General features: G+C 59.7%; 100 protein-coding genes (2 of these 100 only partly in view). 60 read left to right on the forward strand and 40 right to left on the reverse strand.

The features are described 5' to 3' along the window. The 3 genes from ACJ8KE_RS06555 to ACJ8KE_RS06565 all read right to left on the reverse strand — a co-directional run. Window positions 1-1,828: the 5' portion of a peptidase domain-containing ABC transporter gene (locus tag ACJ8KE_RS06555; RefSeq protein WP_097102100.1), read on the reverse strand. 272 nt of this gene lie to the left of the window's left edge; the window shows 1,828 of its 2,100 coding nt (coding positions 1-1,828); its start codon is at window positions 1,826-1,828; its stop codon lies beyond the left edge, outside the window. Next, entirely contained in the window at window positions 1,821-3,095 is a 1,275-nt protein-coding gene (locus ACJ8KE_RS06560) for an HlyD family secretion protein (protein ID WP_079449657.1), read from the reverse strand. The genes ACJ8KE_RS06555 and ACJ8KE_RS06560 overlap by 8 nt, the downstream gene beginning before the upstream one ends. 852 nt (window positions 3,096-3,947) lie before the next feature. Next, window positions 3,948-4,691, reverse strand: coding sequence for a sulfite exporter TauE/SafE family protein (locus tag ACJ8KE_RS06565; protein WP_261419578.1), 744 nt, complete (start codon window positions 4,689-4,691; stop codon window positions 3,948-3,950). Window positions 4,692-4,798: 107 nt separating this feature from the next. On the opposite strand from ACJ8KE_RS06565, the gene ACJ8KE_RS06570 reads away from it, so the two are divergent. Then, the gene (locus tag ACJ8KE_RS06570; protein WP_016927831.1) at window positions 4,799-5,680 is read left to right on the forward strand and encodes a LysR family transcriptional regulator; all 882 of its coding nucleotides are present in this window, start codon (window positions 4,799-4,801) and stop codon (window positions 5,678-5,680) included. 6 nt (window positions 5,681-5,686) lie between these two features. Here the strand turns inward: ACJ8KE_RS06570 and ACJ8KE_RS06575 are convergent, their stop codons facing one another. The 4 genes from ACJ8KE_RS06575 to ACJ8KE_RS06590 form a co-directional block, all read right to left on the reverse strand. Continuing rightward, window positions 5,687-9,256, reverse strand: a complete 3,570-nt coding sequence (locus ACJ8KE_RS06575; protein WP_116403844.1) for a molybdopterin cofactor-binding domain-containing protein — start codon at window positions 9,254-9,256, stop codon at window positions 5,687-5,689. Next, window positions 9,249-9,791: a (2Fe-2S)-binding protein gene (locus ACJ8KE_RS06580; protein ID WP_033640422.1), complete on the reverse strand. Its 543-nt coding sequence runs from the start codon at window positions 9,789-9,791 to the stop codon at window positions 9,249-9,251. Before ACJ8KE_RS06580 ends, ACJ8KE_RS06575 begins: the two co-directional genes overlap by 8 nt. Before the next feature lie 85 nt (window positions 9,792-9,876). Beyond that, entirely contained in the window at window positions 9,877-10,350 is a 474-nt protein-coding gene (locus tag ACJ8KE_RS06585; RefSeq protein ID WP_028128198.1) for a MarR family winged helix-turn-helix transcriptional regulator, read from the reverse strand. Window positions 10,351-10,416: 66 nt separating this feature from the next. Then, a complete protein-coding gene (locus tag ACJ8KE_RS06590; protein ID WP_015377796.1) occupies window positions 10,417-11,475 on the reverse strand; it encodes a 2,5-dihydroxypyridine 5,6-dioxygenase in 1,059 nt (352 codons plus the stop codon). A gap of 326 nt (window positions 11,476-11,801) precedes the next feature. Between ACJ8KE_RS06590 and ACJ8KE_RS06595 the strand changes: the two genes are divergently transcribed. The 6 genes from ACJ8KE_RS06595 to ACJ8KE_RS06620 all read left to right on the forward strand — a co-directional run bounded on the left by ACJ8KE_RS06595 (window position 11,802) and on the right by ACJ8KE_RS06620 (window position 18,474). Further along, window positions 11,802-12,953, forward strand: a complete 1,152-nt coding sequence (locus tag ACJ8KE_RS06595) for an FAD-dependent monooxygenase (protein ID WP_033634195.1) — start codon at window positions 11,802-11,804, stop codon at window positions 12,951-12,953. Beyond that, window positions 12,950-13,744: an alpha/beta fold hydrolase gene (locus tag ACJ8KE_RS06600; protein WP_079449269.1), complete on the forward strand. Its 795-nt coding sequence runs from the start codon at window positions 12,950-12,952 to the stop codon at window positions 13,742-13,744. Before ACJ8KE_RS06595 ends, ACJ8KE_RS06600 begins: the two co-directional genes overlap by 4 nt. A 15-nt stretch (window positions 13,745-13,759) precedes the next feature. After that, entirely contained in the window at window positions 13,760-14,512 is a 753-nt protein-coding gene (locus tag ACJ8KE_RS06605; protein ID WP_439848802.1) for a maleate cis-trans isomerase family protein, read from the forward strand. A gap of 9 nt (window positions 14,513-14,521) precedes the next feature. Further along, on the forward strand, window positions 14,522-15,151 hold the full coding sequence (locus ACJ8KE_RS06610; protein ID WP_016927839.1) for an N-carbamoylsarcosine amidohydrolase: 630 nt from the start codon (window positions 14,522-14,524) through the stop codon (window positions 15,149-15,151). A gap of 142 nt (window positions 15,152-15,293) precedes the next feature. Continuing rightward, window positions 15,294-16,604 carry an MFS transporter gene (locus ACJ8KE_RS06615; RefSeq protein WP_016927840.1) on the forward strand — a complete coding sequence of 437 codons (1,311 nt, stop codon included), beginning with the start codon at window positions 15,294-15,296 and terminating at the stop codon, window positions 16,602-16,604. Window positions 16,605-16,767: 163 nt separating this feature from the next. Then, window positions 16,768-18,474: an AIPR family protein gene (locus ACJ8KE_RS06620; RefSeq protein WP_305178937.1), complete on the forward strand. Its 1,707-nt coding sequence runs from the start codon at window positions 16,768-16,770 to the stop codon at window positions 18,472-18,474. A gap of 62 nt (window positions 18,475-18,536) precedes the next feature. On the opposite strand, the gene dcp is transcribed toward ACJ8KE_RS06620, so the two are convergent. Further along, window positions 18,537-20,738, reverse strand: coding sequence for a peptidyl-dipeptidase Dcp (gene dcp / locus ACJ8KE_RS06625; RefSeq protein WP_028128196.1), 2,202 nt, complete (start codon window positions 20,736-20,738; stop codon window positions 18,537-18,539). A gap of 315 nt (window positions 20,739-21,053) precedes the next feature. Between dcp and ACJ8KE_RS06630 the strand changes: the two genes are divergently transcribed. The 9 genes from ACJ8KE_RS06630 (at window position 21,054) to ACJ8KE_RS06670 (ending at window position 32,682) form a co-directional block, all read left to right on the forward strand. After that, entirely contained in the window at window positions 21,054-21,329 is a 276-nt protein-coding gene (locus ACJ8KE_RS06630; protein ID WP_305178938.1) for a hypothetical protein, read from the forward strand. Beyond that, complete coding sequence (locus tag ACJ8KE_RS06635; protein WP_125460888.1) at window positions 21,326-21,613, forward strand: E492 group microcin; 288 nt, start codon at window positions 21,326-21,328, stop codon at window positions 21,611-21,613. The genes ACJ8KE_RS06630 and ACJ8KE_RS06635 overlap by 4 nt, the downstream gene beginning before the upstream one ends. A 78-nt stretch (window positions 21,614-21,691) precedes the next feature. Continuing rightward, entirely contained in the window at window positions 21,692-23,218 is a 1,527-nt protein-coding gene (locus ACJ8KE_RS06640) for a hypothetical protein (protein WP_016927843.1), read from the forward strand. A gap of 18 nt (window positions 23,219-23,236) precedes the next feature. After that, a complete protein-coding gene (locus tag ACJ8KE_RS06645) occupies window positions 23,237-23,686 on the forward strand; it encodes a toxin-activating lysine-acyltransferase (protein ID WP_282676739.1) in 450 nt (149 codons plus the stop codon). A 17-nt stretch (window positions 23,687-23,703) separates the two neighbouring features. Then, a complete protein-coding gene (locus ACJ8KE_RS06650; RefSeq protein ID WP_282676738.1) occupies window positions 23,704-27,510 on the forward strand; it encodes an AMP-binding protein in 3,807 nt (1,268 codons plus the stop codon). Next, window positions 27,510-31,655, forward strand: a complete 4,146-nt coding sequence (locus ACJ8KE_RS06655; RefSeq protein WP_116403846.1) for a non-ribosomal peptide synthetase — start codon at window positions 27,510-27,512, stop codon at window positions 31,653-31,655. Before ACJ8KE_RS06650 ends, ACJ8KE_RS06655 begins: the two co-directional genes overlap by 1 nt. A gap of 244 nt (window positions 31,656-31,899) precedes the next feature. Then, window positions 31,900-32,160 (forward strand): hypothetical protein, encoded by a 261-nt coding sequence (locus tag ACJ8KE_RS06660; RefSeq protein ID WP_282676736.1) that lies wholly within the window; start codon window positions 31,900-31,902, stop codon window positions 32,158-32,160. Between the two features lie 24 nt (window positions 32,161-32,184). After that, window positions 32,185-32,352, forward strand: a complete 168-nt coding sequence (locus tag ACJ8KE_RS06665) for a hypothetical protein (RefSeq protein ID WP_016927849.1) — start codon at window positions 32,185-32,187, stop codon at window positions 32,350-32,352. A gap of 42 nt (window positions 32,353-32,394) precedes the next feature. Further along, entirely contained in the window at window positions 32,395-32,682 is a 288-nt protein-coding gene (locus ACJ8KE_RS06670; protein ID WP_025302730.1) for a hypothetical protein, read from the forward strand. A gap of 186 nt (window positions 32,683-32,868) precedes the next feature. On the opposite strand, the gene ACJ8KE_RS06675 is transcribed toward ACJ8KE_RS06670, so the two are convergent. The 3 genes from ACJ8KE_RS06675 to ACJ8KE_RS06685 form a co-directional block, all read right to left on the reverse strand. Continuing rightward, window positions 32,869-34,968 (reverse strand): peptidase domain-containing ABC transporter, encoded by a 2,100-nt coding sequence (locus ACJ8KE_RS06675; protein WP_016927850.1) that lies wholly within the window; start codon window positions 34,966-34,968, stop codon window positions 32,869-32,871. Beyond that, window positions 34,961-36,247, reverse strand: a complete 1,287-nt coding sequence (locus ACJ8KE_RS06680) for an HlyD family secretion protein (protein ID WP_016927851.1) — start codon at window positions 36,245-36,247, stop codon at window positions 34,961-34,963. The genes ACJ8KE_RS06675 and ACJ8KE_RS06680 overlap by 8 nt, the downstream gene beginning before the upstream one ends. Before the next feature lie 437 nt (window positions 36,248-36,684). Beyond that, a complete protein-coding gene (locus tag ACJ8KE_RS06685) occupies window positions 36,685-37,599 on the reverse strand; it encodes a LysR family transcriptional regulator (RefSeq protein ID WP_097102117.1) in 915 nt (304 codons plus the stop codon). A gap of 103 nt (window positions 37,600-37,702) precedes the next feature. On the opposite strand from ACJ8KE_RS06685, the gene ACJ8KE_RS06690 reads away from it, so the two are divergent. Further along, a complete protein-coding gene (locus ACJ8KE_RS06690) occupies window positions 37,703-38,869 on the forward strand; it encodes an MFS transporter (RefSeq protein ID WP_097102119.1) in 1,167 nt (388 codons plus the stop codon). Here ACJ8KE_RS06690 and guaD read toward each other — a convergent pair. After that, the gene (gene guaD, locus ACJ8KE_RS06695; protein WP_123867601.1) at window positions 38,851-40,167 is read right to left on the reverse strand and encodes a guanine deaminase; all 1,317 of its coding nucleotides are present in this window, start codon (window positions 40,165-40,167) and stop codon (window positions 38,851-38,853) included. The genes ACJ8KE_RS06690 and guaD overlap by 19 nt on opposite strands. A 427-nt stretch (window positions 40,168-40,594) precedes the next feature. On the opposite strand from guaD, the gene fecI reads away from it, so the two are divergent. From fecI to ydfG, 5 genes are all read left to right on the forward strand, one after another. Beyond that, window positions 40,595-41,119 carry a ferric citrate uptake sigma factor FecI gene (gene fecI, locus ACJ8KE_RS06700; protein ID WP_442517175.1) on the forward strand — a complete coding sequence of 175 codons (525 nt, stop codon included), beginning with the start codon at window positions 40,595-40,597 and terminating at the stop codon, window positions 41,117-41,119. Continuing rightward, window positions 41,116-42,072 carry a ferric citrate uptake sigma factor regulator FecR gene (gene fecR, locus ACJ8KE_RS06705; RefSeq protein WP_097102123.1) on the forward strand — a complete coding sequence of 319 codons (957 nt, stop codon included), beginning with the start codon at window positions 41,116-41,118 and terminating at the stop codon, window positions 42,070-42,072. The genes fecI and fecR overlap by 4 nt, the downstream gene beginning before the upstream one ends. Before the next feature lie 114 nt (window positions 42,073-42,186). Beyond that, the gene (fecA, locus tag ACJ8KE_RS06710) at window positions 42,187-44,538 is read left to right on the forward strand and encodes a TonB-dependent Fe(3+) dicitrate receptor FecA (RefSeq protein ID WP_442517176.1); all 2,352 of its coding nucleotides are present in this window, start codon (window positions 42,187-42,189) and stop codon (window positions 44,536-44,538) included. A 199-nt stretch (window positions 44,539-44,737) separates the two neighbouring features. Beyond that, window positions 44,738-45,259, forward strand: a complete 522-nt coding sequence (locus tag ACJ8KE_RS06715; RefSeq protein WP_432409738.1) for a GNAT family N-acetyltransferase — start codon at window positions 44,738-44,740, stop codon at window positions 45,257-45,259. Between the two features lie 125 nt (window positions 45,260-45,384). Continuing rightward, on the forward strand, window positions 45,385-46,134 hold the full coding sequence (ydfG, locus tag ACJ8KE_RS06720) for a bifunctional NADP-dependent 3-hydroxy acid dehydrogenase/3-hydroxypropionate dehydrogenase YdfG (RefSeq protein ID WP_016927858.1): 750 nt from the start codon (window positions 45,385-45,387) through the stop codon (window positions 46,132-46,134). Window positions 46,135-46,170: 36 nt separating this feature from the next. Here the strand turns inward: ydfG and ACJ8KE_RS06725 are convergent, their stop codons facing one another. Beyond that, window positions 46,171-46,497, reverse strand: a complete 327-nt coding sequence (locus ACJ8KE_RS06725; protein ID WP_004938563.1) for a YnfA family protein — start codon at window positions 46,495-46,497, stop codon at window positions 46,171-46,173. A 148-nt stretch (window positions 46,498-46,645) separates the two neighbouring features. On the opposite strand from ACJ8KE_RS06725, the gene ACJ8KE_RS06730 reads away from it, so the two are divergent. Together ACJ8KE_RS06730 and ACJ8KE_RS06735 are read left to right on the forward strand one after the other, a co-directional pair. Next, window positions 46,646-47,014 carry a DUF1283 family protein gene (locus tag ACJ8KE_RS06730; RefSeq protein WP_004938560.1) on the forward strand — a complete coding sequence of 123 codons (369 nt, stop codon included), beginning with the start codon at window positions 46,646-46,648 and terminating at the stop codon, window positions 47,012-47,014. An 89-nt stretch (window positions 47,015-47,103) separates the two neighbouring features. Continuing rightward, on the forward strand, window positions 47,104-47,403 hold the full coding sequence (locus tag ACJ8KE_RS06735) for a DUF1161 domain-containing protein (RefSeq protein WP_004938557.1): 300 nt from the start codon (window positions 47,104-47,106) through the stop codon (window positions 47,401-47,403). Between the two features lie 50 nt (window positions 47,404-47,453). On the opposite strand, the gene ACJ8KE_RS06740 is transcribed toward ACJ8KE_RS06735, so the two are convergent. Then, complete coding sequence (locus tag ACJ8KE_RS06740; RefSeq protein WP_016927859.1) at window positions 47,454-48,941, reverse strand: MDR family MFS transporter; 1,488 nt, start codon at window positions 48,939-48,941, stop codon at window positions 47,454-47,456. 509 nt (window positions 48,942-49,450) lie between these two features. Between ACJ8KE_RS06740 and ACJ8KE_RS06745 the strand changes: the two genes are divergently transcribed. The 5 genes from ACJ8KE_RS06745 (at window position 49,451) to clcB (ending at window position 54,311) form a co-directional block, all read left to right on the forward strand. Next, window positions 49,451-50,167, forward strand: coding sequence for an ABC transporter permease (locus tag ACJ8KE_RS06745; protein WP_004938551.1), 717 nt, complete (start codon window positions 49,451-49,453; stop codon window positions 50,165-50,167). A 64-nt stretch (window positions 50,168-50,231) separates the two neighbouring features. Further along, window positions 50,232-51,089 (forward strand): glycine betaine ABC transporter substrate-binding protein, encoded by an 858-nt coding sequence (locus ACJ8KE_RS06750; RefSeq protein WP_227944616.1) that lies wholly within the window; start codon window positions 50,232-50,234, stop codon window positions 51,087-51,089. Between the two features lie 8 nt (window positions 51,090-51,097). Then, window positions 51,098-51,748, forward strand: a complete 651-nt coding sequence (gene osmW, locus ACJ8KE_RS06755; protein ID WP_004938544.1) for an osmoprotectant ABC transporter permease OsmW — start codon at window positions 51,098-51,100, stop codon at window positions 51,746-51,748. Beyond that, window positions 51,745-52,884, forward strand: coding sequence for an osmoprotectant ABC transporter ATP-binding protein OsmV (gene osmV, locus ACJ8KE_RS06760; RefSeq protein ID WP_016927861.1), 1,140 nt, complete (start codon window positions 51,745-51,747; stop codon window positions 52,882-52,884). The genes osmW and osmV overlap by 4 nt, the downstream gene beginning before the upstream one ends. Before the next feature lie 125 nt (window positions 52,885-53,009). Next, a complete protein-coding gene (gene clcB, locus ACJ8KE_RS06765; protein WP_016927862.1) occupies window positions 53,010-54,311 on the forward strand; it encodes a voltage-gated ClC-type chloride channel ClcB in 1,302 nt (433 codons plus the stop codon). Here the strand turns inward: clcB and ACJ8KE_RS06770 are convergent. After that, entirely contained in the window at window positions 54,308-54,700 is a 393-nt protein-coding gene (locus ACJ8KE_RS06770; protein ID WP_123867603.1) for a helix-turn-helix domain-containing protein, read from the reverse strand. The two genes, clcB and ACJ8KE_RS06770, sit on opposite strands and share 4 nt — an antisense overlap. 70 nt (window positions 54,701-54,770) lie before the next feature. On the opposite strand from ACJ8KE_RS06770, the gene ACJ8KE_RS06775 reads away from it, so the two are divergent. Beyond that, window positions 54,771-55,265 carry a DUF2938 domain-containing protein gene (locus ACJ8KE_RS06775; protein WP_115435993.1) on the forward strand — a complete coding sequence of 165 codons (495 nt, stop codon included), beginning with the start codon at window positions 54,771-54,773 and terminating at the stop codon, window positions 55,263-55,265. 5 nt (window positions 55,266-55,270) lie between these two features. Here the strand turns inward: ACJ8KE_RS06775 and bioD are convergent, their stop codons facing one another. From bioD to ACJ8KE_RS06790, 3 genes are all read right to left on the reverse strand, one after another. Then, window positions 55,271-55,939 (reverse strand): dethiobiotin synthase, encoded by a 669-nt coding sequence (bioD, locus tag ACJ8KE_RS06780; RefSeq protein WP_004938529.1) that lies wholly within the window; start codon window positions 55,937-55,939, stop codon window positions 55,271-55,273. A gap of 144 nt (window positions 55,940-56,083) precedes the next feature. Further along, window positions 56,084-57,301, reverse strand: coding sequence for a sugar metabolism global transcriptional regulator Mlc (gene mlc / locus ACJ8KE_RS06785; protein ID WP_016927865.1), 1,218 nt, complete (start codon window positions 57,299-57,301; stop codon window positions 56,084-56,086). A 159-nt stretch (window positions 57,302-57,460) separates the two neighbouring features. Beyond that, entirely contained in the window at window positions 57,461-58,351 is an 891-nt protein-coding gene (locus ACJ8KE_RS06790; protein ID WP_049298953.1) for a LysR family transcriptional regulator, read from the reverse strand. Between the two features lie 147 nt (window positions 58,352-58,498). Here ACJ8KE_RS06790 and ACJ8KE_RS06795 point away from each other — a divergent pair, with 147 nt between their 5' ends. Continuing rightward, window positions 58,499-59,767 carry an MFS transporter gene (locus ACJ8KE_RS06795; RefSeq protein ID WP_170913122.1) on the forward strand — a complete coding sequence of 423 codons (1,269 nt, stop codon included), beginning with the start codon at window positions 58,499-58,501 and terminating at the stop codon, window positions 59,765-59,767. Between the two features lie 51 nt (window positions 59,768-59,818). Here the strand turns inward: ACJ8KE_RS06795 and ACJ8KE_RS06800 are convergent, their stop codons facing one another. After that, window positions 59,819-61,105 (reverse strand): glycoside hydrolase family 10 protein, encoded by a 1,287-nt coding sequence (locus ACJ8KE_RS06800; protein WP_406948081.1) that lies wholly within the window; start codon window positions 61,103-61,105, stop codon window positions 59,819-59,821. 126 nt (window positions 61,106-61,231) lie between these two features. Beyond that, window positions 61,232-63,028: a glycoside hydrolase family 3 protein gene (locus tag ACJ8KE_RS06805; protein WP_110146956.1), complete on the reverse strand. Its 1,797-nt coding sequence runs from the start codon at window positions 63,026-63,028 to the stop codon at window positions 61,232-61,234. A gap of 277 nt (window positions 63,029-63,305) precedes the next feature. Between ACJ8KE_RS06805 and tus the strand changes: the two genes are divergently transcribed. Next, complete coding sequence (gene tus, locus ACJ8KE_RS06810; protein WP_028128190.1) at window positions 63,306-64,244, forward strand: DNA replication terminus site-binding protein; 939 nt, start codon at window positions 63,306-63,308, stop codon at window positions 64,242-64,244. Here the strand turns inward: tus and ACJ8KE_RS06815 are convergent. From ACJ8KE_RS06815 to ACJ8KE_RS06830, 4 genes are all read right to left on the reverse strand, one after another. Beyond that, complete coding sequence (locus ACJ8KE_RS06815; RefSeq protein WP_028128189.1) at window positions 64,234-64,602, reverse strand: VOC family protein; 369 nt, start codon at window positions 64,600-64,602, stop codon at window positions 64,234-64,236. The genes tus and ACJ8KE_RS06815 overlap by 11 nt on opposite strands. Window positions 64,603-64,692: 90 nt before the next feature. Then, window positions 64,693-65,382 (reverse strand): helix-turn-helix transcriptional regulator, encoded by a 690-nt coding sequence (locus ACJ8KE_RS06820; protein ID WP_442517177.1) that lies wholly within the window; start codon window positions 65,380-65,382, stop codon window positions 64,693-64,695. A gap of 61 nt (window positions 65,383-65,443) precedes the next feature. Continuing rightward, window positions 65,444-66,841 carry a class II fumarate hydratase gene (fumC, locus tag ACJ8KE_RS06825; RefSeq protein WP_016927873.1) on the reverse strand — a complete coding sequence of 466 codons (1,398 nt, stop codon included), beginning with the start codon at window positions 66,839-66,841 and terminating at the stop codon, window positions 65,444-65,446. Between the two features lie 230 nt (window positions 66,842-67,071). Continuing rightward, window positions 67,072-67,542 (reverse strand): hypothetical protein, encoded by a 471-nt coding sequence (locus ACJ8KE_RS06830; protein WP_228009684.1) that lies wholly within the window; start codon window positions 67,540-67,542, stop codon window positions 67,072-67,074. Between the two features lie 322 nt (window positions 67,543-67,864). Between ACJ8KE_RS06830 and manA the strand changes: the two genes are divergently transcribed. After that, window positions 67,865-69,043, forward strand: a complete 1,179-nt coding sequence (gene manA, locus ACJ8KE_RS06835; RefSeq protein ID WP_049298943.1) for a mannose-6-phosphate isomerase — start codon at window positions 67,865-67,867, stop codon at window positions 69,041-69,043. A gap of 140 nt (window positions 69,044-69,183) precedes the next feature. Further along, a complete protein-coding gene (locus tag ACJ8KE_RS06840; RefSeq protein WP_028128187.1) occupies window positions 69,184-70,716 on the forward strand; it encodes a YdgA family protein in 1,533 nt (510 codons plus the stop codon). A 44-nt stretch (window positions 70,717-70,760) separates the two neighbouring features. On the opposite strand, the gene ACJ8KE_RS06845 is transcribed toward ACJ8KE_RS06840, so the two are convergent. Then, the gene (locus ACJ8KE_RS06845) at window positions 70,761-71,915 is read right to left on the reverse strand and encodes a serine hydrolase domain-containing protein (RefSeq protein WP_028128186.1); all 1,155 of its coding nucleotides are present in this window, start codon (window positions 71,913-71,915) and stop codon (window positions 70,761-70,763) included. A 102-nt stretch (window positions 71,916-72,017) separates the two neighbouring features. On the opposite strand from ACJ8KE_RS06845, the gene ACJ8KE_RS06850 reads away from it, so the two are divergent. Next, window positions 72,018-72,923 carry a LysR family transcriptional regulator gene (locus tag ACJ8KE_RS06850; RefSeq protein ID WP_016927878.1) on the forward strand — a complete coding sequence of 302 codons (906 nt, stop codon included), beginning with the start codon at window positions 72,018-72,020 and terminating at the stop codon, window positions 72,921-72,923. A 29-nt stretch (window positions 72,924-72,952) separates the two neighbouring features. Here ACJ8KE_RS06850 and blaSRT read toward each other — a convergent pair whose 3' ends face one another. Then, window positions 72,953-74,089 (reverse strand): SRT/SST family class C beta-lactamase, encoded by a 1,137-nt coding sequence (gene blaSRT / locus ACJ8KE_RS06855; protein WP_442517178.1) that lies wholly within the window; start codon window positions 74,087-74,089, stop codon window positions 72,953-72,955. A 206-nt stretch (window positions 74,090-74,295) separates the two neighbouring features. On the opposite strand from blaSRT, the gene ACJ8KE_RS06860 reads away from it, so the two are divergent. Further along, entirely contained in the window at window positions 74,296-75,177 is an 882-nt protein-coding gene (locus ACJ8KE_RS06860) for a LysR family transcriptional regulator (RefSeq protein WP_097102130.1), read from the forward strand. On the opposite strand, the gene ACJ8KE_RS06865 is transcribed toward ACJ8KE_RS06860, so the two are convergent. Then, window positions 75,174-76,205, reverse strand: coding sequence for a Mal regulon transcriptional regulator MalI (locus ACJ8KE_RS06865; RefSeq protein WP_033640467.1), 1,032 nt, complete (start codon window positions 76,203-76,205; stop codon window positions 75,174-75,176). The genes ACJ8KE_RS06860 and ACJ8KE_RS06865 overlap by 4 nt on opposite strands. 223 nt (window positions 76,206-76,428) lie before the next feature. Between ACJ8KE_RS06865 and malX the strand changes: the two genes are divergently transcribed. Both malX and ACJ8KE_RS06875 read left to right on the forward strand, forming a co-directional pair. Then, window positions 76,429-78,048, forward strand: a complete 1,620-nt coding sequence (gene malX / locus ACJ8KE_RS06870) for a maltose/glucose-specific PTS transporter subunit IIBC (RefSeq protein ID WP_033640468.1) — start codon at window positions 76,429-76,431, stop codon at window positions 78,046-78,048. Further along, complete coding sequence (locus ACJ8KE_RS06875; RefSeq protein ID WP_240294033.1) at window positions 78,041-79,222, forward strand: MalY/PatB family protein; 1,182 nt, start codon at window positions 78,041-78,043, stop codon at window positions 79,220-79,222. Before malX ends, ACJ8KE_RS06875 begins: the two co-directional genes overlap by 8 nt. Before the next feature lie 32 nt (window positions 79,223-79,254). Here the strand turns inward: ACJ8KE_RS06875 and ACJ8KE_RS06880 are convergent, their stop codons facing one another. Both ACJ8KE_RS06880 and ACJ8KE_RS06885 read right to left on the reverse strand, forming a co-directional pair. After that, the gene (locus ACJ8KE_RS06880) at window positions 79,255-79,623 is read right to left on the reverse strand and encodes an NUDIX hydrolase (RefSeq protein WP_143778939.1); all 369 of its coding nucleotides are present in this window, start codon (window positions 79,621-79,623) and stop codon (window positions 79,255-79,257) included. Continuing rightward, window positions 79,620-80,216 (reverse strand): NUDIX domain-containing protein, encoded by a 597-nt coding sequence (locus tag ACJ8KE_RS06885; protein WP_016927885.1) that lies wholly within the window; start codon window positions 80,214-80,216, stop codon window positions 79,620-79,622. The genes ACJ8KE_RS06880 and ACJ8KE_RS06885 overlap by 4 nt, the downstream gene beginning before the upstream one ends. A gap of 96 nt (window positions 80,217-80,312) precedes the next feature. Between ACJ8KE_RS06885 and ACJ8KE_RS06890 the strand changes: the two genes are divergently transcribed. From ACJ8KE_RS06890 to ACJ8KE_RS06900, 3 genes are all read left to right on the forward strand, one after another. Continuing rightward, entirely contained in the window at window positions 80,313-81,068 is a 756-nt protein-coding gene (locus tag ACJ8KE_RS06890) for a DeoR/GlpR family DNA-binding transcription regulator (protein ID WP_239441807.1), read from the forward strand. 135 nt (window positions 81,069-81,203) lie between these two features. Beyond that, a complete protein-coding gene (gene add, locus ACJ8KE_RS06895; RefSeq protein WP_016927887.1) occupies window positions 81,204-82,202 on the forward strand; it encodes an adenosine deaminase in 999 nt (332 codons plus the stop codon). A 110-nt stretch (window positions 82,203-82,312) separates the two neighbouring features. Beyond that, window positions 82,313-82,858: an AAA family ATPase gene (locus ACJ8KE_RS06900; protein ID WP_261419599.1), complete on the forward strand. Its 546-nt coding sequence runs from the start codon at window positions 82,313-82,315 to the stop codon at window positions 82,856-82,858. An 11-nt stretch (window positions 82,859-82,869) separates the two neighbouring features. Here the strand turns inward: ACJ8KE_RS06900 and ACJ8KE_RS06905 are convergent, their stop codons facing one another. After that, window positions 82,870-83,874: a bile acid:sodium symporter family protein gene (locus tag ACJ8KE_RS06905; protein WP_016927889.1), complete on the reverse strand. Its 1,005-nt coding sequence runs from the start codon at window positions 83,872-83,874 to the stop codon at window positions 82,870-82,872. A gap of 72 nt (window positions 83,875-83,946) precedes the next feature. After that, window positions 83,947-84,987: an oxidoreductase gene (locus ACJ8KE_RS06910; RefSeq protein WP_033640475.1), complete on the reverse strand. Its 1,041-nt coding sequence runs from the start codon at window positions 84,985-84,987 to the stop codon at window positions 83,947-83,949. A 222-nt stretch (window positions 84,988-85,209) separates the two neighbouring features. Here ACJ8KE_RS06910 and ACJ8KE_RS06915 point away from each other — a divergent pair, with 222 nt between their 5' ends. The 4 genes from ACJ8KE_RS06915 to rsxC all read left to right on the forward strand — a co-directional run bounded on the left by ACJ8KE_RS06915 (window position 85,210) and on the right by rsxC (window position 89,247). Further along, entirely contained in the window at window positions 85,210-85,650 is a 441-nt protein-coding gene (locus ACJ8KE_RS06915) for a DUF2569 domain-containing protein (protein WP_016927891.1), read from the forward strand. A gap of 135 nt (window positions 85,651-85,785) precedes the next feature. Next, a complete protein-coding gene (gene rsxA, locus ACJ8KE_RS06920; protein ID WP_004938443.1) occupies window positions 85,786-86,367 on the forward strand; it encodes an electron transport complex subunit RsxA in 582 nt (193 codons plus the stop codon). Then, the gene (rsxB, locus tag ACJ8KE_RS06925; RefSeq protein ID WP_261419601.1) at window positions 86,367-86,939 is read left to right on the forward strand and encodes an electron transport complex subunit RsxB; all 573 of its coding nucleotides are present in this window, start codon (window positions 86,367-86,369) and stop codon (window positions 86,937-86,939) included. The genes rsxA and rsxB overlap by 1 nt, the downstream gene beginning before the upstream one ends. Further along, window positions 86,932-89,247, forward strand: a complete 2,316-nt coding sequence (rsxC, locus tag ACJ8KE_RS06930) for an electron transport complex subunit RsxC (RefSeq protein WP_442517179.1) — start codon at window positions 86,932-86,934, stop codon at window positions 89,245-89,247. Before rsxB ends, rsxC begins: the two co-directional genes overlap by 8 nt. A gap of 33 nt (window positions 89,248-89,280) precedes the next feature. Here the strand turns inward: rsxC and ACJ8KE_RS06935 are convergent, their stop codons facing one another. After that, entirely contained in the window at window positions 89,281-90,174 is an 894-nt protein-coding gene (locus ACJ8KE_RS06935) for a helix-turn-helix domain-containing protein (protein ID WP_016927894.1), read from the reverse strand. A 365-nt stretch (window positions 90,175-90,539) separates the two neighbouring features. Here ACJ8KE_RS06935 and rsxD point away from each other — a divergent pair, with 365 nt between their 5' ends. The 5 genes from rsxD to dtpA all read left to right on the forward strand — a co-directional run bounded on the left by rsxD (window position 90,540) and on the right by dtpA (window position 95,719). Continuing rightward, a complete protein-coding gene (gene rsxD / locus ACJ8KE_RS06940) occupies window positions 90,540-91,625 on the forward strand; it encodes an electron transport complex subunit RsxD (protein ID WP_016927895.1) in 1,086 nt (361 codons plus the stop codon). A gap of 9 nt (window positions 91,626-91,634) precedes the next feature. Then, on the forward strand, window positions 91,635-92,264 hold the full coding sequence (rsxG, locus tag ACJ8KE_RS06945) for an electron transport complex subunit RsxG (protein WP_004938412.1): 630 nt from the start codon (window positions 91,635-91,637) through the stop codon (window positions 92,262-92,264). Further along, the gene (locus ACJ8KE_RS06950) at window positions 92,261-92,959 is read left to right on the forward strand and encodes an electron transport complex subunit E (protein WP_004938409.1); all 699 of its coding nucleotides are present in this window, start codon (window positions 92,261-92,263) and stop codon (window positions 92,957-92,959) included. Before rsxG ends, ACJ8KE_RS06950 begins: the two co-directional genes overlap by 4 nt. Then, entirely contained in the window at window positions 92,959-93,600 is a 642-nt protein-coding gene (gene nth / locus ACJ8KE_RS06955; protein WP_004938407.1) for an endonuclease III, read from the forward strand. Before ACJ8KE_RS06950 ends, nth begins: the two co-directional genes overlap by 1 nt. A 604-nt stretch (window positions 93,601-94,204) precedes the next feature. Next, window positions 94,205-95,719 carry a dipeptide/tripeptide permease DtpA gene (gene dtpA / locus ACJ8KE_RS06960; RefSeq protein ID WP_016927896.1) on the forward strand — a complete coding sequence of 505 codons (1,515 nt, stop codon included), beginning with the start codon at window positions 94,205-94,207 and terminating at the stop codon, window positions 95,717-95,719. A gap of 75 nt (window positions 95,720-95,794) precedes the next feature. On the opposite strand, the gene ACJ8KE_RS06965 is transcribed toward dtpA, so the two are convergent. Beyond that, on the reverse strand, window positions 95,795-97,888 hold the full coding sequence (locus ACJ8KE_RS06965) for a prolyl oligopeptidase family serine peptidase (RefSeq protein WP_442517180.1): 2,094 nt from the start codon (window positions 97,886-97,888) through the stop codon (window positions 95,795-95,797). A 194-nt stretch (window positions 97,889-98,082) separates the two neighbouring features. Further along, window positions 98,083-98,646, reverse strand: coding sequence for a helix-turn-helix domain-containing protein (locus tag ACJ8KE_RS06970; RefSeq protein ID WP_117286836.1), 564 nt, complete (start codon window positions 98,644-98,646; stop codon window positions 98,083-98,085). Between the two features lie 115 nt (window positions 98,647-98,761). On the opposite strand from ACJ8KE_RS06970, the gene ACJ8KE_RS06975 reads away from it, so the two are divergent. Together ACJ8KE_RS06975 and ACJ8KE_RS06980 are read left to right on the forward strand one after the other, a co-directional pair. After that, on the forward strand, window positions 98,762-99,949 hold the full coding sequence (locus tag ACJ8KE_RS06975; protein ID WP_049300526.1) for a benzoate/H(+) symporter BenE family transporter: 1,188 nt from the start codon (window positions 98,762-98,764) through the stop codon (window positions 99,947-99,949). A 100-nt stretch (window positions 99,950-100,049) separates the two neighbouring features. Continuing rightward, window positions 100,050-100,553, forward strand: coding sequence for a cupin domain-containing protein (locus tag ACJ8KE_RS06980; protein ID WP_004938395.1), 504 nt, complete (start codon window positions 100,050-100,052; stop codon window positions 100,551-100,553). Here the strand turns inward: ACJ8KE_RS06980 and ACJ8KE_RS06985 are convergent. Then, window positions 100,518-101,363, reverse strand: a complete 846-nt coding sequence (locus ACJ8KE_RS06985) for an aminoglycoside phosphotransferase family protein (RefSeq protein ID WP_442517279.1) — start codon at window positions 101,361-101,363, stop codon at window positions 100,518-100,520. The two genes, ACJ8KE_RS06980 and ACJ8KE_RS06985, sit on opposite strands and share 36 nt — an antisense overlap. 188 nt (window positions 101,364-101,551) lie before the next feature. On the opposite strand from ACJ8KE_RS06985, the gene ACJ8KE_RS06990 reads away from it, so the two are divergent. Continuing rightward, window positions 101,552-101,932 (forward strand): RidA family protein, encoded by a 381-nt coding sequence (locus tag ACJ8KE_RS06990; RefSeq protein ID WP_028128181.1) that lies wholly within the window; start codon window positions 101,552-101,554, stop codon window positions 101,930-101,932. 7 nt (window positions 101,933-101,939) lie between these two features. Here the strand turns inward: ACJ8KE_RS06990 and ACJ8KE_RS06995 are convergent, their stop codons facing one another. Next, window positions 101,940-102,320, reverse strand: a complete 381-nt coding sequence (locus ACJ8KE_RS06995) for a nuclear transport factor 2 family protein (protein ID WP_015377744.1) — start codon at window positions 102,318-102,320, stop codon at window positions 101,940-101,942. Between the two features lie 276 nt (window positions 102,321-102,596). On the opposite strand from ACJ8KE_RS06995, the gene ACJ8KE_RS07000 reads away from it, so the two are divergent. After that, entirely contained in the window at window positions 102,597-102,866 is a 270-nt protein-coding gene (locus ACJ8KE_RS07000) for a hypothetical protein (protein WP_442517181.1), read from the forward strand. On the opposite strand, the gene ACJ8KE_RS07005 is transcribed toward ACJ8KE_RS07000, so the two are convergent. Then, window positions 102,863-103,255 (reverse strand): nuclear transport factor 2 family protein, encoded by a 393-nt coding sequence (locus tag ACJ8KE_RS07005; RefSeq protein ID WP_004938379.1) that lies wholly within the window; start codon window positions 103,253-103,255, stop codon window positions 102,863-102,865. The two genes, ACJ8KE_RS07000 and ACJ8KE_RS07005, sit on opposite strands and share 4 nt — an antisense overlap. A gap of 202 nt (window positions 103,256-103,457) precedes the next feature. Between ACJ8KE_RS07005 and ACJ8KE_RS07010 the strand changes: the two genes are divergently transcribed. The 4 genes from ACJ8KE_RS07010 (at window position 103,458) to gstA (ending at window position 106,456) form a co-directional block, all read left to right on the forward strand. After that, window positions 103,458-104,153, forward strand: a complete 696-nt coding sequence (locus ACJ8KE_RS07010) for an HD domain-containing protein (RefSeq protein ID WP_079449294.1) — start codon at window positions 103,458-103,460, stop codon at window positions 104,151-104,153. 95 nt (window positions 104,154-104,248) lie between these two features. Next, window positions 104,249-104,512: a DUF3811 domain-containing protein gene (locus tag ACJ8KE_RS07015; protein WP_004938373.1), complete on the forward strand. Its 264-nt coding sequence runs from the start codon at window positions 104,249-104,251 to the stop codon at window positions 104,510-104,512. 361 nt (window positions 104,513-104,873) lie between these two features. Beyond that, window positions 104,874-105,758 (forward strand): 4-hydroxy-tetrahydrodipicolinate synthase, encoded by an 885-nt coding sequence (gene dapA, locus ACJ8KE_RS07020; protein WP_049300527.1) that lies wholly within the window; start codon window positions 104,874-104,876, stop codon window positions 105,756-105,758. A gap of 92 nt (window positions 105,759-105,850) precedes the next feature. Beyond that, window positions 105,851-106,456, forward strand: a complete 606-nt coding sequence (gene gstA / locus ACJ8KE_RS07025) for a glutathione transferase GstA (protein ID WP_016927904.1) — start codon at window positions 105,851-105,853, stop codon at window positions 106,454-106,456. 39 nt (window positions 106,457-106,495) lie between these two features. On the opposite strand, the gene pdxY is transcribed toward gstA, so the two are convergent. After that, window positions 106,496-107,356 carry a pyridoxal kinase PdxY gene (pdxY, locus tag ACJ8KE_RS07030; RefSeq protein WP_033640488.1) on the reverse strand — a complete coding sequence of 287 codons (861 nt, stop codon included), beginning with the start codon at window positions 107,354-107,356 and terminating at the stop codon, window positions 106,496-106,498. A gap of 305 nt (window positions 107,357-107,661) precedes the next feature. Between pdxY and ACJ8KE_RS07035 the strand changes: the two genes are divergently transcribed. Together ACJ8KE_RS07035 and ACJ8KE_RS07040 are read left to right on the forward strand one after the other, a co-directional pair. Further along, window positions 107,662-110,016, forward strand: coding sequence for a hypothetical protein (locus tag ACJ8KE_RS07035; RefSeq protein WP_305178950.1), 2,355 nt, complete (start codon window positions 107,662-107,664; stop codon window positions 110,014-110,016). 139 nt (window positions 110,017-110,155) lie between these two features. Continuing rightward, window positions 110,156-113,260 carry a DUF4214 domain-containing protein gene (locus ACJ8KE_RS07040; protein WP_097102141.1) on the forward strand — a complete coding sequence of 1,035 codons (3,105 nt, stop codon included), beginning with the start codon at window positions 110,156-110,158 and terminating at the stop codon, window positions 113,258-113,260. A gap of 76 nt (window positions 113,261-113,336) precedes the next feature. Here ACJ8KE_RS07040 and tyrS read toward each other — a convergent pair whose 3' ends face one another. Further along, a complete protein-coding gene (gene tyrS / locus ACJ8KE_RS07045) occupies window positions 113,337-114,611 on the reverse strand; it encodes a tyrosine--tRNA ligase (RefSeq protein WP_049300531.1) in 1,275 nt (424 codons plus the stop codon). Window positions 114,612-114,749: 138 nt separating this feature from the next. Continuing rightward, window positions 114,750-115,343, reverse strand: partial view of a pyridoxamine 5'-phosphate oxidase gene (gene pdxH, locus ACJ8KE_RS07050; protein WP_028128179.1) — the 3' portion only. Its footprint extends 60 nt past the window's final position; only the last 594 of its 654 coding nucleotides appear in the window; the start codon falls outside the window, past its right edge; it ends in the stop codon at window positions 114,750-114,752.

Below are 115,343 nucleotides of genomic sequence, written 5' to 3' on the forward strand. Positions count from 1 at the left end.
CATGCAGATAGCTGGCACGGGCACAGGCTTCCATCCAGGCATCATCCATCTCGTCCGCGAACCCGCAGATATTTTCCCGGATCGAGCCGGAGAACAGTTTGTCGTCCTGCATCACGCAGGCAATCATTTTGTGGTAGTTGTTGATGCCGAGCTGCCGGATATCGACGCCGTTCACCTCAACCCGCCCCGAATCCGGGGTAAACAGTCCGCACAACACCTTCATCAACGTGGTTTTGCCGGCGCCGGACGGGCCCACGATGGCCACACTTTCGCCTGGCGCAACGCTGATGTCCAGGCCATCAAAAATAGCCGGTGACTGGCTGTCGTAACGATAGCTCAGGGCATGGGTCGTCAATCCCAAAGGTTGCAGGCCCGCCGTGTATGGGTGATCGGGTTTACGCGCCTCCCGCGGATGCAGGGCGATATCAGCGATGCGCTCGTTATGCAGGCTCATCATGCGCAGCTGCAGCAAAAATTCCGTCAGCGACCCGATGCGGTCGGAGAACTGCCCCCGAAAGGCGCCGAACGCCACGAACATGCCGAGGGTCATCTGGTTATCGATCACCAGGCTGGTTCCCAACCACAGAATGACGATCTGGTCACACGCCGCTATAAAGGTGTTGATCCCGCCAAACAGCATGTCCATCCTGGTGACGCGGATACCCGTGTTGATGGTGTCGATTTCAAGGTTTAGCCAGTGAGCGATGCGGCGTTCTGCCATGCCCTGCATCTTGACGGTAGCGATACCGTACAGCGTTTCCATAAAATACGAGCCGGCCCGAGCCTCTCTCACCAGCGCCTCCTCGGACAGCTGACGGTAATATCCGTAGGTCAGCAGTCGCATCAACACATAAAGCGCGGTGAAAGTGAGCACTACCCAGGTCAGCCAGCCGCCATACAGCACCATCATCACCAACACACCGATCACCATGATGCCGTCCATGATGGCGCCGACGATACTGGTGGTGAAAGTGCTGCGCAGCGTATCCAGTGAACCGAAGCGTGACTGAATGTCACCCAGTTTACGACGTTCAAAGTAACCGAGTGGCAGGCGCAACAGATGGGTGAACAACCCGGCCTGCCACTGAACGTTGATAAGCGTCGCCATGACCAATCCTGACCATGCCCGCACCATGCCGATGGCGGCCCGCAACAAGATAAAGAGCATCAATCCGGCGCAGATGAGCGACAGTAACCCGCGATCTCCGGCAGGAATAGCGTGATCCATCACCAGCTGCGTGCCGATGGGCATCACCAGGTTGATGGTTTCGAACACCAGAGACAGGCAAAAGATTTTGCCGAGCGCCCGCTTGAGGCCATGCACGCTGCCGATCAGCGTGCGAAGATGAATGCGATGGCGGACACTGTCGGCGGTGAATTCGCTGCCGGGCCAGGCCTCAAGCGCTACGCCGGTGAAACTGTGCGACAGTTCCGTCAGGCTGACGGCCCGGCGCCCGCGCGCCGGATCGTGCAGCACCGCGCGGTGGCCTTTGACGCTGACCAGCACCACGAAATGGTTGAATTCCCAGTGCAGAATGCAGGGCAGTTTTAGCGCGCCGAGTTCGTCCAGATCCAGAGACAGGGGACGGGTGCTCAACCCCAATTGCTCGGCGATACCGGTCAGTCCAACCAGCGTTGCACCGCGGGATGACAGGTTGAACTGCCGGCGCAGCGCGATCAGGTCGATGTTTTTGCCGTAATAACCGCAAATCATCGCCAGACAGGCCAGCCCGCATTCCGACGACTCGGTCTGGTGCACCATCGAAACCCGGTGGCGCAACCGCAGATCCAGTTGGCTGACCCGTTGTTTGAATGTGGTCCTACTCATTGACTGGCCCCGTCGCGCTGTGTTTCATGTCGTAGAACGGCGACAGCATCCATTGATACATCTTCCTTTTTTCCAGAAACAGAGTGCTTTGCGCTTTCATGCCGTTTTCCAGGCTGAGGCGTTTACCGTCATAGGCAATGGCCTGTTTCTCCGGCATGACGATCACCTTGTAGTACGGCCCGGCGGCGGTCAGCGCCGCTTTGGGCGCTCCCTGGTAGGTCAGCATTTCCTGCGGCGAAGCCGGGGCTTTGGAGATGACGGACACTGTGCCGGCGAACTGACCAAATTTCTCCGCCGGAAAGGCGTCATAGCGCACATTGACCTTATCGCCGGCGGCGATGTAGGGGATGGCGTCGTTGGGCACCCAGAGCACCAGGGCATAGCGATCGATGTTTTGCGGGATAATCTGCAGCAGACTGTCGCCGACGTTGACCATTTGGCCAACCGTGACGCTCAGCGAATCGATACGGCCTCCGGCCAGCGCGCGAACGATAATATCGCCAGTGGCATCTATGTTTTGCCGCTCCTTTTGCAGCTCGTAGCGCTGCAGCTCCATCTGGTAAATCTGGTTGTCGAATTCGGCACCCTGGATATGGATCTGGCTTTCCAGCGCGGTGATCTGCAGCGCATTCTGTTCGTTCTGGCCGGACAGGCCCAGCAGGTTGTTCTGCTGCTGGTAATACAGCGCCACCTGGTTGGTGAGCTGATCCTTATTGATCAGCCCCTTGGTCTGATAGTGCCGGTAGTTCTCCATGTTTTCCTTCATGATGCGTATCCCTTCCTGGGCGCGTTTGAGGATATCAGTGGAGCGGGTGAATGCAGCGGTGTATTGCGCCTTCTGTTGTTCCAGCATGATAAGCGTGGCCTGCTTGCCGCTTTCCAGTCGGTTGATGATTTGCGCAATGCGTGCCAGCTGGCCATCGATATCCCGGCGCTGGTTGTCGCTGATCACACCGCTACGGGTGCTCTTGCTGACGTCAATCTGGTAAATGGGGGCACCAACGGCAATCACCTGCCCTTCGGTGACGAATTGTTTGACCACTATCCCTTGGACGGCGGAATAGACGTTGGCGGCGCGCGGATAAGTGCTGATCTCGCCGGTCACGTTGACCCGCCGGGTATAGGTACCGGCGATCGCGAAGGTGAGAAAGGCGATGAAGAAAAACAGGCAGAGCCCTGTCGTGCCCCAAACGGGAATACCGGGTAGCAGGAGCGCCCTGCCACGCCATTTCATTCTCTGATTATCGATCGCTTCCTGGCGAAACATGATCGGCATCCCTTATTGATAGCTAACATTCAAATTCACAGGCTATTGTATTGACAATAAAACAAGCAGCAGGTCAGTTAATTTTGGCGAGAGGATATGAAACTATTAAAGTAAACGCCTTTAAATCTTCTGAGTGATCCTGGCGCCAATAGATTTTTATGCACGTATGTTTCACTCAATGGCAATGTCATATCCAGGGAAAATCAGAGAGTTCCAGTTCGATAAGCCTTTTTATTTCTTCAAATTCAACAGTACCTGACCCTAACTCATTTTCATCGTGGCAAAATAGACGATCGTCATAACAATAACAAAAATAGAACAAAACAATAAATCACCGGAAAAACACCTCAATGAATCCAAATAATCATTGCTGTTCTTATTTATTTTTTTAATGGCATCGCTTTCGTTATCAGCCTCTACTTCGACATGATGCTTTCTGAACCCCTTCTGCTTCATGTCTTTAATTATTTCTCGCGTAACCACTTCCTTTCTTAGCACTTTTGATTCATCACTCTTTATAAAAAAAATATCTATTCATCATATACCCCCTCTCCGTTATCAGACGATCTTTTTCCACTCCCATCGCGATCCTGCCATCCACCCGACACCGCATCGAATTGGCTGCTTAAAATTTCCCTCATAAATACTCTCCTATGGGTTTACTGGTTTTACAGTCATTAAAAATAGCTGTAGCGGCAAAAGTAAAACACACTAATGACAATCCATAACCACTCTGTATTTCATAAAAAATCCAATAAGAAAATTATATTTTAAACATTGAAAACAATCATATTAGAATAAAACCCGGAATAATATACCGAACCTAATTACACGTAGGCACTATCGATTCAATTAATTGAATCGCCAAATAATCTCAACGCCCAAGATTAATAACCCAATAAAGAAGAGGCGGCGGAACAGCTGCGGGCGCCAATGACGACGCACCCTCTCCCCCAGCCACATGCCGGCAAGCGCCGGCAACAGCGCCAACAGCGAACTGCCGAGCAGCGTAGCGGGCAGCGCCTGATGCCAGGCTAATCCGGCGGCCAGCGCCAGCGTCGAGACGGTGAACGACAACCCCAGCGCCTGCACCAGATCGTCACGCGCCAGGCCCAATGCGTTCAGATAGGGCACCGCCGGTATGACGAATACGCCGGTGGCGCCGGTCAACGTACCGGTCGCCAGGCCACACAGCGGTCCCAGCCAAGGCTCTGCCGTGGCGGAAACGCGCCAGTCGAAACGGGTAAAACCCAGCAGCGCATAGCCGATCAGGCAAACGCCCAGCGCCAGCGGCGCCAGGCGGCCGTCGATGTCGGTGAGCGCGCCGGCGCTCAATAACGTGCCCAGCATGACGCACAGCATCATCGGCCAGAGCCGCCGGCACAGCGCCCCCAACCGCGGCCCGCACAGCAGTTGCCACAGGTTGGTGATCAGCGAGGGCAACAGCAGCAACGCGGCGGCCTGCCCCGGCGGCATCATCAGGCTGAGCAACCCCATCGACACCGTCGGCAATCCCAGACCGATCGCCCCTTTGACCGTGCCGGCCAGCGTAAAAATGCCCGTCAGGGCGATAATCTCAAGTAACGTCAGCGACATGCGTCTATCCTTATGGCGAATCAACGGCCCGATTGTGGCTGGCGCCACGCCGCGGCACAATGCGGCAATGGCAGAGCCTGCCTGCGGCAAAGACAGAGGAAGAACGCATGCATTTTGACTTTATCGATCTGCGGCTGTTGGCGGCGGTGCTCGAAACCGGCAGCATCACCGCCGGCGCCGAGCGCGTCGGGCTGTCGCTGGCCGCCGCCAGCGCCCGCATGCGCGGGCTGGAGCAACAGGCCGGCGTGGCGCTGTTGACGCGCAATCCACGCGGCGTCCAGGCGACGTCCGCCGGTGAGCGCCTGTTGCAACACGCGCGTGTGCTGCTGCAACAGCGCGACCGGCTGCGGGGTGATATGGCCGAGTTCGCGCCGGGCCAGCGCAGCCAGCTGCGCATCGTCGCCAATACCGTCGCCGCCGACGCTTTTCTGCCGGAGCTGTTGGCGGATTTTCTGGTGCTGCACCCGCACACCGACATCGCGCTGGAGGAGCTGCCCAGCCCGGCCATCGCGCAGGCCATCGCCGAACGGGCGGCGGATATCGGCATCGTGGCGGACCACGCCGATCTGCGCGGGCTGACAAGTTACCCTTTTCGCCAGGATCGTCTGGTGCTGGCGCTGCCGCCGGGGCATGCGCTCAGCGGCCGCCGCACGCTCAGCTTTACGGACGCCCTGCCTTTTGATTTCATCGGTCTGCCGGAAGAGAGTGCGCTGCAACAGCATCTGGAACAGCTGGCGATACGCAGCGGCGGCCCGATGCGGCTGCGGGCGCGTGCGGCTAATTTCGACGCCATCTGTCGCATGGTGCTGCGCGGCGCCGGGCTGGCGGTGGTGCCGGAGGAGAGCGCCCAACGCCATCCGGAGATCCGACACGGCGCCCTGCCGCTAACGGACGAGTGGGCGACCCGACGCCTGTCGATCGCGGTGCGTGACCTGGCGCAGCTGCCGCTGCCGGCGCAGCGGCTGGTGGCGTTCCTGCGCCAAGCCTGAGGCGGCTCAGTGCGTGCCCGGCTCTGCGCGCAGCCGCGCCACCTGAGCCTCCACGTCGCGCCAGGCCGGTTTGTCGCCGGCATAGCGTTGGCGCAGATAATTCACCAGCGCCGTCACCTGCCGATCGGAAAAGCTGTCCTTAAAGCCCGGCATAAAGCCCAATTCAGCGGTGGCCGGTTTGGGGATCCCTTGCAGGATCACCTTGATCAGGTTATCGGGGCGATCGCTGAAGATATTGGTGTTATTGGCCAGATCCGGGCTGACGCCGAACAGCTGCGGCCCGCCGGCGGCGGCGCTGTGGCAGGCCTGGCAAGCGCCCTGAAACAACCGCTCGCCCGCCAGTTGACCCACAGGCAACGCGCGGGCCGCCAACTGCGCCTGCGGTTCCACATTCAGCGTCGCCTTGGCGCTCAGCGACATCACATAGTTGGCCATCGCCCGCAGATCGCTCTGCGGCAACGTCGCCAGTTCGCTGACCACCGGCCCCATCGGCCCGGCCGCCACGCCGTGCTCGGCGGAATGCCCGCTGCGGAAGTACTGAAACAGCTGTTCCTCGGTCCAGGGTTTGTCCGCGTTGGCCAATTGATTCAGCGCCGGCGCTTCCCACCCGTCCACCATCCCCCCCGCCAGGAAAGCCGCGCCGCCCTTTTCCGCCCCCAGCAGATTGCGCGGCGAATGGCAGGCGGCGCAGTGACCGAGCCCGTTGACCAGATAGGCGCCGCGATTCCACTGCGCGCTTTGTTGCGGATCGGGTTGATATTCCCCCTGGCGCAGGAACAGCGCGTTCCAGCCCGCCATCAGCGGCCGCAGGTTAAACGGGAAGCGCATCTGATTGGCCGGATTGCTCTGGCGCACCGCCGGTTGCGACATCAGATAAGCGTACAGCGCCTGCATGTCGCCGTCGGTCATTTTACTGAATGCCGTGTAAGGAAATGCCGGATAGAGGTGGCGGCCGTCGCGGGCGATGCCCTGACGCATCGCCCGATCGAATGCGGTAAACGACCAGTTGCCGATGCCGGTCGCCACGTCCGGGGTAATGTTGGTGCTGTAGAGCGTGCCGAACGGCGTCGCCATCGCCAACCCGCCGGCGTTGGTCGCCCCTTCCGACGCGGTATGGCAAACCGCGCAGTCTCCGGCGGCGGCCAATTGACGACCGCGCTCCAGCGTGGCGGCCGACCAGGTGCCGGCGCCGGGCGTCGCCACCGGCGCGATCTCCGCCCGCCACGGCAAGGCGCTGCCGGCGATGCCCAGCACGGCGCCGAACAGCCCCGCCGCGCCGCCGAACCACCATTTGCCGCGCTTCTTTTTCTTGGGCGGCGCGGCCTGCCGCTCGGCGTCCGGCCCGTTCAACGCCTCTCGCAGCTTGTCCGAGGTGATCGGCAGCTCGCGAAAACGAATGCCGGTGGCGTCGAACACCGCGTTGGCGATGGCCGCCGCGCTGGGCACCGATGCCGACTCCCCGGCGCCCAGCGGCGGATCGTAAGGGCGCGGCATCATCACCACGTCCACCTCCGGCACCTCCGGGAAGGTCAGGATCGGGTAAGCCCCCCACTCTTTGGCGGAGACCGTCGATTCCTCAAAGGTCACGCGCTCTTTCAATACCCGGCTGGTCGATTGCAATACGTTGCCGTGAATTTGGTGGCGCACGCCGTCCGGGTTGACCATCATGCCCGCGTCGTGGCCGACCACGATGCGCGTCACCGCCACTTCGCCGCTGGCTTTGTCGATCGCCACGTCGGCCACCCAGGCGGCCCAGGCCGCGCCAAAGCCGGGAAACTTGCTGTGGATGTAACGGGCGTAGGCAAAGCCGCGCCCGCGCAGCACGCCGTCTTCCGCCGGGGTCTGCATCGGTTCGGTATGCGGCGTCCAGCCGGCGCGTTCTGCGGTGCTGCGCATCAGTTCACTGGCGCGTTCATCATGGATGTAGCGCAGCCGATACTCCAGCGGATCGACGCCGGCGGCGTGGGCCAGCTCATCGATATAAGACTCGTGGGCGAAGGTGTTGGGCAAGGCGGAAACGCCGCGCATCCAGGAGGCGCGCACGATCGGCGCCATGTCCTCGATGCTGACGCGCAGCGCCGGATACTCATAAGGCGGCACCGAGGTGCGGTCGCCCATTTCATAGGCCACCGGCAGCGGCTCGACCCGGCCGGTCAGCAACAGCGCCAGCGTCGGCGCGCCGTTGGAAGGATAATAGGTGCGAAAATCGTAGGCGACCGGGTGCCCGGCGGCGTCCAGCCCGCCGTCCACCTCCATCAGCTGCGCCGTGCCCTTCGGTTCCCACACATGCTCTTGCTCGCGGGTCAGCTGCACCCGCACCGGCCGGCCCACCGCGCGCGACAGCAGCGCCGCGTCGGCGCAGACGTCATCGGCGCAATTGCGGCCATAGCAGCCGGCCGCCTCCATGCGAACGATCTCGATCTGCGCTTCCGGGTACTCCAGCAGCCAGGCCAGATCGGCGCGCAGCAGGTGCGGGTTCTGGCTGCCTGACCAGACCTGCAGACGCTCCGGTCGGTAGTCCGCCAGCGCGCAGGAAGGGCCAATAGAGGCATGAAGCTGATACGGCCACAGGTAGCTGCGGGTGAAACGCCTGTCAGCCGCCGCCAGCGCCGCGTCCACGTCGCCGGTATCGTGCACCACCCGGGTCGAATGCGGGTTGTCGCGCAGCGCCTGCGCCACGTCGGTCATCTGCGGCAAATTGCGGCGCCAGTCTTTCCAGCTGACCTGCAGCGCCTGCGCCGCCTTAATCGCCTGCTCTTCGCGCTCGGCGACAATGCCGATGAAATCGCCGATCACCACCAGTTTGACGATGCCGGGAATATGCGCGATCGAGGTTTCGTCCACCGCCAGCAGACTGGTGCCGACGAATTCGCCGCTGTCGTACCCGGCATAGGGCGGACGCACCACTCGGCCATGCAGCATGTTCGGCAGGCGCATATCGTGTACGTAGGTGGTTTCGCCGGTCGCCTTGGCCGGAATATCGACGCGCGCGGCGCTGGTGCCCACCAGGCGATATTCCGCCTGCGGTTTCAGCGGCGCGTCGCCGGAAATCGGCAGTTCGACATGGTCGCCGGCCACCAGCTCGGCGTAGCTGAGCGCCTGCCCCTGCGGGCTGCGTATCACGCCCTCTTCCAGCGTCAGCTGTTCCACCGGCGCATCGAAGCGCTGCGCCGCCTGGCGCAACAGCCAACGACGCGCCTCGGCGGCGGCGTTGCGCAGCGGCACGGCGGAGATCTGCAGCGTGGCGCTGGCGATGGTGGCGCCCTGATTCGGCGCGCGTTCGGTATCACCCAACACCATTTGCACCTGATCCATGCGCAGGTACAGCTCTTCGGCGACGATCTGCCCGAGCGCGGTGCGCACGCCGGTGCCGAGATCGACATGGCCGTTAAAGGCATAGATTTCGCCGCTGCCGCACAGGGCGATAAACAGCCCCTGCTCTTTGGGCTTCAGCACCGGCGTTTGCCCCTTGGGCACCAGCCCCGGCGGCGGTTGCACGCTGTCGACGATCAGCAGCACGCCGTCGCGCTGCAGCAAGTCGGCCTGGCTCGGCGATGGGACACGGGAATCAGTCATGGGCGTGGGCGTCCTCATCGCGGCAGAGAATGATGGCGCGCTGAACCGCACGCAGGATTTCGAGATGGGTGCCGCAGCGGCACAGGTTGCCGGACAGCGCCTGACGGATCTCCGCCTCGCTCGGGGCGGGATTGCGATCCAACAGGGCTTTGGTGGTCATGATCATGCCATTGAGACAGTAGCCGCATTGCGCCGCCTGCTCTTCGATAAAGGCGCGCTGCACCGGGTGCGGGCGCTGGCGATCGCCAAGGCCTTCCAGGGTCACGATCGCCCGGCCGGACACACCGAGCGCCGGGATCACGCAGGAGCGCGCCGCCACGCCGTCGATCAGCACGGTGCACGCGCCGCATTCGCCCAGGCCGCAGCCGTATTTCGGGCCGTTGAGCGCCAGATCGTTGCGCAGTACCAGCAAGAGCGGCGTATCCGCCATCACCTGCGCATGAAGCTGTTCGCCGTTCACCGACAGCATCAGCGGATGCTCCGTCAGCGTGGTTTTCGCGCCGTCCCTGGGCGATTGCACTTCAGATATCGCCATTGTTCGCGTCTCCGCCTGCACGTGATGATCTTATGGGCTGGCCTCTCGCCGCCGACCACCAGGCAACCGACGTTGCGCGGGCGAATCAGCCGGTGGCAGGCTCTTCCAGCATTTTATTCAGCAGGAATATCAGCGCTATCCGTTCGGCCGGGTTCAGCGTACCGAACGTCAGTTCTGTGATTTTCGCCGCCTGCGGCACCGTTTCCGCCAGCAGCGCGCCGCCGGCGTCGGTGAGGCCGACCACCACCTTGCGCCGATCGATCGGATCCGGCGTCACCGTGATCAGATCGCGCGCCTTCAGCCGTTCGACGATGCCGCGGATGGTGGCCTGATCCACCGCCGTCACCTGCACCAGCTCGGTCAGCGAGCTCGGCCCCATATCGCGCACCGCGCACAGGGTGATGAACTGCACCGCCGTCAGCTGCGAATCGCCGACGTTTTGCTGGAAAATCGCCACGTGGCGCTGATAAACCTTGCGCAGCAGGTGCCCGACTTGCTCGGTAAAATGATAATTTTCGGGTTGGCCGCTCACGGCTGACGGGTATTCGGGGGGCGTCATTGCGTTACTCTCACCATCTATGGAATCCACGAGAATAGTACAAACCCCCGCCGTTGGCAGCAACGATTACGCCCGGCGCACGCGCGACGCCTCCGGCGCCACCACTTCACCGTCCGCCACCACCGTTTGCCCGTCGAGGCGAATGTCGCAGCGGCGCAGCGCGATATCCATATGGCAAGGCGTTTTGCGCGTGCCGCCCACTTCGGTGTTCGGCCCGGTGGAGAACAGGAAGTTGCCGTAGAACGCGCGCGCGTCCATGCACATGCCGTCGTTCTTGTCGTGCAGGCCCATCGCCGTCCACTGGGCGCGCGGCTGCAGACCCCAGCCGATGTGCGAGATGCCGTACACCTCCGGATCGTCGAAGTATTTCATGTATTCGCGCAGGTATTCCGCCTCGAAGCCGCCGTGAATGCGGGTGACGAACCCTTGTTCGATCTCCAGCGTGATGCGTTCGCGCGCATAGCTTTTGAACGGCAGCAAGATATCGCCGACCTCCAGCACCAGCACCCCTTCCGCCTGTTCCTCATTCGGCCAGGTGAACAGGAAACCGCTCGGCCAGTGATCCCAGCGCCCCGGTTCATCGGCATAGCCGTACTCGGTCACCGTCGGGTATTGCCCCAGCGGCGCGCGGAAATCGCTGCCGGCGGCAGAGGTCACCTGCATCAGCTTCGCCTGCTCCAGCACGGCGGCGGCGGCCAGCACCCGCGCCTTGTCCTCCGCATTGGGCAACATGCGCGCCAGCACCTCCGGCGGCTCCACCGCCAGCAGGATGCGGGTGCCGGTTTTCAGGATCTGTTCCTGCTCCGGCGAATGCAGCAGCATCATGGTATCGACGATCAGGTCGGCGGCCTCCAGCGCACGCTGCGCCGCCAGATTGCCGGTCAGCGCGGTATCGCCGCAATAAGCGGTCATGTCGTTGCCCATCGCTCGCGGATGGTTGAACGCCGGCAGTTCGACGGCATACACCCTGGCGCCCAGCCGCAGCGCCGCGTCGGTCGCGGCGCGCACCGTGCGCGCATCGGAATAATGGCTTTTCAAAATCGCCACGCTCTGCGAAGCATCGACCTTCGACAGCGTAAGCACCTGCTCGAACAGCTGTACCAACTGGGTTTCATTGACCGCCATGGCCTGTCTCCTGTCTCGTCAAGGGTCACCGACGCCCGCAAGGCGGCGGTGATTTTTCAAACAATTTAAAGTGAACACACTCATTTCATCTAAGTCAAAAAAGCAAAGGAAAGCAAGCTGCGAATATCCACCATAAGAAAGTCCTATTTCATCCCGCATCAATCCTGTGATTAACATGAGTTTAACAGTAACACGCTGTCAATTAGCGTGAGCGAGATCTGATTTAACACTTTTGCAACTTTGCGTTATCTAGCGCATACACTATAAATCGATCGTCCAGCCACGCGTTGGGCCTACGCTGAAAAAAGCCAACAGACAGGGGAAACATGATGAGCAAACAACCACGCATCGCCGTCGTCGGCGCCGGGCTGGGGGGCGCCGCCGCCGCCGGGCTGCTGCAAAAAGCCGGCTTTACCGTCGATCTGTATGAACAGAGCCCGGCGTTCTCACGCCTCGGCGCGGGCATTCACATGGGGCCGAACGTACTGAAGATTTTCCGCCGCCTCGGTATTGAGCAACGGTTGGAGCAGATGGCGTCTCATCCCGATTTCTGGTTCAGCCGCGACGCCGAAAGCGGCGACTACCTGTCGCGCATCGAACTGGGCGCCTTCGCCCGCCGGGAGTACGGCGCCGCCTATGTGACGGTGCACCGCGGCGATTTGCAGGCGTTGCAGCTCTCCGCGCTGCAGCCCGGCACCCTGCACTTCGGCAAGTGCCTGAGCAAGATTGAAGATCGCGGTGACGAAGTAGTGCTGAACTTCGTCGACGGCACCTCGGCCCACGCCGATATCGTGATCGGCGCCGATGGCATCAACTCGCGCATTCGCGAGCACCTGCTGGGCGCTGAAGCGCCGACCTACAGCGGCTGGGTGGCCCACCGCGCGCTGATCCGCGGCGAGAAGCTGGCGAAATACAACCTGACGTTCGAAGACTGCGTGAAGTGGTGGTCGGCGGACCGCCATCTGATGGTCTACTACACCACCCAACGGCGCGACGAGTATTACTACGTCAGCGGCGTGCCGCACCCGGCCTGGGATTTCCAGGGCAGCTTCATCGACAGCAGCCGCGAAGAGATGTTCGAGACCTTCGCCGGCTACCACCCGATCGTGCAGGCGCTGATCGAATCCAGCGAACAGGTCACCAAATGGCCATTGCTGAACCGCAAACCGCTGCCGCTGTGGAGCGAAGGCCGTCTGGTGCTGCTCGGCGACGCCTGCCATCCGATGAAACCGCACATGGCGCAGGGCGCGGCGATGGCGATCGAAGACGCCGCCATGCTGACCCGCTGCCTGCAGGAAACCGGCCTCAGCGACTACCGCACCGCTTTCCAGCTGTATGAAGCCAACCGCAAGGAGCGCGCATCCAGGGTGCAGGCGGTGTCCAACGCCAACACCTTCCTGCGCACCCAGGAAGATCCGGCCTGGGTTTACGGCTATGACCTGTATGCGCAAGCGCTGAAATCGGAGAACGCCGCATGAGCACCTTCCTCTACGGCGCCCACGTTCACGCCAACGACATTCGCCAACACTATCTGCGCTACGGCGGCCACGGCCCGGCGCTGATCCTGGTCCCCGGCATCACCAGCCCGGCGATCACCTGGGGCTTCGTCGCCGAGCGGCTGGGGGAAAAATACGACGTCTACGTGCTCGACGTGCGCGGCCGCGGTTTATCGTCCAGCGGCCCGGAACTGGCTTATGACGCAGAGACCTGCGCACAGGACGTCAGCGCCTTCGCCGCCGCGCTGAACCTGGACAGTTACGCCCTGCTCGGCCATTCGATGGGTGCCCGCTTCGCCCTGCGCGCCGCCGCTTTGCGGCCCGCCGGCGTGCGGCGGCTGGTGCTGGTCGATCCGCCGGTTTCCGGCCCCGGCCGCCGCGCCTATCCCGGCCAATGGCCGTGGTACGCCGACTCCATCCGGCAGTCGCTGCCGGGCATGAGCGCCGAGCAGATGCGCGCCTTTTGCCCAACCTGGAGCGAAGAACAGCGCCAGCTGCGCGCCGAGTGGCTGCATACCTGCTACGAGCCGGCGATCCAACGCGCCTACGACGATTTTCATCAGGTGGACAGCCACCGCGACTATCCGCAGCTGACCATGCCGACGCTGTTGATGGCCGCGGGCAAAGGCGGCGTCATTCAGCCCGAAGACCGGGCGGAGATCCGCGCGCTGCAGCCGGAGATCGCCATCGTCGAGGTCGAGAACGCCGGACACATGATCCCGTGGGACGATTTCGACGGCTTCTTCCGCGCCCTGGGCGATTTTCTGGATTAACTGAGGAACACCGACATGAGCAACCACTACCGCATCGGCCAGATCGTGCCCAGCTCCAACACCACGATGGAAACCGAGATCCCGGCGATGCTGGGCGCGCGCCAGCTGATACGCCCGGAGCGTTTCACCTTTCACTCCAGCCGCATGCGCATGAAACACGTCAATAAAGAAGAATTGGCGGCGATGGACGCCGAGTCCGATCGCTGCGCGCTGGAGCTGTCCGACGCGCGGGTCGACGTGCTCGGCTACGCCTGCCTGGTGGCCATCATGGCGATGGGGCTGGGTTACCACCGCGAATCGCAGGCCCGGCTGGCGAAGGTGACGAAAGACAATCAGGCCGCCGCGCCGGTCATCAGCAGCGCCGGCGCGCTGGTCAACGGCCTGAAGGTGATCGGCGCCAAACGCATCGCGCTGGTGGCGCCCTACATGAAACCGCTGACCCAGCTGGTGGTGGACTACATCCAGCACGAAGGCATCGAGGTCAAGGTATGGCGCGCGCTGGAGATCCCGGACAACCTCGACGTCGGCCGGCACGATCCGGCCAGGCTGCCGGGGATCGTCGCCGAGATGGACTTACGCGAGGTCGATGCTATCGTGCTGTCCGCCTGCGTGCAGATGCCTTCGCTGCCGGCCGTCCCGACGGTGGAGGCCCAAACCGGCAAACCGGTGATCACCGCCGCCATCGCCACCACTTACGCGATGCTGACCGCGCTGGAGCTGGAACCGATCGTTCCCGGCGCCGGCGCCCTGCTGTCCGGCGCTTATTGAGGAGGCAGAATGAACGACACCCTCAGCGACAACTATCGCGGCGTCTGGGGCCAGCGCATCGGCTTCGGCCGGCGCCCGGCGCTGCTGGCGATCGACTTTATGCAGGCCTACACCACCGAAGGCGCGCCGCTGTTCGCGCCGGGCGTAGTCAGCGCGGTCGAGGAAAGCCGCGAGCTGCTGGCCTGCGCGCGCCGAACGGGAATTCCGGTGATCCACACCCATATCCGCTATCATGCAGGCCATTTTGCCGATGGCGGCCTGTGGGTGAAGAAAGCGCCGGTGATGAAAGACATGGTGGCGGGCAACCCGCTGGCGGCGTTCTGCCCGCCGGTGGCGCCGCTGGCCGATGAGGTGGTGCTGAGCAAGCAATACGCCAGCGCCTTCTTCGGCACCGCGCTGGCGCCGCTGCTGGTGGCGCAAGGGATCGACACGCTGCTGATGATCGGCTGTTCCACCAGCGGCTGCATCCGCGCCAGCGCGGTGGATGCGGTGCAGCACGGCTTTCGCGCCATGGTGGTGCGCGAGTGCGTCGGCGATCGTCACCCCGGCCCGCACGAAGCCAACCTGTTCGACATCGACAGCAAATACGGCGATGTGGTGCACAAACAGGAGGCGCTCGACTACCTGAACCGGTTATGAGTCAACGATTCACCTGCAACGACAATAACGAAGGCGCAGACAGCGCCTCACGCGACCGCCCGAAACAGGGCGGCGCCCATGCAACGCAAACACAACAGGCGCCTCCTGCGGAGGCCAACACGCACCACCTGGAGACAACATCATGGCCATTGTCGACACCCCGCTGGCGGGGAAAGCGGACGCAGAATCGCTGCTGCTGTACCGCAAAATCACCTGGAAACTGATCCCGTTTCTTTGCCTGTGCTACCTGGCGGCCTACCTCGATCGCATCAACGTCGGGCTGGCCAAGCTGCAGATGGCCGACGCGCTGCAGCTGAGCGAAGCGGCCTTTGGTCTGGGCGCCGGGCTGTTCTTCGTCGGCTATATTCTGTTCGAGGTGCCGAGCAACCTGATCCTGCAGCGCGTCGGCGCCAAGATGTGGATCGCCCGCATCATGATCACCTGGGGGTTGCTGTCCACCGCCACCATGTTCGTCACCACGCCGACCCAGTTCTACGTCATTCGCTTTTTGCTCGGCGTGGCGGAGGCCGGTTTCCTGCCCGGCGTGCTCTTTTACCTGACGCTGTGGTTCCCGACCTATCGCCGCGGCCGCATCATCGCGCTGTTCATGATCGGCCTGCCGCTGTCCAGCGTGATCGGCGGGCCGCTCTCCGGCTGGATCATGGGCCATTTCGACATGCGCCACGGGCTGCACGGCTGGCAGTGGCTGTTTCTGCTGGAGGGCATTCCCAGCGTGCTGTTGGGCGTGTTGACCTTCTGGCTGTTGCCTAACACTTATCAGCAGGCCAAGTGGCTGACGCCCGAGGAGAAACAACGCATCGCCGACGATCTGGCGCGCGACGACGCCGAGGCCGATCACGGCAAGCACAGCTTCCGCGACGGCTTCTTCAACCTGAAGGTGTGGATGCTCGGCGGCATCGACTTCGCTATTCTGCTCAGCGCCTACGCCATGGGCTTTTGGATGCCGACCTTCATCAAAACCGCCGGCGTCACCGACATCACCACCATCGGCTATCTGACGGCGATCCCCAGCGTCGCCGCCCTGCTCGGCATGCTGCTGATCGGCAGCAGTTCGGACCGGCTGCGCGAACGGCGCTGGCATATCATCGTGCCGTTTATCATCGGCGCGTTGGCGATGGCCGGCAGCACCTTCTTTACTCACAACGCGCTGGCCACGGTGCTGCTGTTCTCCATCGCCCAGGCGGCGATCATCGGCGCGGTGCCGGTGTTCTTCAGTCTGCCGGCCACCTTCCTGCGCGGCACGGCGGCGGCGACCGGCTTCGCGCTGGCCTGTTCGCTGGCCAACATCGCCGGGCTGGTGAGCAATTCGCTGATGGGGCTGGCGCTGGATCTGACCGGCAAGAGCGGCGGCGCGCTCTGGGCCTTCGCCGGCTGCCTGCTGCTCAGCTCGCTGCTGGTGGTGGCCCTGCCGGCCAAGGTGGTGAACCGCTGAGTTTTATGCAATTTGGCGTTGAGCGCGAAACTAAAAATTTCGCGCTTATAAAATGATAAGCGCACTAATATTTTTAAGACCATGCTAATTACCTATCACCTGCACAACTCCTTGCATCGTCTATTAAAAGGGTATCTAATAAATATCTTTATATGGAGGGACTATGCAACTAGAGATTATAGCTAAACGATTTGGCGAACGTTTGTTTGAAACATATTCCGAGTCTGTTTTCTCAGCAGATATAAGTCAGAACGACAAAGAAAGAAATATAAAAATAACTTCAAGGTGTATAGCCGCATTTGCTGTTAACTTCTTCGGTAAGACTCAAGACGAGAATCAAGCTGGGATGTCAGTCTGTGATGGTGGCGACGACAATGGAATTGATGCTATTTTCGTCAATCACGCACTAAAAAAAATGGTTGTAGTTCAATCGAAATTTGATCAAAAAGCATCTGGCTCTGTAGAACTTCGAGAGGTTTTAAGATTTAAAACAGCTTGTCAGGAATTAATGGATGAGCGATTTGAAAACTTCAACCCTCGGTTAAGAGCGTTTGAAGGGGACATAAGAAAAGCAATTAGAGATATGGACTATAATGTCTCATTTGTCTTCTCTTACACAGGAAAAAAAGAGATCCCTGATGAAATAAAAAGACATATAACTGAATGGGAAATTGAATCAAATAAAAACATGTTTGTGGAAAATATTGATGACAGAAATACCTATGTATTTCATGTGGAATTATTCTGCTTAGAGGACATGGTAAAAGCCTTAAGAAAAGAAAGTACGCATTCAGTTGATCTCAAAGATGTAGAAATCCTACAATATGGGGTCACAGAAGAGCCTTACAAAGCTATCCACGGTATAATCACCGGAGATCAGCTTTCTGAATGGTGGGACACTCATAGTGACATGCTTTTCGAAAAAAACATTCGTGGTGTTTTAGGTGAAAAAACAGAAGTTAACGCTGCAATTAAAGATACATTACTTACTACACCGGAATTGTTCTGGTACTTTAACAATGGAATAACAGTGCTAGTTAATGAGATAATGCCAAGCAGAAGAAACTCATTATCGCGAAGAGAATCTGGTGCTTTCGACTTTACCAGTGCCAGTGTTATCAACGGAGCGCAAACATTAAGCTCCATAGGCATGAATGCTCTCGCTATGCAAAGAGAGTCTTTAGAGCAAATAAGAATACCTGTAAGATTTATTCAAACACAAAACCAAGAGGATCTTGCAAAATTAATAACTCGCGCTAACAACCATCAGAACAAGGTTACTGGGCGCGATTTTGCCTCGCAAGACGCAGAACAATTTAGAATTCAAAGTGAATTAATAGTTGAAGATCAATATCATTATAAAATCCATAGACAAGAAACATCCAATGTCGATGGCGATAAAATAATTGATATCGATGATGCATTATCTGCTTTAGTTTGCGCATCCTTCGACTCAAGATTGCTTGCCGTATTGAAATCTAACCGTGGCCGATTCTATGAAAACCTTAATGGCTCATTGTACCGTTCAATTTTCAACCCATCAGTTACAGGTTTATATGTTTTGAATACTGTCATTTGCCATCGAATAGTTGATCGTTCTCTGCAAGATCTCACTACTAAATTAAACAGAAAGCAATCATCAATCTTAACCCAAGGAAACTATGCAATAGCATCTTTGATTATGAAAAAGATAGGCATTAGTAAACAAGCTAAGGAAGTTATCACAATCGATGAAAGTGATATTGAAAAATTGGTTCATCATTACCATAAATCAATAACTAAGCACATCGAGGACAATCATCCTAATTGTTATATTGCACGATATTTCCAAAATAGAGAGAAAATAGAAGAAACCTTAGGGTTGATTTAATATATACTTTTTTAACTTTAAACCGGAGCATTTTTAGCTCCGGTTTCTTCTATGGCATTTAGCTATTCGTCCTTAAGCCCGCGGTTGATCAGCATCGGTTCAATGCTCGGCTCTTTGCCGCGCCAGTCGATGTACAGCTTCTCCAGATCCTGGCTGTTGCCGCGCGACAGGATCATGTCGCGGAAACGCTGGCCGTTTTCGGCGGTCAGGCCACCGTGCTCGGTGAACCACTGGAAGGCGTCGTCCGCCAGCATTTCCGTCCACAGATAGGCGTAGTAGCCCGCGGCGTAGCCGTTACCCCAGATGTGCTGGAAGTAGCTGGAACGGTAGCGCGGCGGCACATAGCTGAGATCCACCTTGTCTTTTTGCAGCGACTCGGCCTCGAACTTGTCCACGTCCTGCTGCGGCTGATCGGCGGTCAGCATGTGCCAGTGCATGTCCAGCAGCGCGGCGGACAGCAGCTCGGTCATGCTGTAGCCCTTGTTGAACTTGTCGGCCTTCTTGATCTTGTCGACCAGTTCCTGCGGCATCGCCTCGCCGGTCTGGTAGTGCTTGGCGAAGTGGCTGAACACTTTCGGATCGCTGACCCAGTGCTCGTTGAACTGCGACGGGAACTCGACGAAATCGCGCGCGGTGTTGGTGCCCGACAGGCTCGGGTATTCCTGATCGGCGAACATGCCGTGCAGCGCGTGGCCGAACTCGTGGAACATGGTGATCACGTCGTCATACGACAGCAGCGCCGGCTGCCCCGGCGCCGGTTTGGTGAAGTTGGCGACGTTGTAGATCACCGGCTTGGTGCCGTTGAGCTTCGACTGATCGACGAAGTTGCTCATCCAGGCGCCGCCGCCTTTGTTGTCGCGCTTGAAGTAGTCGGTGTAGAACAGCGCCAGCGATTTGCCGTCCTTGTCGAACACTTCATACACCTTGACGTCCGGCTGGTAGACCGGAATGTCCTTGCGTTCTTTGAAGCTGATGCCGTACAGCAGGTTGGCGGCGTAGAACACGCCGTTGTTCAGCACATTGTTCAGCTCGAAGTAAGGTTTGATCTGCGATTCGTCCAGATCGTACTTGGCCTTGCGCACCTGTTCAGCATAGAACTGCCAGTCCCAGGCCTGCACCTTGAAGTCGCCTTTCTGCTGATCGATCACCGCCTGAATGTCTTTGGCTTCACGCTCGGCGCGCGCGGTGGCCGCCGGCACGATGTTGCGCATAAAGCTCAGCGCGGCATCCGGCGTTTTGGCCATCTGGTTTTGCAGCTTCCAGGCGGCGTAGTTCGGGTAGCCCAGCAGTTTGGCCTGCTCGGCGCGCACCTTGGCCAGACGGGAAATGGTCTGGCGGGTATCGTTGCCGTCCCCCTTCTCCGCACGCGTCCAGGAGGCGTCGAACAGCGCTTTGCGGGTGTCGCGATCTTTCAGGCTCTGCAGCAGCGGCTGCTGGGTGGTGTTCTGCAGCACCAACAGCCACTGTTTCTCCAGCTTGCGCTCGGCGGCCGCCTGCGCTGCCGCGGCCAGCTCACCTTCGGACAGACCGTCCAGCTTCGCCGGGTCGGTTATCGCCAGCGCGCCGTTTTTGCTCGCCGCCAGCAGTTTGTTGGTGAACTGGGTGCTCAGCGTCGCCGCTTCCTGGTTCAGCGCCTTCAGCTTGGCCTTGTCGGCGTCCGACAGGTTGGCGCCCGCCAGCTCGAAGTTCTTATAGGTGACTTCCACCAGCCGACGCGACTCCGGATCCAGCTTCAGCGCATCGCGATCTTGATAGATGGCCTTGATGCGCGCGAACAGCTTGCCGTTGAGCATGATGTCGTCGTTCAGCGCCGCCAGCTTCGGCGAGGTTTCTTCATCCAGCTTCTGCAGCGCGTCGCTGGTGTTGGCCGAGGTCATGGCGCCAAACACGTTCATCACCCGCGTCAGCAGCGAACCGGCCTGCTCCAGCGCCACAAAGGTATTCTTGAAGTTGGGCTTGGCCGGGTTGTTGGCGATCTTCTCCACCTCTTCCCGCTTTTGCTTGATGCCCGCTTCGATCGCCGGCGCGTAGTCGCTTTCCTTGATCAGGTTGAACGGCGGCGCCTGGAACGGCAGGCGGCTTTGATAGAAGAACGGATTCTGAGTCTTTTGCTTGTCGTGCTGATTGGCTTCACCGGTCACGGTAGCCTCCTTCGCCTGGCCGCTGGGCAGCGCGCTATGGTCGGCGTGAGGTTGGGTTTCTGCTGCCTGTGCCTGCGAGCCCAGCGCCATGCCGATCGCCAGCACCAATGTGGATAAACGCATCAAATCGAAACTCCTCCATGTTCACGGAATAAGGTCTCGGGGAATGGCTCCCTCAGAGTCATCACCTAGCTTAGGCGCAGTTGGCAGTTTGAGCAAAAACAAGTGATTAGAAGTTAACCGCCTCGCCGACCGCGGCCAAACGCTTCTTTGACATCTTTATTTTTCATCATCGACACATAGTCACAAAAAGTAATCATTTGATGATTAATTAATTCAATACCATGATAAATAAAGAGGAATCATAAAATACCCTGTTGACTTATCAGGTTACCCAATGTAACTTGATGTAAATTTTGATTAATGGAGCTAATCAAATTGTATCTTATAACGCAAATAGTTCTTATTGTCATTTTCATCCTCATTATCAGTGCGATCTATAAAAACGCGAAGAAAAAAGGCGTGCGCGCGTACCACATCGTTATGCTGTTCTTGATATTTCCCCTTGCCGTATTTTTAGACTACTGCCTGCAGCGCCAGGCGATCCTTTTGGATACGGCCGCCCTTAAAACCACGGCCAGTTATGGTTTGCCGATGGCGATTATTTTTTCGCTTGTTTTATCTATCACCTCTCGCAAGAAGGAGTTTAAATGAGAGCCTTAACGGAAGTTGAATTGTCATGTATTAACGGATCTGACGGCAACGACTCTTATAATCCGACTTCGCTCATTGTCGGTAGCCTGAGCACAATAGCGAAATTACCCACCCCCGTATCCTTAGCTGTGGGCGTCGGGACGGAAATAGCTATTCAAGCCGCACCACACATGCCGGTTAACGTTGCTATTCCACAGGTTCCTATGGGCCCAACCTGGAATGGCAGTGGCGGTGGCCGCCCTTCACCTTCGTCTTCACTTTCAACACCGGATTCATCAAATTAAAAAAACAGTCTTATTATTCCTTGTGCAATAAGGCCGGGATTTAACTTACTCTGCACCAATAAAAATAACGATTAAAAAATGACAAAGCTCGCCATGCTTCACGAAAGCTTGATCCCTTTCGTCGCAAAAAAGACAGGTTCTCAATTACTCTGGCACAATGCATTAAGCCCTGCCGAACAAGACGAACTGAAAAAAGAGACCAGCTATCTCATCGAAGAAAATAATCGCCATGCTATTTTTGATGACGGTACGCCGCGCTTAAACGATGAAAAAGTCTTTTTCGCCGAACGTTATGGCGGCGGCGCTATTTCGCGCAACGGCGGCGGAGCACGCTGTGGCTTTGATGGGCGTTGGCAGGTTAAAGGTATTGGGGCTAATGCGTTAGTCGGTCAAGGGGCAAAGCATGTCGATGGCGAGTTGACGATGACCGGCGCAGTATTGGAGGCATTATGGGGGAACGTCATGGCCAAACTGCTGCCTTACGGTGCCGTGCCCAATAAGGCGATCTTGTTGACCGATAGCCCCTTAGCCGCCATCTCTCCTGAATCGGCGAGAAGTCCCCATAACCGCAAGGCGTTGCTGGTGCGTGAGCCCGTCGTGCGCCCTGCACATTTTTGCCGCGCACCCTACTATCATCCTCATGACGCAATGCAAAGGCAGCCTTCGGATATTCAGCGGGTCGAAAAGCTGATTGTCGCCGCACCGGCTTTTCTGCCTCGTCCCCCGGAGTTTGACGCCGCAAGCTGGTTGGCATTGCCCCAGGAAGAACAAGCATTCTACGGGCTCTGCGAGCTTGCCCGACGTCTCGCGACGCAGATCGCGTACTGCCGCACCCGGCATTTGGTGATGATGACCTCACCCTCCAATTGCGATATGGCCGGCAGGCTGCTGGACTTTCATGGTGTTCGCAGTGTTTTTCCCGCAGAACGTCGCGATCCCGGGCGCAGCTACATTCAACACAACAAGCTCAATGAAGACGCCCCTTTGTTGCTGAGAGGCTTGCAAGATCTCGCTTTTTATTTAGCCAAACATCAATTCGGCCCGGCATTTCTCGCGGCAGCGCACCAAGGCATCGGTGCGGCCTTCAACATGGCCTATAAACGAGCCTGCCTGCTGGATAATCTCGGTATGGCGGGTTTTGACCCTGCATTTTTACAACGCCTGCCTCTCACCGCCGAGTGGTTCGCCTTAGGCGAACGCTTGCAAAAAATGTTCGATTTGGCTCCCGGCGTCTTTACCCGTCGACAAGGTCTTGGCCTGGGGAATGCTCATCCGGCGATTGCCCTGTTGCACCGGCTCATCGACGCGCCCGTAAGGGTTCCCGCCGAACAACAGGGTACGACCGCGGAGGAGAGATTTTCTCTGGCGTTCCGTCGGTTATACGCGCAATACCTTCAGGAAACATCAGCAGCTCAAACCTCCGCCGGATTACAACTGGCGATGAAGCAGACCGTCACCAGAAGGTTGGGTTCCCGCACGTTCATGCGCCGTGAAGTGATTTTTCAAGAAATTGCCGGCTGGCGCGGCGAAGTCAGCGAGATCACCGAACAATTGCAAACCTATCTCGACCGTTTCGAGCGCCAGGCGATCAACGTATTACAATAACAACGCTGAGGATATTTCGTGAGTTTTATCAAAGAAAACCAGCAGGGTAAAAGTAGGTTCAGTCAATACGAGAGCCTGGGCTTCGCCGTTAACTGTATGTTGATGAATAAAAATTACAGTTTGTACCATATAAAAACGTTGCAGCTATGGACTCAGGAAGCGATTAATCAAAACCAATTTAAAATATTATTCGACCATTTGGATAACCCGATAGGGTATATAACTTGGGCCTACCTGAGAGATGATACGCTGAGTCGATTTATTAACGACCCGCAGTTTCTTCTCCATAACTCAGAATGGGATGAGGGCGGCACGCTGTGTATTTTAGATTTTTGCTGCAAGCCAGGCAGCGCGCATTTATGTTTGGAACACCTTAAAAGAGTTCACCCCATCGTAGAACGCCGCACGATTGTGTGGCGCTCCCGCCGAACGGGCAGACTGATGACTGTAAAAAATAAAGAAAAATAATTGTCAGGGATGAGGCAATGAGCAAACATCAATTACTGGATTCACAGGCAGGATTTTACTATGGCACCAAGATCGGCGATGACAAATCGAGCTATAATATCGCGGAATATGTCGAAATAAATCACACTCTCGATATCGCAAGAATGAAACGTGCTATTCATCGTGTCGTCAGCCAAACCCCTACGCTGCACGTTCTGTTTGATGAGGATAACGGCACGCCTTATCAATATCCCGTCACCGCCAATATCTCAGTGGAATGGGTAGATCTTTCGCAGAGCGCCAACGATATGGCCACCGCTATCGAATTAATGGAAGCGGATGCTAAGCGCCCCTTCTCGCTGAACGCGGCGCCGTTATTCAGACAAAAAATCATCAGGCTGGGTGAGAAACGCTTTCTGTGGTATTTCTGCAGCCACCATCTGCTGCTTGATGGTTACGGCACTTATTTGCTGATCCATCAAGTGGCGCAGGCCTACCGAGACCAGACACAACAACCGCAAGACGTACCGGCGATCGATGCCTTGCTCGGGGCTGAATCTGAGTATAAACAGTCAGCCGCCTATCAAGCAGACCGACATTTTTGGCAAGCGGCCAGCGCCTCACTGCCAGACCCGATGACATTAGCCTGCGCCAATATTCCCTCGGGACAGACCATCCGCCATGTGACGTCGTTGCCCTATCCTGCCGAGCGCCTTGCGCTGCAAACCGAACATCCTTCTTGGCTGGCGCGCACTTTTGTAGCGGTGATGGCGTATTTGTACTTATGTACCGGCGAGAAGCAGCAAACGATCGGCGTCCCTATGATGGCGCGAACAGACGCCCTGTCGAGGCAGGCGCTAACCTGCAAGACCAACGTTGTTCCTTTGACTCTCGATATTGAGGACACCGCCTCATGCCGACAGTTGGCGCAAACCATTGAACACGCGCTCAAGCAACTCAAGAAACATCAAGCGTTTCGTTACGAAGAGATAAAAAGTCTGAGGAGCGTCGCCAGCCGCTCGCCGTTGTTCAACATCGTGGTCAATATCATTCCCTTTGAAGCGGCAGCCTCATTCTCTCCCGCTCAGCGTAGTGAAATTCGTAACTTACGCTCAGGAGGCGCGCAGGATCTGGTATTCAACATGCGTCCCGATCTCGATAACCAAACGCTGCGGCTGGAGATCGATGCCGACTCAGGGCTTTACGATGCGGCCAGTCTGGTGCGGCACAGCCAGGGGATACAGACCTTGTGCACCTTGCTGTACGACGATCCGGAAAATCTTTCCGTCGCGGCATTGCGACAACGTTTCCCGCTCTCGCTGCTGGGTAAAACAGCCAACGACAACGTGGTCGATATCATGCAGCGTATCGATCGTGCCGTCGTTCAAGCGCCGCAACGCACGGCGATCCTCACGCCTGAACACGCTTCGTCATCGCTTAGAACGCTGTCTTATGCCGTTTTGCAGCAGCAGTGGCGTGCGCTGGCCGATGTCCTGGCTCCCGTTCGCGCCGCACATACCGTACTGTTGCTCGACTTGCCGCAAGGGCCGGAGGCCATCATCTGCATGCTTGCTGCGTTGCAATTGAAAATGCCCTTCGTCAACCTGAATGCCAAAGGGGATGGAGCGGCTTACCGTCAACTGCTTGAACAGTTTAGCGACGCTATCCTGATTACCGATCGCACGCGTCCCTCCGTTCATTCCGAGCCTGGCGCATTGGCGCATTGGCGCGCATCGACACTCAATATGCCGACGGATTTCGCACACTTCACCGTGTTTCGCCGGCAAACATCGACTGAGGCGCCGGCGTTCCCGGTCGGAACCAGCTATATCATGTTTACCTCCGGTTCGACGGGAATGCCTAAAGGCGTGATAGGCGCCCGACATGCTCTCAACGTTTTTGTCGATGCGGCGATAAAATGCTATGGCATTCAACCGCACGAACGCGTGTTGCAATTTGCGCCCTTGCATTTCGATGCCTGCATCGAAGAAATTTTCATGACGCTGGGGGCCGGCGCCCACCTGTGTATCGCCCCCGAGACCGTCAAGCACAGCTTTGCCGCTTTCTTCACATTCTGCGACGATCATCAAATCAGCCTGTTGGATCTGCCGACCGCCTACTTTAATGAAATGCTGTTCGCCTCCGGCGGTGAACAGACGCTACCGCCGGCCGTCACTACCGTTATCATCGGCGGCGAAAGCCTTTCACCGCGAGCCAAAGAACGCTGGTTCGCGCACTACCCCAAAGGCAGGAAGTTATTCAACTCCTACGGCCCAACCGAAACAACCGTGGTGGCGACGGCCGCAGAAATCAAAAACGATGGCGCCGCCGTGACGATAGGCACACCGCTGGATGGTATATACACGGCGATCGTCGGCGAGGATCTCAGGCCGTTGCCGCTCGGCTGCAGCGGCGAATTACTGATAGCCGGAGCGACCGTCGGCCTGGGATATTGGCATCAGCCAACGCTGAGCGCGGAAAAGTTCGTCACCCTTGAGGCCAACGGCCATCTCATGCCCGCCTTTCGTACCGGCGATATCGCCTGCCAGCGCCAAGATGGGCAGTTGGTGTTCCTTGGCCGCAAAATTCGTGAAGCGAAAATCGCCGGGCAGCGCGTCAATATGGGTGAGATAGAAAGCTGTCTGGCCCGCTTGCCCTCCATTGTCGAGATTGCCGTACTGGCCAAAAGCGGCGACGCGGGAACGGAACTGTACGCGCATTATCACAGCCGGCAGCCGCTCAGTGAGGCAATGCGCCGCACACTGTACGGCGAACTGCCCAATGCCCATATTCCTCAGCGCTTCGTGCATCATCCAACGCCGCTGGTCAAACTGGCTAACGGCAAGATTGATTATCGCACCCTGGAGAGACAATCCCGGATGCCTGAACCCACACGGGAGTTGCGTTCGACGACATTCAACACCCTGGTGCATGAAGTTTGGCTGGCGACGCTGGGCAGTGACGATGGCGACTTCTTCACGCTCGGCGGCGAGTCCCTGCAGGCCATAAAAATCATTAACGTGCTTAACGCCCACTGTCGGTTGGATCTGAACCTGAGCGACATTCTTGAACATCCAAGACTCGCCGATTTCTGCCGACACCTGACGCAGTTGGCCCATGCACGCTATGGTCTGGATCCGCAGCATCTGGACATCCGTTGCGCTATCGGCCGCTGTCTATCAACCGAGGCGCCGACCAGCAGCAGGCTGCTTATTCAATCTCCCGAAGGCACAGATGAACGGCTTTTGTTGGCCGCCCTCGCCGACAAACGCGGTGTGGACATTCTGTCACCGCAGGCGCTGCCGTTACCTGCTGAATGGTCGCTGAACGCGGCCATATTCAACGTACCGAACGAAGCCACTCAATATGCCAGTTGGCTTGATGCACTTTCGGCCCTGCTGCACACCCTGCCCGGCCGAGTTAACCACATGATCTTTATGCATGATACGGCCGGCGGAGCCAGACTCACGCAAGGCCTGCTACGCGATTTACGGCATGAGCGACTACTGTTGCTGCATAAAGTCGATGCGCGCCGCCAAGCCGTCGACGCCGGCGTTACAGAGTTGATAGCCCTCTCTGCGCGGCTGGGTTATTTCCCGCACATTCGGTTCGATACGGCCAATGAGCGATTGAACGGCTGCGTACTGAGGATCTTCGGTTTCGATGATGGGGAGAATATCGACCATCGCGCCGCCTTCACAATGGCGCAGCGGAGAAACCCGGGAGTGCAGTTGTGTAGCTTAGCGCATTGGCTGAATTTGATTTCCGCCCACAGCGACAAACGCCCGAATAAAAGCGGTCGAACAGCGAAAACTATCGACGTCAACATGGAAGGAGCGCACTGATGAGCGTCATCGGCTTGATCAATCTGATGGAAATGGCGAAACAGGGAGCAAAATTCGGCGAGCTGTCGCCTCGACGCCAAACCATCGAGCATGTTGACGCCGCCGCACTCAGTGCGGTGCAGGAAGACATCACCGCATTTTTATCTGTCTGTACGCCGGACAATTCAGAGCGGCACACCGGGGAGAAGCCTTGTTACACCGTCAATCACTACGCGGGGCAATACCTGTGGCTGTATGAAAACTTCACCAAGAACAGCCCGCTGTATAACATTCCGATCGCTAAAGAGATCCTGGGGCCCTTTGAACCCGAGCGTTTGCTCGCCGCGTTGAAAAAACTGCTCAAGCGGCACGGTGCGCTTTGCGGCCGCTACCGGCTAGACGGTGAAGCCATCACCGTTGACATCGTGCATCCTGATGAAACCATTTTCGAACACAGCCTCGAGGACATCAGCAGGCTGAACAGTGAAGAGCAGCAAGAAAATATGCTGGCGGCGCTTAACGCCCAGTGTACGATTCCGTTTGACCTCGCGGCTGAGTATCCCCTGCGCTGCCGGATCTTGAGAAAGAGCGCGCAGCACCACTATCTGTTCTTGACCTTCCACCATTGCGTGGTCGACGGCTGGACGGCCAATTTGCTGGTGGATGAACTGAGCCGTGACTATCAAGCGTACGAAGAGCATTGGCATTATGACAACGGCCAGGCGTTTTTCCGCTATCTTGAAGACCCTTTCCTCGCCGTCGCCAATGTCGATGACAGCATGGCGTTTTGGCGCGATGAACTGGATGGTGCGCCGGAAAAACACGCGCTTGAATACGATATCGCCATCACCGCGGCAGGCAAAACACAGAATATCGTCAGAACATCGCTGACGAACGAACTGCAGTCGGCCCTGGCCCAGTTAGCCAAACATAACGGTACGACGCTGTTTACGCTGTTGCACTCCGCCTTCGCGTTACTGATTGCCAGAGAATCGGCGACGGATCGCGTGGTCATCGGTAGCCCGATCGCCAACAGGAACGAGCCGACGTTAAACGACGCCGTTGGCAGCTTCGTCAACACGATCGCTCACCAATTTATCATCACTGGCGACGACAGTTTCACCGCGCTGCTGCAAAAGAACGCGAATAAATTTGCGCGCGCTTTCAAACATCAGGGATTGCCCTTCTCTTATCTGGTTGAACAACTCAAGCCCACGCGCGGCAAGTTCCACCCCATTTTTCAAATCATGTTCGTCTGCCAACATCGCAAAAGCAACGAGCTAAATCTTGGCGGCGCGCAGGTTAACACCCTGCCAAGACGCTATGCGCCGCCCAAGTTTGATCTGGTTCTGGAAGTGATTTCCGGCGCAGAAGGCATTCAGTTGGAGTGGCAATACAACGCCAAGCTGTTTACGCCGGAGCGTATTAACGGATTGGCGCAAGCTTACGCATTGCTGTTGCAGCAAATTGCCTGCGATCCTTCGCGGGCCGTCGACCACTATTCGCTGGCGCCAATGGCCGATAACCGGCAATTGCGGCAGCTCTCCGTCGGGCAGGCGATGCCGGTATGCTTGCGGCAACCTCTTTCCGATCGGCTGTTACGCGCTGCCCACCAGCATGGGGATCGCCCGGCGTTGTTCGAGGGAGATCAGGTGTGGCATTACGATCGGCTATTGCGGCACGCCGGCCTCGTGGCGCATTGGCTGAACGCCCATACCGCCCCAGGCGCGCTCATCGCCATCGATCTTCCACGCGGCGCTCATCAAGCTATTGCGGCGCTCGGCGTGATCCTCGCCGGACGCGCCTACTTGCCGTTGGCCGAAGGATTACCGGATGCCCGCGTAGCGGCCATTATGCGAATATCGGGTTGCGCCTGGGTTGTGAGCAATCGGGCTCACCATCGCGCCCGCTATCCGCAGACAACCCGCGTTCAGGATCTGGAGGCGCTGTTTTCTCCCCCTGTCACAGGCACAGCAACCTTCCCACCAGGCGAAGCGGAAGCACTCGCCTATGTCATTTATACATCGGGGACGACAGGCACGCCAAAAGGCGTGGCGATGGAACACGGCGCCGTCACCAATACCTTGCTGACCATGAATCAACTGTTTAACGTTTCACATCGTGACAACGTATTGGCGCTCGCCGACCTGGCCTTCGATTTATCTGTCTATGACCTGTTCGGCAGTTGGCTAGCCGGCGCATCGGTAACCGTGTTATCGCCGCACGACGCTAAAGAGCCGTCAGCATGGCTACATGCGATACGCCAGCGGAAAATCAGCATCTGGAACTCGGTTCCCGCCATCTTGCAAATGCTGGTGCAATACTGCGCGCAAGAAAACATCCTGTCGCTGCCTCAACTGCGGCATATCTGGCTGAGCGGCGATCGTATCTCTCCGCGGCTGATCGCCGAAGCACATCGGCTTTGCCCCAACGCCACCATCACCAGCCTTGGCGGTGCCACCGAAGGGGCAATATGGTCAATTTATCATCCGCTTACACGAGATACGCACTACAGAAACGCTATCCCCTATGGAACCGCATTGCCGAATCAAAGCATGTGGGTGTTGAATGAAAAACTCGAGCCGTGCGGTTTCGGCGTTACCGGCGACATTTATATCGGTGGCGTTGGCGTTGCCCGCGAGTATTGGCGCGATAGGCAAACCACCGCCGGCAGCTTTGTTCTTCTCCCAACCACCGGAGAACGCGTGTACCGCACCGGCGATCGTGGCCGTTGGCATCGCAGCGGTTACATCGAATTTCTCGGCCGCGAAGACCAACAGGTGAAACTGCAGGGTTTTCGCGTCGAATTGGGTGACGTCGAATTCGCGCTCAAAAGCAGCGAACTGGTCGCTGAAGCGTGCGTCGTCTGTCGCGATGAAACCAGGAACGGCACACCGTATCTGGAAGCCTATTTCACATTGACCGAGGCGGGGAAAGCCAGCGTCCAGGCGGAGCAAAGAATACGCGAGCAGGTTACGGCCGCATTGCCCGCGTATATGGCGCCATCCCACTATCATCTTATTGAACGTTTCCCGCTTTCACGCAACGGCAAATTGGATCGCACCTTGCTATCGCCAGGCACCGAACGGAGTCAGGCCAGCGAGGTTGTTCCCGCCGCGTCCGCGGAACTCATGCTGCTACGTGAGTTGTTGGCGGATACGTTAGGCTGTGCTCCAGACAAGATCGACCCCTATGCCAGCTTCTTCAGCAATGGCGGCAGCTCGCTTTCCGGCATCACGTTTTTGGGTAACATCAAGCGTGCCCTTAATGTGGAATTAACCCTGGCGGAAATCCTTGGTTACTCACAGCTCGATAAACTTGCCGAGCGTCTGCGCGATAACGCGCCCTTGCCGTTATCGATATTGTCCGGCACAGCCCATCGCCCCTCTCTGCCCACCTTGTATTTGGTGCATGGTGCCGGTGGCCAGGTGCATCAATATGCAAAGTGGACAAAACAACTTTCCTCCTGCGCCAACATCATCACCATCGCCAGCCCGGGGTTGGCCGCGCCAGGCGCAGACGACACACTCACCCTGCAGCGATTGGCCGCCTCCCATTTGGCGGCCATACCGCGTGCCAAACGCGACACTGCCGTTATCGCCGGCTGGTCATTGGGCGGCCAATTAGCTGTCCATATGGCGGCGCAGGCCACGGAACAAGGCGCGCCCTTTGCGCATGCGGTGCTTATCGACAGCGGTTTGCCCGCCCAGCAACCCTCAGTGAATCGAGGTTTCAGCGTGGCGCAAAGTTACCTCAGTCTGTTCGACTCTCTCGGTATTGCGCGTCATTTGTGTCGGCATCAAGAAACGAATGCGATAGACAGCTTCGCCAACGAGATAAAAATGCACTATGCGCTGAATCAGAGCGTGCTTGCGGAGAAGATCACGCTGGAACATGCCGAAGCCTTTTGTTGGGCGCTGAAAAAATCCTTTGATCTGACGAACAACGCCGGCCCTCTGCCACAGATAGCGATACCGCTGACGCTTTGGCTCAGCCAGCAACGTCAGCGTAAACACCCCAATCTTGCACAACGCTGGGAGAAGCAATCCTCTCATGACGTTCAACTCAATTATTGTGCAGAAACGCATTACAGCATTTTAAACAACGCTCAACTTCTTCGAGCGCTGACGCGGATGCTGCGCGCGTTGTCCGCATCATTGGAATAACGCGAGAAGATACCCCTGGCCATTCAAACCTATCGAGGCACTGATGAAATTACCCAGCAGTTGGATTTTTTTGTTCTGCTTTTACTACACATTCATGGATATTTTTTATTCGTTATTTTTTTCCGAAGACAGGAGGTTTACCAGCACAATCATTCAATCCTTTATCTTTTCAACCTTGCTAGTGGCATTTTTCTGGTATCGGAAAACTGCAAAAACCAAAAACCAATAATATAAGGAAGTCGTTATGAGAGAACTTACGATTAATGAAGTGAGCTTTATCGCAGCCGCTGGGGATTTCAGCTATGCGGAACTGGGCGGGGCCGTCGCTGCCGGCGCGGTTGGTGGAGCGATGACCGGCGCCATGGCTGGCGGTGTCGGTGCCGGCCCAGGCGCTGTTGCCGGTGCCGTTATCGGTGGTGCCGCCTATACCGCTGGCAAAATGGTGGAATCCATGTTGGGTGGCAATAAACAAACATCGACGAACAATCCTGCCGACAGTAACTAATACAGGAAGATTCGTGTTCATCATATGAAAAAGTCACTTATTGTATTGTTCGCCATTTTAATTGGGCTTGTTGCTGGCACGATTGCGGATTATTTCACCCTCAATCGCTTCTTGAAATACGCCCTTATCGCCGTTGCCGTTATCGGCACGCATAAATTGCTCAATAGCGATCGCGGGCAGCGCTCGGCATGATAAACGTGGCTTATTTGAAAATTTAATGATTAAGGAGCAAATATGCGCAATCTTACCTCTGAAGAATGTTCAATCATTTCCGGTGCAGGAGATCGCAGCGGTACATTGACGGTTTCCGCGGAAACTGTCGGCGCAGCGATCGGCGGTGGCATCGGCTCTATCGGTGGCGTGGCGGGCGGCGTTGTCGGCACCATTGTCGGCGGTGCTGTCGGTAACTACGTCACCGGCGATCGTGCCCCCGGCTCTGTTGGCCCATCAGGCATTCCCTGGGGCGGGAGCAACGGCGGCGGTACCATGTGGGGGAACAACAACAATACCGATTCGAACTGATCGGGGCCCTGCAAGCCACACGGCTGACCTCCCCGGTTAACGTTGGCTTCAGCGCCTAAAGCGTCATTTCATGCCAGGGTTATCGTTATGATAACCCTTTTTGTCATGGGCCCACCACAGGGGGAGCAACGCGGTTGGCGTAGCGAAAATGTCGAGATGAAGAAGTCAGGTGAAGCGAAGCTGACGTTACCCGAGTTGAATGACTCTATCCGCAGAGGCAATCGTCGATGGACGGTGCGCAATAATCACGCGGGTAATGTTCAGTTGTGAAATAGCGCGGTTAATATGTGTTTCATTATCGAGATCCAGGTGGCTGGTCGCCTCGTCCATAAACAGAATGCTGGGGCGACGATAGAGCGCACGGGCTATCAATAAACGCTGTTTCTGTCCGCCAGAAAGGCTTCCCCCCAATTCGCCGATCAATGTTTCGTAGCCCATTGGCATGTTTTGAATATCATCATGCATATTGCAACGCCGTGCGCACGCCTCAATACGTTTCAGATCCATTTCGGCGTCAAATCCTGAAATATTTTCAGCGATAGATCCCGCCAGCAGCTTGTCATCCTGCAGCACGCAAGCGATACATTGGCGATAATTATTAACGCCAATGTTGCTGATATCCATACCATCGACCAGCACGGCCCCTTCATCCGGCGACAGCAACCCACACATTAACTTCATCAATGTGGTTTTACCCACGCCGGAGGGGCCGACAATCGCCACGCTTTCTCCCGCAGCAATGCTGAGATTCAAATCCGTGATAATGGGTTTCGCCAAACGATCATACTGGTAGCGCAGATTCCGCACCTGAAGCTCTGCGGCGTTGCCTTTTGTGAAGAGCTGACGCGCGGGCATTTGCGGTTCCGGTGACGAAAGCACAATGTCCGCCACCCTTTCATTGTGCAAGCTTAACATTCGCAGCTGAAGCATCATGTCGATCAAGCTGCTGGCACGCTCCGAGAACTGCCCACGGTAGGCGTTAAACGCGATAAACATGCCGATCGTCATTTGATTGTCTATGACCAATGCCGCGCCGAGCCAAAGGATGATCACCTGATCGCAGGTGGCAATAAACGCCCCCAAACCGCCAAACATCATGTTTAACTTGGTCAGCTTGATACCCGCATTGATCGTTTCTACGTTTAGATTCAGCCAATACTGTGAACGGGTTTCAGATAACCCCAACGCCTTTAACGTACTGATGCTATATAACGTCTCCATGAAATGAGACCCGGCCCGCGCGCCCTTCACCAACTGCTCTTCCGACAGCTGCCGATAATGTTGATAAGTCGATAGCCTGAGAATGACGTATATCGCCGTAAAGCCGAGCACCACCCAAACTAACCAGCCGCCATAGAGCAGCATCATGACAAAGACCCCGACAGACATGATGCCATCAATAATGCTGCTGACGATGCTGGTAGTGAAAGTCGCTCTTATCGTATCCAATGAGCCGAAACGGGATTGAATATCACCCAACTTGCGCTTCTCAAAGAAGGAAAGCGGCAATTTCATCAGATGATCAAACACTCCCGCCTTCCATTGCACGTCTATCAACGCGCCCATGACGATAGAGATCCACGAGCGCAACATGGATACGCCGGTGCGGAATAAAATAAAGAACAGCAATCCTATACAAATCAGCGCTAAAAGATCATGATCGCCGGCCAAAATCACATGGTCCATGACCAACTGCGTACCAACGGGCAACAGCAGATTAACCGCTTCAATCACGATCGACAGACAGAAGATCTTTAGCAAGGCTCCCTTAAGGCCGCGCACATTGCTCATCAGCTTACGAAAGCGCAATCTGCTTTGCTGTTTGATCGGCTGAAATTCACTGTCTGGCCATAGCTCAAGCGCTACGCCGGTAAAATGCCGCGACAGTTCATGCAACTCCAGCACTTTACGGCCAAAGGCAGGATCATGGATCACCGCCCGCCCTCGGCTGACACTGACAAGCACCACGAAATGCTTCATGTCCCAGTGCAGAATACAGGGCATTTTCAACGCTTTAAGCTCATCGATATTCAGCGATAACGCTCTGGATTGCAGCTTGAGTGCGCTCGCGATGTCAATCAACGCGGAAAGCGTCGCCCCGCGTGAAGAAAAGCCGTAGCGGCTGCGCAGATTAAACAGATCGATTTGCAAACCATGGTAATGGCATACCATCGCTAAACTGGCCAGCCCGCATTCCGAGGCTTCGGTTTGCAGGATCTGCGGCACTTTGCGGCGCAGCGACAAATTGAGTTTGCCCTTTAGCGCGTCTAAATAAGATTCAGTCATTGATTGGCCCCATCAGGCTGTTTTTCATATCGTAGAAAGGTGAGAACATCCATTGATATAGAGGCCTTTCTTCCAGAAACAGCGTGGATTGAGCCCGCATGCCGTTAGTGAGCTGCAACGCTTTGCCCTGGTAACTGATATGCGTTTTATCCAGGGAAACGGTCACCTTGTAAAAAGATGCCGTTTGCGCGCTGGGTTGATGCACGGGAGAACTGCTGTAAGTTGACATTTCTTGAATGGAGGCCGGTACATAAGCGATGCTTTCTATTCTGCCGGGAAACTGACCGAACTTCTCATAAGGGAAAGCGTCATAGCGAATGTTAATGCCGTCCCCCGCTGAAACATAAGGCACACTGGTGTTCGGCAACCATAAAACTAGCTGATAAATCGCGCCATTACGTGGAATAATCTGTACCAAGCTGTCACCGCTATTGACCATCTGACCCGGCGTAACGCTGAGAGACTCAATGCGGCCATCGCTTGGGGCATTCACGATCAATGCGCCGCTGGCATCGGCTTCCGCTAACTGCCGTTGCAAATCATTGCGCTGAAACTGGTACTGCGAAATTTGGTTATCGAAATCTGCCGCGCGCGTAACGATGTCACTTTCCAAATTCGTAATTTGCAACGACTCCTGAATGTGTTGACTATGCAGGTTTTGGAACAGACTTTGTTGTTGATAAAATGAATAGGTTTGCCCGCTAAGCTGATCTTTGGTAATCAGACCGCGTTGCTGATATTCCTTATAGGAACGCATGTTGTCCTGAGCAAATGCCACCCCCTCTCGTGCATTATCCAACAGCTGTTTGGACTGCATATGCGCCAATTCATACTGTTTTTTTTGCGCGCGTAGATTTTCCAGCGTCATACGCTTGTTGTCTTGCAACTTTAGAATGATGCTGTCGACATGTTTTAACTGGTTTTCAAGCGCCAGGCGCGTATTGGCGCTCACTTTCCCGTTATCCGTCACTCGGCTGACATCAATCTGATAAAGACGCTGGCCTTTTTTAACCACATCCCCCACTTCGACGAAGCGTTCCGAGATAAAACCCTGTTGGGGCGCAAACACGTTGACTGAGCGGGGGAAGGTGGTGATTTCACCATAAACATTAATGCGGCGTGTATAATGACTGAATATAAGAAAAGAGAGGAAAACAAGAATAAATAAAAACGATAAAAGACCAAAGCACCAGGCAGGCAAGCCGTTTATCAATAAAGCCTTACCCGCCCATTTCGCCCGCTGATGATCCGTGGCTTCCTGTCGAAACAAATCACGCATGACATCCCTTTCCAGAAATAAAATTCAAGCCAGCCTTGGCTCGTAAAATGCGGAAGCATATTGAAAAACAGCAGCAGAGATTAAAACAGGCCTGTTGTTTTTAATTAGCGATATCGTAAAGATAATTATTCTCATTATGATATCGGGCGTTCCGAAGAAATGCAATGTTTTTTACGCACTTACCCAGCCACATAGCCGTATATCACTATGCATATCGATAAAAAACCAATAAAGAGCCTCCTAATCAAATAACGCTATTCATTCTATCTCTCGCCATATGTAATATGCAGCGGCGTGACCGCCGGATCGAGCAGCAATGTGGATAAACGCATCAAATCGAAACGCCTCCATGTTCACGGAATAAGGTCTCGGGGAATGGCTCCCTCTGAGTCACCTCCTAGCTTAGGGCAGTTGGCAGTTTGAGCAAAAACAAGTGATTAGACGTGAGCCGCCTCGCCGACCTGCTGTATCAGAAAGGTCAGCAGCGCGTGCGTTTTGGCCGGCAGATAACGGCGGCCGGGGTAAACGGCATACAGCTGCAGCGGCGCCGGCGGCAACGTCAGCGGCACCTCAACCAATCGCCCGTCGGCCAGAAACGGCCGGCAGCCGAGCTCGGAAAGCATGGCGAACCCCACGCCGGCCAAGGCCGCCTTCAGCGCCATCTCCCCGCTGTTGACGCGATAGCGCGCATTGACCGGGACGGTAACGAACTTGCCGTCCGGGCGGACGAACTGCCATGGCATCCCCTTCAGCGCATCCACCGTGCTGATACAGGGCGATTGCGTGAATTGCTCAATCTCCGACGACGGCGGCCACTGCGCCAGCAGCGCCGGGGCGGCCACCACGATGCAGGGGAAAGACGCCAGCGGCTGCGCGACATAGTCGCTGTCGTCCAGCATGCCCCGGCTGATCATCACCGCCAGATCGACATCGTCGAGCAGCGACGTCATACCCGCCAGGTTGGTCACGCAGCTGATTTCGATCTGCGGATGCTGCAGGGCGAACGCCGCCAGCGGCTCGCCCAACAGGTATGGCCCAACTTCATTGGGCACGCACAGGCGCAGCGGCCCGCGCAGCTGTTGCTGCCGCTCGCTGAGGGTTTGCGCGGTGTGTTCCAGCGACGCCAGCAGCGGCTGGGTGCGTTCATGCAGCAACTGGCCGTTCGGCGTCAGCCGCATCGAGCGGGTGCTGCGTTCGATCAACCGCTGCTCAAGCTGGCGCTCCAACTGAGAGATATAGCGGCTGACGTTGGAGGTTGGCATCGCCAGCGCCCGCGCCGCCCCGACGAAGCTGCCTTGCTCCACCACCGCCACGAAAATGCGTAACAGGTTTAAATCCAATTTATCGCGCATGATTATCCCTGATTTGATAACAAACCATGCCATTTCTACCATCTAATCCCGATCAACGCCAAGCGCTACACTGCCGGCCTGACTCTGCAACCCATGGATGCTTATGACACCCGCGAGAAAGCTGACGGCGATAGCGCTGGTCATCGCCTTTATTCAGTTCACCAATGCCCTGGAATACATGGTATTCAACCCGATATTCATCTACATGGCCGGCGATTTTTCCGTGCCCGTCAGCTTCGCCGGCTATGTCAGCGCGGCCTATACGCTGGCGGCGGTGATTTCCGGCATCGGCGCATTTTTCTGGATCGGCGGCGTTGAGAAGCGGCACTTTCTGATGCTCAACGTCACGCTGCTGGGCGTGACCACCTTATTGATCGCCACAACCCAGCAGTTTTACTGGTTGTTGGCGCTGCGGCTGCTGGCCGGGCTGTTGGGCGGCACTACGATGGGCGTCGGGATCGGCCTGCTGCTCAACGCCGCGCCTGCCGCGCTGCACGGCCGAATGCTGGCGACGGTGATCGCGTCCTTTTCGTTGGTGAGCATTGTCGGCATGCCGGGCATGCTGTACCTGTGCGAAGTGGCAAGCTGGCGCGCCGCGCTGGCGGCTATCGGCGGGCTGTGTCTGCTGGCGGCCGTATTGGTGGCGCTGTTTGTTCCCAAGGATGCGCCGCAGCCACAGGCTGCCGCGCCCGTCACGCTCGATCGCCGGCTGTTGCTGTTCGCCTCCGCCGCCGGCCTGACACAGTTCAGCCCGATGCTGCTGATCCCGGTGCTGGCGCCGCTGCTCACCCAGCGGCTACAGGTGGCAAACGCGCATTTGTCCTGGCTGTTTCTCATCGGCGGCGTGGCCGGCTATCTGGCGACCGTGCTGGCGGGCCGCTGGCTGCAACGCGTTGGCGCCGTGACGCTGACGGTGGGCGCCACGCTGTTGCTGCTGGGCAGCCTGTGGCTGGCGGCGCGCGGTGGCGATCGCGGTGAACTGTTCATGGTCGCGTTTCTCGCGGCGGCCTATGCGCGGCTGGTGGCGATCTCTTCCCTGAGCATGCGCTGGCCGGACAATCGGCAACGCGCCGCCTTCGGCACGCTGCAAACCGCCCTGATACACCTGAGCGCCACGGTGGCCTTCTTGCTCTCCTCCACGCTGCTGAGCGGCGGCCTCACCCCGCTCAGTTTGCAACGTCTGTTATGGCTGTGTGCGCTGAGCGCCATCGCCGTCGCGCCGCTCAGCGTTTGGCTGCAGGCGCGGCTGCGTCAGCGCGACGCCTCATAAACCACCTTACCATTCACATAGGTGCGATAAATGTTACGATCGTCTCCCAGGGTCATCAGTACGAACCCTTGCTCCGCAGACGTGGCGCTGTTGGCGTAGCGCAGCTGCTGCAGCGGCGTGACCGCCGGATCGAGCACCACGAAATCCGCCTCTTTGCCGACGTTGAAGTTGCCGATTTTGTCGTCCAGCGCCAGCGCGCGGGCGCCGCCCAGGGTGGCATGATAGAACGCTTCTACGGCGGAGAGCCGGTAATGCTGCAGCTGGCCGACCTTGTACGCCTCGCCTAACGTGCGCAGCATATTGAAGGTGGTGCCGGCCCCCACGTCGGTGCCGATGCCGAGCTTCACCCGCTTGCGCCAGGCCTGCTGCAGGTCAAACAGCCCGCTGCCGAGAAACAGGTTGGAGGTGGGACAAAAGGCGATTGCCGAGCGGGTCTCGCACAGGCAGTCCCACTCCTGCTCCTCCAGATGCAGGCAATGGGCGAATACGCTTTTATCGCCGGTCATGCCGTAGCGGTGGTAAACATCCAGATAGCTGCGGTGCTGCGGGAACAGCGCTTTTACCCAGGCCACTTCCTGCGGGTTCTCGCTCAGGTGCGTCTGCAGCCAAACGTCGGGATATTCTTCACGCAGCCGCTGCACCTGCGCCAGCAGCGCCGGCGTACTGGTGGGCGCAAAGCGCGGCGTAATGGCGTAACCGAGGCGGCCTTTGCCGTGCCAACGTTCGATCAGTTCGCGCGTCTGGCGGTAACTCTGCGCCGGCGTTTCCAGCAGCGCCTCCGGCGCATGGCGATCCATCATCACCTTGCCGGCGATCAGGCGCATGTTCATCGCTGCCGCCTGGCTGAACAGCGCATCGACCGACCGCGGATGCACGGTGCCGAACACCAGCGCGGTGGTGGTGCCGTTGCTCAGCAACTCCCGCAGAAAGAAGGCCGACATCGCGTCGGCGTGCTGCTCACAGTCGTAACGGCTTTCGGTCGGGAAGGTGTAATTGTTTAACCAGTCCAGCAGTTGATCGCCATAGGCGCCAATCATTTCGGTTTGCGGATAGTGGATGTGGGTGTCGATAAACCCCGGCACGATCAGTTTGTCGCGATACTCCGTGACCGTGAAACCCGGCGGCAGCAGCGCCTCGCCCTGCCGCCAGCTGCCGAACCAGACGATGACGCCGTCGTTCAGCAGCAGTAAACCGTCGGGAATATGCCGCAAGCGTTCCTCAAGCTGTTGCGGCGCCTCTACACAGGCTGAGATATCAAAAAAATTGCCACGAATAGCCGTGGTGAATTGCAGTGCCATTATTTTCTTCCTTGTCGCGACCGGCCCACCTCACCCGCGTAATAACCTGCGCCGATGAAACAATGCCTTTGTCGCCCAAACGCCAAGACCGGCTTAAGCATAGCAAGCCGCGTGCCAGCTGACGGCGTAAAATACATTATCCCTTAAAGAACAAAGTGATATTAATTAACCAAGGGGAGTTGACCGGCAAAAAAGAATAAAGCAAACGTCGCGCTTCGCCGGCAGATCAATAGCAACCGTTTGCCTGCCAAAATAACACCGCGCCGCTGCACCTTGAATGGGCAAGCGAATATCTTCACGGCGTACGGCTTATTTTCAACACCGCGCCTGGGGGTTGAATCTCGGCCTGAGGACAACGACCAAACTTGAAACGATAACTATTCTCAATTATCATCCGCGCATCTTTTTGACCAGCAATGCGAAAATCATGTCCGCCACCGCTTCTGCCCCGCACGCCGCGCTGTCGCGCCTCTACGCCACCCATCACGCCTGGTTGCAGGGATGGCTGCGCCGGCGCTTGGGCTGCGCGTTCGATGCGGACGATGTGGCGCAGGACACCTTTATGCGCCTGCTGAAAGGCGACGCCGCGGCGACCCTGCGCGAGCCGAAAGATTTTCTGGTCACCGTCGCCAAGCGGGTGATGGTCGATCTGTTCCGCCGCAGAACGCTGGAGCGCGCCTATCTGGAGATGCTGGCGCTGATCCCGGAAGGCTACGTCCCGTCGCCGGAGCAGCGCCAGAGCCTGCTGGACAGCCTGCAGCAGATCGACGCCATGCTCGACGGCCTGGGGCCGAAGGTAAAACAGGCCTTTCTGTTGTCGCAGCTCGAAGGCCTGGGCTATGCGGACATCGCCGCGCGCCTCAGCGTTTCGGTCAGCTCGGTTAAAAAATACATGGCCAAAGCCACCGAGCATTGCCTGCTGTTCAGCCTCGAAAACGACGTTTATTCATGAGCAACGCCATCACCCCCGAGCAGCGCCAGGCGCTGAAAATGGCCGCACACTGGTATGCCCTGCTGTGCGACGAGCGCGTCACCGAACGCCAGCGCCAACAGTGGCAAGCCTGGCACCAGCAGCATGACGATCACCGCTGGGCCTGGCAGCGCGTCGAAGCGTTGCAGAGCCAGCTGCAGGGCGTGCCGGGCAAATTCAGCTATCGCGCGCTCGATCGCGCCGGCCGCCAATCCGCGATCGACCGCCGCACCCTGCTGAAAAGCCTGCTGCTGTTGCTCGGCGTGGGCGGCGGCGGCCTCCTTTACCAGTCGCCGCTCGGCCGGGAGCTGCGCGCCGACTACCGCACCGCCACCGGTGAAATCAAACCCATTGTGTTAAGCGACGGCACCCAGCTGGTGCTGAACACCGCCAGCGCGGTGGACGTGCATTACGACGATCGCCAACGGCTGATCCGCCTGCACGCCGGGGAAATCAGCCTGGTTACCGGACGCGATCCCCGGCCGCTGTGGGTGCAAAGCCCGCAGGGGGCGATGCGCGCGCTCGGCACCCGTTTTTTGGTGCGCGAGAGCGACGGCGAAACGCACCTGACAGTGCTGGAGCATGCGGTCGAGGCGCAGCTGGCGCAAAACGCGCAACAACAGCGCCGGGTGAACGCCGGTGAACAGATCAGCTTCAGCGCGACGGCCTTCGGCGACAAACACCCCGCCGTGCAGGAGGACGGCTGGCTGCGCGGCGTGCTGAGCGTCAGCCAGTGGCGGCTGGACCGGGTGATCGCCGAACTGGCGCGCTACCGGCGCGGCCACCTGAGTTGCGATCCGGCCGTTGCCGGCCTGCGCGTCAGCGGCAGTTTCCCGCTCAACGATACCGATCGCGCCCTCGCCCTGCTCAGCCAGACGCTGCCGGTTCGCCTGCAGAGCTTTACCCGCTATTGGCTGCAAATCGTCCCCGCCTGAATTTTTTAAATGAAAATGATAAAAAATCGCATTCTTGATTGTCCCTTTTGCTTTGCTCATCCGACTCCCAGGAAAACACTGCAGCAATAAATAAAAAATGATTCAGGAGAAGGTATGAACAACGCTTGGGGAAAGGGAGCGCCGGCTTCGCTTTGGGTAAAACGGGCCACGCCGCTGGCCGTGGCCATTGGCCTGGTCTTCGCCGCACCGCTGACGGCGAGCGCCGCCAGCGCCGCTGCCACCTATCACATTCCGGCCGGTGAGCTGGACGGCGCGCTGAACGCTTTCGCCGCTCGCGCCGGCATCGCGCTCTCGGTGGACGGCGCGTTGACCGCCGGCAAACGTTCGCCGGGCCTGAGCGGCAGCTACGGCGTCGATGACGGCCTGAACGCCCTGCTGGCCGGCAGCGGCCTGCAGGCTAAAGCGCTCGGCAATAACGGCTACACGCTGGCCAAACTGCCGCAGCCGCAGAAGGAAGAGGACATCACCGTGGTCGGCGACTGGCTGGCGGAAGGCCGCCAGATCGACGTGTTCGAACACCCCGGCGCGCGCGACGTCGTGCGCCGCGAAGAGTTCGTCAAAACCGGCACCACCACCGTGCGCGAAGCGTTGAACCGCGTGCCGGGCGTGGTGGCGCCGGAGAACAACGGCACCGGCAGCCATGACATGGCGCTGAACTTCGGCATTCGCGGCCTCAACCCGCGCCTCGCCAGCCGCTCCACCGTGCTGATGGACGGCATCCCGGTGCCCTTCGCCCCTTACGGCCAGCCGCAGCTGTCGCTGGCGCCAATCTCGCTCGGCAATATGGATGCGATCGACGTGGTGCGCGGCGGCGGCGCGGTGCGCTACGGGCCACAGAGCGTCGGCGGCGTGGTTAACTTCGTCACCCGCGCCATCCCGAAAACCTTCGGCATGGCGGCCGGCATGCAGGGGCAGCTCAGCCCGACCTCGCGCCAGGATCACCCGAAAGGCACCGGCAACCTGATGATCGGCGGCACCGCCGACAACGGCTTCGGCGCGGCGCTGCTCTACTCCGGCACCCGCGGCAGCGACTGGCGCGAGCACAGTGCGACCAAAATCGACGACGTGATGCTGAAAAGCCGTTACGCGCCGAACGAGGTGCACACCTTCAACAGCCTGCTGCAATACTACGAAGGCGAAGCGGAGATGCCGGGCGGCCTGAGCCGGGCGGACTACAACGCCAACCCGTTCCAGTCGACGCGCCCGTACGACAAGTTCTGGGGCCGCCGCCAGTTGGCGAACTTCGGCTACCAGTATCAGCCGGATCGGCAGCACAAGTTCGACGTGCAGAGCTTCTACACCTATACCCTGCGCAGCGGCTATCTGGATCAGGGTAAAAACCTGACGCTGTCGCCGCGCGAATACTGGGTGCGCGGCGTGGAACCGCGCTACAGCCAGAGCTTCCGCTGGGGCGACTCGGCGCATGAGGTCGGCGTCGGTTATCGCTACGTCAGCGAATCCACCCACGAACTGCGCTACACCAGCAAAGCCAGTACCGGCAGGCTGCCGTCCACCGCCAGCCCGTACGATCGCGACACCCAGTCCGGTACCGAGGCGCACGCCTTCTATATCGACGATCGGATCGACATCGGCGACTGGACCCTCACGCCGGGCATGCGCTACGAGTACATCAAGTCGTATCAGAACAACTACATCAAGAACAACCGCCTCGACGTCAGCTATAACGCGCCGCTGCCGGCGTTGAACGTGATGTATCACCTGAACGAATACTGGAACCTGTACGCCAACACCGAAGGCTCCTTCGGCACCGTGCAGTACAGCCAGATGGGCAAAGCGGTCGACAGCGGCAAGATTGAACCGGAGAAAGCGCGCACCTGGGAGCTGGGCACCCGCTACGCCGGCGATGCGTTGACCGGCGAGATCGGGCTGTTCCTGATCAACTTCAACAACCAGTACGACTCCAACCAGGTGACCGACAGCGTGACCGCGCGCGGCAAAACCCGCCATGCCGGGCTGGAAGGCAGCCTGCGTTACGATCTGTCGCAGCTGACGCCGAAACTGGACGACCTGACCGCCTACGCCAGCTACGCCTACGTCAACGCCACCATCCGTGAAGACGGCGGCTACAAGGGCAACCAGGTGCCGTTCTCGCCGAAGCATAAAGGCACGATGGGGCTGGACTACACGCCGGGCAACTGGGCGTTTAATCTTAACGGCGAGTTCCAGTCCAGCCAGTTCGCCGACAACGCCAACACCGTGGCGGAAAGCGCCGACGGCAGCACCGGCCGCATTCCCGGCTATATGCTGTGGGGCGTGCGCGCCGCCTATGATTTCGGCCCGGAAATGGCCGGCCTGAATCTGGGCGTCGGCGTGAAAAACCTGTTCAACCACGCGTATTTCACCCGCGCCTATGACGACAACAACAAGGGTCTGTACATCGGCCAGCCGCGCACGATTTATCTGCAAGGTTCGGTGAAGTTCTGATCCTCAACGGCGGGCGCGGTTAACCGTGCCCGCCGTCTTTCCCATCAACGTGACGACGTCACATAAAGCCGTTCCTCCGCGCCGCCGCAGCGGCGAAAAATAAGTCGCTTCTGCCGCCAATGCGCGTAATATCAACGATCCGCCCCGATTTACCGGCGCGGATTTTTTGCCGTTATGGCCTGAAAAGCGAGGGAATAAGATGAATCACAATGACCTTTCTCAGTGCCGCGTTGACACCGACCGTTTGTTGATTGCCCCCTTTACCGCAACAGACGCCGACGATGTTTACCAGGCGATCACCCCCACTCTGACGCGCTTTATGACCTTTGAACCGGAGGCGTCGCCGGAGGATTTCGCCAACGTCTGGCAAGGCTGGCTGCCGTTGATGCGCGAAGGTGAAGAAGTGATCTTCGTCGCCCGTCGGCGCGAAGACCGGCAGTTCGTCGGGGTCGGCGGCGCGCATAATTTGCGCAGCCACACCCCGGAGCTGGGCATCTGGGTAAAAGAGAGCCTGCATGGTCAGGGCTACGGCCGCGAAATCGTGCAGGGCATCGCGCGCTGGGCCAGCGAGCGCTTTCAGCCGCCGCACTTTCTCTACCCGGTGGCCGAGCAGAATACCGCCAGCCGCCGCCTCGTCGAGTCGCTGGGCGGCGTGCTGGCCGGCCGTTGCGAGCGCATCAAGTATGACGCCGTGGTCTACCACCTGCCGCCTCAGCGCTAATCAGCATCGGGCCGCCGGCCCGGTGTGACCTTTTTTGCTTTCCGCCGTGATAACCGCTGCCACTGCCTGCGGGTTTGTGCTAATGATAGAGGCATGTAGGGTAAAAACAGTTGAGGAACAGCAACATGATTATTTTTGTTACCGGCGCCACCTCCGGTTTCGGCGAGGCCATTGCGCGCCGTTTTATCCGTGAAGGCCACCAGGTGATCGCCGCCGGGCGCCGCCTTGAGCGTCTTGAAGAGCTGCAGGAAGAACTCGGCCAAGCGCTGCACATCGTGCGGCTCGACGTGCGCAACCGCGCCGCCATTCAACAGGCGATCGAGGCACTGCCGGCCGAGCTGCGTCAGATTGACGTGCTGGTGAACAACGCCGGGCTGGCGTTGGGGCTGGAGCCGGCGCACAAGGCCAACGCCGATGACTGGGAAACCATGATCGACACCAACGCCAAGGGGCTGGTGAACATGACCCGCGCGCTGTTGCCGGCCATGGTCGAGCGCAACGTCGGCCATGTGATCAACATCGGCTCCACCGCCGCCAACTGGCCTTACGCCGGCGGCAACGTGTACGGCGCCACCAAGGCGTTCGTCAAACAGTTCAGCCTGGGCCTGCGCGCCGATCTGCACGGCACGCGCATTCGCGTGACCGATATCGAGCCGGGCCTGGTGGGCGGCACCGAATTCTCCAACGTGCGATTCAAGGGCGATGACGGCAAGGTCAACAAAACCTACGAAGGCGCCGATGCGCTGACGCCGGAAGACATCGCCGAGTCGGTGTTCTGGGTCGCGACGTTGCCGGCGCGCGTCAACATCAACACGCTGGAAATGATGCCGGTCAGCCAGTCCTTCGCCGGGCTGAACATCCACCGCGGCGCCTGAGCCGCGACGGCGGGAGGCGACTCTCGCCGCGTTTCCTCAGGCCGCGCGCCAGCCGGAAACGATAATCAGCATGCCCGCCAGCGCCACCCCGGCGCCGACCCAATCCAGCGCAGACAGCTTGACCCCGTCCACCACCCGCAGCCACAGCAGCGCGGTCGCCACATACACACCGCCGTAGGCCGCATAGACCCGCCCGCTGGCCGCCGGATGCAGCGTCAACAGCCAGACAAACAGCATCAGGCTCAATGCCGCCGGCAGCAGCAGCCAGGCGCTGCCCTGCTTCTTGAGCCACAGGTAAGGCAGGAAACAGCCGATAATTTCAGCCAGGGCGGTGGCGAAAAACAACAGCGTAGTTTTTAACATCGGTCGCAGTTTTCTCTCGATAAAGTAAACGAATCGGCGCTTGGCTGGTGAATTCCAGGAGCGCGGTGGTATATTTATCACCACGCCTGCGGGCGAGGTAACGCCAGTGCCGCCATCATCAGGCGCACTCACTCATAAGGATGAAACGATGAAAACATTTTCGACCCAACGACTGCTGCGCGGGATGCTGCCGGTCGCCATGCTGGCCGTCATGGGCGCCTGGCAGGCGCCGGCGCTGGCCGCCACCTGCACGCAGGGCAGCACCTGCGTCACCGTCGATGGCAAAGGCAGCGGCGCGATGAGCACCGAAGAAGCGCGCCAAAGCAAAGAGCAGTGGAATGATACCAAATCCCTGCGCCACAAGGTCAACACCCGCGTCGAGAAAGAGTTCGACAAGGCCGATCGCGCGGCGGATGACGAAGACCGCTGCAACGACAGCAACAACGTCAACGCCTACTGGGAACCGGACACCCGTAAATGCCTGGATCGCCAGACCGGGCGTCGGATTAATCCTTAATCCGCCTGCGGCGGGCGGGCATGCGTGAAACCCGGCCGCCGTTGCTGCTATCCTGTTACAGGAAGTTCATTGTCTAAAAGGATGACGTGATGAAGAAAACGCTGATATTAACCGCTGTATTGCTGGCCGGCGCCCCATTGGCGGCCCTGGCCTCCTGTGAAAGCGTGAAAGCGGACATTTCGCAAAAAATCGTCAATAACGGCGTTCCGGAGTCCGGCTTCAAACTGGAGATCGTGCCTAACGATCAGGCCGATCAAGCGGGCGGCCAGGTGGTCGGCCACTGCGAAAACGACACCCAGAAGATCGTTTATACCCGCCTGAACAATGGCGACGATAGTGGTGACGCGGCGCAGACCGGCACCAGCCAGGACACCTCCAACGCGCAGTAAGCCGCATCGGCTACCCAGGGCGCGCAACAGCCGCGCCCTTTCCTTTTCCTTTACGCCTGCTCCGCCTCTTCCTCTTCGCCTTGCGGCCGACAACGCGCGGGGATCAGCATCGCCGCCGCCAGCGCCAGCAACGACACCAACGCCGACACCAGGAACACCCAATGCAGCGAAGCCGCCACCTGCTGGATAAGCTGCGCCAGCGCCTCACTCCCCATGCTCTGGCGCACCGCCGGCTCCATCAGACGCTGCACCGGATCGTCAATTTCCGGCAAACGCCACTGCAGGTTGAGGTTCAGCGTGGCGCCCAAAATCGCGGTGCCGATGGCCGAGCCCACCATGCGGGTAAACACCGTACAGGCGGTGGCAATGCCGCGAATGCTGTAATGCGCCGCGTTCTGCACCGACACTAAAAACGTCGTGTTGCACAATCCCATACCGGCGCCGACCATAAACGCCGCCACCCGGCCCCACAGCAGACCGCCGTTCGGCTGCAACATCAGCAGGATCAGGCCGCCTGCCACCAACAGCAGTGCGCCCAGCAGCGCCGTGGCGCGATACGAAGTCATCAGCATCAAACGGCCGCTCAGCGTGCTGGCCAACGGCCAACCAATCGACATCAGCGCCAGCGTGGTGCCCGCCTCCAGCGGCGAGCCCCCCATCACGCCCTGAATGAAAGTGGGCAGGAAGGCGCTGATGCCCATCATCGCCGCGCCAATCACCAGCCCGCCGATGTTGCCGGCGACGATCACCCGGCTTTGCCACAGCGCCAGCGGGAACAGCGGTTCGACCGCGCGCCGCTCCTGACGTATCAACAGCGCCAGCGACGCCGCCGCCAGCGCCAGCAAGGGCGCCACCCACCATCCGAGGCTTTCCATCTGCAACAGCGCCAGCAGCAGCGCCGAAACGAACAGCGTCAGCCAGGCGGTGCCCGCCAGATCCAGCGCGTGCCGCCGCAGTTGCTGATGCGCCGGCAGATAGCGCCAGAGGAAGAACATCGCCAACAGGCCGATCGGCAGGTTGACCCAGAACACCAGCGCCCACGGCAGGTGTTGCACGATAAACGCGCCCAGCAGCGGGCCGATGATCGCCGATACGCCCCACACGCTCGACAGGTAGCCCATCACCTTCGGCCGTTCGGTGGCGCTGTAGATGTCGCCGATGATGGTGGACGCGATCGGCATGATGGCGCCGGCGCCCAATCCCTGCAATAAGCGGAAGCCGATCAGCCAATACATGTCGGGGGCGAAGCCGCACAGCACCGATCCCAGCAGGAACAGCGTCGCGCCGAAGAAGAACACCCGCTTGCGGCCGTAGAGATCCGCCAGCCGGCCGTAGATGGGAATGGTGATCGCCTGCGCCAGCAAATAGACCGCGAACACCCAGCCCAGCAGCGAGAAGCCGCCGAGGTCGCCGATGATGGTCGGCATGGCGGTGGCGACGATGGTGGCTTCGATCGCCGACATGAACATCGCCAGCATGCAGGCGATCAGGATCAGCGGGCGATGGGCAATGGGTGCGGGTGAAACGTTATTTGTCATGGCGTTATGCAGGCTTCCTGGCGTTTTTATTTTCCCTGAGTATATCAGCAAGCGCCTGCGCCAAGTCTATCCGCCCTCACATCCCGCCGTTGCCAATAGCGAATCGCACCATTTGGACTAACTGTTACGGCGTAACGTCTTACCGCGATTTTTTTTCACTTTACGCGCATCCCAGCGCTGACGCGGGCTGCGGCGCCAATACGGGCAAACTCAATCAGCTGATTTTGCTCATAAAACTTGGCACGGTCAACGACAGGGTGCTATACCTTCCCTAGCCGGCGCCTTTGGGCCTCGTGCTTTCTCGGGTTTAAATATCAGTATCTTATGCTGATTAACTCACGTATTGAGCCTACGTTCAGCACGCTGTGCCGAACGCACCCTTCGCTCAATGTCGCTAACCTCATGCGAAACGCCCGTTTTGTACCGCCACGCCCGCCGGGCCGTGGGCAACAATCAGAGCGGAATGCGCCGTCTCTTCGGCCGCTCCGCGCAACGGAGGACGCAACATCATGCACAAGTCAGCGCCATACCGGCGCCTGCTCCTCGGGAGCCTGTTGTTTATCGCCGTCATCGCGCTGCTGGTTTACGGCATCGGTTGGGAAACCCTCAAGTCGCGCCGGGAAGATTTGATCTACCTCGGCCAGCAACACATGTTCCTGGTGGTGTGTTCCATGCTGCTGTCGCTGCTGGTCGGCATTCCCAGCGGCATCCTGCTGAGCCGCCCTTTCGCCCGCCGCTGGGCGGAGCACGTGATGCAGATCTTTAACGTCGGCAACACCCTGCCGCCGCTGGCGGTGCTGGCGCTGGCGATGGTGATCATCGGCATCGGCGACCGGCCGGCGGTGGTGGCGTTGTTCCTCGCCTCGCTGCTGCCTATCGTGCGCAATACCTATGCCGGCCTGCGTTCAGTGCCGCCGGCGCTGGTCGAGGCCGCCAACGGTATTGGCATGACCGCCGGACAGCGGCTGCGCCAGGTCGAACTGCCCAACGCCCTGCCGGTGATCTTCGCCGGGGTGCGCATCGCGATGGCAATTAACGTCGGCACCGCGCCGCTGGCGTTTTTGATCGGCGCCAGCAGCTACGGCGAGCTGATCTTCCCCGGCATCTACCTGAACGACTTCCCGACGCTGATCCTCGGCGCCGCCGCCACCGCGCTGATCGCCCTGCTGCTCGATCTGGCGCTGGCCGGTCTCGGCCGCCGGCTCAGCCCGCACACCGCATCCTGATGGGAGAAACGCGATGACTCGATGGTTACAACGACTCCGCCACGCGCTGCTGTTCTCCTTGCTGATGACTGGCGCGGCCGCCTGGGCCGCCCCGCTGACGCTGGCGAGCAAGAACTTTACCGAACAGCGCATTCTGTCGGCGATCACCGTGCAATACCTGCGGGCCAAAGGTTTTCAGGTCGAACCCAAAACCAATCTGGCTACGGTGATCACCCGCAACGCGATGATCAACAAACAGATCGACATGACCTGGGAATACACCGGCACCTCGCTGATCATCTTTAACCACATCAATAAGCGCATGTCGCCGCAGGAGACCTACGACACGGTGAAAAAGCTCGACGCCAAACTCGGCCTGGTGTGGCTGCAGCCGGCGGACATGAACAACACCTATGCCTTCGCCATGCAGCGCCGGCGCGCGGAAAAAGAGCAGATCCGCACGATGTCGCAGCTGGTGGCCAAAGTGGAACAGGTGCGTAAAACCGACCCGAAACACAACTGGCTGCTGGGGCTGGATCTGGAGTTCGCCGGCCGTTCGGACGGCCTAAAACCGATGCAGGCGCTGTACGACATGCCGCTGGATCGCCCGCAAATCCGCCAGATGGACCCCGGCCTGGTCTACAACGCCATCCGCGACGGTTTCGTCGACGCCGGGCTGGTGTACACCACCGACGGCCGGGTGAAAGGCTTCGATCTGCAGGTGCTGGAAGACGACAAAGGCTATTTCCCGAGCTATGCGGTCACGCCGGTGGTGCGCGCCGACGTGTTGCAAAACACGCCGGGGCTGGAAGCGGCGCTGAACACGCTGTCGAAACAGTTCAACAATCAGGTGATCACCGAGCTTAACGCCAAGGTGGATATCGACTACCAGACGCCGCAACAGGTCGCCGACGCGTTCCTCAAGCAGCGCGGCCTGATTTAGGAGGCATGATGAATACCTTACTTTACGCCTGGCAAAACTGGGCCTATATCGCCGGATTGACGCTGGAACACCTGCTGCTGGTCGGCATCGCCGTCGGCCTGGCGATCCTGATCGGCGTGCCGCTCGGCGTGCTGATCGTCCGCCACAAATGGCTGGCGACGCCGGTGCTGAGCCTGGCCACGCTGGTGCTGACCGTGCCCTCCATCGCTCTGTTCGGGCTGATGATCCCGCTGTTTTCCTTAATCGGCCACGGCATTGGCTACGTACCGGCGATCACCGCGGTGTTCCTCTACTCGCTGCTGCCGATCGTGCGCAATACCCACACCGCGCTCGACAACCTGCCCGGCGGGCTGCGCGAAGCCGGCCGCGGCATCGGCATGACGTTCTGGCAACGCCTGCGCTGGGTGGAGATCCCGGTGGCGCTGCCGGTCATTTTCGGCGGCATTCGCACCGCCGTGGTGATGAATATCGGCGTGATGGCGATCGCCGCGGTGATCGGCGCCGGCGGTCTCGGCCTGCTGCTGCTCAACGGCATCAGCAGCAGCGACATCCGCCAGTTGATTACCGGCGCCGTGATGATCAGCCTGCTGGCGATCGTCCTCGATTGGTTATTGCACCGCTTGCAAATTGCGCTCACGCCCAAGGGGATCCGCTCATGATTAAATTGGAAAATCTGACCAAACAGTTCATGCAGAAGAACGGCACACCGTTCAACGCCGTCGACAACATCAATCTGGACGTGCCGGAAGGCGAAATCTGCGTGCTGCTCGGCCCTTCCGGCTGCGGCAAAACCACCACGCTGAAGATGATCAACCGCCTGATCGAACCCACCGGCGGCACCATTCTGATCAACGGTGAAGACACCAGCGCGCTGGATACCGTCAGCCTGCGCCGCAAAATCGGTTACGTCATCCAGCAGATCGGTCTGTTCCCCAACATGACCATCGAGGAGAACATCACCGTAGTGCCACGCATGCTGGGCTGGGACAAAAAACGCTGCCACGATCGCGCCGAGGAGCTGATGAGCATGGTGGCGCTGGATCCCAAGCGCTTTTTGCACCGCTACCCGAAAGAGATGTCCGGCGGGCAGCAACAGCGCATCGGCGTGATCCGCGCGCTGGCCGCCGATCCGCCGGTGCTGCTGATGGATGAACCTTTCGGCGCGGTGGACCCGATCAACCGCGAAACCATCCAGAACGAGTTTCTCGACATGCAGCGCCAGCTAAAAAAGACCGTGATGCTGGTCAGCCACGACATCGACGAAGCGCTGAAGCTCGGCGATCGCATCGCGGTGTTCCGCCAGGGCAAGATCGTGCAGAACGCCAGCGCCGATGAGCTGCTGGCGCGCCCGGCGAACGACTTCGTCGCCTCCTTTGTCGGCCAGGATCGCACGCTGAAGCGCCTGCTGCTGGTGCAGGCCGGCGACGTGGCCGATCAACAGGAAACGGTGACGGTGCGGCGGGAGACGCCGCTAGTGGAGGCGTTCGGGCTGATGGACGATATCGACGCCCGCTCGGTGACGGTGGTGGACGCCGACGGCAAACCGCTGGGCTACGTCAAACGCCGTGAGGCGCGCGGCGCGCCCGGGGTGTGCGCCGACAGCCTGCACCGCTTTCGCGTCACCGCCCGCGCGGAGGAGAACCTGCGCGTAGTGCTGTCCAAGCTGTACGAACACAACACATCCTGGATGCCGATCGTCGATGAAGACGGCCGCTACAGCGGCGAAATCTCGCAGGATTATATCGCCGACTACCTCAGCTCCGGCCGCACGCGCCGGGTGTTGACGCCGCAATAACCCCCGCCGGGGCGCTCGCCGCCCCGCCTATGCCGCAGTTTGCTAAAGATTCACTGGTCATCGGCCGGAGCGCCAAGCACAATGCGCTGATGACCCTTTGATTTTTCTCACGACGCCGCCCACGCATGAAAAGATTGGTCCACCTGCACCACTATCGCGCCCTGCTGCGCAGCCTGTTTATCGCCGTGTTTATCGGCGTCGCCGCCGCCCTGGCGGTGTGGCTGTTCCACCGTTCGATGATTGGCCTCGAGTGGCTGCTGCTCGGCAATGCCGACGGTAGCCTGGTGGCCGCCGCCGCCGCGCTGCCCGGCTGGCGACGCGCGCTGACGCCCGCCCTGGGCGGTCTGGCGGCGGGCCTGCTGCTGTATATTCACCAGCGCTACCGTCACCAGCGTCCGGCGGCGCCCACCGACTATATGGAAGCGATTGAGACCGGCAACGGCAAGCTGGATACCGGCGCCAGTCTGGTGAAGTGTCTGGCGTCGCTGCTGGTGGTGTCGAGCGGCAGCGCCATCGGCCGTGAAGGCGCGATGATCCTGCTGGCGGCGCTGGTGGGATCGCTCTTCGCCCAGCGCTTTACGCACGAGAAAGAATGGAAACTGTGGGTGGCCTGCGCCGCCGCCGCCGGGATGGCCAGCGCCTATCATGCGCCGTTGGCGGGCAGCCTGTTTATCGCCGAGATCCTGTTCGGCACCCTGATGCTGGCCTCGCTCGGCCCGGTGGTGATCGCCGCAGTGAGCGCCCTGCTGATGACCAACCTGCTTAACGGCGGCCAGGCGCCGCTCTACCTGGTGACGCCGCTCGCCGCCCCTCTACCGACGCAATACCTGCTGATGGCGCTGGTCGGCGTGGTGGCCGGCGCCGGCGGGCCGCTGTTTTTGTGGTTGATGACCGCCACCGGCCGCGCGTTCCGATCGCTGCGGTTGAAGCCGCCGTTGCAGCTGGCGCTGGGCGGCCTGATCGTCGGGCTGCTTTCGCTGCTGTTCCCACAGGTGTGGGGCAACGGTTACAGCGTGGTGCAGGCGCTGCTGATCGCGCCGCCGGGGGTGTTGCTGCTGGGCGCGATCCTGGTATGCAAGCTGTTGGCGATCCTCGCCAGCAGCGGGTCGGGCGCGCCCGGCGGGGTCTTCACCCCGACGCTGTTCGTCGGCGCCGCGCTCGGTTCTATCATCGGTCAGCTGTTCGGCCTGTGGCCGGGCATGGATGCGGCGGTGCCGCTGCTGCTGGCGCTGACCGGCATGGCCACCCTGCTGGCCGCCACCACCCATGCGCCGATCATGGCGGCGCTGATGGTGTTTGAAATGACCGGCGAATACGCGCTGCTGCCCGGCATTCTGCTGGCCTGCGTGATCGCCACCACCGTGTCGCGTGGCCTGCGGCCGGTATCGGTATACCACACCGCGCCACCGCCCAAACGCGAGGCTTAAAACTCGCCCTGCTGCAGCAGCTTCCTGAACTGCGGGCACTGTAGGTGTTCCGGTTCAGGGCAATCGACCATGTGCTGCAAACCGGCGCGCACCTGCCCCAGACGCCGCAGGGTGCGATCCAGTTCTTCAATCCGCGCCGCCAGCAGCCGGCGATCGAGGGCAATGCGTCCCCGCTCGTCAAACAGCGAGGCGATCTCATCCAGCGTAAATCCCGCCAGCCGCCCGAGGGCGATCAGCTTCAGTTGATCCAGCACCCCAGCAGCGTATTGGCGACGTAAACCATTGCGGCCTATCGACGTGATCAGCCCTTTTTTCTCGTAATGCCGCAGCGCCGAGGGCGCGATGCCGCTCAAACGCGCCACCTCGCCAATATCCAGTTCTTTTGCCATTGACTTAAAGTCGACTTTAAGTTGCACACTGTGCGCACATTACACCATGAGTGACTTTAAGGGCACGAAAATGACGACAGAAATTTTACTGATGATTATGCTGGCCGGGGTGGGCGCCACGCTGTGCACCGATCTGTGGGCCATCGTGCAAAAGCGCGTGCTGGGCATCCCGCCCCTTAACTACGCGCTGGTTGGCCGCTGGTTTATCGGCCTGTTCGACGGCCGGTTTTATCACGCTCCGATCATGGCGGCGCCGGTGCGACGGGGAGAAAAAGCGATGGGATGGCTGCTGCACTACGCGATCGGCGTCGCCTTCGCCTTTATCCCGCTCGGCTTGGCGGGCATCGCGTGGTACGCCGCGCCGACGCCGCTGGTCGCGCTGCTGAGCGGCTGGCTGAGCCTGGCGGCGCCCTTCTTCGTGATGCAGCCGGCGTTGGGCTTTGGCGTGGCGGCGGCGAACACCCCCAATCCGACGCGTAGCCGCATCATCAGCCTGCTGGTGCATACGGTGTACGGCCTGGGGCTGTTTGTCTCCGCCCGTTTGTTGGCCCCTTTGCTGGCCTGAGCGCGCTAGCGCAGCAGCGTGGAAATGTCGAGGTAGTGCGCCAGTTCACGCTGCTCCGCGCGCGGCAGATACGGGATCTCACCCAGCAGCGGCGCGGAAATGCGCTGCTGCAGCGCCGCGATGGTTTCGGCATAGTGCGCCAACCCCGGGTTGATGCGGTTGGCGACCCAGCCCAGCAACGGCAGGCCGTCGTTGATAATCGACTGTGCGGTCAGCAACGCGTGGCTGACGCAGCCCAGCTTGATGCCCACCACCAGCACCACCGGCAGCTGTTCCTGCACCACCCACTCGGCGTAAGGCCGCAGATCGTTCATCAGCACCCGCCAACCGCCGCTGCCTTCCACCACCACCGTATCGGCTTTGGCGGACAGATCCCGCAGACCGCTGCTCATCACGCCATAGTTGATGTCCTCGGTCGCATGCGCGTGAAACACCTCATCCAGGCAGGTGATGGGATTGATCTCCTCGTAGGACAGCGGCAGGGTTGAAGATGCCTGCAATACCAAAGCGTCTTTATTGCGGATGCCCTCGCTGGTTTCCTGGCAGCGCGCGGCGATCGGCTTGTAGCCGGCCACCGAACGGCCTTCGGCGGCCAGCGCCTGCATCAACCCGCGGGAAACCACGGTTTTACCGACGTCGGTATCCGTGCCTGTCACAAATAAACGCTTCAACATGAATAAAATGCCCCAGAATGCCCCGTTAACAATGTATCGCCGCACCGGCGGCGAAGAAGTCTTTCGGAAAAATTCTAGGGGATGCTGCCGCGTAGGGGCTTGAGGTAGCTCAATCTTTTGCAGGATTAATAAGAAGTTCTGATGTTAGCCTTGCAGCAGTTGCACCAGCAATGAACCATTGTACAGCGCCTCTTTCACCAGCGCCGCGCCGGGCATGGTGCCCTGATTGAAGAACTGCGTGGATTCGACCTTGACCTGCTCGCTGTAGGCCGGCAGCGCCTGCTGGCGAATGCAGGAGACGATGGCCGGGTGCAATATCTCCGCCGCGCGGTTGAGCGGCGAGCCCACCAGGATCTTCTCCGGATTGAACAGGTTGACCATGATAGCCAGAATGCGCCCCACGCTGTGACCGACGCCGAGAATGATGTCCCGCGCCAGCTGATCGCCCGCCAGCGCGGCGTCGCACAGCGATTCGACGGTCAGCGGCGCGCCGTGCAGGCTGGAGCTCATCGAGCCGCTCAGCCGCTGCTGGGCGATCTCCAGCATGTTCTCGATGCTGGCCACGGTTTCGAGACAGCCGTGGTTGCCGCAGTAGCAGCGTTTGCCGTAGGGATCGACCTGGGTGTGGCCGATCTCCACCACGCTGTGGCTGCCGGCGTGCAGCACGTGGCCGCCGGTGATCACGCCGGCGCCGACGTTGTGGTCGATCACCACCTGAATCACGTTCTGGCTGCCGCGCGAGGCGCCATATAGCGCCTCGGCCATGGTCCAGGCGCTGATGTCGTGCTGCAGGTAAACCGGCAGACCGGTGCGGGTTTCCAGCGCCGGGCCGAGCGGCATCTCCAGCACGTCGTAAAACGGCATGCGGTGCACCACGCCGGACTGCACGTCGATCATGCCCGGCAGCGTAATGGCGATCGCCGTCAGCCGCTCCAGCTTGCTTTGGTGGCGGATAAAGAATTGGTCGACTTCGGTCAGGATGCGTTTCAGCAGCGGTTCGGGGTGTTCGGCCGCCAGCGGCAGCTGCTCCTCCACCACCAGTTTACTGCTGAGATCGCGCAGCGCCAGCGTGATGCTGCCGCGGCTGATACGGGCGGACAGGTAATGCCAGGCCTCGGTGTCCAGCACCAGCCCCACCGCCGGGCGGCCCCGGCTGCCGATTTCCTGGTACTCGGTTTCCTTGACCAGATGGGCTTCCAGCAGTTCGCGCACGATCTTGGTGATGCTGGCGGGCGCCAGCTGCGCGCGTTTTGACAGTTCGATACGCGAAATCGGGCCCAGCTGATCGATTAGCCGATAAACCGCCCCCGCATTGGTCTGCTTGATTTGATCGATATGCCCAGGCTGCCCAACCGCAATCACAAACCTGCTCCTACTATTTTTCGCGCTTCTAAATAAAGACTAGGGGTTATGGTGGGGCTTTTGTCATACAGCGTCAACTATTTGATTAGTTATGTGATTTGCTGCACAAATTCCTCGCAATTTCAGCGTGAATTGATTTTTATTTGCCCAAGTTCAACGTCATTTCAGCATCAACGCCATCAGCGCCTGCGCGGCAGCGGTCAGCGGCCGGCGGCGGTGATGCACCAGCCACACTTCGGTGGTGGCGTCCGGCTCCGCCAGCGGCAAATAGCGCACGCCGTCCACCCGCACCCGGGCGAAAGACGCCGGCAGAATCGAGACGCCCAATCCGGCGGAGACCAGCCCGATGATGGTCATCGCTTCCCCCACTTCCTGGGTGATATACGGGGTAATGCCGGCTTTGCCGAGCAGCAGCAGAATTTCGTCGTACAGCGCGGTGCCCACTTCGCGCGAGAAGAACACGAACGGTTCCCGCGCCAAGTGTTGAAACCGCAGCGCGCCGCCGGGCGTTTCCGCCAGCGGATGCCCTTCCGGCACCACCGCCACCAGCGGCTCACGCAGCAGCAGCTGATAGTGTAGCGCCTCCGGCAGCCGCGTATTGCGCATCACTCCCAGATCCAGCTCACCGTTCAGCAGCGGTTCGATCTGCTGTTTGGTGTTGATTTCGCGCATCTTGATGTGCACCTGCGGGGACTGCTGGCGAAAGGCGCGCAGGCTGCGCGCCACCACGCCGATAAAGGGCGCGGAAGAAGTAAAGCCGATGGTCATTTCCCCCAGTTCGCCGCGATCCAGGCGCGCCGCCTTTTCCGCCGCGCGCCCGACCTGATCGAGCACCTGATAGGCTTCTTTGAGGAACATCTCCCCGGCCTGCGTCAAGCTGACGTTGCGGTTGTTGCGCGCCAGCAAGCGCGCGCCGACCATCTCTTCCAGCGCCTGAATTTGCTGGCTGAGCGGCGGCTGGGAGATGCGCAACCGCTCGGCGGCGCGGCCAAAATGCAGCTCTTCCGCCACGGCGATAAAGTAACGCAGGTGTCTCAGTTCGATATTCATATTTAAAACGTCTTAATTTGAATTATTAATATATTAGACAAAAAAATCGCCGCTCCCTATCATTTTGTTATCTGTAACCTGTCTGTTTATCTCCCCGAAGTTCGGTAAGGAAACGCTGTGACAACCCCTGTGCGTTCTGCGGCCGCGATGCCGTCGACGCTGGCCGCCAACGATGACGCGGCCGCTGCGCCAAAAGTAAAACGCTCCACCCTCAACAACAAACTCCCCTATATCGAACGCGGCACGCCGCAGTTTATGCGCGTGACGCTGGCGCTGTTTTCCGCCGGGCTGGCGACCTTCGCGCTGCTCTACTGCGTGCAGCCGATCCTGCCGGTGCTGTCGCAAGATTTCGGCGTCTCGCCGGCGGAAAGCAGCCTGTCGCTTTCGGTCTCCACCGGCCTGCTGGCGATCGGCCTGATGTTTACCGGGCCGTTGTCCGACGCCATCGGCCGCAAGTCGGTGATGGTGGTGGCGCTGCTGCTGGCGGCGGTTTGCACGCTGATTTGCGCCTTTATGACCAGCTGGCACGGCATTTTGCTGATGCGCGCGCTGATCGGCCTGTCGCTGAGCGGCGTGGCGGCGGTCGGCATGACCTACCTCAGCGAAGAGATCCATCCGAGCTTCGTCGCCTTCTCGATGGGGCTGTATATCAGCGGCAACTCGATCGGCGGCATGAGCGGCCGCCTGGTGACCGGGGTGTTGACCGATTTCTTTTCCTGGCGCGTATCACTTGGCGTCATCGGCCTGTTCGCCCTCGCCGCCGCCTGCATGTTCTGGCGTATCCTGCCTGCCTCGCGGCATTTTCGCGCCAGCTCGCTGCGCCCCCGCACCCTGCTGATCAACTTCAAACTGCATTGGCACGATAAGGGGCTGCCGCTGCTGTTCGCGGAGGGTTTCCTGCTGATGGGCAGCTTCGTCACCCTGTTCAACTACATCGGTTATCGCCTGCTGGCGGATCCTTACCACCTGAGCCAGGCGGTGGTCGGCCTGCTGTCGGTGGTGTACCTCACCGGTTCCTACAGCTCGCCCAAGGCCGGCGCGCTCACCTCACGCTTCGGACGTGGCCCGGTGCTGCTGGCGTCGATCGTGATTATGCTGATCGGGATCCTGATTACCGCGCTGCCGCAGGTGCCGGCGATCTTTATCGGCATGATGCTGTTCACCGCCGGTTTCTTCGCCGCCCACTCGGTGGCCAGCAGCTGGATTGGCCGCCGCGCGCGCCGCGCCAAAGGCCAGGCGTCGTCGCTGTACCTGTTCTGCTATTACGTCGGCTCCAGCGTGGCCGGCACCCTCGGCGGCGTGTTCTGGCACAGCTTCGGCTGGAATGGCGTGGCGGCGTTCATCAGCCTGATGCTGTTGCTGGCGCTGCTGGTGGTGCATTACCTGAAACGCCTGCCGGAAGCGGCCCGTCTCTGAAAAGAAAAAGCCGCGGCGACTTGCCGCGGCTCGTCATGCCGGAGCCTGTGATTATTGACCGGTTTTCCAGCGGGTGCGCAGGTAGTTCACGGCCTTATCCGTTTGCGGCTCGGTCAGATAACGTTGCCGGAACAGGATGGTTCCCCCCATCCCCGGCAGGCACTCGTTGAGATCCAACTGCCTTTTCAGCTCGGGGACGCCGCCGTCGACGGTCCAGGCCGGCTCGCTGGCCGATGGCGTACCCACTTTATACAGCGCCACCCCGGCATAAAGCCGAACCGGCGTGCCTTTCACCACCTCGGCCCACCAGTTGGCCAGCACGTCGTAGCGGACAATTTCACGATCAAAAGGCCAATACAGCTGCGGTGCGATGTAGTCGAGCAGCCCCAGCTTGACCCACTGGCGCGTATCGGCATAGGCCGTATCGTACGACGGCGCGCCGGCCCGCGTCGCCGAGCCGGCAGGATCGTCCGCTTGGTTTCGCCATACGCCCGCCGGGCTGACGCCAAACGCGACTGCGGGCTTCAACGCTTTGACGGTGGCGGAAACCTGTTTTATCAATTGCAGCGTATTGTCTCTTCGCCAGGCGGCTTTGTCTGCAAACCCTTGGCCGTATTCGCGATACGTCCTTTCATCATCCAGCGGCGATTGCGGCGTTTCGTAATAGAAATAATCGTCAAACTGAATGCCGTCGACATCATAGTTTTTGACAACTTCAGCCACCACGCCGGTGATCCAGTTGCGCACGTCGGGCAGACCAGGATCGAGCACGAAGCGATCGCTGGCAGTGCGGATCCAGTCGGGATGCAGCGCATAGACGCTGGCCGGCGGCGACTGCAGCGTATGATTAAGTGCATCTATCGTTTGCTGTCGGGTATTCATGGAAACCCGATAAGGGTTCAGCCAGGCGTGGACCTTGATGCCGCGCCGGTGCGCTTCTGTCAGCATAAAGGCCAGCGGATCATAACCGGGATCCTGGCCCACGGTGCCGGTCAATACCTCCGACCAGGGCAAGATGTCAGAACGCCACAGGGCCGTTCCGTCCGGTTTAACCTGAAAATACACCGTGTTAATCCCGGTTTTCACCATGTCGTCCAGCGCGTCCGTCAGCCCCTGCTTCTGCAGGCGCGCCCGCTCTTGCGGGGATTCCGCTTTCAGCGAGGCCGCCGGCGGCCAGTCCAATCCAATGACCGTGGACAGCCAGATGCCCCGCATCGGTGTAACCGGCGGTGTCGGCCGCGAGGGCTTCTCCGGTTCGGGGGGCTTGGCGCATCCGCCCACGCCCAGCATGGCGGCCATCAACAGCCATCCGCCTAATTTTGTTGCGCCTGTCGGCATCAGTATTCTCCTTCCGTGAGTGACGGTTATCCCATGTCGCGGCGTGCGGAGCAAGAAACCGCCCGCTTTCTCAACGCTAGCAAGCTGCCGGCGCCGCCCTTTCTGACGACGCCGGTACTTGTCCCATTACCAGCTCAGCCCCGTCCCACGAGGGAATGCGATTTTTCCCGTGTTGGTTTCCACATCGTAGTCATGCCAGGTGTTGACCGGCAGTTTGCCCTGCGGGGTGATTTTCCCCGTCAGCACCTGCGCCAGCGATACCATCGAGTGGCCGCGCCATACCCCGCCGTCATAGCCGTAATAGGAATAGGTAGCGACAGCCGCCTCCACCTCTGCGGCATAGTTCACGATATCGTAAGGTGCGCGCAGTGAGAGATGAACGCGCTTTCTCCCCTGCTCGGCGGCGTATTTCAGCCAGCCCGGATAAGGACTGGTATCATTAGCCGCCCCGGTTGCGGAGGTCACGACCCCATCCTGCTCGGCAGGCGTAAAGCGGGTTGAGAGGGTTCCGAGCAAGAACACGTCGCAGCCGGCAATATGTTCCCTGACCTGGGCGTCGCTCAGTTCCGTTTCCTTCGCGGCCACGACGTTCTGATAGCCCTCCTGCGCCATCACGTTCGCAATGCCGTTGGCCTGCTCGCCCCACGGCGTCAGAATAAAGTAGCGCAGCGCCTTGTCCTTTAGCGGCAGCAGACATTGACGGTTGATAACCACGGTAATGGAACGATCGGCGATGCGCTTTTCCAGCTTGTGCGCTGACGACGCAACGTCGTTGGAACAAGGTTTATCGCTATGGCCCATCAGGCCATGGCGTAATTTCAGGCGCAAAATGCGCTCGACCGAGGCATCGATATCAGCCTCGCTGAGATGCCCGGTTTTCACCCGCTCCGCAATGTAGCGGATAAGCTCGGGCAGCAGGCTCGCCTGCGCCGGCGAGGCGATGCTGACAGGCATCAGGGCGATATCCACCCCGGCGGTAAAGACGTTTTCAGCCGCCGCTTGCTGACTGAAATGCTCGGCAATCGCGCCCATATCCAGCGCGTCTGAAATCGTTACGCCGGCATAACCCAGCTCATTGCGCAGGATCTGGGTCTGGATTTCGCGCGACATGGTGGCCGGCACCGTGATTTTATCACCGTTGCGGGTGTCGATCTGGCTGTTATCCAGTGCGGGGTACTGAATATGCGCAGTCATCACCATGTCCGGCGCCACGCAGCGGTCAATGGCCTGCTTGTAAGGCGCGATATCGATGGCAAAGGCCTCTTCCCGCGTACGATCGACGCGCGGCAAACCGGTATGCGAATCGGTGGAGGTGCTGCCATGGCCGGGGAAGTGTTTGTACGCGGTGATCAGCCCTTGCTGCTTCATCCCCGCCACCATTTTCTCGGCCAGGCGGGCAACGGTGTTCTTATCATCGCTGAAGGCGCGAACGTTAATCACCGGGTTGAACGGGTTGGTGTTGACATCCACGACCGGGGCAAAGTTGGTATTGATATGCAACGCGCGCATATCCTGAGCCATCAGTTTGCCCTGTTCAACGGCGAGCTGTTTATCCGCGCCGCCCTCAATCGCCGCCGCCAGCGCCATATTGCCGGGGAATGAGGCGTAGTCGCCGCGCGGCAGCCGGAAAACGTTACCGCCTTCGTTATCCGTACCAATAAACAAACGAACGCCGGCGTGCGTTTTCATCGCGGCATACCAGGCCGTCAGCGTTTTGATCTGCTGCTTGTCTTTCAGATTATTGGCAAACAGGATCACCCCACCTATGTGGTTATCGGTGATCAGCTTGCCAATGGCTGCATCGGGAACGGTCATATCCTGATTGCTGCTACCGTTCTGATCCCAGTAGCGAAAATCCAGCATGATTTTTTGCCCGATCTTCTCTTCCAGCGTCATGTTTTTGACTTTCTGTTTAATATCCACCGTAAACCTCCGTTTAAAGCACCCGTTAATGACAGAAGAAAAGATAACCCGAGGAGCTCATAGCGTCCTGCCATTCTGTTTGTTCCAGCGATTGGACAACGGCAAACAAGAAATGGACTAAACAAAAAATAAACGAGCGAGAGAATTCCCCCTGCTGCCCGCCCTATTTCCCCTGGCAAGCTGGGCGGGCAGTTTAGCCGAGTATTGCCCCATTGCCGATGTTGCCCCCAGTCGGCCGCTCTTCTATAGTATGTTGTAACTAATATGGGAGTGAGCGATGAGCAGATACGATGTGATTGGCCGAATGAACGCCTGCTTTAACGAGCTGGAGCAGGCGCTCAGCGCGTTGCAGCAGCAGATCGCCCCGCTGCGGTTGCTGGCGGCGCGGGTGTTCAGCCTGCCGGAGGTTGAAAAAGGCCAGGAACATCAGGCGATTTCGCATATCGCGGTCGAGCAGCATGTGGGGCAAGCGGCGCGCGATCTGGCGCTGGAACACTATCAACGGTTGTTCATCCACCATAACCGGGAGAATGTCAGCAGCAAGGCCGCCGTGCGCCTGCCCGGCGTCATCTGTCTGGCGGTGGAGCAACCGGAATATCAGACGTTGCAGACGCAGTTGGCGCTGATCAACCGCCTGAAGAGCGAACTGGAGCAGATTATCACCGTCGATTCCGGTCTGGCGCCGGAGCAGCGTTTCGAGTTCGTGCACACCCATCTGCACGGGCTGATTACCCTCAGCGCCTACCGCACCCTCACCGCCCTGACCAATCCCGACTCCGTGCGCTTCGGCTGGGCCAACAAGCACATCATCAAAAACGTCAAGCGGGACGACATTCTGGCGCAGCTGGAGAAAAGCCTGAAAGCCGGCCGCGCGGTGCCGCCGCACAGCCGTGAACAGTGGGCCGCCCTGGTCAGCCGCGAAATAGACGACGTCAGCCGCCTGCCGCAGCATGCGACGCTGAAAATCAAGCGGCCGGTAAAAGTGCAGCCGATCGCCCGGGTGTGGTATCAGCAGCAGCAAAAACAGGTGCAACACCCCTGCCCGCTGCCGCTGATCGCCCTGTGTCAGGTTGAAAACGGCGCTGCGGTGCCGAAGATTGGCGAGCTGCTCAACTACGACGCCGACGCGGTGAAACACCGTTACAAACCCGACGCCAGGCCGTTGCGGCTGCTGGTGCCGCGCTTGCACCTGTATGCCGACGACGCTACTCGCTGAGGGCATATACCCGCAGGCGATGGCCGTCCGGATCCCGCGCCACGAAGGTGTAACCGAATTCCATCTCGGTCGGCGTTTGCTCGATAGGCAGCCCGAGTTCGCGCCACTGGTTATAGCGCGCCTCGACCTCTTGCGGATCCTGGCACAAGAAGCCCAGCTCACCGCCGCCGCCGGTCAACGTGGCGGCGGGTTTTACCCCCTGTTTGGCCCACATCCCCAGCTTGAAGCCGTTGTTGAGTACGAACAGGGCGAAGCCGGGCGAAAGTTCCACCGGCGCCTGTCCCAATAAACGTTGATAAAAGGCGGCGCTGTTGAGCGGGTTGTCGACGTAAAGCAGGGTCATGCTGGGAAGGGTCATCGGTCTGTCCTCTGGATGATGGGAACCGGTCGGTTCCCGATAGGCACAGACTAAGGCGCGCGACTGACAGTTTATGGCAGCAGCGTGCCGCTATTGCTCCGCTATGCCCTCGCTGAGGCGCCACTCTTTCAGCAGCCGCCGCCGGCCACGCGGATAACGCTGTTCCAACGGCGTGGCGGCCTGGATGCGATCGAGGCGAAAATGGCGAAAGGCCTGACGCAACTCGCACCAGGCGACCAACATCTGAAACTGATCGAAAAAGCCCAGCGCAAAGGGCCAAAGCAGGCGTTCGCTGCGCTGTCCCGCCAGATCGAGGTAGTCGATATGCAGTTTGCGCTCGCGGCGGATGGTGTCACGGATCAGCACCCGCATCTCATCCGCCACCGGCGGCGCCTGAACCGGCGCGATAAGCAGCGTATTGGCCTCCAGCTCCTCCCGCAGCGCCAGCGGCAGCACCGCGGCGATCTTGGCCAGCGCCTGGCCCGCCGCGCTCGCCAATTGGCTGTCGCCGCGGCGGCTGACCCAGCGCATCCCCAGCACCAGCGCTTCAGTCTCCGCCGGCGAGAACATCAACGGCGGCAGCATAAAGCCGGGGCGCAGCACATAGCCGACGCCCGCCTCACCGGCGATCTCCGCCCCCTGCTGCTGCAGCGTGGCGATATCGCGGTACAGGGTGCGCATGCTGATGCCCAGCGTCTGCGCCAGCGCATGGCCCGCCACCGGATAACGGTGGCTGCGCAGCAGCTGCATCAGATCGAGTAAACGTTGTGCGCGCGACATCTTAATTTCTCCATAAAAAAGGGGCTTACCTCAGTAAGCCCCCGGTTGCCTCACAGATCAATTATTTCTGCATGCTGCCGACCATCGCTTCCGGCCGCACCCACTCGTCGAACTGCGCTTCGGTCAGGTAGCCGAGCTTCAGCGCCGCGGCTTTCAGCGTCAGCCCTTCCTTGTGCGCTTTCTTGGCGATTTCCGCCGCTTTGTCATAACCGATGTGGGTGTTGAGCGCCGTCACCAGCATCAGCGATTCATTCAGCAATTGGGTGATGCGATCGCGGTTCGGTTCGATACCCACCGCGCAGTGCTCGTTAAAGCCCTGCATGCCGTCGGCCAGCAGGCGAATCGACTGCAGGTAGTTGTGGATCACCATCGGGCGGAACACGTTCAGCTCGAAGTTGCCGGAAGCGCCGCCGATGTTCACCGCCACGTCGTTGCCCAGCACCTGCGCGCACAGCATGGTCATCGCTTCGCACTGGGTCGGGTTGACCTTGCCCGGCATGATGGAACTGCCCGGCTCGTTCTCCGGGATCGAAATCTCACCGATGCCGCAGCGCGGGCCGGACGCCAGCCAACGCACGTCGTTGGCGATCTTCATCAGCGAAGCCGCCAGCCCTTTCAGTGCGCCATGCCCTTGCACCAGCGCGTCGCAGGTCGCCAGCGCTTCGAACTTGTTCGGCGCGGTGACGAACGGCTGATGGGTCAATTCCGCCAGCGCTTTAGCGACGCGCACCGCGTACTCCGGATGGGTGTTCAGGCCGGTGCCGACCGCCGTGCCGCCCAGCGCCAGCTCGGCAATGTGCGGGATACTGTCCTCGATGTGTTTCAGATTGTGCGCCAGCATCGCCGCCCAACCGGATATCTCCTGCCCCAGGGTCAGCGGCGTGGCGTCCTGCAGATGGGTGCGGCCGATTTTGACGATGTCGCGGTAGGCTTCGGCCTTGTCGCTCAGCGTCTTGTGCAGCACTTTCAGCTCGGGGATCAGGTGCTCGCGCAGCGCAATCACCGCCGCCACGTGCATCGCGGTGGGAAACACGTCGTTGGAGCTTTGGCTTTTATTGACGTCGTCGTTCGGGTGCACCTTGCGCTCTTCACCGCGCACGCCGCCCAGCAGCTCGCTGGCGCGGTTGGCCAACACTTCGTTCATGTTCATGTTGGTCTGGGTGCCGGAGCCGGTTTGCCAGATTGACAACGGGAACTGGTCGGCATGGCGATCCGCCAGCACTTCGTCGGCGGCCTTGATGATAGCGGCGCCCCGTTCGGCCGGCAGCAGCCCCAGATCCACGTTCACCTGCGCGGCGGCGCGCTTGGTCAACGCCAGCGCGTGGATCAGCGCGGTCGGCATCTTTTCGGAGGAAATACGGAAATGCGCCAACGAACGCTGGGTTTGCGCGCCCCACAGCTTGTCGGCCGGTACTTCGATGGGGCCCATAGAGTCTTTTTCGATACGAACGCCTGCCATCATGATCTCCTTAGCATAATTCCTAAAATTGTAGGGTTAGGCCGACGCGCTACCCCCCGTCGGCATGCACTCCCAGTATAGTGACATAATAACTATTCGCATTAAGAGAGTTATCTCACAGCACGTTTCATCTCTTTTACCCATTAACGACGCGGTTATTTTCCGCCGGTTAACCCGCGGTGAAATAAACGGCCGGGAATGAGCCTGGAGAATAAAAATGTGGATAACCATTAATGCGGATGACGCGAATTAAAATTATTGATGCGTTGCGCCTGTAAATGATTGAGCTCATCGAACCGTTGCTGCTGCAGATGATTGATCTCGTCGTAGGCGTCCTGCCGTTCATTATGCCGATACACCCCGGTCGCCGCCGCACCGGCGGTGAGTGCCAGCGGATGCGCCACAGCCGCGACCGGCGCGGGTGTAACGACGATCGGTGCCGGCGCGATCACCACGGTGCGTGGCGCCGCGTAGGGATAGGCGACAATCACCGCCGCCTGGGTTGCGCCGGTGCAAAGCCCCAATAGCAACAACAGTTTTTTCATGCAACAGACCTCTTGTTTCGTTAAATCGACGTGTTGGCCGTTACGGTAAACGGGTCTGACGCGCAGGTTTAAGCTCAGCGTGTGATAGCCCGGCGCAGCGCGAAAATAATAATTAAGGGAATGGCTCAGACGGTAAAAAATAAATTCAGCCGACATAGTTTGACATGCTGAAAAAATAAATAATGACGCAGAATGACCAAGCTATCGGCAATAATTCCGCGGGGCCAAAGAATAATCGATCGGCGGGTTTTCCGGGCCGCCTTGAGGCCTGCGCGCCAATTGAGACGCCGATCGTTATCACGCTATACTTTGGCCCCGTTGCCGGGCGCGACGTTATCCGGCGTTTTTTTGATCGCACCCATGATTTTTCCTGCCGACGCGGGCGTAGGATAGGTGTCGGCACAGATTTAGTTAACCGTATAAAATCAGTAGGTTATTGTCATCCAGTACGACAATGACGTTAAGGACGTTTATCGACATGCAAAAAATGACCAACGCGGTACAGCATTACGCCTGGGGCAGCCACGATGCGCTGACCCGTCTTTACGGCATCGCCAACCCGGATAATCAGCCGATGGCCGAACTGTGGATGGGCGCCCATCCCAAGAGCCCTTCCCGCGTGCCGGGCGCCGACGGTGAACTGCGTTCGCTGCGCGATCTGATCGACGAAGACCAGCCAAAACAGCTGGGCGCCAACGTCGCCAGCCGTTTTGGCGAGTTGCCGTTCCTGTTTAAAGTGCTGTGCGCCGATCAGCCGCTGTCGATCCAGGTCCACCCGAGCAAAGCGGCGGCCGAGGTCGGCTTCGCGAAAGAGAACGCCGCAGGCATCCCGCTGAGCGCCGCCGAACGCAACTACAAAGATCCTAATCACAAGCCCGAGCTGGTGTTCGCCCTGACGCCGTTCCTGGCGATGAACGGTTTTCGTGAATTGGCCGATATCGTTTCCCTGCTGCAGCCGATCGCCGGCGCGCACCACGACATCGCCGCCTTCCTGCAGCAGCCGGACACCGCCCATCTCGCGACCCTGTTCGCCAGCCTGTTGACGATGAGCGGCGAACAAAAATCGCTGGCGCTCGGCGTGCTGAAAGCCGCGCTCAACAACCAGCAGGGGGAACCCTGGGATACCGTGCGCTTCATCGCCGGCTTCTATCCGGACGACAGCGGTCTGTTCTCACCGCTGCTGTTGAACGTGGTGCAGCTCGCGCCGGGCGAGGCGATGTTCCTGTATGCCGAAACGCCTCACGCCTACCTGAAAGGCGTGGCGCTGGAGGTGATGGCCAACTCGGATAACGTGCTGCGCGCGGGCCTGACGCCGAAATTCATCGACGTGCCCGAGCTGCTGGCCAACCTGCAGTTCCGCCCGCAACCGGCTTCCGGCCTGCTGACCCAACCGGAGCAACGCGGCAACGAGCTGTTCTTCCCGATCCCGGTGGAAGATTTCGCCTTCTCACTGCACGATTTGACCGCCGCGCCGCAGGCGCTGGCACAGCGAAGCGCCGCCATCGTGTTCTGCGTCGCCGGCGAAGCGACGCTGGAGAAATCCGGGCAACGCCTGACGCTCAAACCGGGCGAATCCTGCTTTATCGGGGCGTTCGAATCCCCGGTCAACGTCAGCGGCAGCGGCCGCATCGCCCGGGTTTATAACCAACTGGCCTAACCGTTGATAAATTTCAGCAAATTGCTTGCTGAAAGCGAGAGCTGCCCCCACAATTAAACGCCTGCGGGCGTTTTTTGGCGGCCCCTATTTGCCCCTCCCACGCAACGGAGGGTGATAAGAAAAAAGGATGAAACAGAGCTATGAAAAAATCGTTAGTCGCTGTCAGCGTCATTGTCGTTCTTGGCGCAGCATGGACCGGGGCATCCTGGTACACCGGGAAACAGATCGAGCAGCACATGGGCGAAGTCGTCGACAACGCCAATGGCCAATTGAAAGCCTACCTGCCGAAAGCCGGCGTCAAGCTGAGCTATGAAAATTACCAGCGCGGCCTGTTCAGCAGCAAAGTGCGTTATGTGCTGCGTTCCGACGGCACGGATACCAGCGAAAACGCGGCGCTGAAAGCCGGTGAAGAAGTGGCGTTCCTGGAAACCATCGATCACGGTCCGTTCCCGTTCGCGCAGCTGAAAAAATTCAACCTGCTGCCGAGCATGGCGTCGGTGCATACCGAGCTGGAAAACACCCCGGCGGTGAAAGGCCTGTTTGAAACCACCAAAGGCAAATCGCTGTTTACCGCCGATTCGCGCATCTCGTACAGCGGCGATACCGCGTCCACCATCGACTTTATCCCACTGGACTACCAGAAGGATAAATCTTCGCTGAAATTCAGCGGCGCCACCATTGACGCCGACGTGTCCCGCGATCTGAAAAAATTCGCGCTGGACGCCAATAGCGACACTATCGTGTTCGCCAGCCCGAATGAATTCGGCCAAAACGAGCAGATCACCTTCCAGGGCTTCAACCTGAAAGGCAACAGCAACGAAAGCAAGTTCGGCGTGAAGCTCGGCGATCAGACGATGACCCTGAAACAGTTCAAACTGACGATCGACGGTAAAGACACCGTGGCGTTGGACGGTTTCAATCTGGTGAGCAAGTTCGGCGAGCAAGGCAGCAGCAACATCGGCGGCCAGATCGACTACACCATGGACGCGCTCAAGGTGCAGGGCAACGACTTCGGCGCCGGTAAACTGACGCTGAAAATCGACAACGTCGACGGCAAGGCGCTGAAAGACTTCTCCGACAGCTACAACCGCCAAACCATGGCGCTGCTGCAGCAGGGCGAGAACCTGGATCCGGACGTTTACGAACAGCAGACCTCCGAGATGCTGCAAAAGAACCTGCCGATGCTGCTGAAAGGCAATCCAAGCCTCAGCATCGCCCCGCTGAGCTGGAAAAACAGCAAGGGTGAGAGCATCTTCACGCTGGATCTGGCGATGACCGATCCGAGCAAGGCCGCCTCCCCGGCACAATCGCCGGATCAGCTGATCGCTCAGGCGGTTAAAAAGCTGGATCTCAGCCTGACCATTCCGGAAGCGATGGCCACCGAAGTGACCGCGAAGACCGCCTTGTTGCAGGGCTATAATGCGGAAGACGCGCAGAAACTGGCGCAGCAGCAAGTGCAGGGCCTGGCGGCCATGGGCCAGATGTTCAAACTGACCACCCAGAAAGACGGCGTGATCGCGAGCCAGTTCCATTACGCTGACAACCAGGTTGACCTGAACGGCAACAAAATGTCGCTGCAGGAGTTCATCGGCCAGTTCGCCATGCTGGGCGCCCCGGCGGAAGACGCTGAACCGGCGCAGGAAGCGGAACCCGCTCCGGCACCGGCGCAGTAATCGCCTGAAAACCTAACAAGGGCCCCCTGCGGGGCCCTTTTTATTTACGCCGCATAAACCGCATCGCGGATCTGCTGCGGATAATAACCGCACATGCCTTCAAACGCGGTGTTGGTCAGTATCACCACGCTCAGCTGCGCCTGTGGATCAAAGAACCAGCTGTGGCCGTAAACGCCGCCCCAGGTCAGCGTGCCGGCGTGCTGCGGCGTCTGCACCGCTTCTGCGTCAATCAGCAGCGCGCCACCAAAGCCGAAGCCCCAGCCCGGCCCTTGCGTTTGCGCCTGCGCACCCACGTGCGGGCTGCGCAGCAACGCCACCGTCTCCGGCTGCAACATGCCCTGCCCGCCGCTGCGCAACGCTTCCACCAGCTTCAGCACATCGTCGGCATCGCCGACCATGCCCGCGCCGCCGGAAGGATAAGCCTCCGCGTTAAGCGCGCGCGCCGGCGAGAACGTCACTTCTCCCCCCGCCATGCCTTCCGGCAAGGCGATCCGCAGACCTTCATGCATACGCAGCGGCCCTTGCGGCGTGTTGTAATACGGCGTCGCCAGGTTCACGGCGTCCGTCGCATGGAATGCGGTGTTGCCAAGCCCCAGCGGCTGCGCCACCCATTCGACAAACAGCTGCGGCAGCGACATGCCCGTCACCCGCTCCAGCACCGCGCCAAGCACGTCGATCGCCAGTGAATAATTGAAGCGCTCTCCCGGTTCCGACAGCAACGGCGCCTGCGCCAACAGCCGCAGGTTTTGCTCCAGCGTCAGCGTCGACAGCTCCACGCCGTCCTGGATCCCCAACTGATGGTAAACGCCCGCCGGCGGTTGGTTCAGCCGATAGTCCAGACCGGCGGTATGGCTCAGCAAATGGCGGATCTTGATCGTCGGGCGGCGGCCATCCGCCAGCGCCGGGGTAAACCACGGCAGCCAATCGCTGACCGCATCGTCCAGGCTCAGTTTGCCCCGCTCAATCAGGCGCAGCGCCGCCAGCGTGGTATAGGGTTTGGAGACCGACGACAGCCGAAACTGCGTTTCCCGCCGCATCGGCCGGCGCGCTTCGCGGTCGGCATAGCCGGCCGCCCCGGCGTAACAAATCTCGCCCCGCCGCGCCACCAGCACCACGCTGCCCACGATACGCCCTTCGGCCATCGCCTGTTGATCGATCGCCGCGATCCGTTCTGTTAACGCCTGTTGTGTTGCCGACATGATTTTCATCTCGCTGAGGGAAAGTAAAACCAGTCTAAAACGTTCGCCATAAATTAAAATAAGGCATAATTTAATGAATCATTAAGCACAGGTTATTAATAGATGAGTTCACTCCTGCAACTGCTGCCCTATTTCGAAGCCGTGGCACGGCTGGGCAACTTTACCCGCGCGGCCAGCCAACTGGGCGTCACGCCGCCGGCGGTGTCGCAAAACATTCAGGCGCTGGAGAATCAGCTCGGAGTGAGGTTATTCCACCGCACCAGCCGCTCGGTGCGCCTCAGCGACGAGGGCCGGTTGTTCTATCAGAAGGTGTCGCCAGCCATGAGCCAGATCGACGTGGCGGCGGACGACGTGCGCGCCCTGGGCGCGCAGCCGGCGGGCCTGCTGCGCATTACGCTGCCGCAGCTGGCCGCTTCGCTGCTGGTGATGCCGCACCTGGCGGAATTTCAGCGACGCTATCCCGAAGTGCAGCTTGAGCTGTTTACCGAAGACCGCTTTTCCGATCTGGTGCTGGGCAGTTTCGATGCCGGCATTCGCATGCACGCCATGTTGCAAAAGGACATGATCGCCGTGCCAATCGACAACGGCCAGCGCCGGGTGCTGGTCGCCTCGTCCGACTATCTGGCGCGTTGCGGCGCGCCGGCCACGCCGGACGATCTGCTCGCGCACCATTGCCTGCGCTACCGTTTTCCCGGCAGCGGCAAATTGGAACCCTGGTATTTCAGTCGGCACGGCGATGAGCGGGCGCTGGACGTCAGCGGCAGTTTGATCTTTAACGAAGATCGGCTGATCAAGGATGCGGCGTTGGCGGGGCTGGGTATCGCACAGCGTTTTCAGGGTACGGTGTTGCAGGAGCTGGCGCAGGGCGATCTGGTGGAAGTGCTGCCGGAGTATGCCAGCGAGGCATCCGGATTTTTCATCTACTTTCCCGCCGGCAGGCATCTGCCGCTCAAGCTGCGCGCCTTTATCGATTTCATGCGCGAGCGGCGAGATCGACAGCACCGGTAACAGGGGCGCCCCGACGGCGCCCCCCACGATCAGCGCTTATCCAGCGCTTGCACGATGCGGTAAGCCGCCTCGACCCGATCGTCGTTCGGGAACCATTTGTTGGCCAGCATCACCACGGCGATATTCTTCGCCGGGATAAACACCGCGTAGGTGGAGAAACCGCCGGTAGAGCCGGTTTTGTTATACCAGCCGGCGCGCAATTCCGGCTGCGGCGGCGTGATGGCGGTAGCCGGCGTGCCGTTCATGATCATCCCGGCGTTGTTGCCCTCGATCAAACGAGACAGTTTCACCGGGTATGGGTAGTTCTCCCACATCAGATCCTGCGTGAACGCGCCCGCCTTGTAATAACCGACGTGCGTCGCGGTCAGCGCCTCACACCACGGCTGCGCGACCTTCACCTGCTGCAGGTTGGCGTCCAGATAGCGAATCAGATCGCGAGCGTTGGACTTGATGCCGTAAGACTCGGCGTCCAGCGGGCCGGGATTGACCCGCACAGGCTTATCGTCCTTGTTGTAGCCCTGCGCATAGTTGGCCATCTGCGCCGCCGGCACCTGAACGTAGGTGTGGCTCATGCCCAACGCCGGCAGCATCCCCTGTTCCATCGCCTGGGTAAACGGCTGGTCGAGGCTCTTGGCGGCGATCATGCCCAGCATGCCGATGCCGAGATTGGAATAGACGCGGTAGCTGCCCGCCGGGTGTTTCGGCTGCCAGGCCCGGTAGTAGGCCATCAGTTGGGCGTTGTCGGTCACGTCGTCCGGCACGAACAGCGGCAGGCCGGAGGTATGCGTCGCCAGATTCAGCAGGCTGACGCCGTCGAAGGCGCTGCCGCGCAGCTCGGGCAGGTAGCGGCTGGCCGGATCGTTGAACGACAGCTTGCCCTGCTGCTGCGCATAGACCGCCAGCGTCGCGGTGAAGGTTTTGCTCAGCGAGCCCACTTCGAACAGCGTCTGCTCGGTGATCGGTTTGCCGGTCTGCTTCGAAGCGACGCCATACGGGTAAATCTGCTGTTTGCCGTCGACCGACACGGCGATCGCCATGCCCGGCACGCCATATTTTTTCATCAGCGGCTGAATAACGGCGTCGATATCCTGCTGCTGCGCGGCGTGCGCGGTCGGCAAGATCAGTGCGGCGATCAGCGCGGCCGCCAGGCGGTTCATTTTCGTCATGATAGAGGCTCTTCGGTTGCAGGGCATCGGCCGCGGCCAAAAGTTTTTATTGGCGTTATGCACGGCGCTTTCCCTGGTTGATGATGTCATTCCTTTACGGCTGCCGCGACGCTCTCAGCAGCCGCGCCAAATATCGGATTTTGCCGTCGGGTTGACAAGCGATAATAATTTCAGCCAGCATAAAGAAAAACTTATGGCTATCGACAATGCGCAACCGACTTCCCCTCAACGCCCTGCGGGCGTTCGAATCCTCCGCCCGCCACCTGAACTTCACCCGCGCCGGCCTGGAGCTGCGCGTCACCCAGGCCGCCGTCAGCCAGCAGGTGCGCATGCTGGAAGAACAGCTGGGCATTCAGCTGTTCCGCCGCCTGCCGCGCGGGTTGGATCTGACCGAAGAGGGCCAGGCGCTGCTGCCGGTGTTGAGCGACGCTTTCGACCGCATCGAGGCGGTGCTGCAGCAGTTCGAAGGCGGGCATTTCCACGAGGTGCTGACGGTGGCGGTGGTCGGCACCTTCGCCGTCGGCTGGCTGTTGCCGCGGCTGGCGGCGTTCCGCGCGGCGCATCCGTTCATCGATCTGCGGGTGCTGACCCACAACAACCTGGTCAATCTGTCGGCCGACGGCATGGATTTCGCCATCCGCTTCGGCGAAGGTCTCTGGCCCGCCACCTGCAATATCAAGCTGTTCGACGCGCCGCTGACGGTGCTCTGCCCGCCGGCGGTCGCCGCGCGCTTGCGCACGCCGCAGGATCTGCAGCACGAGCAGCTGATGCGCACTTACCGCAAGGATGAATGGGAGCGCTGGTTCACGGCTGCGCAGGTGACGCCGTGGCGGATCAACGGACCGGTGTTCGACTCATCCCGGCTGATGGTGGAAGGCGCGATCCAGTGCGACGGCGTGGCGCTGGCGCCGGTCAGCATGTTCCGCCGCGAACTGGCCGCCGGCGCGCTGCAGCGGCCATTCGCCGCCGAGGCCGCGCTCGGCGCCTATTGGCTGACTCATTTGAAATCGCGGGATCTGACGCCGGCGATGAAAACCTTTATCGGCTGGATCCGCCGGGAGGCGGAAGAGGAACAGCGGCGGGACTAGGCGGAGCCGCGCCGGATCAGCGTCGGCGGCAAAATGACGTTCTGCGCCGGCAGATCGGCGTCACCGATGCGCTGCAGCAGGCGCGCGGCGGCGCTGCGCCCCACTTCCCGCGCCGAGCTGGAGACGAAGGTCAGCGGCGGCTCAGTCAGTTCGGCCTCCGGCACGTCGCCGAAACCGATCAGCGCCACCTGCCGGCCATAGTAGGCGTCGACCCCGTCCGAGCCGATACTGCGGCCACTGCGCGTCAGGCCAAAATAGGCGCCAAGCGCCACCGACGCCTTGTGGCAGACGATGGCGGTAATGTTCGGGTAGTGGCGCAGCAGTTGCTCTGCCGCTTCCGCCGCCTCACGCTGCCGGCAATCGCACTCGACGATCCATTCGCTGCGAAACGGCAGGCCGTACTGCACCAGCGTGGCGCAAAAACCGCCCAACCGCTCGGCGCGCGTCAATGAGTCGCTCTGGCCGCCGAGGTAGGCGATTTGGCTGTGACCGCGTTTGATCAAAAATTCGGTGGCCAACTTGGCGGCCTGCATATTGTCCGGCCGCACCACGTCCACCCCATCGAGACCACTGGAGCGCGCCACGCAGACCAGCGGCACGCCCTGCTCGGCCGCCTTTTCCTTCAGCCCAGCTGCCGCGCGGATGCCGCCCGCCAGCACGATGCCGTCGACGCCCTGCGCCAGCAGCGCGTCAAACGCCCGCTGCAAGCCCTGGCCGTCACGCCCGCTCTGCGTCAAAAACAACAGCTTGTCGTGCGCCTCCAGCGCTTCGCTCAGCCCGGCGGTCATTTCGGCATAGAAGGGTTCGCAAATGTCGCGCAGAATAAGGCCAATCACTCCGGACTCCCCGCCGCGCAGCGTCGCCGCCTGGCGATTGCGCACATAACCCAGCTGCTCTATCGCCTGATTGACCTTCTCGGCGGTGGTCGGCGAAATGCGCCCTTTGCCGCTCAACACCAGGGAAACCGTGGTGACCGACACGCCCGCCTGCTGCGCCACATCGGTGATGGTGATTTTTTTGATGCTCATAGTCTCTGCGAACCCGTTCCTGGGCAACCCGCGCCGTAATGATCAAGGGTATACCGAATCCGTTAGCTCAGTAAAACGTTTTACTGCCTGCCGCATTGTCGCCAAAAACCGGGCGGCAGATTTGTGATTGGCGGCGCATTTTTGCTAGGTAAAACGTTTTATCTTCTTTTTACCTAATCAGAAGTCCCCTTTTTGCTCGTCTTTTCGCCAGGAGAAGTCGGTTATGTCAGCAGCCAACAAACCCAAAATCACCCTCTGGGAGTTCTTCCAGAGCCTGGGCAAAACGTTCATGTTGCCCGTCGCCTTGCTCTCTTTCTGCGGCATCATGCTGGGGATCGGCAGCTCGCTGAGCAGCCGCGACGTGATCACCCTGATGCCGTTTATCGGCCACCCGATCTTCCAGCTGATCTTTACCTGGATGAGCAAGGTAGGCTCCTTCGCCTTCAGCTTCCTGCCGGTGATGTTCGCCATCGCCATTCCGCTGGGCATGGCGCGCGAAAACAAAGGCGTCGCCGCCTTCTCCGGTTTCGTCGGCTTCGCCGTGCTGAATCTGGGCACCAACTTCTACCTGACCGCCGCCGGCGTGCTGCCCACCAGCGATCCGTTGGTGCTGAAAGCCAACAATATCCAGAACATCCTCGGCATTCAGTCGATCGATACCGGCATCCTCGGCGCGGTGATCGTCGGCATCATCGTCTATCGCCTGCATGAACGCTTCCACACCATCCGCCTGCCGGACGCGCTGGCGTTCTTCGGCGGCACGCGCTTCGTGCCGATCGTGACCACCGTGGTGCTGGGGCTGTGCGGCCTGGTGATCCCGCTGATCTGGCCGTGGTTCGCCGCCGGCATCACCGGGCTGGGTTGGGTGATCAACAGCGCCGGCGCCTTTGGCCCAATGCTGTTCGGCACCGGCGAACGCTTGCTGCTGCCGTTCGGCCTGCAGCACATTCTGGTGGCGCTGATCCGCTTTACCGAGGCAGGCGGCACGATGGAGGTGTGCGGCCACAGCGTCAGCGGCGCCCTGACCATCTTCCAGGCGCAGCTCTCCTGTCCGACCACCACCGGCTTCGCCGAGAGCGCCACCCGCTTCCTGTCGCAGGGTAAAATGCCGGCGTTCCTCGGGGGGCTGCCGGGCGCGGCGCTGGCGATGTACCACTGCGCCAAACCGGAGAACCGCCATAAAATCAAAGGGCTGTTGATTTCCGGCGTGGTGGCCTGCGTGGTTGGCGGCACCACCGAGCCGATCGAGTTCCTGTTCCTGTTCGTCGCGCCGTTCCTGTATCTGATCCACGCGCTGCTCACCGGGTTGGGCTTTACCGTGATGGCGCTGCTGGGCGTGACCATCGGCAACACCGACGGCAACATCATCGACTTCGTGGTGTTCGGCATTCTGCACGGCACCGCCACCAAGTGGTATCTGGTGCCGGTGGTGGCCGCCGTTTGGTTCGTCGGCTATTACGCCATTTTCCGCTTCGCCATCCAGCGCTTTAACATCAAAACGCCGGGCCGTGAGAGCGACAGCGCCGTCAGCCAAAGCGCGCCGAGCGGCGCGGTGGGCAAATCCGGCTACAACGTGCCGGCGATTCTGGCGGCCCTCGGCGGCCCGGGCAACATTATCACGCTGGACAACTGCATCACCCGCCTGCGCCTGTCGGTCAACGACATGAGCCGGGTGGACGACGCGGCGCTGAAAGCCAATCGCGCCATCGGCGTAGTGCATCTCAACGACCACAATCTGCAGGTGGTGATCGGCCCGCAGGTGCAATCGGTGAAAGATGAATTAGACTCACTGATAGCCACGGCGCAACCTGCCGCGGCGCTGCAGGGAGCCACCCATGTTTGATTTCTCCACCCCGATCGACCGCCACGGCACCTGGTGCACCCAGTGGGACTATATCGCCGATCGTTTCGGCAGCGACGACCTGCTGCCGTTCACCATCTCCGATATGGATTTCGCCACCGCGCCGTGCATTCTCGAGGCGCTGCAACAGCGCCTGCAGCACGGCGTGCTGGGCTACAGCCGCTGGCAGCATGAAGATTTTCTCGGCGCGCTGCGCCACTGGTATCAGCAACGTTTCAACGTCGCCATCGACACCGCAACGGCGGTGTACGGCCCTTCCGTTATCTACATGGCGGCGCAGCTGATCCGCCAATGGTCCGTACCGGGCGACTATGTGGTGACCCATACCCCGGCTTACGACGCCTTCTACAAGGTGATCCTCGCCAACCAACGCCAGCTGTTGGCCTGCCCGCTGCACAAGGCCGGCGACGACTGGCGCTGCGACATGGCGCACCTTGAGGCGTTGCTGGCGCGGCCGCAAACCAAGATCCTGCTGCTGTGCAGCCCGCACAACCCCACCGGCAAGGTGTGGCACCGCGACGAGCTGCAGCAGATGGCCGAACTGTGCGAGCGCCACGACGTGCGCGTCATCAGCGACGAAATCCACATGGATATGGCATGGGGTGAACACCGCCATACGCCGTGGAGCCAGGTGGCGACCTGCGCCTGGGCCTTGCTGACCTCCGGCTCCAAGAGTTTTAACATTCCGGCACTGACCGGCGCCTACGGCTTTATCAGCGACGACGCCAGCCGCGAAACCTATTTCCAGCAGCTAAAAGCCCGCGACGGCCTTTCCTCGCCGGCGGTGCTGGCGGTGGCGGCGCACGTGGCCGCCTATCGCCACGGCGCACCCTGGCTGGACGCCCTGCGCGACTATCTGCAGGATAATCTGACCTACGTCGCCGAGCGGCTGGAGCAGGCGTTTCCCACGCTGGGCTGGCGCCCGCCGCAGGCCACCTACCTGGCCTGGATCGATCTGCGGCCGCTGGCCGTGGACGATCGGGCGCTGCAGCAGGTGCTGATCGAGCGTGAAAAGGTGGCGATCATGCCGGGCTTTACCTACGGCGAAGAAGGCCGCGGGTTCCTGCGCCTCAACGTCGGCTGCCCGCGCAGCAAGCTGGAAGCCGGCATGGACAAGCTGATCGCCGGATTGAGGTTTGTGCTGGACGAGCAATAGCGCGAGGGGGCGAGCCTCTGCCCGCCCCTCCGTTACGTCTGAACAAACGGGATTTCCTCCAGATGACGATAGACCGCCAATCCCCATTCGCTAGCCAACCGCACGTCGTTATCGGCCCCCGCAGACACCCCTTCGATGCGATACACCGCCTGACACTGCGCAATCAGTCGGTGAGCCACCGGGTAAAGAAACGCCTCGCTGACCGCATCGCCAACCTGAGTGGAACCGGCCGCGGCCGCCAAAGGCAGCGCCAGCCACTCGCCGATCACCGGCACGTGCCCCCGCTGGTAAACCGCCAGCGCCGCCTGTTCCAGGCGCGCCAGATTGGCGGCGATACGCTGCGGATCGCCATCGGTGCCGCTGCGATAGGGTCCGGCGATCAAGATTTGTTGTGCTTTCATCGTTGTTCCTCCAACGTCCGATTCAAGGCGACAAACTGCAGCAGCATGATGGTTTTGGCGTCAACGATCGTACCCTGACGAACCGCCTGCAGGGCCTGCGCCAGCGGCAGCTCGATCACCTCCAAATCTTCCCCCTCCGCCGCCAGCCCGCCGCCCTCGTTGAGGCGATCGCTCGCCTGATATTCACCGACGAAAAAGTGCAGCTTTTCGGTGACCGAGCCAGGGCTCATGTACGCCTCAAACACTTTCTCCACGTTCTGCACGAAATAGCCGGTTTCCTCTTCAACTTCGGCGCGGATGCGCGCCTCCGGCGACGCGTCGTCCAACAGCCCGGCGGCGGCCTCAATCAGCATGCCGTCATGACCGTTGACGAACACCGGAAAGCGGAACTGGCGCGTCAGGATCACCGTTTGCGCCTGCCGGTTGAACAGCAAAATCACCGCGCCGTCACCGCGATCGTAAGTCTCACGGCTTTGCCGTTGCCAGACGCCGTCGCGCCGCAGAAAATCAAAGGTGGTTTTTTTCAGCAGGTACCAGTCATCGGACAACACCCGGGTTTCGACAATGCGAACCCTGTCTTTGGTGGCTATCATCGGTTTACTCCGCCAGAGGAAGGAAATTGATACTATCGTGCAGTTTCGTGTATGATCAAGACATTTCGTGCATAGGAAATTTGAGAGGAAATGGCCATGTTGACCAGCCAACGCAAGAAGATCATTTTGGAAAAACTGGCCCAGGATGGTCAGGTCTTGGCCAAACAGCTCAGCGAGATGTTCGGGCTGTCGGAAGATACGGTCCGGCGCGATCTGCGTGAACTGGACGCCGAGGGGTTGCTGCAGCGGGTGCACGGCGGCGCCCTGCCGGTTTCTTCCGCCCTCGCCAGCTTCGCCGAACGCAATCACTTGGAATCCGGCGCCAAACGCGCGATCGCCAAAGCGGCGGCGGCGCTGATCGCCCCCGGCCAGGTGGTGATCATCGACGGCGGCACCACCTCCGCAGAGCTGGTCAGGCAACTGCCGGCCAACCTCAACGCCACCATCGTCACCCACAGCCCCAGCGTCGCCGTGGGGTTGGTCGATCACCCCACCGTCGAGGTGATCCTGATCGGCGGCCGACTGTATAAGCATTCGATCGTCAGCGTCGGCGCCGCCGCCGTAGAAGCGATGTCGCATATCCGCGCCGATATTTATTTCATGGGCGTGACCGGCGTACACCCCACCGCGGGGCTGAGCACCGGCGATCTGGAGGAGGCCTACATCAAACGCGCGCTGGCGGCCCGCGCGGCGGAAACCGTGGTGCTGGCCTCCGCCGCCAAGCTTAACGCCGCCTCGCAGTATGCGATCGGCGATATTACGCTGGCGCACACCGTCATCGTTGAGCGGGCTACCGATGACGCGCTGATCGCGCCGTTGCAGCAGGCGGGCGTCAGCGTGTTGAAAGCCTGATTCGCGACGATAATGCGATATATCGCGCATTATTTGTGATTCACATCACTTTTTTATGCAACGCGATAGAAAGTTTCATCCATTTGTTTTTATACTGTTCTGCACTTTACCTACGATAATTAGCGAGTGCCCAGCATGATCGATCCCCGCCTACCGCTTACCGATATTCACCGCCATCTCGACGGCAACATCCGCGCGCAGACCATTCTCGACCTCGGCCGCCAGTTCAATCTTGCCCTGCCGGCCAACGATTTGGAGAGCCTGCGCCCGCACGTGCAGATCACCCATGCCGAACCGGATCTGGTCAGCTTCCTGCAGAAACTGGACTGGGGCGTGGCGGTGCTGGGCGATCTGGACGCCTGCCGCCGGGTGGCTTACGAAAACGTCGAGGACGCCGCCAACGCCGGCCTGCACTATGCCGAGCTGCGTTTCTCCCCTTACTACATGGCGATGAAGCATCAACTCCCGGTCGCCGGCGTGGTGGAAGCGGTGATCGACGGGATTCGTTCGGGCTGCCGCGATCGTGATATCGACATTCGCCTGATCGGCATCATGAGCCGCACCTTCGGCGAGGCCGCCTGTCTGCAGGAGCTGGAAGGATTGCTGGCGCACCGCGACGGCATTACCGCGCTGGATTTGGCGGGCGATGAGCTGGGCTTCCCCGGCAGCCTGTTCCTCAGCCACTTCAACCGCGCCCGCGACGCCGGCCTGCGCATCACCGTGCACGCGGGCGAAGCCGCCGGCCCGGAAAGCATCTGGCAGGCGATCCGCGAGCTGGGCGCCGAACGTATCGGCCACGGGGTGAAAGCGGTCGAAGATCCGGCGCTGATGGACTTCCTGGCGGAACACGGCATCGGCATCGAATCCTGCCTGACCTCCAACATCCAAACCAGCACCGTGCCGTCGCTGGCGCAGCATCCGCTGGCCACCTTCCTGCGCCACGGCGTGCTGGCGTCAATCAACACCGACGATCCGGCGGTTCAGGGCATCGAGATCGAGCATGAATACCGCGTCGCCGCGCCGCAGGCCGGGCTGACGCCGGAAGAAATCCGCACCGCGCAGGAAAACGGCCTGAAGCTGGCCTTCCTCAGCGAGCAGGAAAAACAGGCGCTGCGCGCCAAAGTTCAAGGCTAATCTCCCAAGGCGCCAAACGGCGCCTTCTTCTCATCCCCCCGTTTTCTTCCGCCTGCGCGTCTTTATCACTGTTTTCACCCCATCACTCTGGTGCAAGAGAGGAATTCCGCATGTCTGACAAACTACGCCGCATCGTGCTAACCGGCGGCCCGGGTTCGGGCAAAAGCACGCTCATCGACGTTCTTCATCGCCGTGGTTACCCGCACTCCTTGGAGGCGGGCCGGGCGATTATTCAGGATCAGGTGAGTACCGGCGGCCATGCGCTGCCGTGGGGCGATCGCCAGGCCTTCGCCGAGCGGATGCTCGATTGGGAACTGCGCTCATGGCGCGAAGCGACGGGGGAAACATGCTGGTTCTTCGATCGCGGGCTGCCGGATATCGCCGGGTATCTCACGCTGTGCAGACTGCCGATCCCCGCGCATTTGACGGCGGCGATCGGCGCCTTTCGCTATGCCGAAAGGGTGTTCATCGCCCCGCCGTGGCAAGCGATCTACGCGCAGGACAGCGAGAGAAAACAATCTTTCGCCGAAGCCGAGCTGACCTACCGGGCGATGGTGGCCGTCTATCGCCGCTATGGCTATCAGCTGCAAGAACTGCCGCGCGCCTCACCGGACGAGCGCGCCGACTTTCTGCTCGACGCGCTGAGCCGCCGTTAGCGGCCTGCGGCCTATTTGGCCACCAGCGCCTCCGCCTCGGCCCGCTGTTTGGCGGTTTTACGCGCATAGCGCTGCGCCAGCACCGCGCACACCATCAGTTGAACCTGGTGGAAAATCATCAGCGGCAGCACCATAGCGCCCACCGCCGCGGCCGGGAACAGCACGTTGGCCATCGGGATGCCGTTCGCCAGGCTCTTTTTCGAACCGCAGAAGACGATGGTGATCTCATCGGCGGTGTTGAAGCCCAGCCAGCGCGCCGCGTAGGTGTTGATCACCAGCACCACCGTCAGCAGCACCAGCGACATCACCAGAATGGTCAGCAGCGACCAACCGTCGATGCGGTGCCAAATCCCTTCCACCACCGCCGCGCTGAACGCGGTATACACCACCAGCAGGATCGACGAACGGTCGGTCAGGTTGATCAGCTTACGATGACGGTCGATCCACTTGCCGATCAATGGCCGCGCCAGGTGACCGATCACGAACGGCACCATCAATTGCAAAATGATTGAACCGATGGCGTGCAGCACGTCGGTATTGCCGCCCTGAGTATGCATCAACGCCCCCACCAGCAGCGGCGACAGGAACACGCCAAGAATGCTCGACGCCGAGGCGCTGCAGATCGCCGCCGCCACGTTGCCGCCTGCCGCCGAGGTAAAAGCGATGGCCGACTGCACCGTGGCCGGCAGCGCGCACAGATAGAGGAAGCCGAGATAGACCGTCGGCGTCATGATGCCCGGCACCAGCAGGTTCATCGCCAGCCCGAGCAGCGGGAACAGCGCAAAAGTGCTGAGGAACACCAGCAGATGCAGCTTCCAGTGACTCATGCCGGCGATGATCGCCTCGCGCGACAGCTTGGCGCCGTGCATAAAGAACAGCAGCGCGATGGCCGCGGTGGTCAGGTGTTCAAAGAAGGTTTTCCAGATGCCTTCGCAGGGGAACAGCGAGGCGACGATCACCACCAAAATCAGAACCAGCAAAAATTTATCAATGCGCAAACGCTGCAACCAGGACATGAAACGAATTTCCTTGCACGTAAAGTCGTAAAAAGGCCCGACGCTTCGCCGGGCACAGAGAAATGGGCAGTATCAAACCACCGGCAGCGCCTGCTGCAGCCGGGCCGATTCCAGCCCCAGTTCGATCAATGCCATCACCGCGATGGCGTCGGCGGCCGGCACCGGGTTTTCGCCTGTACCGGCGATCGCGTCGCGCACCGCCGCGTAATAAGCCGGGTAATTGCCGGGAATGTTGAGCAGCGGTTGCTCCGCCAGCAGATCGTCACGTGACAGCGTCACTACACCCTCGCGCATGTCATAGCCCCAATCGGCCTGCGGCAGACGCTCGCCGGCCTTCAGTCGGTCTTCCTGCGGATCGAGGCCGTATTTGACATAGCTGCCGCGGGTGCCGTGCACCACGTAGCGCGGGCTTTCTGCCGCCGCCAGCATGCTGGCGTGCAGCACCACACGGCGATCGCCATAGCTCAGCAGCGCGTGGAAATAGTCCACCGCCTGCGCCCCCGGCCGCAGCTCACCCAGATCGACAAACAGCCGTTCGGGTTTGCCGAAGAGTTGCAGCGCCTGATCGAGCAGATGCGGCCCCAAATCGAACCAGATGCCGCTGCCGACGCCGCCTTGTTCACGCCAGCGCTGGCGCACCTGCGGCCGGTAGCGATCGAAATGCGACTCGAAATACACCACCTCGCCCAGCGAACCGTCCTTTAACAGCGCTTTAAGGGTAAGGAAATCGCTGTCCCAGCGGCGGTTGTGGAACACCGACAGCAGTAAACCGCTCTGCTGCGCCTGCTGTTGCAGCGCCTGCGCTTGTGACAACGTCACGGTAAACGGTTTATCCACCACCACGTGCTTGCCGGCGGCCAACGCCTGCTGCGCCAGCGGGAAATGGGTATCGTTGGGGGTAGGAATGACGATCAGATCGAGGGCCGGATCGGCGAACAGCGCTTGCGCATCCCCCACCACCGTCATCGACGGCCAGTCGGCGTGCACTTTGCCGGCATCGCTGCTGGAGACGGCGGCCAACTCCAGCCCCGGCGTACCGGCAATCAGCGGCGCATGAAAGGTTTTGCCGGCGTAGCCGTAACCGACCAGCCCGACACGAATTTTCTCAGCCATGGGATTTCCTCTTGCTGGCTCACGACAGACCCTTTCGATTTGACACCATGCGGCCGGATGGAACAAGAAGTAAATGAGATGTTAATTCGAAGCGAGGCCGGAGTAGCCAAACGTGCGGCCCGGCGTCGCGATGCCGAGCTATCCGCTTGATAGAGATGACGAAGCCTATATTACCCGCTAAGCTATGCCGCCTGTGATCCCCGTTTCAATCAGGAAGCCTTTATGTCTCAAGCTGAATACACTCGTATCGGCGGTTGGTTGCTGGCCCCGCTGGCCTATCTGATCGTCACCCTGCTCAGCGCCAGCCTGATGCTGCTCCTGTACGCCATGGCGATCTTCATGCCCGAGTCGCGCGATTATCTGTTGACCAACGCCCAGGCGTTTACCCTGCAATGGTACTTTTCGGTGCTGACCACGCTTTTGATGTGGGGCTTCACCCTGTGGCTGGTGTTTCTGTTTTGCCAGCGCTCGCAGCGCTTCCCCAAACTGTTCTTGTTATGGCTGCTGATCACGGTGATCCTGGCGGTGAAAGCCTTCGCCTTTGCGCCGGTACCGGATGAAGTGGCGGTGCGCAGCCTCGGCTGGCCGCTGCTGATGGCGGCGCTGCTGGTGCCTTATATCAAGCGCTCGCAGCGGGTCAAAGGCACCTTTACCGAACGTTAATGGCGATTGCAGCACGTTTTATCGGGTTTTTTGTGTAAATTTTCGCCAAAAAAGGCAATACCCCTGCGATTCATATGTTGTCGTCCGGCCGCCGATTCCCGATAATAGGCGGCTTTTATTTTTTTAGGCATCGCAATGACCGAATACCTGCTCCTGTTTGTCGGCACCGTACTGGTGAACAACTTCGTTCTGGTGAAGTTTCTTGGCCTGTGCCCGTTCCTCGGCGTTTCCAAGAAGCTGGAAAGCGCCATCGGCATGGGAATGGCCACCACCTTCGTCATGACGCTGGCCTCCGTCAGCGCCTGGGTGATCAACACCTTTATTCTGGTTCCGCTGGATCTGGTGTATCTGCGCACGCTCTCCTTCATTCTGGTGATCGCCGTCGTCGTTCAGTTCACCGAGATGGTGGTGCGCAAGACCAGCCCGGCGCTCTACCGCCTGCTGGGCATCTTCCTGCCGCTGATCACCACCAACTGTGCGGTGCTGGGCGTAGCGTTGCTTAACGTCAACCTCGGCTATAACTTCCTGCAGTCCGCCGTTTACGGCTTCAGCGCCGCCGCCGGTTTCTCGCTGGTGATGGTGCTGTTCGCCGCCATTCGCGAACGTCTGGCGGTCGCCGACGTGCCGGCGCCGTTCCGCGGCTCCTCGATCGCGTTGATCACCGCCGGGCTGATGTCGCTGGCCTTTATGGGCTTTACCGGGCTGGTGAAATTCTAATGACTGCGTTGTGGATAGCTATCGCGGCTTTGAGCGCGCTCGGGCTGCTGTTCGGACTGGTGCTGGGCTACGCCGCGCGCCGTTTTGAGGTGGAAGAGGATCCGGTCGCCGAGCAGGTCGACGCGATCCTGCCGCAGAGCCAGTGCGGGCAGTGCGGCTACCCCGGCTGCCGCCCCTATGCCGAGGCGGTGGCCAACGGCGAGATGATCAACAAATGCGCGCCGGGCGGCGAACAGGTGATGCTGAAACTGGCGGAGCTGCTCAACGTAGAGCCGCAGCCGCTGGGCAGCGAAGCCGCCGCCGAGCCGGAGCGTAAAGTGGCCTATATCGACGAGGCCAGCTGCATCGGCTGCACCAAGTGCATTCAGGCCTGCCCGGTGGACGCCATCGTCGGCGCCACCCGCGCCATGCACACCGTCATCACCGACCTCTGTACCGGCTGCGATCTGTGCGTCGCCCCTTGCCCTACCGACTGTATTGAAATGAGACCGGTCGCTACCACCACCGCCAACTGGAAGTGGGACATGAAGACGATCCCGGTGCAAGTGATCCACGTGGAGCAACATGCTTAATCTGTTCGCCGCCTTTAAAAAAGACCGGATCTGGGATTTCGACGGCGGGATCCATCCACCGGAAATGAAAACGCAGTCCAGCGGTGCGCCGCTGCGTGTCGCGCCCCTGCCCAAGACCTTTATCATTCCGCTGCAGCAGCATTTGGGGCCGGAAGGCGAGCTGTGCGTCAGCGCCGGCGATCGGGTGTTGAAAGGCCAACCGCTGACCGTCGGCCGCGGCCGCACCGTGCCAGTGCATGCCCCGACCTCGGGCACCGTCAGCGCCATTACCCCGCACATCACAGCTCACCCGTCCGGGCTGACGGAGCTGTGCGTGATTATCGAGGCAGACGGGGAAGACCGCTGGTGCGAGCGCGATCCGGTGGCGGACTATCGCCAATCGCCCGCCACGGAACTGATTCAACGTATTCATCAGGCCGGCATCGCCGGCCTGGGCGGCGCCGGTTTCCCGACCGCCAGCAAGCTGCAAGGCGGCATGAGCGGCGTGGAAACGCTGATCCTCAACGCCGCCGAGTGCGAGCCTTACATCACCGCCGACGACCGCCTGATGCAGGAACATGCCGATCAGATCATTGAAGGCACGCAGATCCTGCAACACATTCTGCAGCCCAAGGTCACGCTGATCGGCATCGAAGACAACAAGCCGGAGGCAATCGCGGCGCTGAAACTGGCGTTGCGCGGCCAGTCCGGCATTGCGCTGCGCGTCATCCCGACCAAATACCCGTCCGGCGGCGCCAAGCAGCTGACCAAAATTTTGACCGGCAAGGAAGTGCCGCACGGCAAGCACTCCTCCGCTATCGGCGTATTGATGCAAAACGTCGGCACCGCCTTCGCCATCAAGCGAGCGATCGTCGACGGCGAACCGCTGATTGAGCGCGTAGTGACCCTGACCGGCGAGGCGATTGAGCGCCCCGGCAATCTGTGGGCTCGCATCGGCACGCCGGTGCAGCACCTGCTCGACGTCGTCGGTTTCCGCCCGCAGGCGCAGCAGATGGTGGTCATGGGCGGCCCGCTGATGGGCTTCACCCTGCCCGCGCTGAACGTGCCGATCGTCAAGATCAGCAACTGCATTCTGGCGCCGACGGTGGATGAAATGACGCCGCAGGAACCGGAGCAGTCCTGCATCCGCTGCGGCCTGTGCGTAGACGCTTGCCCTGCCGGGCTGCTGCCACAACAGCTGTACTGGTTCAGCCGTGGACAGGAGCACGACAAGGCGCGCAACCATAACCTGTTCGACTGCATCGAATGCGGCGCCTGCGCGTTCGTCTGCCCCAGCAATATCCCGCTGGTACAGTACTACCGGCAGGAAAAGGCCGAAATCAAGGCTATCGATCTGGAAGCGGCGCGCACCGCCGAGGCCAAGGCGCGTTACGAGGCCAAACTGGCGCGTCTGGAGCGTGAAAAACTGGCGCGTGAAGAGCGACATAAAAAGGCCGCCGTCAAACTGACCGACGACGATCAGGGCGCAGTGCAGGCCGCGCTGGCGCGCGTGCGCAGCAAGAATGCCGAAGCGGCGGTTACGCCGGTCAACGGCCAGCAGCCGGACAACAGTGAGATGATCGCCGCCCGCGAAGCGCGTAAAGCGCAGGCGCGCGAACGTCGTGCCCAGCTGGCTGCCGAGGTGGAAGCGGAAGCGCCACCGGCGACCGCCGGCGACGACGCGCGTAAAGCCGCCGTGGCCGCGGCGCTGGCCCGCGTGAAAGCGCGCAAAGAGGCGCCGGCCGCAGACAGCTCCGCCCCGGCGGCAACAGAGGACGATCCGCGCAAAGCGGCCGTTGCGGCCGCCCTGGCGCGCGTGAAGGCCAAAAAGGCAGAGCAGCAGGCGGATGCCCCTGCTCCAGCGGAACCGGCGCCGGCTCCAGCCGAAGAGGATCCGCGCAAGGCGGCGGTCGCGGCGGCACTGGCGCGCGTAAAAGCCAAGAAAGCCGCGCAACAGGCGGATGCCCCTGCACCGGCGGAACCGGCGCCGGCTGCAACCGAAGAAGACCCGCGCAAGGCGGCGGTTGCGGCGGCTATCGCCCGCGCCAAAGCCAAGAAAGCCGCGCAACAGGCGGATGCCTCTGCACCGGCGGAACCGGCGCCGGCTGCAGCCGAAGAAGACCCACGCAAGGCGGCGGTCGCGGCGGCTATCGCCCGCGCCAAAGCCAAGAAAGCCGCGCAACAGGCGGATGCCTCTGCACCGGCGGAACCGGCGCCGGCTGCAACCGAAGAAGATCCGCGCAAGGCGGCGGTCGCGGCGGCTATCGCCCGCGCCAAAGCCAAAAAAGCCGCCAGGGAATCGCTGGCGGCGGAAACGGAAGACAAATGATGACAGCGGCGCCTGGCTGACGCCGGGCGCCGTTTAATCGATAGAGATCAGGTAGGTGTAATCCACTTCAATCTGGCGCAGTTTGGATTCCGGATTCCACTCTTTGGTTTGAATGATCTCCATTTCCATACTGCCGCGCACTTCATCCTTCAACCCCGGCATCACATGCGACATCAGGTAGCCGAAAAACTGCAAACACTCTTTCGCCGACCCCTTATGGTTGATAGAGATAAACTCGCGGCTCGGCAAATGGAAGGTGTCTATCTGATGGTTGGAAAGAATATCCTTTCTGTGTTCAGGATCGACCGCCATCACCAGCGTGGATGATAGCTCGTCGCCCTCCCCGGCATGAGGGGAGTAGATGCTGTAAATCCGCCGACAGTCAACGTGCAGCCCCTTGAAGAAGTCGTTGAAAATCTCGTCCTTCATCGCCATGCAGGACGAGTACTCCAGCTCCTGTTCGGAGGCGAAATCCAGCCGGCGCGTGAAGCCGACCAACTGCATGTCGGGCAGCGTCAGCCGCTTCACTTCCGGGTAATAACCGGCGCCGTAGCTGGCTTCGAAGTTAAAGCGCGGCATCAGGTTTTTCACGTCCCAGTGCTCCATCGAGCGGTAGCGATTGGGGGTAGTGCCGAAGCGCTGCTTGAACATGCGGGTAAAAGTCTGCTGAGAGTCGAAGCCCAGCTCATCGGAGATGTCGATGATGGAGCGACGGGTGATACGCAGCGCCACCGCGGCGCGTGTCAGGATGCGCGAACGGATATAGGTGGCGAGTTGAATGCCGGTAATACGCTTGAATTTACGCTGCAGATGCCACTTGGAATAGCCCGAAATACGCGCGACTTCATCCAGGTTTGGCCGTTTCTCCAGATGTATCTCCACCCACTCAATTAGCTCTTCAATAAAAAAAATGTCTTCATTTGTCATTATTATGGATTCACTGACTCAATAATGTTCGCGATAGTAACCTACACGGATTATGTGAAAGTTGTTATTTTGTGCGGAAGTTTGGAGAAAAATGATATCTCATTCATACGCTTACCCCATTTCCCGCGGTCGATGGCGGCACAAGTTCCACTGACAATTCCTCACGTTAGCCCATTTCCCGGCCAAAAAAAAATCAAATCGCGCCGCCCCGATCGCCAGATGCGCGGAAAGCCGAATACCCCTATCATTAAGGCGTATTACCCTCGCATCGAATCAGGTAGAATGCTCGGCTATCATTTTTGCCGCGCCCGCAGTATGGCGCATCGAAACTGCCGCAGGCGCGGCGCAGAAGGTATCGTTACTCTATGAAGTTCAGGCCGGTATCACCCACAGCCGCCAAAGGCTTACACATCGCCAGCTCGCCTTTCACCCACAACCAGCAAAGCACCAGCCGCATTATGCTGTGGGTCATGTTGGCGTGCATTCCCGGCATCGCGGCGCAGATTTGGTTTTTCGGCTACGGCGTGCTGATTCAGGTGGCGCTGGCGGCGATCGTCGCGCTGGCCGCGGAAGGCGCGATCCTCAAGCTGCGCAAGCTGCCGGTGCGCAGCCGGCTGGCGGATAACTCCGCCCTGCTGACCGCGCTGCTGCTCGGCATCAGCCTGCCGCCGCTGGCGCCGTGGTGGATGATCGTCATCGGCACCTTCTTCGCCATCGTTATCGCCAAACAGCTGTATGGCGGCCTCGGGCAGAACCCGTTCAACCCGGCGATGGTCGGTTACGTAGTGCTGCTGATCTCCTTCCCGGTGCAGATGACCAGTTGGTTGCCGCCGGATGAGCTGCGCGCCACCGCGCTGTCGCTCCACGACACGCTGCTGGCCATTTTCAGCGGCCATACCGCACAGGGCGCGACGCTGCACGAACTGCAGATGGGCGTGGACGGCATCAGCCAGGCCACGCCGCTCGACGGCTTCAAAACCGGCCTGCGCAGCGGCCACAGCGTGGAACAGGTGTTGCAGCAGCCGCTGTTCGGCGGCGCGCTGGCCGGCATCGGCTGGCAGTGGGTCAACCTCGGCTTCCTGGCCGGCGGCCTGTTTATGCTGGCGCGTCGCCTGATCCATTGGCAAATCCCTTGCAGCATGTTGGCCGCCATCGCCTTCTGTTCCGGTCTGGCCTGGTGGATCGATCCGGCGCATCAGGCTTCGCCGCTGATCCACCTGTTCTCCGGCGCCAGCATGCTGGGCGCGTTCTTTATCGCCACCGATCCGGTCAGCGCCTCCACCACGCCGAAGGGCCGCTTAATCTACGGCGCGCTGATCGGCGTGCTGGTCTGGCTGATCCGCGTCTATGGCGGCTACCCTGACGGCGTGGCCTTCGCCGTGCTGCTCGCCAACATCACCGTCCCGTTAATCGACCACTACACGCAGCCGCGCGTGTACGGCCATCGCTAAGGAGCCGCCATGCTGAATTCCATGAGAAAGCACGGCACCACGCTGGCGGTGTTTGCGGCGGTCACCACCGGCCTGACCGCCGTGGTCTACGCCCTGACGAAAACCACCATCGCCCATCAGGCGGCGCTGCAGCAAAAAGCGCTGCTCGATCAGGTGGTGCCGCCGGAAAACTACGACAACATCATGCAGAACGAATGCCTGCTGGTCAGCGATCCGGCCTTGGGCGACGGCGCGCCGCACCGCTTGTACCTGGCGCGCAAAAACGGGCAGCCGACTGCCGCCGCGCTGGAAACCACCGCGCCGGACGGTTACTCCGGCGCCATTAAGCTGCTGGTCGGCGCCGATTTCAACGGCACGGTGCTCGGCACCCGGGTGATTGAACACCACGAAACGCCTGGGCTGGGTGACAAAATTGAACTGCGCATTTCCGACTGGATTTCCTTCTTCAGCGGCAAGAAAATCGAAGGCCCGGACGATAAGCGCTGGGCGGTGAAGAAAGACGGCGGCATGTTCGACCAATTCACCGGCGCGACCATCACCCCGCGGGCGGTGGTCAATGCGGTGCGCCGCACGGCGTTGTATATGGAAACGCTGCCGCCTAAACTTGAAAGCTTACCTGCGTGTGGAGCCGCCGAATGAGTGAAGCCAAAGAATTGATCGTCCAGGGGTTGTGGAAAAACAACTCCGCCCTGGTGCAGCTGCTGGGCATGTGTCCGTTGCTGGCGGTGACCTCCACCGTCACCAACGCACTCGGCCTGGGGCTGGCCACCACGCTGGTGCTGACGCTGACCAACGCCTCCATCTCCGCGGTGCGCCGCTGGGTGCCGAGCGAAGTGCGTATTCCAATCTACGTGATGATCATCGCCGCGGTGGTGAGCATCGTGCAGATGCTGATCAACGCCTATGCCTTCGGCCTGTATCAGTCGCTCGGCATCTTTATTCCATTGATCGTAACCAACTGCATCGTGGTCGGCCGCGCCGAAGCGGTGGCCGCCAAGAAGCCGGTCGGCCTCTCGGCGCTGGACGGCATGGCGATCGGCCTCGGCGCCACCGGCGTGATGGTGACGCTGGGCTCGATGCGCGAACTGTTGGGCAACGGCACGCTGTTCGACGGCGCCGACCAACTGCTGGGCGGCTGGGCCAAATCGCTGCGCATCGAAGTGGTGCATTTCGACAGCCCATTCCTGCTGGCCATGCTGCCGCCGGGCGCCTTTATCGGCCTGGGGCTGCTGCTGGCGGTCAAATATCTGATCGACGAAAAAATGAAGGCGCGCAAAGCTCGCGCCGTGGCGGCGGAACCGCTGCTGGAACAAGGACGTGCTGAGAAGGCCTGATGAACAAGCAGAAGCGACTGGAAATTTTGACCCGGCTGCGCGACAACAACCCGCACCCGACCACCGAGCTGGTGTACACCACGCCGTTTGAACTGCTGATTGCAGTGCTGCTGTCTGCACAGGCCACCGACGTGAGCGTCAACAAGGCGACCGCCAGGCTTTACCCGGTCGCCAACACCCCCGCCGCCATGCTGGCGCTGGGGGTTGATGGCGTCAAGGAGTACATCAAGACCATCGGCCTGTTCAACAGCAAGGCCGAAAACGTGATCAAAACCTGCCGTATGCTGCTGGAGCTGCACGGCGGCGAAGTGCCGGAAGATCGCGCCGCGCTGGAAGCGCTGCCGGGCGTCGGCCGCAAGACCGCCAACGTCGTGCTCAATACCGCCTTCGGCTGGGCGACCATCGCCGTGGACACCCACATCTTCCGGGTGTGCAACCGCACCCACTTCGCGCCGGGCAAGAACGTCGATCAGGTGGAAGAGAAGCTGCTGAAGGTGGTGCCCGCCGAATTCAAGGTCGATTGCCATCACTGGCTGATCCTGCACGGGCGCTACACCTGCATCGCGCGCAAACCGCGCTGTGGCTCCTGCATCATCGAAGACCTGTGCGAGTATAAAGAGAAGGTTTATCCAGAATCCTGAGTCTGACGGGGCGGCAAACCGCCCCCGTCGCCGCCACTCCCCCCCGCCAGCGCCTCTTTTTTATCGGAAATGTGATATCGCGCAGCAGTAACCCCGGCGTTATCACGGTTTTCAGTGAAAAACTCAGTGTCGCGTTATTTTCAAGCGAAAAATTAGTCAAAAATTGCGGTGAACGTCACGCTTTCAGGATCACAAGGCGTTCACAAATGCCAGTCCCGTTTTCCTAAATTTCTATAATTTTACAAAACGCTGCATATGCACAACATTCCAATGGATTAACAACCACACATACACTGATGCGCTAAAAAATAGCAATTCAGCAGAATATATCCCTGTTTAAAATGCGTATAGCTTTTAATCAAAACAAAAAATCGGCAAACCATTAAAACCCGAAAGTTAATACTGCATAACATTTGCAACATCGCAGCATAATCCTGCGAGCGTTAAATGTAACCGAATATGACAAACTGCTTGCCACGTTGACAAAGATAGTGAACATTAACCGCCGTCCCCATCCTATAACAACGCAAAAGGATGCCGTTCCGCATCAACTTTTGTACTTTCCCGTCCTCCAAAGACGGGCTGCGAAAAAACAGAGGTACCAGTGTCAACAGCAAACAACCAACACCCGGAGAGCGTTAGCCTTAACGCGTTCAAACAACCGAAAGCGTTCTACCTGATCTTCTCGATCGAACTGTGGGAGCGTTTCGGCTATTACGGCCTGCAGGGCATCATGGCGGTTTATCTGGTCAAGATGCTCGGCATGAGCGAAGCCGATTCCATCACCCTGTTCTCTTCCTTCAGTGCCCTGGTATACGGCTTCGTCGCCATCGGCGGCTGGCTGGGCGACAAGGTGCTGGGCGCCAAACGCGTAATCGTGCTCGGCGCGCTGGTGCTGGCCGCCGGTTACGCCATGGTGGCCTACTCCGGCCACGACATCTTCTGGGTCTACATGGGCATGGCGACCATCGCCGTGGGCAGCGGCCTGTTCAAGGCTAACCCGTCCTCCCTGCTGTCCACCTGCTATGAGAAAGATGATCCGCGCATCGACGGCGCTTTCACCATGTACTACATGTCGGTGAACATCGGTTCCTTCTTCTCCATGCTGGCCACCCCGTGGCTGGCGGCGAAATACGGCTGGAGCGTGGCGTTCTCCCTGAGCGTGGTCGGCATGCTGATCACCCTGGTCAACTTTATGATGTGCCACAAGTGGGTGAAGGAAAACGGCTCCAGACCTGACTTCAAGCCGCTGCATCTGCCGAAGCTGCTGATGGTGCTGGTCGGCATCGTGGCGTTGATCGCCGTGTCCAGCTGGCTGCTGCACAACCAGGTGATCGCGCGCTGGGCGTTGGCCCTCGTTTCCGCCGGCATCGTTCTGGTGTTCGCCAAGGAAACCTTCGCCCTGCACGGCGCTGCACGCCGCAAGATGATCGTCGCCTTCCTGCTGATGCTGGAAGCGGTGGTGTTCTTCGTGCTGTACAGCCAGATGCCAACCTCGCTGAACTTCTTCGCCATCCATAACGTGGAACACAGCATCTTCGGCGTCGCCTTCGAGCCGGAGCAGTATCAGGCGCTGAACCCGTTCTGGATCATGCTCGCCAGCCCGATTCTGGCCGCGCTGTATAACAAAATGGGCGATCGCCTGCCGATGCCGCACAAGTTCGCTTTCGGCATGATCCTCTGCTCCTGCGCCTTCCTGGTGCTGCCATGGGGCGCCAGCTTCGCCAACGAACAGGGCATCGTGTCGGTCAACTGGCTGATCCTGAGCTACGCGCTGCAGAGCATCGGCGAGCTGATGATTTCCGGCCTGGGCCTGGCGATGGTAGCGCAGCTGGTGCCACAGCGTCTGATGGGCTTCATCATGGGCTCCTGGTTCCTGACTACCGCCGCCGCCGCGCTGATCGCCGGTAAGGTTGCCGGTCTGACCGCCGTGCCAAGCGACATCAACGACGCGCACGCTTCGCTGGCCATCTACAGCCATGTGTTTATGCAGATCGGCATCGTCACCGCCGTCATCGCTATCCTGATGATGCTGACCGCGCCGAAGCTGTACCGCATGACGCTGGACACCACCGAAGACGCCAATCAGCAAGCGCAGGAAGCCACTGCGGCTCGCTGACCGCCAGCGGATTGAGCGTAAATAAAAACACCGGGGTTAACGCCCCGGTGTTTTTTTATGCCGCAAGAAAAAGGCTTACGCTGACTTGGGTTTGCCGCTCAGGTTGGCCCACATGAATTCGCTTACCAGCGCGCTGTGGAACGCCGCCTGTTGCTTGTCGGCGGCGGCGCTGTGCCCGCCTTCGGTATTTTCATAGAAATAGGCCTGCTGATACCCCATCGCCTGCATGCGCGCCGCCATTTTGCGGGCGTGGGCCGGGTTGACCCGATCGTCGCTGGTCGCGGTATAGAACAGCACCGGCGGGTAGGCCGTCTGCGCCTGAATGTTGTGGTATGGCGAGAAGGTCTTGATGTAGGCCCATTCCTCCGGCTTGCTCGGGTCACCGTATTCGGCGATCCACGACGCGCCGGCGGAAAGCTGGGTATAGCGCTGCATGTCCAGCAGTGGCACTTCGCAGACGATGCAGCCGAACAGCTGCGGATACAGCGTCAGCATATTGCCCACCAGCAGGCCGCCATTGCTGCCGCCGCGCGCGCCAAGATGCGGCGCCGAGGTCACCTTGCGTGCGATAAGATCTTCGGCCACGGCGGCGAAATCCTCGTAGGCGCGATGGCGGTTTTGCTTGAGCGCCGCCTGATGCCAGGCCGGACCGTATTCGCCGCCGCCGCGAATGTTGGCCACCACGTATACTCCACCGCGTTCCAGCCAGGCCGGCGCCTTGCCGCCGAGATAGCCCGGCAACAGCGGCACTTCAAACCCGCCGTAGCCATACAGCAGCGTCGGCGTGCTGCCGTCCGCTTTGAGATCTTTGGCGGCGATCTGGAAATACGGCACGCGGGTGCCGTCCTTGGAGCGCGCGAAATGCTGGCTGACCTGATAGCCGGCGGCGTCAAAGTCCTGCGGCGCCTGTTTCAACAGCGTCGCCTCACCGCCGTCGAGATTGCCCATGTACAGCGAGGTCGGCTGCAGGAACCCGCTGACGGTCAGGAAATAGGCGTTGCTCTCTTCGTCGATGCCGCCGGCGGAAAGGGTGCTGATGGCGCCGGGGTTGCCAAGCGGACGACGCTGCCAGCTGCCGCCCTGCGGCGTCAGCACCTCCAGCCGGTTGACCACATTATCCATGATGCTGAGGATCAGGTGATCGCGGGTGCCGCTGTAGCCGCTCAGCGCCTGCTCCGCCGTCGGGGTAAACAGCAGCTGCAGTTCGCGCTTGCCCGCCAGATAGTCATCGAAGTTGGCCGCCAGCAGCGCGCCGGACGGATAACGCTTGCCGCCCACTTCCCAGTCGCTGCTCGGTTTGATCAGCAGCCATTCCCGATGCGTATCCAGCTCGGCGTCGGACGGGATGTCGATTTTTTTCTGCCGACCATCCTGAGCCAGCAAGAAATAGTCACGGCGATAGAAGTCCAGGCTGCGGCCGACGAAATCGCGCTCAAAGCCCGGCGTGCGGTCGTGATAGGCGAAGACCGCCATGTCTTCGGGCTGCGCTTCATACAGCGTTTCGGCGGCGCTCAGCGGCGTACCGCGCCGCCAGCGTTTGGCGATGCGCGCGTAGCCGGACTGGGTCATCGAGCCGGGGCCGAAATCGGTGGCGATGAACAGCGTGTCCCGATCGACCCAGGAAACCCGGCTTTTCGCCACCGGCACGTTGAAACCGTCTTTGACAAAGCGTTTGGCCACCAGATCGAATTCACGGATTTCGGTGGCGTCACCGCCGTCCGGCGACAGCTGCATCAGGCAATAACGGTATTCCGGCGCCAGCGGTTGCGAGCCTTGATAGACCCAATCCTTGCCTTCCGCCTTGCCCAACGCATCGATATCCAGCACCGTCTCCCAGGCCGGTTTGGCCTTGCGGTACTCGTCCAGCGTGGTGCGCCGCAGCAGGCCGCGCGGGTTGGCCTGATCCTGCCAGAAGTTGTAATAGTACTCGCCGCGTTTGCTCACCCACGGGATCTGGGTGTCTTTATTGAGGATATCCAGGACTTCGCGCTCAATGCGCTGAAAGTCTTCGCCCTGGCCGAAACGCGCCACGGTGCGCTGATTTTCCTGCTGCACCCATTGCAGCGCTTTTTTACCCTGCAGCTCTTCCAGCCACAGGAATTCATCGCCGGCGGCCGCGCCGCCCTCCGCCGCCATCGCCAGGCGGATACTGTTGGGTAATGAAGTCATCGCGAATACGGCTCCTGCGGTTTGTGCACTGAGTTTAATAAACTGACGTCGATTGGTGACCGGCAAAATCAAGCTCCTTTTGAGTCGGCTGCAACGCCGCCCCGTCATGGGCGACAACCTGTGAAATAAGAGTCATTTTCAACAAGGTAGGCGTTTGGCGGCGCGGAGTCAAAGCCCACGGCCGCCGCGTTGAGTCAGGATTGAGGATAGTGGATCAGATCGTGGATACGCACCGTTTGTGAACCGGCGTTGCGGTAGGCATGCGGCCGATCGGCCTGAAAGCGCATCGCCTCGCCGGCCGCCAGGCTGTGCCACTCGCCGTTTATCGCCAATTCCAACCGGCCGCTGATCACGATCACATGCTCGATCACGCCCGGCTCATGCGGCGACGATTCGCTGAGCGCGCCCGGCGCGAGATCGATGACGAACATGTCGAAACCCAGTTGGCGATCGTAGGGAAACAGCGGCACCACGCGCATATCGGCATTGTCCTGATCGTACACCGGCAGCTCGCCGTAGCGGTGCAGCGTCGCCTGCTGCTGCGCGGGTGAGGCCTCAAGGAAGGCGGAAAACGCCACGTTGAAACCGGTGGCGATCTTCCACAGCGTCGCCACCGTCGGGCTGGACTCGCCGCGTTCAATCTGCCCGAGCATCGCCTTGCTGACGCCGGTGTATTCCGCCGCCTGCGTCAGGCTCCAACCGCGCTGTGCGCGCAACGTGCGCAGGGTGTGCGCCAAATGGCCGGCAAGTTCCTGCATCCTGTTCTCCTCTGCGTATCGTGCCCGATTATACCCGCTTGTGCGCTATAACGCACGATGCTATGCTGATTTCTCGCTGTGCGTTATAACGCACAACCACCGATTGGAGCTGCCCATGCGCCCTGCCGTCACCCTGCGTCATCTGACCCTGCCTGCCGTCATGGCCGGTTTTGTCGCCGTTCTGGTCGGTTATACCAGCTCTGCCGCCATCATTTTCCAGGCCGCCGCCGCCGCGGGCGCCACGCCGGCGCAGATCGGCGGCTGGCTGAGCGCACTGGGGATCGCAATGGGCGTCACCTCCCTCGGGCTGTCGCTTTACTATCGCACCCCGATCCTCACCGCCTGGTCGACGCCCGGCGCGGCGCTGCTGGTCACCAGCCTGCCCGGCACGCCGATCAACGAGGCGATCGGCGTGTTTATCTTCGCCTCCGGTCTGATCCTGCTCTGCGGCGTCACCGGGCTGTTTGCCCGCCTGATGGACTATATTCCACAGGCGATTTCTGCGGCGATGCTGGCGGGGATCCTGCTGCGTTTCGGGCTGGACGCCTTCGCTTCGCTGCAGCTCAATTTTCCCCTCAGCGCCGGCATGGGGCTGGCCTATCTGCTCAGCCGCCGTTTCCTGCCGCGCTACGCCATCGTATTGACGCTGGCGATTGGGTTGGCGATCGCCGCGCTGCAGGGCGATATCCAGCTGGCGCAACAGACGCCGGCGTTCGCCGTGCCGGAATTTATCGCGCCGCATTTCAGCTGGCCGACGCTGCTCGGCATCGGCGTGCCCTTCTTCGTGGTCACCATGGCTTCACAGAACGCCCCCGGGATCGCTACGCTGCAGGCGGCGGGCTACCGCGTCCCCACCTCACCGCTGATCGCCTGGACGGCGCTGACCGCGCTGCTGCTGGCGCCATTCGGCGGTTTCTCGGTGTGCATCGCGGCCATTACCGCCGCCATCTGCATGGGGCCGGATGTGCATCCCGATCCGCAGCGGCGCTATATGGGCGCGGTGGCCGCCGGCGGCTTCTATCTGCTGGCCGGTCTGTTCGGCGGCGCCATCGGCCTGCTATTCAGCGCGTTGCCGGTCGCCTTGATCCACACCATTGCCGGGCTGGCGTTGCTCGGCACCATTGGCGGCAGCCTGCAACGCGCGCTGCATGATGAAAAACAGCGCGACGCGGCGCTGATCGCCTTCCTCATCACCGCCTCCGGCGTCACGCTGCTCGGCATCGGTTCTGCCTTCTGGGGGATTGTCGGCGGCGCCATCGCCCATCTGCTGCTGTCGCTGCCGCGGCGAACCTCCGAGGCATAACAGGCGGTCTACATTGACAAGCGACGCCGTGGCGCCTTCACTTTCTCTGTCGTCTGACTGTCAATTCACCTAATAAGTGACGCCGTCACCAAGGAAGCTTATGACTGAGAAAGCCGCGCTGTTAGCTCAGCGCCTGATACGCAATGTCGAACAGGTAGAGATGAAACATGACCGGCGGCCGCCGCTGTATGACAGCGTCGGCGCCCGTCTCGGCACCGGCACCGCCGCCGACAAACTGGGCGCCTCTTTCGATTGCGTGGCGCCGGGCATGCGTTCCTGCCCCTACCATTTTCACTACGCTCAGGAAGAAATGTTCATCATTCTGGAAGGCAGCGGTACGCTGCGGGTGGCTGGAGAAATGCTGCCGATCGTCAGCGGGGATGTCATTTTCATTCCCCCGGGCCCGGAATACCCGCACCAGATCATCAACACTTCCGATGCGCCGCTGAAGTACCTGTCCGTCAGCACGCGCGAACAGCCGGAGCTGGTGATGTACCCGGATTCCGGCAAATACCAGGCGATGGCGCGCAGCGCAGACGGCGAGCAGGTGCGCTACCTGCAGCGCCCTTCAACCTCGCTCGATTACTGGCAGGATGAACCCTGAATCGCCGTCCGGCAACGGGATATCCAACGCGCGCGCCGCCAGTTCGGCCACGCGGAAGTCGATATCCGCCGCCTGCCCGTCTTCCATGAACCAAGCGGCGGAGAGCCCCGACCAGGCCAGGATCCATTGCAGCAAGCGCCGGCGCTCCAACCCGGCCAACCGGCACACCTGTTCCACGCGGCGCTGGAAAATGGCCGGATCGGTGGCGATACCGTAGTTGGGATTGCAGAAGATATTGGCGTAATCGAAGCCCCGTTCGCCGTACAAACGCTTGGGGTCGATCGCCAGCCAGCCGCGTTCGCCGAAGTCGAGCACATTGTCATGGTGGATGTCGCCGTGCAGCACGCTTTCTTCTCGCGGGCTGCTCAGCAATTCCGCCGCCGTTGTGGCGCTGAAGCGCAGCATGCCGCCGTGCGCCTGCGCCGCCGGCCACAGCGAGCTGAACCACTCCTGCAGCGGGATCAATTCGGGCAGCGGTGCCTCTCGCGGCGCATGCAAGGCGGCGATCGCCCGACACAGGATCTGCGTGGCCTGCTCATCGTCGCCATCACGCACCAACTGCGCCAACGAACCTTCGCCCTGCGCGCGCTCCAGCAGAATGCCGTCGTCGTGCCACGCCAGCACCAGCGCGGCGCCTTCCCCGCGCCACCAGCACATGAGCTGGCCGCCGAAGCGCTCCTCCTGCTCGCGGGCGATCTTCAGCATGGCGGCCTCGCCCCGGTAACGCACCGGCATCAGCAGACTGCTGTGGGTTTCGAAGGCTTTGCCGTCCTGTTCCAGTTGCCAGCGTTGCAGGTAGGGAGTAAAAATCGGGTTCATCGTCTCATGCGTCCTTGTGACCGAGCTGCGCCGCACTGTCACATTCGGGTGAAGACGACGTATAAAAAAGAGGGATGATACTCTCAAATATCATCGGTGCGCGGCGCCTGGCCGCCGTTTCTTCAGTATCCTAACCAAGTTTGTCGATTTTATTAACCGGTCTTGCGCGGGGTTTGACCATGACATCATTAAAACGCACGAATTATCCGCAGTTGCCGACGCCGGGCGGCCCCTATGTGCATGCGGTGCGCCACGGCGATCGCTTATACGTTTCCGGATTGACGGCTTTCGCCACCGACGCTCAGGGGTTGAGCGCGCCGGAGCAAACGCAGGAGATCCTCGAACAGCTGGCCACCATTGCCGCCAGCGAAGGCGTCAACCTCAAGGCATTGATTAAAATCAGCGTGTTCCTGACCGACATCGCCGATCTGGCGGGCGTGCGCCCGGTGCTGTTTGACTATTTCGATGGCGCGCTGCCGGCCTGTTCACTGATGGCGGTCAGCGCGTTGTTCTCACCCGCGGTGTGTGTGGAAATAGAGGCGGTGATGGCGTTGCAATAATGCGCGGCTAGAGCGCGCCCTCATCCGGCACGCAGGGGCCGATCTTGAACCAGGCTTTGGCGATCCGCCCCTGCTCCACTTCATAGATGGCGATGACATCCATTTTGCCGCGCCCCTGCGGGAAATTGCGCGTCACCACCTCCTGATCGACCACCATATTGCCTACCGCCATGCGTTTTATCCGTTCGCCATACAGACTCGGCTCCTGGAAACGCACCAGATGCCGTTCCCGGATCGCCGCTTTGCCGCTGGCCAACAGCGTGTCTGGATGTTCGTAATACTGGGCGTCGTCCGCCCAGCAGGCCATAAAGGCCTCGATGTCGCGGGCGTTATAGGCGTCAAGCTGTTGTTGAACCACATCCTGCGGGCGTGCCGTTTTATCGTTCATCACATCCTCCTGCCGAAGTTAACCGCCGCATGCGTCGAACCCATCACGTTAACCGGCCCGTGCTGCAGCTTGATGACACGGTGAATTTTGAATAAAAAACCAAAAATAACGAATAAACAACCTATCACGCCCGATGAACAATTCAAGCGCCCGCGCATAAATTTTCTGCGCCGTGCCAGGGGCGATGAAAACCGCATGGCGCCGCGCGTTAATCTTTGCGACGGTGAGGGAAATTCTGCTAATTTAGCGTGAACAGCCTGACGATAACGAAACGCTATGCAGCAAAAACCGGTGTTGGACGAAGCCAGACAGTTAAAACGACTCAACGCCGCCACGCGGCGCCAATCCCATATGTACAAATGGATCGCGCTGATTGCGGCGCTGGATGCGCTGTTGGTGTTTTGGTATGACCGGGATATGCGCAACGTCACCTTCTCGGGAGCGGTTGCGCTGGTATGCGGCTATTTGTGGATCCGCGATCGCAACAAGGCCCGGTGTTATCGGCGCGAGTTCGACCGCAAATTCGGCAAGCGCAGCGGCGATTAAGGCTGCATCGCCTCCAGCACTTTAGCACTGTCGACGATCTGCACGAACTTCACGATTTTGCCGGCGCGCAGCGTATAAATATGCGCAAAAGAGGCGCTGAAGGATTTGCCGGTGGCCCGGTAGGTGCCGTGATAAAAACCCTGAGCGATCACGTTGTCGCCGGCGTCGTAAAAGTGATCGACGTCGGCGCGGTAACCTTGCCATTCGCTGCCCAGGCGCTGATGCACGTTCTTGATGATGTTCTCCGGGCCGATATAGGTACCGGCGTAAGGGAAACCGGCGGCTTCGGTCCACTCGGCATCGGGGGCCAGCGCCGCCAGCAGATTACGGCCGTTTTCTTCGGAGCTGCCTTCATAGGTTGCGCGCACTATTTCAAGAGGGGTTGGCATGTCTCTTCTCCAAATGGCTGATGAGGGTATTCCGGCCATCCCCGCGGACACAGGCTCTCACCAAGCGGAGACGGCGGAATGCGGCTATTCTAGGTTGCTTGTTTCGCTGCAAAAACCGCAGTTATGACAATAGTGGGTTGCACTTTAGTAAACAATAGCCATTTTTCTGTCATTTTCCCGGCATCCGACACGGCTATGCTGATTGACCGATTTTCCCCAACAGGAGCTGAACGTGTCTTTACCCTCGCTGACGCAAGAGTTGTTACAACCGTTTTCCCCCTACCAGACGCTGGCGCAAACGCTGTTGCCGCTCACCCTCGAGTCGGACGACGGTTCGCATGACGTGGCGCACCTGCATCGGGTCTGGAAGAACTGCCGTCGGATCAGCAAGCTGGAAGGCGGCGACCGGCGCATTCTCTGCGCGGCGGTGCTGCTGCACGACGCCGTCGCGGTGGAAAAGAATTCGCCGCAGCGCCATCTGGCCTCGCGCATGGCGGCGGAGCAAGCCACGCTGACGCTGACCCGGCTGGAATGGGCGCCGGCGGACATCGCGGCGGTGGCTCACGCCATTGAAGCGCACAGTTTTTCCGCCGGCATCCCGCCGCAAACGCTGGAGGCGAAGATCCTGCAGGATGCCGATCGCCTCGACGCTATCGGCCTTATCGGCGTGGCGCGCTGCTTCTATATCGGCGGCCGCATGCGCAGCGCGCTGTACGACGCCGCCGACCCGCGGGCTGAACATCGCCAATACGACGACAAGCGTTTCAGCCTGGATCACTTCGAAACCAAGCTGTTCAAACTGCAAGACGGCTTCCAGACCGCCGCCGGGCGGCAGATGGCCGAACAGCGCACCGAACGCATGCGGCGCTTTGTCGACGATCTGCTGGAAGAGGTGTAATGCCGGCCTATGGGGCATTTTCGTTATGCCCATAACATTTTCGGTCATATAACGCCGCTAAACTGTAAGTCAACTTCACCGAACGGGCGGCACAGATGAAAAAGTTGACGTTGAAAGAGATGACGGAAAGCGAACAGCGGGAAGTGAAAACCGAATTGGACAAGGCGCGTAAAAGCCATGGCAGGCCGCTGACCAATGCCGAACAGCACAAGGTCAAGGATGAAGTGGTGGCGCGCATCATGGCCGCCAGAGCGAAGCTCGCCAAGGCGGAGCGTGCAGAACGCAAAGCCAATCGCTACCGGCCGAGCGGCGACACTTTCAGTTGGTCCGCCACCATCGGCTCCCGCCCGCCGCGCTGAGCCAACTCAACCCTCCCCGCCGCGGCGGGGATTTTTATTTATTAGCCAAACTCATCCTCACCGGTGAATCATGAATAACAATGTTATCAATCTGTTGTAAATTGACAGTCTGATGAAGAATATTCATTATCACCCCACTTCCCCTTTTCGCGAGACTGCCATGGCCTACCCACGCAACGCTGATATTCTGATGACACCTGCGTTGCTCGTTGGCGGTTTGGCGGCGGTTACATCGAAGAAACAGACGCTCATTTGACCGGGGCGCGCTGTCCCGTCAGATGAGCTGACTGGATGGCACGCAACGCCCCGCCTTCAATTTTCTCATCTGGCTTCTCTGTCGGTCACACAGAAGGAATATTTTATGGCCTCATTTTCGGGTATTTGGGTGGCGATGGTTACCCCTTTCAATCACGACGCCGTCGACCTGCCGGCGGTGCAACGCCTGGCGCGGCACCTGCTCGACGCCGGCGTCGATGGTCTGGTGGTCTGCGGCTCCACCGGTGAAGCCGCTGCGCTGAGCAAAGAAGAACAGCTGGCGGTGCTCGACGCCGTATTGGAGGTGGCGCCTGCACGCCAGGTGGTGATGGGCCTTTCCGGCAATAACATGGCCGCCACGCTGCAAATGCAGCAGGCCATTCAGCTGCGCGACATCGCTGGCGTGCTGATCCCGGCGCCTTACTACATCCGCCCTTCGCAATGCGGCCTGATCGACTATTTTACCCAGCTGGCCGACGCCTCCGCCGTGCCGGTGATCCTGTACAACATTCCGCAGCGCACCGGCATCGCCATGGAGCTGGCCACGCTGCGCCGGCTCGCTCGCCATCCGCGCATCACCGCCATCAAGGACTGCGGCGGCAACCCTGACGCCACCATGGCGCTGATCGCCGATGGCGAAATCGATGTGATGACCGGGGAAGACAATCTGATCCTCACCACGCTGTGCCTCGGCGGCACCGGCGCCATCTCCGCCGCCGCGCATGTTCACCCGGAACGTTTCGTCCAGCTGGTGCAGCAGGTCGCCGCCGGCGATCTGGCCGCGGCGCGCAGCAACTTCTATGAGCTGCTGCCGATGATCCACCAGATGTTCAGCTTCCCGAATCCGGCGCCGGTCAAGACGGTGCTGGCCCAGCAGGGGCTGATCGCCAACGAATTGCGTTCGCCGATGCAGGTGGCGCCGCCGGCGCTGCAGCAACAGATCGCCGCGACGCTGGCGCAACTGCAGCCCGCAGAGGCGATCGTCGGTTAAATTTGTTAGCTAAGCCGCTGTAATTTTGGCGCCACGGGACTACGATGAGAGGTTAAGCATGCCCGTCATTCGTCATCAACAAGGAGCTTCCGATGAAACTGTTCTATAAAGCCGGCGCCTGTTCGCTGTCCCCGCATATCGTGCTGCGTGAGGCAGGGCTGGATTTTACGGCGGAGAAGGTCGATCTGGCGCAGAAGAAAACCGAGAGCGGCGCCGATTACCTCGCCATCAACCCCAAGGGACAGGTCCCGGCGCTGCTGCTGGATGACGGCAGCCTGCTGACCGAAGGCGTGGCGATCGTGCAATATCTGGCGGACCGCGTGCCGGATCGCAACCTGATCCCGGCGGCGGGCACCCTGTCGCGCTACCACGCGATCGAATGGCTGAACTACATTGCCACCGAGCTGCACAAAGGATTCAGCCCGCTGTTCAACCCGAAAACGCCCGAAGAATACAAAACCATCGCGCGCGCCAAGCTGGAGCAGCAGTTCAGCTATCTGGATTCGGTACTGGCGAAGCAGCACTTCCTGTTGGGGAGCCGTTTCAGCGTGGCTGACGCCTACCTGTTCACCGTGCTGCGCTGGGCATTCGCCCTGCAGTTTGACGTGCGCAAGCACGCCCATTTGGCGGCCTGGTTCGATCGCGTTGCGGCGCGCCCGGCGGTGGATGCGGCGCTGAACGCCGAAGGATTGAAGTAAACATTCGGCCCCGGTGGCTATCGCCGGGGCCCGTTGCACTTACAGTTTTACCGCTTTGAACTCGCTGCGCGGCTGCACGATCCGATCCTGCGCCGCCACTACCTGCAGCTCGTATTCCCCCATCTCCTGAGTCGTCAGCATCACCTCATACACGGCGGCGGTCACGTGCTCCAGCGCTTTATCCAGCGCCTCACCCTTCAGCAGATCCACCAGCAGCAGACCGCTGGTCAAATCGCCGACGCCGACCGGTTGACGCGCGCCGAAGTCCACCAGCGGCCGGCTGATGTGCCAAGCCTCGTCCGCCGTCACCAGCAGCATTTCGAAGCAGTCGGCGTGATAGCCGGCGCGGGCCAGGTGCTTGACCAGCACCAGCCGCGGCCCTTTGGCGATCAGCGCGCGGGCGGCCTGCACCGCATCGGCCACGTTGGCGACGGCCATCTGGCTCAGCATCTCCAACTCCAGCAGGTTCGGCGCCATCATGTCGCTGCACGGCAACGCCTGGCGACAGTGAAACTCGGCCACGCCCGGCGCCACGATGCAGCCTTTTTCCGGATGTCCCATCACCGGATCGCAGAAATACCAGGCATTCGGGTTCGCCTGCTTAACCTGACGCACGATCTCCAGAATATGGTCGCCCTGCTCCGGCGAACCGATATAACCGCTCAATACCGCATCACAGCGCTTCAGCTGATCGATATTGGCGATGCCCTGCGCGATCTCGGTCAGGTGATTGGCCGGCATGACGCAGCCGGTCCACTGGCCGTATTGCGTATGGTTGGAGAACTGTACCGTGTTCAGCGGCCAGACGTTGACGCCCATGCGGCGCATCGGAAATTCAGCCGCACTGTTGCCGGCGTGACCAAACACCACGTGCGACTGGATAGAAAGAATGTTTTTCATCGGAACAACTGACCTCGCCATGCCGTGTGCATCAGCCCGCGGCGAAATGATAATGGGTGCACAACGCGAAAACGTCATGCCGGCGCTGTTAAAAACAAGAAATGAGAGGAATTTTTATGCTTTCGACGGCGGCATATTGTAGCGAAAAGTCCGATCCAAAAAAAGCCGAGAACCGACCGACAAGGCAGTGACAGCGGGAAAAATCAGGCCATCCTCAGACTGGCCTAACATTGCATTTCGGCCCTTATGAACTGTAATTGTCTATTCATTCACTATCACTTCAGCGTATCCAGAGGATATATTTCATGAGCTTACTGAAACTTCAATGGGGAAAGAAGGCCGATGCCAATACCTTGACTTATTTAGCTAAACAGCTTGAGAAAAGCGCTGATAGCCAAAGTGAGTCAGGTGCCTTCGCCGACGCGGCCGCTCTCGATACCTTTGGCCGTTCGCTCGCCAGCGGGACACCTTCCGTCGAGCAGTTTAAGCTGCTGGCCAGCGCCCGCCACTTCCTGCGGGCTGACAACAACGAAAAAATCTACGCTTCGCTGTATCACGAAAATCTGAGCCAGGATGTCTCCCTGGCCTTGCTACAGAACGCCGGCCACGATCGATACCAAACCAGCATCGCGTCATTCTGCAAGGGGATGCTCCCACTCGACGGCGCTCGTGAGCCTCAGTCGACGGATGTCGCCGCCTATCAACTCAAGATCGCTCAACCGCTGAATTACACGCCTATCGCCGAATTGTCGCTCTCCGCCGACGGCATATTGAGCGGCTCGGTGAACACCGGCAGTCAGCATCCGTTGAGTCCTGAGGAATTGGCCGCTCTGACGCACGTCTTTCTTAATGTGAATGCCTCGGCCGCCGTTGATTTCAGCCATTCGCCCCAGTTGAAAGAGGTGACCTTGCAAGGGAGTGCGCCAACCGATACCACCGCCCTGAACTCGCTAAAAAATAAGGGATTCGCTTTGCGGCTTAATCTGGATGATAACCCTTACTTCAAAACGGTAGACAAGATTACATTTGGTACCGAACGGGATGTGGTGGTGATTTCCGATAAGTTCGATCTCGCCAATGCCAAAATGGAAATTCTTTTTGGCATCGGTGGTGCCAGTCTGTTTTGGAATGGCAATGGCGTGAATCATAGCGCCAATATTGTCAGCACGACGTTCACCGCACAGAACTATTTTGATGCGGATGGCGTTATTTCCGCCAACCTGATCTTAAAGGATATCTATCTGACCACAACGGCAAGCGGCAGTATTGAAGGAATAATCAAAACCAATGTTAACCAGTTCCAATTCTTTCCTCAGATCGATCTGGCAGGTTATCGCGGTACCGGAAACATTTATCTGGATGGCAAATTGATCGCGACAGAAGGCGCCAACGTATTCGATTATGGCGTAATCAATCAAACGGCCAGTATTTATAACGACCATTATACAGGCGTCACCCACTTACAGCAGGCGCCCCATGCTGTAAAAAGTGGTGACGGTTATTACTGGACGGGAAGTCAAGGGCTTACGCTTTCCGGTTTCGCCGATAATGTACATATCATCAATCTTCCCGTCTTCGACACGCTGCCTTTTCTCACCATCAACGGCGATGCCGGTGCGCAGAGCAAGCTTCACCTGGAACTGGCGCCGGTTACGCCTCCCTCGACGTTATTTGGCCCTTGGGGGGTAAGCATCGGAAATAGCGCCATCGAACGCCTGGACGCAGGAACGCTCAGTTTCGCCAGCCATTTCATTGGTGCACGGCCGCAAGAAGAGCTGCGGCTGTATGCCAATGGTTCGAAACTCGCCTCGGTGGCGCTGGAAGGCGCCGGCAACAATATTTCCAAGATCAACATCAGCGGCATAGGAAAGCTGGAAGTGACGGTAAAAGCTGACTTTAGCGACAGCTTGAAACATATTGTTATTGAACCCATTTTCGATCCCATGAATGAAGGGATCCCGCGCGTTGAAACCGATCTGAAGCTGGATAAGGCCGGCAGCGGCGGCGGCGAGTTTTATAAACTGCTATCCGCACTGAACGACCCGAGCGCCTATGGCGGTATTATCGGCGCACTGACCGGCGAACAGATCAACATCCAGTACACCAATACTCAGACCCTGACTATCAAAGGCAATACCACGCTGAATAACCTGGCGATGGCCAATCAATACGCGCACCACAACAAAATCAACTTTGAACAAAGCACGATCGACAGCATGGTCACGATTAACACTCTCACGCCGACCGACACGCTTACCGTTGGTGTTCGGGGTCAACAGTGGCTGTTCGACAGCGAAAAATCCGGCAATATCGTGCCTTATGGCAGCCTGACGCAAATGGCCGACATCAATACCCTGTTTGATTCATTAACCGTCGCAGACGACAGCACGGCGCAAGATATATTTGCTCAGGCGCTATCAAAAATAACCCATGGCGGCAGTGAAAATAATCTGCAAAGCGTAGGCGTGTTCAAGTTGGCAACCAATGCATACATTATCATTGATAATAATCACAATAAGCAATTTGACGCTGAGGACATTGTATTCTCCTTGGGAGATAAAGATATTTATGAGATTGCAGCAAACCTTCATTATCGGGCGCCGACTATTGATCTTGCCGGCACTTCCACCCCATCCGTCACAGAGCTAAGTTTGGTCTAACTCTCTGCGGGTGCGGTCGCCTCAAACGGCGGCCGCATTCGCGAAAAATACAGAATTTCCTTAGGCTCAACCGCATTGCAATCATGTGGATTTGGACTGTACTTGTTGATGCTTATTTTTTGTCAACACAGGGGTTAACATGAGTTTATTATCGTCACAACAGGATGTAGCCATCCTTTTTTATGCCACACTCGGTAAAAAAGCCGATAGCGCCGCATTAAACTTCTTTGCCCGCCAGCTGGAATCGGGGCAGTACAGCAGAGATCAACTGGCCGAAAAATTCATCCAGTCTCAAGATGGGCATCATCGCTATGACGGCCTGACAACGTCGCAAAAAATTCAATACATCTATAAAAATACGACAGGCGCCGATCCAGCACCCGATTTGCTGGCCACGCTGGTCGCGCAAGCCAATGCAGGAAAAACGCTGGGGCTGATTACCAAGGATCTTATCGCCGGCGTGAAGAGCTATATGGGTGATGCTGCGGCACCGGTCGCACAGCAACAGCATTTGTTTGATATTATTGATACAACCTTACACCCCGCTTTGTCCCCCTATCCCGCGAATGCTGAAGCGGCAGCCGATATTCAAGCCCTGTTTTACATCGTAGGCAGCCTCGCGGTGGCGGAAGGCGTCAATTATTGGAGCCAGGTGCTGGCGACAGGAAAAGCTGACGCCAGCTATATTGCCGGCCGTTTCGTCGATACGCGTAGCGCGTTGACCACGTTAAGTAATGAAGACTTCGTCAAAACCGTCTATAAAAATACTTTCGGCGTTGATGCTGGCGCAAGCGAGCTCGCCAATTATGTCACCGGGTTGAATAATCACACCGAAACGCGAGGCGACGTCATCATGCGTCTGATCGCCGATATTCGCAACGACACAGCACATGCCGCCGCCAAACAGGCTTTTCTTAATGCTACCCATGTCTACGCTGCGGGTGAGATGGCTGCGGCCAACTATCAGGAAAGCGTGGCGCTGCTCTTTCTGCAACTGGGGAAAAAGGCCACGCTGGAATCAACCGGACTGGACAGTTACAGCAAATTCCTCGCCGCGGGGAACTCCGAGCTCGATCTGCTGACCATTCTGGCTAAATCCTCCCCCTTCAAAGATGCCGCAGACTTCGCCAGGATTTATCACGAACTGTATTACGGCCCGGCGCTGAGCGAACTGCAAAAACAGGCAATTTTGCTCAAAGCCGGCAATAATCCGCTGCAGGCGACGCTGAATATTTTGCATGCGTTCCGCAGCGGGGAAGCGCCGCTGGAGGGCGGAGTCAGCCCAAGTCACGAGCAACTCGTCAATCTCGAATACAAAATTGGCAGCGAGCTGGGATACCAGATCCGCGGCAACGTCACGATGTCGAATGCCGACGGCGCCCTCAACGGCAGCCTGAATACCGGTAAGCAACACGCGTTAAGCCATGCGGAAATCAGCCAGCTGCGCGAGATCACCCTTAACGCCGAGATCGGCTCCGCGGTCGATCTCAGCTTTGCCAAATCGTTGCAAAAAGTCACGCTGCAGGGCGACTTCGCCACCAGTGAAGCAATGCTTCAATCGCTGAGAAACCTGAATGTCACCCTTTTTCTTAGCGAGGGCAACCTGCTGAACGCCCCCGAAGGGATTAACTTTTCCAACGTGAAGAACAGCACCGTCGTCGCCGACCGGCTCGATATGACGACGGCAGCCGCGCAAATCAATCTGGCCGCCGGGAAGCATCAGCTTGTCTGGCAAGGCAATGCCACCGCCGACAGCGGCAATAGGGTCAGCCGTGATTTCAAAGCGACGGCGCTTAATAGCGATCCCGAGACATCTTACTATAGTGTCTCAGCCAATTTTTTCACCAAGGTCGTCCACCTGACGGCCAGCGTCGGCGGCGGCTATGACGCTGAAATTACAAATAACGTTAATCAGTTCCTATATTTCAACTATGTAGATTTGACCCACTATCGCGGTACCGGAGAGATTTATCTTAACGGGCAGCGGGTCGCTACCGAAGGCAACAAGGTATTTGACTTTGGGGTGTTCACGCAAGAAGCCACCGTCTCCCACCCGATTTACGGTAACATCAACTCGCTAAAACAAGGCGAAATGGCGCAACCCAATGCTTCGCAAAACGCTACGGGGTCGGCTGGAGGGGTAATTACGGCCTACTCCGGAGATTTAACGCTGCTCAACGTCAGCAGCGGACAGTTTACCCTCGGCGGCGACTTGACCGCGAAAAGCCGTATCCACATCAGCGATACGGCACATAGCGACGACAGTTTTAAATTATTCTTTACCGATACGGCTAGCCATACGGTAACCAACCTCAATATGGGTACTTTCAGCTTTACATCGAACCATAAAGAAACGCTCGAAATCCGTATGGGCAGCAATCTCGACATTGTGCAAAATCGCACGTTGACCCTGAGCGGCGGGGACAACTCGATTAGCACGTTGATGCTGAGCGGCTATATGTACACAGGCGATAAGCCGCTGGTGCTTAATCTGACCGTTGCCGCAGATTTTAGTGATAACCTGAAAACCATCATAGGCAGCGAATTTACCGATGAACGCCGTTATTACTCCGACATGAAGCTGTTCCTCGTCGCAGAAAAAGGCGGCACCGGCGGCGGCGCTTTCTACAACACGCTAAACACGCTGGCCAATAAAGACGATTTCGCCCATGTCATTGCCGAACTTGCCGGCGACCAGTTAACGGTCGACCGCACTGGATTGACCGTCTATAAAGCCGACGTTAAGGGCAACACGACGTTGGATAGCGCCGGTACGTTACATTTTACCGATAGCAAAATAGACAATATGGTCACGCTCAATACCGGCTATGCCAACAGCGTCATCTCCGTGGGAGAAACCGACAACCCGTGGGTTTTCTCCAAGACAGGAGACAAGACCGCAACCTTGTACGGCAGCGCCACCACCCAAGCTGAGTTACAAAATGCGTTCAGTGGCCTGAATGCGACGGACAATGCCCAAGCGCTGTTCTCACAGGTACTGGCGAAAATAACGAACGGCGCCAGCACCAATAACCTGGCGGAAGTCGGATTGCTAAAGTTGGACAAATCGCTCTATGTCATCGTGGATAGCAATCATAATCACAGCTTTGACGCCGATGATGTGGTGTTCTCGATCGGCAATCAGGATCCTTATCTGGCTGCCGTCTCTCTGCACTACCACTCGCCCGCCGTCACCGTGAACGGTGTTGCGGCCGAAAACTCGCTGCCGGAGGCGTTTGCCTAATCGTCATCCGCGCCATGCGATAAAAAAAGCCCGGGGAGCTCCCCGGGCTTTTCATGTCATATAGACTGGCTGACGCTTACTGCCAATCCACCAGGCAGTAATGCTTTTTGCCGCGACGCAACAGCGTGTAGCGGCCGAACAGACGGTCTGAATCGCTGAAGCGGTATTCGGCATCGGACTGCTTCTCGCCGTTGATGGTCACCGCGTTGGAGCCGATCATGGTGCGCGCCTGGCCGCGTGACGGCACCAGTTCGGCATTCACCAGCGCCTGCTGCAGATCGGCGTCGCGCTCAAGTTTGATGGTCGGCATGCCGTCCTGCGCCAGTTGGGCGAAGTCCGCTTCGGTCATGTCGTGCAGCGCACCGGAGAACAGACTCTGGGTGATGCGCTTGGCGGCCGCCAGGCCTTCCGCACCGTGCACCATGCCGGTCACTTCTTCCGCCAGCACGTACTGGGCGCGTGGCGCCTTACCGCTGTTCTTGTCTTCTTCTTCCAGCGCGTTGATGTCTTCCAGGCTCATGAAGGTGAAGAACTTCAGGAAGCGGTAGACGTCGGCGTCGGCGGTGTTGATCCAGAACTGGTAGAACTTGTACGGGCTGGTTTTTTCCGGCGCCAGCCAGACCGCGCCGCCCTCGGTTTTACCGAACTTGGTGCCGTCGGCTTTGGTGATCAACGGCACGGTCAGGCCGAACACCTGCTTCTGGTGCTGACGGCGCGTCAGATCGATACCCGAGGTGATATTGCCCCACTGATCGGAACCGCCGATCTGCAGTTCCACCTGGTGGCGGTTATACAGCTCGGAGAAATCGTAGCCCTGCAGCAGGTTATACGAGAACTCAGTGAAGGAGATGCCGGAGTCGTCGCGATTCAGACGCTGCTTGACCGCTTCCTTGTTGATCATCTGGTTGACGGAGAAGTGCTTGCCGATGTCACGCAGGAAGGTCAGCACGTTCATGCCGCCGAACCAGTCGTAGTTGTTGGCCGCGATAGCGCTGTTGTCGCCGCAGTCGAAATCGAGGAACGGGGAAACCTGTTTGCGGATCTTCTCGACCCACTCGTTCACCGTATCGGTGGTGTTCAGCTTGCGCTCCGCCGCTTTGAAGCTCGGATCGCCGATGAGGCCAGTGGCGCCGCCCACCAACGCTACCGGCTTGTGGCCGGCCAGTTGGAAGCGCTTCAGGCACAACAGAGGAACCAGATGGCCCAAATGCAAGCTGTCAGCGGTCGGATCGAAACCGCAATACAGTGCAATTGGCCCTTGCGCCAGTCGCTCCGCTAACGCTTCCTCATCCGTAACCTGGGCAACGAGGCCCCGCTCTTGCAGTTGTTTAATCAAGTTGCTGCTTGCCATCAATGACTCCATGTATAAACGAATGCACCTTTGCCGGTACACGGCCTTTCGCCCAGTGGCGAAATAAAAATTCAGGATAGCGCATAGAATAAAGCGCCGGCGGCATCAGCACCAGCGCTTAGAGAGGATTTTCCGCCTTCAGGGTGCCAGTCGGTCAATTTTCCAGTCATTCCCGTCCCGCTGATACAGGAAACGGTCATGCAGGCGATGGGCGCCGCCTTGCCAGAACTCGACAGAGTCAAATTTCACGCGGAATCCGCCCCAGAAACTCGGCAACGGCACCTCGCCCTGCTGGAACTTCTGCTTCAGCTCGAGGAATTTGCTTTCCAGCACGCCGCGCGCGGAAATGCGCGACGATTGTTGCGAGACCCAGGCGCCGATCTGGCTGTCCTTCGGCCGGCTGTTAAAATACTTCAGCACCTCGAGCGTCGACAGACGCTCCGCCTGGCCGAGGAAAATCACCTGGCGATCGAGCATGTGCCAGGGGAACAGCAGGCTGATATGCGGGTTGTGCGCCAGCTGTTGCGCCTTGCGGCTGCCGAGGTTGGTGTAGAACACCAGCCCCTGCTCATCGAAATGCTTCAGCAGCACGATGCGTTGATAAGGCTGGCCGTGTTCGTCGACGGTCGCGACGCACATGGCGGTGGGATCCGCCAGGCGCGCGTCGCAGGCCTGTTTCAACCAACGCTCGAACAGTTCGAGCGGGCTGGCGGTCAGATCGTTGCGGCGCAG

Origin of the sequence: Serratia sp. CY56464 (assembly GCF_052168435.1) — a bacterium.
GTDB lineage: Bacteria > Pseudomonadota > Gammaproteobacteria > Enterobacterales > Enterobacteriaceae > Serratia > Serratia marcescens.

Bases quoted from the DNA above. Each gene is read 5' to 3' on its own strand.
- ACJ8KE_RS06560 (WP_079449657.1), bottom strand. From the start codon at position 3,095: ATGTTTCGCCAGGAAGCGATCGATAATCAGAGAATGAAATGGCGTGGC.
- ACJ8KE_RS06565 (WP_261419578.1), bottom strand. From the start codon at position 4,691: ATGTCGCTGACGTTACTTGAGATTATCGCCCTGACGGGCATTTTTACG.
- ACJ8KE_RS06570 (WP_016927831.1), top strand. From the start codon at position 4,799: ATGCATTTTGACTTTATCGATCTGCGGCTGTTGGCGGCGGTGCTCGAA.
- ACJ8KE_RS06575 (WP_116403844.1), bottom strand. From the start codon at position 9,256: ATGACTGATTCCCGTGTCCCATCGCCGAGCCAGGCCGACTTGCTGCAG.
- ACJ8KE_RS06580 (WP_033640422.1), bottom strand. From the start codon at position 9,791: ATGGCGATATCTGAAGTGCAATCGCCCAGGGACGGCGCGAAAACCACG.
- ACJ8KE_RS06585 (WP_028128198.1), bottom strand. From the start codon at position 10,350: ATGACGCCCCCCGAATACCCGTCAGCCGTGAGCGGCCAACCCGAAAAT.
- ACJ8KE_RS06590 (WP_015377796.1), bottom strand. From the start codon at position 11,475: ATGGCGGTCAATGAAACCCAGTTGGTACAGCTGTTCGAGCAGGTGCTT.
- ACJ8KE_RS06595 (WP_033634195.1), top strand. From the start codon at position 11,802: ATGATGAGCAAACAACCACGCATCGCCGTCGTCGGCGCCGGGCTGGGG.
- ACJ8KE_RS06600 (WP_079449269.1), top strand. From the start codon at position 12,950: ATGAGCACCTTCCTCTACGGCGCCCACGTTCACGCCAACGACATTCGC.
- ACJ8KE_RS06605 (WP_439848802.1), top strand. From the start codon at position 13,760: ATGAGCAACCACTACCGCATCGGCCAGATCGTGCCCAGCTCCAACACC.
- ACJ8KE_RS06610 (WP_016927839.1), top strand. From the start codon at position 14,522: ATGAACGACACCCTCAGCGACAACTATCGCGGCGTCTGGGGCCAGCGC.
- ACJ8KE_RS06615 (WP_016927840.1), top strand. From the start codon at position 15,294: ATGGCCATTGTCGACACCCCGCTGGCGGGGAAAGCGGACGCAGAATCG.
- ACJ8KE_RS06620 (WP_305178937.1), top strand. From the start codon at position 16,768: ATGCAACTAGAGATTATAGCTAAACGATTTGGCGAACGTTTGTTTGAA.
- dcp (WP_028128196.1), bottom strand. From the start codon at position 20,738: ATGCGTTTATCCACATTGGTGCTGGCGATCGGCATGGCGCTGGGCTCG.
- ACJ8KE_RS06635 (WP_125460888.1), top strand. From the start codon at position 21,326: ATGAGAGCCTTAACGGAAGTTGAATTGTCATGTATTAACGGATCTGAC.
- ACJ8KE_RS06640 (WP_016927843.1), top strand. From the start codon at position 21,692: ATGACAAAGCTCGCCATGCTTCACGAAAGCTTGATCCCTTTCGTCGCA.
- ACJ8KE_RS06650 (WP_282676738.1), top strand. From the start codon at position 23,704: ATGAGCAAACATCAATTACTGGATTCACAGGCAGGATTTTACTATGGC.
- ACJ8KE_RS06655 (WP_116403846.1), top strand. From the start codon at position 27,510: ATGAGCGTCATCGGCTTGATCAATCTGATGGAAATGGCGAAACAGGGA.
- ACJ8KE_RS06660 (WP_282676736.1), top strand. From the start codon at position 31,900: ATGAGAGAACTTACGATTAATGAAGTGAGCTTTATCGCAGCCGCTGGG.
- ACJ8KE_RS06665 (WP_016927849.1), top strand. From the start codon at position 32,185: ATGAAAAAGTCACTTATTGTATTGTTCGCCATTTTAATTGGGCTTGTT.
- ACJ8KE_RS06670 (WP_025302730.1), top strand. From the start codon at position 32,395: ATGCGCAATCTTACCTCTGAAGAATGTTCAATCATTTCCGGTGCAGGA.
- ACJ8KE_RS06675 (WP_016927850.1), bottom strand. From the start codon at position 34,968: ATGACTGAATCTTATTTAGACGCGCTAAAGGGCAAACTCAATTTGTCG.
- ACJ8KE_RS06680 (WP_016927851.1), bottom strand. From the start codon at position 36,247: ATGCGTGATTTGTTTCGACAGGAAGCCACGGATCATCAGCGGGCGAAA.
- ACJ8KE_RS06685 (WP_097102117.1), bottom strand. From the start codon at position 37,599: ATGCGCGATAAATTGGATTTAAACCTGTTACGCATTTTCGTGGCGGTG.
- ACJ8KE_RS06690 (WP_097102119.1), top strand. From the start codon at position 37,703: ATGACACCCGCGAGAAAGCTGACGGCGATAGCGCTGGTCATCGCCTTT.
- guaD (WP_123867601.1), bottom strand. From the start codon at position 40,167: ATGGCACTGCAATTCACCACGGCTATTCGTGGCAATTTTTTTGATATC.
- fecI (WP_442517175.1), top strand. From the start codon at position 40,595: ATGTCCGCCACCGCTTCTGCCCCGCACGCCGCGCTGTCGCGCCTCTAC.
- fecR (WP_097102123.1), top strand. From the start codon at position 41,116: ATGAGCAACGCCATCACCCCCGAGCAGCGCCAGGCGCTGAAAATGGCC.
- fecA (WP_442517176.1), top strand. From the start codon at position 42,187: ATGAACAACGCTTGGGGAAAGGGAGCGCCGGCTTCGCTTTGGGTAAAA.
- ACJ8KE_RS06715 (WP_432409738.1), top strand. From the start codon at position 44,738: ATGAATCACAATGACCTTTCTCAGTGCCGCGTTGACACCGACCGTTTG.
- ydfG (WP_016927858.1), top strand. From the start codon at position 45,385: ATGATTATTTTTGTTACCGGCGCCACCTCCGGTTTCGGCGAGGCCATT.
- ACJ8KE_RS06725 (WP_004938563.1), bottom strand. From the start codon at position 46,497: ATGTTAAAAACTACGCTGTTGTTTTTCGCCACCGCCCTGGCTGAAATT.
- ACJ8KE_RS06730 (WP_004938560.1), top strand. From the start codon at position 46,646: ATGAAAACATTTTCGACCCAACGACTGCTGCGCGGGATGCTGCCGGTC.
- ACJ8KE_RS06735 (WP_004938557.1), top strand. From the start codon at position 47,104: ATGAAGAAAACGCTGATATTAACCGCTGTATTGCTGGCCGGCGCCCCA.
- ACJ8KE_RS06740 (WP_016927859.1), bottom strand. From the start codon at position 48,941: ATGACAAATAACGTTTCACCCGCACCCATTGCCCATCGCCCGCTGATC.
- ACJ8KE_RS06745 (WP_004938551.1), top strand. From the start codon at position 49,451: ATGCACAAGTCAGCGCCATACCGGCGCCTGCTCCTCGGGAGCCTGTTG.
- ACJ8KE_RS06750 (WP_227944616.1), top strand. From the start codon at position 50,232: ATGACTGGCGCGGCCGCCTGGGCCGCCCCGCTGACGCTGGCGAGCAAG.
- osmW (WP_004938544.1), top strand. From the start codon at position 51,098: ATGAATACCTTACTTTACGCCTGGCAAAACTGGGCCTATATCGCCGGA.
- osmV (WP_016927861.1), top strand. From the start codon at position 51,745: ATGATTAAATTGGAAAATCTGACCAAACAGTTCATGCAGAAGAACGGC.
- clcB (WP_016927862.1), top strand. From the start codon at position 53,010: ATGAAAAGATTGGTCCACCTGCACCACTATCGCGCCCTGCTGCGCAGC.
- ACJ8KE_RS06770 (WP_123867603.1), bottom strand. From the start codon at position 54,700: ATGGCAAAAGAACTGGATATTGGCGAGGTGGCGCGTTTGAGCGGCATC.
- ACJ8KE_RS06775 (WP_115435993.1), top strand. From the start codon at position 54,771: ATGACGACAGAAATTTTACTGATGATTATGCTGGCCGGGGTGGGCGCC.
- bioD (WP_004938529.1), bottom strand. From the start codon at position 55,939: ATGTTGAAGCGTTTATTTGTGACAGGCACGGATACCGACGTCGGTAAA.
- ACJ8KE_RS06790 (WP_049298953.1), bottom strand. From the start codon at position 58,351: ATGAATATCGAACTGAGACACCTGCGTTACTTTATCGCCGTGGCGGAA.
- ACJ8KE_RS06795 (WP_170913122.1), top strand. From the start codon at position 58,499: ATGCCGTCGACGCTGGCCGCCAACGATGACGCGGCCGCTGCGCCAAAA.
- ACJ8KE_RS06800 (WP_406948081.1), bottom strand. From the start codon at position 61,105: ATGCCGACAGGCGCAACAAAATTAGGCGGATGGCTGTTGATGGCCGCC.
- tus (WP_028128190.1), top strand. From the start codon at position 63,306: ATGAGCAGATACGATGTGATTGGCCGAATGAACGCCTGCTTTAACGAG.
- ACJ8KE_RS06815 (WP_028128189.1), bottom strand. From the start codon at position 64,602: ATGACCCTTCCCAGCATGACCCTGCTTTACGTCGACAACCCGCTCAAC.
- ACJ8KE_RS06820 (WP_442517177.1), bottom strand. From the start codon at position 65,382: ATGTCGCGCGCACAACGTTTACTCGATCTGATGCAGCTGCTGCGCAGC.
- fumC (WP_016927873.1), bottom strand. From the start codon at position 66,841: ATGGCAGGCGTTCGTATCGAAAAAGACTCTATGGGCCCCATCGAAGTA.
- ACJ8KE_RS06830 (WP_228009684.1), bottom strand. From the start codon at position 67,542: ATGTCGGCTGAATTTATTTTTTACCGTCTGAGCCATTCCCTTAATTAT.
- manA (WP_049298943.1), top strand. From the start codon at position 67,865: ATGCAAAAAATGACCAACGCGGTACAGCATTACGCCTGGGGCAGCCAC.
- ACJ8KE_RS06840 (WP_028128187.1), top strand. From the start codon at position 69,184: ATGAAAAAATCGTTAGTCGCTGTCAGCGTCATTGTCGTTCTTGGCGCA.
- ACJ8KE_RS06845 (WP_028128186.1), bottom strand. From the start codon at position 71,915: ATGTCGGCAACACAACAGGCGTTAACAGAACGGATCGCGGCGATCGAT.
- ACJ8KE_RS06850 (WP_016927878.1), top strand. From the start codon at position 72,018: ATGAGTTCACTCCTGCAACTGCTGCCCTATTTCGAAGCCGTGGCACGG.
- blaSRT (WP_442517178.1), bottom strand. From the start codon at position 74,089: ATGACGAAAATGAACCGCCTGGCGGCCGCGCTGATCGCCGCACTGATC.
- ACJ8KE_RS06860 (WP_097102130.1), top strand. From the start codon at position 74,296: ATGCGCAACCGACTTCCCCTCAACGCCCTGCGGGCGTTCGAATCCTCC.
- ACJ8KE_RS06865 (WP_033640467.1), bottom strand. From the start codon at position 76,205: ATGAGCATCAAAAAAATCACCATCACCGATGTGGCGCAGCAGGCGGGC.
- malX (WP_033640468.1), top strand. From the start codon at position 76,429: ATGTCAGCAGCCAACAAACCCAAAATCACCCTCTGGGAGTTCTTCCAG.
- ACJ8KE_RS06875 (WP_240294033.1), top strand. From the start codon at position 78,041: ATGTTTGATTTCTCCACCCCGATCGACCGCCACGGCACCTGGTGCACC.
- ACJ8KE_RS06880 (WP_143778939.1), bottom strand. From the start codon at position 79,623: ATGAAAGCACAACAAATCTTGATCGCCGGACCCTATCGCAGCGGCACC.
- ACJ8KE_RS06885 (WP_016927885.1), bottom strand. From the start codon at position 80,216: ATGATAGCCACCAAAGACAGGGTTCGCATTGTCGAAACCCGGGTGTTG.
- ACJ8KE_RS06890 (WP_239441807.1), top strand. From the start codon at position 80,313: ATGTTGACCAGCCAACGCAAGAAGATCATTTTGGAAAAACTGGCCCAG.
- add (WP_016927887.1), top strand. From the start codon at position 81,204: ATGATCGATCCCCGCCTACCGCTTACCGATATTCACCGCCATCTCGAC.
- ACJ8KE_RS06900 (WP_261419599.1), top strand. From the start codon at position 82,313: ATGTCTGACAAACTACGCCGCATCGTGCTAACCGGCGGCCCGGGTTCG.
- ACJ8KE_RS06905 (WP_016927889.1), bottom strand. From the start codon at position 83,874: ATGTCCTGGTTGCAGCGTTTGCGCATTGATAAATTTTTGCTGGTTCTG.
- ACJ8KE_RS06910 (WP_033640475.1), bottom strand. From the start codon at position 84,987: ATGGCTGAGAAAATTCGTGTCGGGCTGGTCGGTTACGGCTACGCCGGC.
- ACJ8KE_RS06915 (WP_016927891.1), top strand. From the start codon at position 85,210: ATGTCTCAAGCTGAATACACTCGTATCGGCGGTTGGTTGCTGGCCCCG.
- rsxA (WP_004938443.1), top strand. From the start codon at position 85,786: ATGACCGAATACCTGCTCCTGTTTGTCGGCACCGTACTGGTGAACAAC.
- rsxB (WP_261419601.1), top strand. From the start codon at position 86,367: ATGACTGCGTTGTGGATAGCTATCGCGGCTTTGAGCGCGCTCGGGCTG.
- rsxC (WP_442517179.1), top strand. From the start codon at position 86,932: ATGCTTAATCTGTTCGCCGCCTTTAAAAAAGACCGGATCTGGGATTTC.
- ACJ8KE_RS06935 (WP_016927894.1), bottom strand. From the start codon at position 90,174: ATGACAAATGAAGACATTTTTTTTATTGAAGAGCTAATTGAGTGGGTG.
- rsxD (WP_016927895.1), top strand. From the start codon at position 90,540: ATGAAGTTCAGGCCGGTATCACCCACAGCCGCCAAAGGCTTACACATC.
- rsxG (WP_004938412.1), top strand. From the start codon at position 91,635: ATGCTGAATTCCATGAGAAAGCACGGCACCACGCTGGCGGTGTTTGCG.
- ACJ8KE_RS06950 (WP_004938409.1), top strand. From the start codon at position 92,261: ATGAGTGAAGCCAAAGAATTGATCGTCCAGGGGTTGTGGAAAAACAAC.
- nth (WP_004938407.1), top strand. From the start codon at position 92,959: ATGAACAAGCAGAAGCGACTGGAAATTTTGACCCGGCTGCGCGACAAC.
- ACJ8KE_RS06965 (WP_442517180.1), bottom strand. From the start codon at position 97,888: ATGACTTCATTACCCAACAGTATCCGCCTGGCGATGGCGGCGGAGGGC.
- ACJ8KE_RS06970 (WP_117286836.1), bottom strand. From the start codon at position 98,646: ATGCAGGAACTTGCCGGCCATTTGGCGCACACCCTGCGCACGTTGCGC.
- ACJ8KE_RS06975 (WP_049300526.1), top strand. From the start codon at position 98,762: ATGCGCCCTGCCGTCACCCTGCGTCATCTGACCCTGCCTGCCGTCATG.
- ACJ8KE_RS06980 (WP_004938395.1), top strand. From the start codon at position 100,050: ATGACTGAGAAAGCCGCGCTGTTAGCTCAGCGCCTGATACGCAATGTC.
- ACJ8KE_RS06990 (WP_028128181.1), top strand. From the start codon at position 101,552: ATGACATCATTAAAACGCACGAATTATCCGCAGTTGCCGACGCCGGGC.
- ACJ8KE_RS06995 (WP_015377744.1), bottom strand. From the start codon at position 102,320: ATGAACGATAAAACGGCACGCCCGCAGGATGTGGTTCAACAACAGCTT.
- ACJ8KE_RS07000 (WP_442517181.1), top strand. From the start codon at position 102,597: ATGCAGCAAAAACCGGTGTTGGACGAAGCCAGACAGTTAAAACGACTC.
- ACJ8KE_RS07005 (WP_004938379.1), bottom strand. From the start codon at position 103,255: ATGCCAACCCCTCTTGAAATAGTGCGCGCAACCTATGAAGGCAGCTCC.
- ACJ8KE_RS07015 (WP_004938373.1), top strand. From the start codon at position 104,249: ATGAAAAAGTTGACGTTGAAAGAGATGACGGAAAGCGAACAGCGGGAA.
- dapA (WP_049300527.1), top strand. From the start codon at position 104,874: ATGGCCTCATTTTCGGGTATTTGGGTGGCGATGGTTACCCCTTTCAAT.
- gstA (WP_016927904.1), top strand. From the start codon at position 105,851: ATGAAACTGTTCTATAAAGCCGGCGCCTGTTCGCTGTCCCCGCATATC.
- pdxY (WP_033640488.1), bottom strand. From the start codon at position 107,356: ATGAAAAACATTCTTTCTATCCAGTCGCACGTGGTGTTTGGTCACGCC.
- ACJ8KE_RS07035 (WP_305178950.1), top strand. From the start codon at position 107,662: ATGAGCTTACTGAAACTTCAATGGGGAAAGAAGGCCGATGCCAATACC.
- ACJ8KE_RS07040 (WP_097102141.1), top strand. From the start codon at position 110,156: ATGAGTTTATTATCGTCACAACAGGATGTAGCCATCCTTTTTTATGCC.
- tyrS (WP_049300531.1), bottom strand. From the start codon at position 114,611: ATGGCAAGCAGCAACTTGATTAAACAACTGCAAGAGCGGGGCCTCGTT.